This window comes from Maribacter luteocoastalis (genome assembly GCF_048890225.1).
GTDB lineage: Bacteria > Bacteroidota > Bacteroidia > Flavobacteriales > Flavobacteriaceae > Maribacter > Maribacter luteocoastalis.
Map to the genome: position 1 here is coordinate 115,344 of NZ_JBMFZG010000002.1, position 115,343 is coordinate 230,686.

Annotated in this window: 112 protein-coding genes and 1 tRNA gene (2 of these 113 cut by a window edge); 56 read left to right on the plus strand and 57 right to left on the minus strand. The window is 36.4% G+C overall.

What is annotated here, in order from left to right; genetic code table 11:
- The 6 genes from nirD to ACOCEA_RS05035 form a co-directional block, all read left to right on the plus strand.
- Positions 1 to 340, plus strand: partial view of a nitrite reductase small subunit NirD gene (nirD, locus tag ACOCEA_RS05010; RefSeq protein ID WP_420755115.1) — the 3' portion only. The gene continues 38 nt to the left of window position 1, outside the view; 340 of the gene's 378 nt are visible here — the last part of the coding sequence; its start codon lies beyond the left edge, outside the window; it ends in the stop codon at positions 338 to 340.
- A gap of 63 nt (positions 341 to 403) precedes the next feature.
- Positions 404 to 994 (plus strand): DUF4202 domain-containing protein, encoded by a 591-nt coding sequence (locus ACOCEA_RS05015; RefSeq protein WP_420755116.1) that lies wholly within the window; start codon positions 404 to 406, stop codon positions 992 to 994.
- Between the two features lie 15 nt (positions 995 to 1,009).
- A complete protein-coding gene (locus ACOCEA_RS05020) occupies positions 1,010 to 2,851 on the plus strand; it encodes a sensor histidine kinase (protein WP_420755117.1) in 1,842 nt (613 codons plus the stop codon).
- Complete coding sequence (locus ACOCEA_RS05025) at positions 2,841 to 3,434, plus strand: precorrin-2 dehydrogenase/sirohydrochlorin ferrochelatase family protein (protein ID WP_420755118.1); 594 nt, start codon at positions 2,841 to 2,843, stop codon at positions 3,432 to 3,434. The genes ACOCEA_RS05020 and ACOCEA_RS05025 overlap by 11 nt, the downstream gene beginning before the upstream one ends.
- Complete coding sequence (locus ACOCEA_RS05030) at positions 3,424 to 3,789, plus strand: DUF7009 family protein (RefSeq protein ID WP_420755119.1); 366 nt, start codon at positions 3,424 to 3,426, stop codon at positions 3,787 to 3,789. The genes ACOCEA_RS05025 and ACOCEA_RS05030 overlap by 11 nt, the downstream gene beginning before the upstream one ends.
- Positions 3,790 to 4,135: 346 nt before the next feature.
- Positions 4,136 to 4,699, plus strand: coding sequence for a hypothetical protein (locus ACOCEA_RS05035; RefSeq protein WP_420755120.1), 564 nt, complete (start codon positions 4,136 to 4,138; stop codon positions 4,697 to 4,699).
- Positions 4,700 to 4,707: 8 nt separating this feature from the next.
- Here the strand turns inward: ACOCEA_RS05035 and ACOCEA_RS05040 are convergent, their stop codons facing one another.
- Positions 4,708 to 5,445, minus strand: a complete 738-nt coding sequence (locus tag ACOCEA_RS05040; RefSeq protein ID WP_420755121.1) for a sulfite exporter TauE/SafE family protein — start codon at positions 5,443 to 5,445, stop codon at positions 4,708 to 4,710.
- A 90-nt stretch (positions 5,446 to 5,535) separates the two neighbouring features.
- Between ACOCEA_RS05040 and ACOCEA_RS05045 the strand changes: the two genes are divergently transcribed.
- A complete protein-coding gene (locus tag ACOCEA_RS05045) occupies positions 5,536 to 7,347 on the plus strand; it encodes a sodium:solute symporter family protein (RefSeq protein ID WP_420755122.1) in 1,812 nt (603 codons plus the stop codon).
- 11 nt (positions 7,348 to 7,358) lie between these two features.
- A complete protein-coding gene (locus tag ACOCEA_RS05050; RefSeq protein WP_420755123.1) occupies positions 7,359 to 8,444 on the plus strand; it encodes an acyltransferase family protein in 1,086 nt (361 codons plus the stop codon).
- Between the two features lie 13 nt (positions 8,445 to 8,457).
- Here ACOCEA_RS05050 and ACOCEA_RS05055 read toward each other — a convergent pair whose 3' ends face one another.
- A complete protein-coding gene (locus tag ACOCEA_RS05055; RefSeq protein WP_420755124.1) occupies positions 8,458 to 9,042 on the minus strand; it encodes a riboflavin synthase in 585 nt (194 codons plus the stop codon).
- A 58-nt stretch (positions 9,043 to 9,100) separates the two neighbouring features.
- Between ACOCEA_RS05055 and pdxA the strand changes: the two genes are divergently transcribed.
- The 19 genes from pdxA (at position 9,101) to ACOCEA_RS05150 (ending at position 25,244) form a co-directional block, all read left to right on the plus strand.
- Entirely contained in the window at positions 9,101 to 10,147 is a 1,047-nt protein-coding gene (pdxA, locus tag ACOCEA_RS05060) for a 4-hydroxythreonine-4-phosphate dehydrogenase PdxA (protein WP_420755529.1), read from the plus strand.
- 129 nt (positions 10,148 to 10,276) lie between these two features.
- Entirely contained in the window at positions 10,277 to 10,807 is a 531-nt protein-coding gene (locus ACOCEA_RS05065; protein ID WP_420755125.1) for a YceD family protein, read from the plus strand.
- Between the two features lie 7 nt (positions 10,808 to 10,814).
- The gene (gene rpmF, locus ACOCEA_RS05070; protein ID WP_420755126.1) at positions 10,815 to 11,012 is read left to right on the plus strand and encodes a 50S ribosomal protein L32; all 198 of its coding nucleotides are present in this window, start codon (positions 10,815 to 10,817) and stop codon (positions 11,010 to 11,012) included.
- Between the two features lie 237 nt (positions 11,013 to 11,249).
- On the plus strand, positions 11,250 to 12,248 hold the full coding sequence (locus ACOCEA_RS05075; RefSeq protein WP_420755127.1) for a beta-ketoacyl-ACP synthase III: 999 nt from the start codon (positions 11,250 to 11,252) through the stop codon (positions 12,246 to 12,248).
- A gap of 27 nt (positions 12,249 to 12,275) precedes the next feature.
- Positions 12,276 to 12,770, plus strand: coding sequence for an acetyl-CoA carboxylase biotin carboxyl carrier protein (gene accB / locus ACOCEA_RS05080; RefSeq protein WP_420755128.1), 495 nt, complete (start codon positions 12,276 to 12,278; stop codon positions 12,768 to 12,770).
- 74 nt (positions 12,771 to 12,844) lie between these two features.
- Positions 12,845 to 14,197 carry an acetyl-CoA carboxylase biotin carboxylase subunit gene (accC, locus tag ACOCEA_RS05085; RefSeq protein WP_420755129.1) on the plus strand — a complete coding sequence of 451 codons (1,353 nt, stop codon included), beginning with the start codon at positions 12,845 to 12,847 and terminating at the stop codon, positions 14,195 to 14,197.
- Between the two features lie 402 nt (positions 14,198 to 14,599).
- On the plus strand, positions 14,600 to 14,818 hold the full coding sequence (locus tag ACOCEA_RS05090; protein WP_420755130.1) for a cupin domain-containing protein: 219 nt from the start codon (positions 14,600 to 14,602) through the stop codon (positions 14,816 to 14,818).
- Between the two features lie 30 nt (positions 14,819 to 14,848).
- Entirely contained in the window at positions 14,849 to 15,154 is a 306-nt protein-coding gene (locus tag ACOCEA_RS05095; protein WP_420755131.1) for a hypothetical protein, read from the plus strand.
- A 172-nt stretch (positions 15,155 to 15,326) separates the two neighbouring features.
- Positions 15,327 to 15,692 (plus strand): DUF4242 domain-containing protein, encoded by a 366-nt coding sequence (locus tag ACOCEA_RS05100; RefSeq protein ID WP_420755132.1) that lies wholly within the window; start codon positions 15,327 to 15,329, stop codon positions 15,690 to 15,692.
- A gap of 21 nt (positions 15,693 to 15,713) precedes the next feature.
- Entirely contained in the window at positions 15,714 to 16,823 is a 1,110-nt protein-coding gene (locus ACOCEA_RS05105) for a nickel-binding protein (RefSeq protein WP_420755133.1), read from the plus strand.
- 358 nt (positions 16,824 to 17,181) lie between these two features.
- Positions 17,182 to 17,523 carry a DUF6090 family protein gene (locus tag ACOCEA_RS05110; protein ID WP_420755530.1) on the plus strand — a complete coding sequence of 114 codons (342 nt, stop codon included), beginning with the start codon at positions 17,182 to 17,184 and terminating at the stop codon, positions 17,521 to 17,523.
- A gap of 5 nt (positions 17,524 to 17,528) precedes the next feature.
- Positions 17,529 to 17,822, plus strand: a complete 294-nt coding sequence (locus ACOCEA_RS05115) for a hypothetical protein (protein WP_420755134.1) — start codon at positions 17,529 to 17,531, stop codon at positions 17,820 to 17,822.
- A gap of 174 nt (positions 17,823 to 17,996) precedes the next feature.
- Positions 17,997 to 18,713 carry an SGNH/GDSL hydrolase family protein gene (locus ACOCEA_RS05120; RefSeq protein WP_420755135.1) on the plus strand — a complete coding sequence of 239 codons (717 nt, stop codon included), beginning with the start codon at positions 17,997 to 17,999 and terminating at the stop codon, positions 18,711 to 18,713.
- A gap of 219 nt (positions 18,714 to 18,932) precedes the next feature.
- A complete protein-coding gene (locus ACOCEA_RS05125; RefSeq protein ID WP_420755136.1) occupies positions 18,933 to 20,045 on the plus strand; it encodes an NAD(P)/FAD-dependent oxidoreductase in 1,113 nt (370 codons plus the stop codon).
- A 169-nt stretch (positions 20,046 to 20,214) separates the two neighbouring features.
- On the plus strand, positions 20,215 to 20,829 hold the full coding sequence (locus ACOCEA_RS05130; RefSeq protein ID WP_420755137.1) for a hypothetical protein: 615 nt from the start codon (positions 20,215 to 20,217) through the stop codon (positions 20,827 to 20,829).
- A complete protein-coding gene (locus ACOCEA_RS05135) occupies positions 20,816 to 21,286 on the plus strand; it encodes a 3-oxoacyl-ACP synthase (RefSeq protein WP_420755138.1) in 471 nt (156 codons plus the stop codon). The genes ACOCEA_RS05130 and ACOCEA_RS05135 overlap by 14 nt, the downstream gene beginning before the upstream one ends.
- Positions 21,287 to 21,342: 56 nt before the next feature.
- Positions 21,343 to 23,064, plus strand: coding sequence for an IlvD/Edd family dehydratase (locus ACOCEA_RS05140; protein ID WP_420755139.1), 1,722 nt, complete (start codon positions 21,343 to 21,345; stop codon positions 23,062 to 23,064).
- Positions 23,065 to 23,067: 3 nt separating this feature from the next.
- Entirely contained in the window at positions 23,068 to 24,396 is a 1,329-nt protein-coding gene (locus ACOCEA_RS05145; RefSeq protein WP_420755140.1) for a GntP family permease, read from the plus strand.
- An 11-nt stretch (positions 24,397 to 24,407) separates the two neighbouring features.
- Positions 24,408 to 25,244: a fumarylacetoacetate hydrolase family protein gene (locus ACOCEA_RS05150; RefSeq protein WP_420755141.1), complete on the plus strand. Its 837-nt coding sequence runs from the start codon at positions 24,408 to 24,410 to the stop codon at positions 25,242 to 25,244.
- On the opposite strand, the gene arfB is transcribed toward ACOCEA_RS05150, so the two are convergent.
- The 7 genes from arfB to ACOCEA_RS05185 form a co-directional block, all read right to left on the minus strand.
- Entirely contained in the window at positions 25,241 to 25,642 is a 402-nt protein-coding gene (gene arfB / locus ACOCEA_RS05155; protein WP_420755142.1) for an alternative ribosome rescue aminoacyl-tRNA hydrolase ArfB, read from the minus strand. The genes ACOCEA_RS05150 and arfB overlap by 4 nt on opposite strands.
- A 240-nt stretch (positions 25,643 to 25,882) precedes the next feature.
- Entirely contained in the window at positions 25,883 to 26,872 is a 990-nt protein-coding gene (locus ACOCEA_RS05160) for an ABC transporter ATP-binding protein (RefSeq protein ID WP_420755143.1), read from the minus strand.
- A gap of 74 nt (positions 26,873 to 26,946) precedes the next feature.
- Complete coding sequence (locus tag ACOCEA_RS05165) at positions 26,947 to 29,022, minus strand: prolyl oligopeptidase family serine peptidase (protein ID WP_420755144.1); 2,076 nt, start codon at positions 29,020 to 29,022, stop codon at positions 26,947 to 26,949.
- A gap of 160 nt (positions 29,023 to 29,182) precedes the next feature.
- Positions 29,183 to 30,172, minus strand: a complete 990-nt coding sequence (locus tag ACOCEA_RS05170; RefSeq protein ID WP_420755145.1) for an aspartate-semialdehyde dehydrogenase — start codon at positions 30,170 to 30,172, stop codon at positions 29,183 to 29,185.
- Positions 30,173 to 30,399: 227 nt separating this feature from the next.
- Positions 30,400 to 30,807, minus strand: coding sequence for a large conductance mechanosensitive channel protein MscL (gene mscL, locus ACOCEA_RS05175; protein WP_420755146.1), 408 nt, complete (start codon positions 30,805 to 30,807; stop codon positions 30,400 to 30,402).
- 88 nt (positions 30,808 to 30,895) lie between these two features.
- Positions 30,896 to 31,999: an alanine racemase gene (alr, locus tag ACOCEA_RS05180; protein WP_420755147.1), complete on the minus strand. Its 1,104-nt coding sequence runs from the start codon at positions 31,997 to 31,999 to the stop codon at positions 30,896 to 30,898.
- On the minus strand, positions 31,986 to 32,633 hold the full coding sequence (locus tag ACOCEA_RS05185) for a thymidine kinase (protein ID WP_420755148.1): 648 nt from the start codon (positions 32,631 to 32,633) through the stop codon (positions 31,986 to 31,988). Before ACOCEA_RS05185 ends, alr begins: the two co-directional genes overlap by 14 nt.
- Positions 32,634 to 32,741: 108 nt before the next feature.
- Here ACOCEA_RS05185 and ACOCEA_RS05190 point away from each other — a divergent pair, with 108 nt between their 5' ends.
- The 4 genes from ACOCEA_RS05190 to ACOCEA_RS05205 all read left to right on the plus strand — a co-directional run bounded on the left by ACOCEA_RS05190 (position 32,742) and on the right by ACOCEA_RS05205 (position 35,688).
- Positions 32,742 to 33,431, plus strand: a complete 690-nt coding sequence (locus ACOCEA_RS05190) for a hypothetical protein (protein ID WP_420755149.1) — start codon at positions 32,742 to 32,744, stop codon at positions 33,429 to 33,431.
- An 84-nt stretch (positions 33,432 to 33,515) separates the two neighbouring features.
- Entirely contained in the window at positions 33,516 to 34,187 is a 672-nt protein-coding gene (gene rsmI, locus ACOCEA_RS05195; protein WP_420755150.1) for a 16S rRNA (cytidine(1402)-2'-O)-methyltransferase, read from the plus strand.
- Positions 34,188 to 34,190: 3 nt separating this feature from the next.
- Positions 34,191 to 34,541, plus strand: coding sequence for a HopJ type III effector protein (locus ACOCEA_RS05200; RefSeq protein WP_420755151.1), 351 nt, complete (start codon positions 34,191 to 34,193; stop codon positions 34,539 to 34,541).
- A 19-nt stretch (positions 34,542 to 34,560) separates the two neighbouring features.
- Positions 34,561 to 35,688, plus strand: a complete 1,128-nt coding sequence (locus tag ACOCEA_RS05205) for a DUF819 family protein (RefSeq protein WP_420755152.1) — start codon at positions 34,561 to 34,563, stop codon at positions 35,686 to 35,688.
- 112 nt (positions 35,689 to 35,800) lie between these two features.
- On the opposite strand, the gene ACOCEA_RS05210 is transcribed toward ACOCEA_RS05205, so the two are convergent.
- Entirely contained in the window at positions 35,801 to 36,403 is a 603-nt protein-coding gene (locus tag ACOCEA_RS05210) for a carboxymuconolactone decarboxylase family protein (RefSeq protein WP_420755153.1), read from the minus strand.
- Positions 36,404 to 36,463: 60 nt separating this feature from the next.
- On the opposite strand from ACOCEA_RS05210, the gene ACOCEA_RS05215 reads away from it, so the two are divergent.
- From ACOCEA_RS05215 to ACOCEA_RS05230, 4 genes are all read left to right on the plus strand, one after another.
- Positions 36,464 to 36,892 (plus strand): OsmC family protein, encoded by a 429-nt coding sequence (locus ACOCEA_RS05215; protein WP_420755154.1) that lies wholly within the window; start codon positions 36,464 to 36,466, stop codon positions 36,890 to 36,892.
- 52 nt (positions 36,893 to 36,944) lie between these two features.
- Positions 36,945 to 37,151, plus strand: a complete 207-nt coding sequence (locus ACOCEA_RS05220) for a four helix bundle protein (protein ID WP_420755155.1) — start codon at positions 36,945 to 36,947, stop codon at positions 37,149 to 37,151.
- A gap of 197 nt (positions 37,152 to 37,348) precedes the next feature.
- The gene (recJ, locus tag ACOCEA_RS05225; RefSeq protein WP_420755156.1) at positions 37,349 to 39,037 is read left to right on the plus strand and encodes a single-stranded-DNA-specific exonuclease RecJ; all 1,689 of its coding nucleotides are present in this window, start codon (positions 37,349 to 37,351) and stop codon (positions 39,035 to 39,037) included.
- A 16-nt stretch (positions 39,038 to 39,053) separates the two neighbouring features.
- The gene (locus ACOCEA_RS05230) at positions 39,054 to 40,325 is read left to right on the plus strand and encodes an MFS transporter (protein ID WP_420755157.1); all 1,272 of its coding nucleotides are present in this window, start codon (positions 39,054 to 39,056) and stop codon (positions 40,323 to 40,325) included.
- Positions 40,326 to 40,715: 390 nt separating this feature from the next.
- Here ACOCEA_RS05230 and ACOCEA_RS05235 read toward each other — a convergent pair whose 3' ends face one another.
- Positions 40,716 to 41,486 (minus strand): UDP-2,3-diacylglucosamine diphosphatase, encoded by a 771-nt coding sequence (locus ACOCEA_RS05235; RefSeq protein ID WP_420755158.1) that lies wholly within the window; start codon positions 41,484 to 41,486, stop codon positions 40,716 to 40,718.
- 146 nt (positions 41,487 to 41,632) lie between these two features.
- On the opposite strand from ACOCEA_RS05235, the gene ACOCEA_RS05240 reads away from it, so the two are divergent.
- Positions 41,633 to 42,085, plus strand: a complete 453-nt coding sequence (locus ACOCEA_RS05240) for a ferritin-like domain-containing protein (protein WP_420755159.1) — start codon at positions 41,633 to 41,635, stop codon at positions 42,083 to 42,085.
- Positions 42,086 to 42,185: 100 nt separating this feature from the next.
- On the opposite strand, the gene ACOCEA_RS05245 is transcribed toward ACOCEA_RS05240, so the two are convergent.
- Complete coding sequence (locus ACOCEA_RS05245; protein ID WP_420755160.1) at positions 42,186 to 42,638, minus strand: 6-pyruvoyl trahydropterin synthase family protein; 453 nt, start codon at positions 42,636 to 42,638, stop codon at positions 42,186 to 42,188.
- Positions 42,639 to 42,719: 81 nt separating this feature from the next.
- Between ACOCEA_RS05245 and ACOCEA_RS05250 the strand changes: the two genes are divergently transcribed.
- Positions 42,720 to 43,364: a 2OG-Fe(II) oxygenase gene (locus tag ACOCEA_RS05250; RefSeq protein ID WP_420755531.1), complete on the plus strand. Its 645-nt coding sequence runs from the start codon at positions 42,720 to 42,722 to the stop codon at positions 43,362 to 43,364.
- A 168-nt stretch (positions 43,365 to 43,532) separates the two neighbouring features.
- On the opposite strand, the gene ACOCEA_RS05255 is transcribed toward ACOCEA_RS05250, so the two are convergent.
- From ACOCEA_RS05255 to ACOCEA_RS05265, 3 genes are read right to left on the minus strand one after another with little or no spacing between them, the layout of a single operon-like run.
- Positions 43,533 to 44,300 (minus strand): enoyl-CoA hydratase/isomerase family protein, encoded by a 768-nt coding sequence (locus ACOCEA_RS05255; protein ID WP_420755161.1) that lies wholly within the window; start codon positions 44,298 to 44,300, stop codon positions 43,533 to 43,535.
- A gap of 21 nt (positions 44,301 to 44,321) precedes the next feature.
- Positions 44,322 to 45,656, minus strand: coding sequence for an MATE family efflux transporter (locus ACOCEA_RS05260; protein ID WP_420755162.1), 1,335 nt, complete (start codon positions 45,654 to 45,656; stop codon positions 44,322 to 44,324).
- 11 nt (positions 45,657 to 45,667) lie between these two features.
- Complete coding sequence (locus tag ACOCEA_RS05265) at positions 45,668 to 46,168, minus strand: GNAT family N-acetyltransferase (RefSeq protein WP_420755163.1); 501 nt, start codon at positions 46,166 to 46,168, stop codon at positions 45,668 to 45,670.
- Positions 46,169 to 46,222: 54 nt separating this feature from the next.
- Between ACOCEA_RS05265 and ACOCEA_RS05270 the strand changes: the two genes are divergently transcribed.
- The 3 genes from ACOCEA_RS05270 to ACOCEA_RS05280 all read left to right on the plus strand — a co-directional run bounded on the left by ACOCEA_RS05270 (position 46,223) and on the right by ACOCEA_RS05280 (position 50,577).
- On the plus strand, positions 46,223 to 47,020 hold the full coding sequence (locus ACOCEA_RS05270; RefSeq protein WP_420755164.1) for a universal stress protein: 798 nt from the start codon (positions 46,223 to 46,225) through the stop codon (positions 47,018 to 47,020).
- Between the two features lie 51 nt (positions 47,021 to 47,071).
- Positions 47,072 to 47,148: transfer RNA gene (locus tag ACOCEA_RS05275), tRNA-Ala, on the plus strand.
- Between the two features lie 195 nt (positions 47,149 to 47,343).
- Positions 47,344 to 50,577, plus strand: a complete 3,234-nt coding sequence (locus tag ACOCEA_RS05280; protein WP_420755165.1) for an Eco57I restriction-modification methylase domain-containing protein — start codon at positions 47,344 to 47,346, stop codon at positions 50,575 to 50,577.
- Between the two features lie 162 nt (positions 50,578 to 50,739).
- Here ACOCEA_RS05280 and ACOCEA_RS05285 read toward each other — a convergent pair whose 3' ends face one another.
- The 8 genes from ACOCEA_RS05285 to ACOCEA_RS05320 form a co-directional block, all read right to left on the minus strand.
- On the minus strand, positions 50,740 to 51,810 hold the full coding sequence (locus tag ACOCEA_RS05285; RefSeq protein WP_420755166.1) for an SMP-30/gluconolactonase/LRE family protein: 1,071 nt from the start codon (positions 51,808 to 51,810) through the stop codon (positions 50,740 to 50,742).
- 3 nt (positions 51,811 to 51,813) lie between these two features.
- Positions 51,814 to 53,136: a GntP family permease gene (locus ACOCEA_RS05290; protein WP_420755167.1), complete on the minus strand. Its 1,323-nt coding sequence runs from the start codon at positions 53,134 to 53,136 to the stop codon at positions 51,814 to 51,816.
- A 30-nt stretch (positions 53,137 to 53,166) separates the two neighbouring features.
- Positions 53,167 to 54,324, minus strand: a complete 1,158-nt coding sequence (dgoD, locus tag ACOCEA_RS05295) for a galactonate dehydratase (protein WP_420755168.1) — start codon at positions 54,322 to 54,324, stop codon at positions 53,167 to 53,169.
- The gene (locus ACOCEA_RS05300) at positions 54,324 to 54,950 is read right to left on the minus strand and encodes a bifunctional 4-hydroxy-2-oxoglutarate aldolase/2-dehydro-3-deoxy-phosphogluconate aldolase (RefSeq protein WP_420755169.1); all 627 of its coding nucleotides are present in this window, start codon (positions 54,948 to 54,950) and stop codon (positions 54,324 to 54,326) included. The genes dgoD and ACOCEA_RS05300 overlap by 1 nt, the downstream gene beginning before the upstream one ends.
- Positions 54,947 to 55,954, minus strand: a complete 1,008-nt coding sequence (locus ACOCEA_RS05305; RefSeq protein ID WP_420755170.1) for a PfkB family carbohydrate kinase — start codon at positions 55,952 to 55,954, stop codon at positions 54,947 to 54,949. The genes ACOCEA_RS05300 and ACOCEA_RS05305 overlap by 4 nt, the downstream gene beginning before the upstream one ends.
- Entirely contained in the window at positions 55,951 to 56,679 is a 729-nt protein-coding gene (locus ACOCEA_RS05310) for a FadR/GntR family transcriptional regulator (RefSeq protein WP_420755171.1), read from the minus strand. Before ACOCEA_RS05310 ends, ACOCEA_RS05305 begins: the two co-directional genes overlap by 4 nt.
- An 89-nt stretch (positions 56,680 to 56,768) precedes the next feature.
- Positions 56,769 to 57,701, minus strand: a complete 933-nt coding sequence (locus ACOCEA_RS05315) for an ion channel (protein ID WP_420755172.1) — start codon at positions 57,699 to 57,701, stop codon at positions 56,769 to 56,771.
- 59 nt (positions 57,702 to 57,760) lie between these two features.
- Positions 57,761 to 59,077: a sugar porter family MFS transporter gene (locus ACOCEA_RS05320; protein WP_420755173.1), complete on the minus strand. Its 1,317-nt coding sequence runs from the start codon at positions 59,075 to 59,077 to the stop codon at positions 57,761 to 57,763.
- Between the two features lie 115 nt (positions 59,078 to 59,192).
- On the opposite strand from ACOCEA_RS05320, the gene ACOCEA_RS05325 reads away from it, so the two are divergent.
- Positions 59,193 to 59,903: an SDR family oxidoreductase gene (locus tag ACOCEA_RS05325; RefSeq protein ID WP_420755174.1), complete on the plus strand. Its 711-nt coding sequence runs from the start codon at positions 59,193 to 59,195 to the stop codon at positions 59,901 to 59,903.
- 1 nt (position 59,904) lies between these two features.
- Here ACOCEA_RS05325 and ACOCEA_RS05330 read toward each other — a convergent pair whose 3' ends face one another.
- From ACOCEA_RS05330 to ACOCEA_RS05345, 4 genes are all read right to left on the minus strand, one after another.
- A complete protein-coding gene (locus ACOCEA_RS05330; RefSeq protein ID WP_420755175.1) occupies positions 59,905 to 62,640 on the minus strand; it encodes a PD-(D/E)XK nuclease family protein in 2,736 nt (911 codons plus the stop codon).
- A 77-nt stretch (positions 62,641 to 62,717) separates the two neighbouring features.
- A complete protein-coding gene (locus ACOCEA_RS05335) occupies positions 62,718 to 64,061 on the minus strand; it encodes an OmpA family protein (RefSeq protein WP_420755176.1) in 1,344 nt (447 codons plus the stop codon).
- A 113-nt stretch (positions 64,062 to 64,174) separates the two neighbouring features.
- Positions 64,175 to 65,368 (minus strand): glycine C-acetyltransferase, encoded by a 1,194-nt coding sequence (kbl, locus tag ACOCEA_RS05340; protein WP_420755177.1) that lies wholly within the window; start codon positions 65,366 to 65,368, stop codon positions 64,175 to 64,177.
- A gap of 6 nt (positions 65,369 to 65,374) precedes the next feature.
- Complete coding sequence (locus ACOCEA_RS05345) at positions 65,375 to 68,470, minus strand: UvrD-helicase domain-containing protein (RefSeq protein WP_420755178.1); 3,096 nt, start codon at positions 68,468 to 68,470, stop codon at positions 65,375 to 65,377.
- A gap of 120 nt (positions 68,471 to 68,590) precedes the next feature.
- On the opposite strand from ACOCEA_RS05345, the gene ACOCEA_RS05350 reads away from it, so the two are divergent.
- Positions 68,591 to 69,202, plus strand: coding sequence for a superoxide dismutase (locus ACOCEA_RS05350; protein WP_420755179.1), 612 nt, complete (start codon positions 68,591 to 68,593; stop codon positions 69,200 to 69,202).
- An 862-nt stretch (positions 69,203 to 70,064) separates the two neighbouring features.
- Here ACOCEA_RS05350 and ACOCEA_RS05355 read toward each other — a convergent pair.
- The 5 genes from ACOCEA_RS05355 to purN all read right to left on the minus strand — a co-directional run bounded on the left by ACOCEA_RS05355 (position 70,065) and on the right by purN (position 75,751).
- Complete coding sequence (locus ACOCEA_RS05355; RefSeq protein ID WP_420755180.1) at positions 70,065 to 71,963, minus strand: amidophosphoribosyltransferase; 1,899 nt, start codon at positions 71,961 to 71,963, stop codon at positions 70,065 to 70,067.
- Between the two features lie 42 nt (positions 71,964 to 72,005).
- Entirely contained in the window at positions 72,006 to 72,932 is a 927-nt protein-coding gene (locus ACOCEA_RS05360; RefSeq protein WP_420755181.1) for a PfkB family carbohydrate kinase, read from the minus strand.
- Positions 72,933 to 73,041: 109 nt separating this feature from the next.
- Positions 73,042 to 74,403 carry a tetratricopeptide repeat protein gene (locus ACOCEA_RS05365; RefSeq protein ID WP_420755182.1) on the minus strand — a complete coding sequence of 454 codons (1,362 nt, stop codon included), beginning with the start codon at positions 74,401 to 74,403 and terminating at the stop codon, positions 73,042 to 73,044.
- 137 nt (positions 74,404 to 74,540) lie between these two features.
- On the minus strand, positions 74,541 to 75,176 hold the full coding sequence (locus ACOCEA_RS05370; RefSeq protein WP_420755183.1) for a ribonuclease H1 domain-containing protein: 636 nt from the start codon (positions 75,174 to 75,176) through the stop codon (positions 74,541 to 74,543).
- Positions 75,177 to 75,178: 2 nt separating this feature from the next.
- A complete protein-coding gene (gene purN, locus ACOCEA_RS05375) occupies positions 75,179 to 75,751 on the minus strand; it encodes a phosphoribosylglycinamide formyltransferase (RefSeq protein ID WP_420755184.1) in 573 nt (190 codons plus the stop codon).
- Positions 75,752 to 76,013: 262 nt separating this feature from the next.
- On the opposite strand from purN, the gene ACOCEA_RS05380 reads away from it, so the two are divergent.
- The 5 genes from ACOCEA_RS05380 (at position 76,014) to pyk (ending at position 80,372) form a co-directional block, all read left to right on the plus strand.
- Entirely contained in the window at positions 76,014 to 76,247 is a 234-nt protein-coding gene (locus tag ACOCEA_RS05380) for an acyl carrier protein (protein WP_008269813.1), read from the plus strand.
- Between the two features lie 108 nt (positions 76,248 to 76,355).
- Positions 76,356 to 77,606 (plus strand): beta-ketoacyl-ACP synthase II, encoded by a 1,251-nt coding sequence (gene fabF, locus ACOCEA_RS05385; RefSeq protein WP_420755185.1) that lies wholly within the window; start codon positions 76,356 to 76,358, stop codon positions 77,604 to 77,606.
- A gap of 5 nt (positions 77,607 to 77,611) precedes the next feature.
- Positions 77,612 to 78,343 carry a ribonuclease III gene (gene rnc, locus ACOCEA_RS05390; RefSeq protein ID WP_420755186.1) on the plus strand — a complete coding sequence of 244 codons (732 nt, stop codon included), beginning with the start codon at positions 77,612 to 77,614 and terminating at the stop codon, positions 78,341 to 78,343.
- A gap of 116 nt (positions 78,344 to 78,459) precedes the next feature.
- Complete coding sequence (locus ACOCEA_RS05395; RefSeq protein ID WP_420755187.1) at positions 78,460 to 78,924, plus strand: IPExxxVDY family protein; 465 nt, start codon at positions 78,460 to 78,462, stop codon at positions 78,922 to 78,924.
- Between the two features lie 2 nt (positions 78,925 to 78,926).
- Positions 78,927 to 80,372: a pyruvate kinase gene (pyk, locus tag ACOCEA_RS05400; RefSeq protein WP_420755188.1), complete on the plus strand. Its 1,446-nt coding sequence runs from the start codon at positions 78,927 to 78,929 to the stop codon at positions 80,370 to 80,372.
- A 54-nt stretch (positions 80,373 to 80,426) separates the two neighbouring features.
- Here pyk and ACOCEA_RS05405 read toward each other — a convergent pair whose 3' ends face one another.
- The gene (locus ACOCEA_RS05405; RefSeq protein WP_420755189.1) at positions 80,427 to 80,951 is read right to left on the minus strand and encodes a PAS domain-containing protein; all 525 of its coding nucleotides are present in this window, start codon (positions 80,949 to 80,951) and stop codon (positions 80,427 to 80,429) included.
- Positions 80,952 to 81,153: 202 nt separating this feature from the next.
- The gene (gene dinB, locus ACOCEA_RS05410) at positions 81,154 to 82,248 is read right to left on the minus strand and encodes a DNA polymerase IV (RefSeq protein ID WP_420755190.1); all 1,095 of its coding nucleotides are present in this window, start codon (positions 82,246 to 82,248) and stop codon (positions 81,154 to 81,156) included.
- A 28-nt stretch (positions 82,249 to 82,276) separates the two neighbouring features.
- On the opposite strand from dinB, the gene ACOCEA_RS05415 reads away from it, so the two are divergent.
- Positions 82,277 to 82,963, plus strand: coding sequence for a Rossmann-fold NAD(P)-binding domain-containing protein (locus ACOCEA_RS05415; protein WP_420755191.1), 687 nt, complete (start codon positions 82,277 to 82,279; stop codon positions 82,961 to 82,963).
- On the plus strand, positions 82,944 to 83,411 hold the full coding sequence (locus ACOCEA_RS05420) for a CYTH domain-containing protein (RefSeq protein WP_420755192.1): 468 nt from the start codon (positions 82,944 to 82,946) through the stop codon (positions 83,409 to 83,411). Before ACOCEA_RS05415 ends, ACOCEA_RS05420 begins: the two co-directional genes overlap by 20 nt.
- Here the strand turns inward: ACOCEA_RS05420 and ACOCEA_RS05425 are convergent.
- From ACOCEA_RS05425 to ACOCEA_RS05510, 18 genes are all read right to left on the minus strand, one after another.
- Positions 83,369 to 83,626: a hypothetical protein gene (locus tag ACOCEA_RS05425; protein WP_420755193.1), complete on the minus strand. Its 258-nt coding sequence runs from the start codon at positions 83,624 to 83,626 to the stop codon at positions 83,369 to 83,371. The genes ACOCEA_RS05420 and ACOCEA_RS05425 overlap by 43 nt on opposite strands.
- A 44-nt stretch (positions 83,627 to 83,670) precedes the next feature.
- On the minus strand, positions 83,671 to 84,804 hold the full coding sequence (locus tag ACOCEA_RS05430; protein WP_420755194.1) for an AEC family transporter: 1,134 nt from the start codon (positions 84,802 to 84,804) through the stop codon (positions 83,671 to 83,673).
- Between the two features lies 1 nt (position 84,805).
- Positions 84,806 to 85,999, minus strand: coding sequence for a pyridoxal phosphate-dependent aminotransferase (locus tag ACOCEA_RS05435; protein WP_420755195.1), 1,194 nt, complete (start codon positions 85,997 to 85,999; stop codon positions 84,806 to 84,808).
- Positions 86,000 to 86,158: 159 nt separating this feature from the next.
- A complete protein-coding gene (locus ACOCEA_RS05440) occupies positions 86,159 to 86,554 on the minus strand; it encodes a hypothetical protein (protein WP_420755196.1) in 396 nt (131 codons plus the stop codon).
- A 37-nt stretch (positions 86,555 to 86,591) separates the two neighbouring features.
- Positions 86,592 to 87,611, minus strand: coding sequence for a phenylalanine--tRNA ligase subunit alpha (pheS, locus tag ACOCEA_RS05445; RefSeq protein WP_420755197.1), 1,020 nt, complete (start codon positions 87,609 to 87,611; stop codon positions 86,592 to 86,594).
- Positions 87,612 to 87,682: 71 nt separating this feature from the next.
- Complete coding sequence (locus ACOCEA_RS05450; protein ID WP_420755198.1) at positions 87,683 to 89,560, minus strand: SulP family inorganic anion transporter; 1,878 nt, start codon at positions 89,558 to 89,560, stop codon at positions 87,683 to 87,685.
- A 119-nt stretch (positions 89,561 to 89,679) separates the two neighbouring features.
- On the minus strand, positions 89,680 to 90,309 hold the full coding sequence (locus ACOCEA_RS05455) for a carbonic anhydrase family protein (protein ID WP_420755199.1): 630 nt from the start codon (positions 90,307 to 90,309) through the stop codon (positions 89,680 to 89,682).
- Positions 90,310 to 90,335: 26 nt separating this feature from the next.
- On the minus strand, positions 90,336 to 91,166 hold the full coding sequence (locus ACOCEA_RS05460) for a universal stress protein (RefSeq protein ID WP_420755200.1): 831 nt from the start codon (positions 91,164 to 91,166) through the stop codon (positions 90,336 to 90,338).
- Positions 91,167 to 91,212: 46 nt separating this feature from the next.
- Complete coding sequence (locus tag ACOCEA_RS05465) at positions 91,213 to 92,805, minus strand: SulP family inorganic anion transporter (protein ID WP_420755201.1); 1,593 nt, start codon at positions 92,803 to 92,805, stop codon at positions 91,213 to 91,215.
- A 70-nt stretch (positions 92,806 to 92,875) separates the two neighbouring features.
- Positions 92,876 to 93,148, minus strand: a complete 273-nt coding sequence (locus ACOCEA_RS05470; RefSeq protein ID WP_420755202.1) for a hypothetical protein — start codon at positions 93,146 to 93,148, stop codon at positions 92,876 to 92,878.
- Between the two features lie 91 nt (positions 93,149 to 93,239).
- Positions 93,240 to 93,956: an SH3 domain-containing protein gene (locus ACOCEA_RS05475; RefSeq protein WP_420755203.1), complete on the minus strand. Its 717-nt coding sequence runs from the start codon at positions 93,954 to 93,956 to the stop codon at positions 93,240 to 93,242.
- 53 nt (positions 93,957 to 94,009) lie between these two features.
- Positions 94,010 to 95,785, minus strand: a complete 1,776-nt coding sequence (locus ACOCEA_RS05480) for a BatD family protein (RefSeq protein WP_420755204.1) — start codon at positions 95,783 to 95,785, stop codon at positions 94,010 to 94,012.
- A 6-nt stretch (positions 95,786 to 95,791) separates the two neighbouring features.
- Positions 95,792 to 96,676: a tetratricopeptide repeat protein gene (locus tag ACOCEA_RS05485; protein ID WP_420755205.1), complete on the minus strand. Its 885-nt coding sequence runs from the start codon at positions 96,674 to 96,676 to the stop codon at positions 95,792 to 95,794.
- A complete protein-coding gene (locus ACOCEA_RS05490; protein ID WP_420755206.1) occupies positions 96,657 to 97,703 on the minus strand; it encodes a VWA domain-containing protein in 1,047 nt (348 codons plus the stop codon). The genes ACOCEA_RS05485 and ACOCEA_RS05490 overlap by 20 nt, the downstream gene beginning before the upstream one ends.
- A gap of 3 nt (positions 97,704 to 97,706) precedes the next feature.
- Entirely contained in the window at positions 97,707 to 98,705 is a 999-nt protein-coding gene (locus ACOCEA_RS05495) for a vWA domain-containing protein (protein ID WP_420755207.1), read from the minus strand.
- Complete coding sequence (locus ACOCEA_RS05500; protein ID WP_420755208.1) at positions 98,706 to 100,370, minus strand: hypothetical protein; 1,665 nt, start codon at positions 100,368 to 100,370, stop codon at positions 98,706 to 98,708. It lies immediately after the preceding gene.
- Positions 100,370 to 101,236 (minus strand): DUF58 domain-containing protein, encoded by an 867-nt coding sequence (locus ACOCEA_RS05505; protein WP_420755209.1) that lies wholly within the window; start codon positions 101,234 to 101,236, stop codon positions 100,370 to 100,372. Before ACOCEA_RS05505 ends, ACOCEA_RS05500 begins: the two co-directional genes overlap by 1 nt.
- A 99-nt stretch (positions 101,237 to 101,335) precedes the next feature.
- Complete coding sequence (locus tag ACOCEA_RS05510) at positions 101,336 to 102,337, minus strand: AAA family ATPase (RefSeq protein WP_420755210.1); 1,002 nt, start codon at positions 102,335 to 102,337, stop codon at positions 101,336 to 101,338.
- 159 nt (positions 102,338 to 102,496) lie between these two features.
- Between ACOCEA_RS05510 and ACOCEA_RS05515 the strand changes: the two genes are divergently transcribed.
- The 3 genes from ACOCEA_RS05515 to ACOCEA_RS05525 are packed head-to-tail and all read left to right on the plus strand — an operon-like array spanning position 102,497 to position 105,271.
- Complete coding sequence (locus tag ACOCEA_RS05515) at positions 102,497 to 103,372, plus strand: aldo/keto reductase (protein WP_420755532.1); 876 nt, start codon at positions 102,497 to 102,499, stop codon at positions 103,370 to 103,372.
- A 10-nt stretch (positions 103,373 to 103,382) separates the two neighbouring features.
- Positions 103,383 to 104,138: an SDR family NAD(P)-dependent oxidoreductase gene (locus ACOCEA_RS05520; protein WP_420755211.1), complete on the plus strand. Its 756-nt coding sequence runs from the start codon at positions 103,383 to 103,385 to the stop codon at positions 104,136 to 104,138.
- Positions 104,135 to 105,271: an ATP-binding protein gene (locus ACOCEA_RS05525; RefSeq protein WP_420755212.1), complete on the plus strand. Its 1,137-nt coding sequence runs from the start codon at positions 104,135 to 104,137 to the stop codon at positions 105,269 to 105,271. The genes ACOCEA_RS05520 and ACOCEA_RS05525 overlap by 4 nt, the downstream gene beginning before the upstream one ends.
- Here ACOCEA_RS05525 and ACOCEA_RS05530 read toward each other — a convergent pair.
- Both ACOCEA_RS05530 and ACOCEA_RS05535 read right to left on the minus strand, forming a co-directional pair.
- Positions 105,268 to 107,202, minus strand: coding sequence for an alpha-amylase family protein (locus ACOCEA_RS05530; RefSeq protein WP_420755213.1), 1,935 nt, complete (start codon positions 107,200 to 107,202; stop codon positions 105,268 to 105,270). The genes ACOCEA_RS05525 and ACOCEA_RS05530 overlap by 4 nt on opposite strands.
- A 1-nt stretch (position 107,203) precedes the next feature.
- Positions 107,204 to 108,148 (minus strand): carbohydrate kinase family protein, encoded by a 945-nt coding sequence (locus ACOCEA_RS05535; RefSeq protein ID WP_420755214.1) that lies wholly within the window; start codon positions 108,146 to 108,148, stop codon positions 107,204 to 107,206.
- A 205-nt stretch (positions 108,149 to 108,353) separates the two neighbouring features.
- On the opposite strand from ACOCEA_RS05535, the gene ACOCEA_RS05540 reads away from it, so the two are divergent.
- The 4 genes from ACOCEA_RS05540 to ACOCEA_RS05555 all read left to right on the plus strand — a co-directional run bounded on the left by ACOCEA_RS05540 (position 108,354) and on the right by ACOCEA_RS05555 (position 112,423).
- Entirely contained in the window at positions 108,354 to 109,490 is a 1,137-nt protein-coding gene (locus ACOCEA_RS05540) for an SPFH domain-containing protein (RefSeq protein WP_420755215.1), read from the plus strand.
- A gap of 55 nt (positions 109,491 to 109,545) precedes the next feature.
- Positions 109,546 to 110,628 carry a TFIIB-type zinc ribbon-containing protein gene (locus ACOCEA_RS05545; RefSeq protein ID WP_420755216.1) on the plus strand — a complete coding sequence of 361 codons (1,083 nt, stop codon included), beginning with the start codon at positions 109,546 to 109,548 and terminating at the stop codon, positions 110,626 to 110,628.
- Positions 110,625 to 111,359: a metallophosphoesterase family protein gene (locus tag ACOCEA_RS05550; RefSeq protein ID WP_420755217.1), complete on the plus strand. Its 735-nt coding sequence runs from the start codon at positions 110,625 to 110,627 to the stop codon at positions 111,357 to 111,359. The genes ACOCEA_RS05545 and ACOCEA_RS05550 overlap by 4 nt, the downstream gene beginning before the upstream one ends.
- Before the next feature lie 65 nt (positions 111,360 to 111,424).
- Positions 111,425 to 112,423 (plus strand): acyl-ACP desaturase, encoded by a 999-nt coding sequence (locus tag ACOCEA_RS05555; RefSeq protein ID WP_420755218.1) that lies wholly within the window; start codon positions 111,425 to 111,427, stop codon positions 112,421 to 112,423.
- A gap of 72 nt (positions 112,424 to 112,495) precedes the next feature.
- Here ACOCEA_RS05555 and ACOCEA_RS05560 read toward each other — a convergent pair whose 3' ends face one another.
- The 3 genes from ACOCEA_RS05560 to amaB all read right to left on the minus strand — a co-directional run.
- Positions 112,496 to 113,068, minus strand: coding sequence for a hypothetical protein (locus ACOCEA_RS05560; protein WP_420755219.1), 573 nt, complete (start codon positions 113,066 to 113,068; stop codon positions 112,496 to 112,498).
- A 12-nt stretch (positions 113,069 to 113,080) separates the two neighbouring features.
- Complete coding sequence (locus tag ACOCEA_RS05565; protein WP_420755220.1) at positions 113,081 to 113,413, minus strand: OmpA family protein; 333 nt, start codon at positions 113,411 to 113,413, stop codon at positions 113,081 to 113,083.
- A gap of 593 nt (positions 113,414 to 114,006) precedes the next feature.
- Positions 114,007 to 115,343 carry the 3' portion of an L-piperidine-6-carboxylate dehydrogenase gene (amaB, locus tag ACOCEA_RS05570; protein ID WP_420755221.1) on the minus strand. The gene runs 217 nt beyond the window's last position, so only the last 1,337 of its 1,554 coding nucleotides appear in the window; the start codon falls outside the window, past its right edge; its stop codon occupies positions 114,007 to 114,009.

The window sequence follows — 115,343 nt, forward strand, 5'->3', positions numbered from 1 at the left end:
GGAACAAACCAAAGTATGGTTCAAGGCTGCCGAGACCAATAAATTCCCTAAAAATGGAGGGGCATGCATAAAATACAAGGATAAACAAATCGCTGTCTTTAATTTTACCAGGGAAGGGAAATGGTATGCATGCCAGAATCTTTGTCCACATAAAATGGAGATGGTATTGTCAAGAGGTATGATTGGTGAGGAAAATATGGAACCAAAGGTAGCTTGCCCACTGCATAAAAATACGTTCTCATTAAAAACCGGCGAAAATTTGAACGGGAGTTTGGATGCTATCGCAACCTATCCAATTAAGATTGAGGACGGTTATGTATATATCGGTTTTTTAGAATAGTGGTTAAAGTCAATTTCACATTGTAACTTATGGCAATATTGTATCTTAGTTTAAAATAATACTATGGCAAATTCCAATAAATTGGAACTGGCTTTTCTCCTTTTTGATAAGGCAAATACCAAAGACCCCAATGTAGAAGAGTATTTAGGCAAAGCATACCCTAAAGAGTTGCTTTATGCCATCAGGATGACAGAAAAACTAAACACGTTTAAACCAGATGCTTCAGAAGCATTAAAATTAACTGCCCGTTGCCAGCATATTTGTAGATGGGAAATTCCTAGGGAATCCTATGAGATGAATCGTGCTGGTTATTTAACATGGAGACAAGACCTTAAAAAATTCCATGCGGAAAGGGCCAGTTCTATTTTAAAGGAAGTTGGATATGATGAGGAAACCATAGAAAAAGTTAGATTCCTTTTAGAAAAGAAGCAGTTAAAGAAGAATGAAGATACCCAAACATTGGAGGATATCATTTGTTTGGTGTTTTTGGAGTTTTATTTTGAACCATTTGCACATGGCCATCCAGAAGAAAAAATAATAGATATTTTACAAAAGACCTGGCGCAAAATGTCAAATGAAGGGCAAGCTGCTGCCTTAGAACTTCCGCTTTCTAAAAAATCGTTGACCATCATTAATAAAGCACTAAATTCTTGATGCAACCTAGGGGATATGATGAAGGGTAAAGATCAACAAGCATTGGATACGGAAACCTTTAAAAGGATTCGTAAATGGTATTTGTTGGCCTTGGCAGGAATTGCCTTAACGATAGTAGTGGCTCAAATATTGATTCAGTTACATTTAAATTCACAATTAAATGATTCAAGGGTTATTAATATTGCGGGGAGACAGCGTGCCTATAGCCAAAAACTGGTGAAAGAAGTATTATTGTTAGATGGTTTGACAGAAAATAATGAACGAGATCAAATTCTTTCAGAAATACAGGGGACTTTAAAAGTTTGGGAAGTTTCGCATCAGAATCTAAAATCGGGTACTTTGTCAATGAGCCTGTCTACTGAACAACAACCTAGATTAAATTCCTTGTTCAATGAAATTGACCCACATTTTAAAGCAATGTCAAGTGCTGTTGAATCGCTTATAAATGAAAAGAATAGTACGCCAGAAAACTTCACCGAAATTAAGGGAATACTGCTAGAAAATGAGCGTAGTTTTTTACAAATAATGGACGATATCGTTAACGAATATGATGAAAGAAGCAAAGAAAAACTTCAAAACTTAAAACAGAAGGAATATTTTCTACTGGTTTTTTCTTTGGGCATTTTGCTTTTGGAGATGTTGTTCATATTTAAGCCGCTGTCAATCCAGATTGGTCGTACGATCTCAAATTTATTGCGTACAAAGAATGAATCCGATTTAAACAGTAAGCGGGTGGAAACCTTGTTGGTAGAGAAAGAAAAATCCCTTCAAGAACTTCAGGAGCTAAATTTTATTATAGACAATGCCGCTCTTTTTGCAAGTGCCCGTAAAGATGGCAGTGTTGTTTTTATAAGCAAAAAGTTTCTTGAGTTATTAGGATTATCGGATAACCAGATTAACAAGCCAATTTCAGAAATATTGACGGTGGAATTAGGGCAACAACAATACCTAAAGGAAGTATTTAAAAGCACACGAAAAAATATAATCAGATCAGAGGAACTGAAGATCAAAACCATTGATGGATCACATTTTTGGTTGGATATGTCTATTGTACCAATTCATCAATCCAGTACAAAGCATAGTATTCTAATTCTCTGTTCAGATATTACGGAACGTAAGCAAAACCAGTTAAGGATAGAGGAACTGACAAAGCAAAATTTTGAGGAAAGAATGCTCCAAAAGAAAATGCAGGCAAGTCAAATAGTAGAAGGCCAGGAAGAGGAGCGTAAACGTATTTCAAAGGACATCCACGATGGTATAGGTCAAATGTTAACAGCCTTAAGATTCAATATTGAGTCAATTGATGTTAATGAGAAAGGGAAAACGGGCGAGAAAATAGAATATTTAAAATCCTTGACCGCTGATTTGATAAAAGGGGTACGTACGGCCACTTTTAACTTAACCCCTCCAGAATTAAAGGACCATGGTGTTTTCCCCGCATTACATAAGATGACAATCGAACTCTCCAAATTAACAGGGAAAACTATACTGTTTGAAAACAGGACAGAAGATAATATTCGGTTTGATTCCCTGGCCGAAACCAACATATACAGGGTTACACAAGAAGCTGTTAACAATGCAATTAAATATGCACAGGCAAATTATATTCTGGTGACCATAAATTTTAAGGAAGATGTTCTTAGTGTGGTAATTGATGACGATGGCAAGGGTTTTGACACCTCAATTCTAGGCAAAGCGCCAAAGAATAATAGTGAAGGTGGCATGGGACTGTTTTTTATGAAAGAAAGAATTAGTTATATAAATGGTCGTTTGTTCATTAATTCTGAGTTGGGTAAGGGAACAAGGGTGACTATAAATTATAAAACAAATAAAGAAAAAGTCTTATATGGAGCGTAATGAACTTTATCCAATTTTTTTAAAAGTCTCACAATTGAATATTTTGATTGTTGGTGGAGGGAATGTGGCTTTGGAAAAACTTTCCTTTTTACTCAAATCTAGCCCTAACGCCAAGGTAGAGATGGTATCGCCAATGTTTAGGGAGGAAACTATAACATTGGCAAACCGTTATGGTGTTAAAATGTATTCAAACATGTATGGCGACCAGTATTTACAGGATAAACACATGGTGGTGGCTACTACAGATGATGTTAAGGTAAATGAGCAGGTATACCACGATTGTAGACAACGTAGCATTCTTGTAAACGTTGCCGATAATCCCCCATTTTGTGATTTTTATATGGGCGGGATCGTGACCAAGGGCAATGTAAAAGTGGCTATTTCCACAAACGGAAAATCTCCGACCACAGCAAAAAGGTTACGCCAGTTTTTTGAGGATGTAATTCCCGAAAATATAGATGATTTGGTTAAAAACCTAAATGAATATAGGAAGACAATTAAAGGGGATTTTGAGGAGAAAGTAGAAACATTGAATGAGTTTACAAAGGGTCTGGTAAATAAAAAAATGAAGGATGAAAGTTAGAATAAAAGGGAACTCGGTCCGCTTTAGGCTTACAAAGACCGAGGTGGATACATTTTGCACTAAAGGATATATTAAAGAGGAGACCAATTTTGATGGCAAGAAATTTGGCTATGCATTACAGGCGGATGTTGATGTAAAATTGCTCGATGCCGATTTTGCTGGCGATACTATCACCATGTACCTTAATAAAAAGGAAAGTTTACTTTGGGGGCAAAGTGAAAGGGTGGGATTTAGTTGTGTAGTTAGAACTAAAAAAGGCAACGCACTTTCACTTTTACTGGAAAAGGATTTTGTTTGTATGGATGAAACGGTAGAAGACCAGTCCGACAACTATCCAAATCCTAAAGCTATTTAGAGGAAAATGAAAACCACTGCCCTAACCATAGTATGCAGACTGGACATTGTCGATAGGATTCCTTTGTGAAATTTTGATTTGAACTGCCCAGCCAATTAGATTTCATATCAAAACAACAAGTGGTGGACTATGGTTTTGCCTTTTCTTTATCGTATCACAAAAATTCTCGGTGATTAATGGAGGTTTTAAATTTTACGGGCATTCTAAAATATAATTTTCAATTCATTTCCATAAAATAATCGGTAGCCTTAAGGTTCTTTAAATCCAGATTACCATACAGTTAATCAAAAAAATAAAATAAAATACTGTTAATGTAGTTATTGTATCGTATAAATCCCCCCAAGTCATGAAATACAGTAAACAACTTTGGATAGTAGTTTTTTTTGTGGGTGTTCTAACGCCACAATTTTCTTTCACTCAGTGCAGTATATTTAAAAGTGAGATCAAAGACGTTCAAGAATATATGAACCAAGTTGCCCAGCTTACAGATTCGTTAAGCACTTCATTGGAAATTGCAAGCTTTGACGCTAATTCAAGGAATGCCAGAAAAAATGCTAACATAGCTAAGAAGTTGTTAGGAGAGGCCGTAAACATAGCTTATGACGCATCTGAAAAAATGGAAGAGGCTTTTTATTATTCAGAACAGTGTGGAACAAAGGATGTATTAAGCAATACGATTGCCTCGGAAAGACAAACTGTGGATACTAGAAATGTCATAGATGAAGCTTTTGAGAATGCAAAAAAAGGCATAACGGCCAATACCCTTGGAAACCTTCAATATTACATGAGGATTACCCAACGGTTGTTAAGAAATGTCAAAGATTCGGCAGAACAAGCCGCGTACTTCGCAGATATGGCTCATTATAGCTGTGAACACAATGAGGACCAAGTGTTTGGGAGTAACAAGTAGGGCTAAATTTAACTCAACATAATTAGAAAAGCACCCAATGCGGTAAGTACTAAGATCATCTTTCTAAAAAAGACCTCATTTATTAACTTAATGATACGGATACCTACAAAGAACCCGATAAATATGCCGGGCAAAAGTTTAAGGTTCAACGAGAGACTTTCCATTGATATGGTGTTCCACACAAAAATGTGGAAGGGCAACTTAATGATGTTTACAATTAAAAAAAGCCAGGCCGCCGTTCCTATAAAATGATTTTTGGGCAGGCGCATAGCCAAAAAATAAATATTACTAAAGGCACCCGCAAGGTTGCCAACCATGGTAGTGATACCCGCAACAATGCCTATTGAACTGGAAAAAGCCCAATGGGTTGGTACAGTTTTCACCTTTTTTCTATCCCACCAATACATCATGACAACAGTGATAATAATGATAATGGCCATTCCTATTTTAAATATTTTTTCTGGAAGGTCCTTCCCTATAAATACGCCAATAATGACACCGGTAACCATCCATGGTAACACCTTAAAAACATAGTGCCATTGGGTATGTCTATTATAGTAAATAACCGCAAAAATATCCGCTAAAATAAGTAGGGGTACGACCATGCCTGTAGATTCCTTGGCGCCAAAGGCCAAAGCCATGAAGGTTACGTTGATAACCGCAATACCTTTAATACCTGCCTTGGACATGCCAATTACAAAGGCGGCCATAGTAGCAAGTATCCAAGATGTTAAGCTTATATCCATTGATTAATTTAAGAAGACTGGGCGAAAATACACAAACTACAAAAGTATCCTAAATTATTATATCTTTAGTGACCAACAAATAACCAAACCATGGAATTAAGCACTTTGGACTATAGTTTCATTATAGTCTTCTTTTCACTTGTCTTAGGAATAGGAATTTATGTTTCAAAAAAATCCGGGAAGAACTCTTCCGAATTCTTTTTATCTGGGCGAACTATGCCCTGGTGGCTATTGGGCCTGTCAATGGTAGCAACAACATTTTCTACAGACACACCCAATCTGGTCACAGATATTGTTAGAACCAATGGGGTGTCGGGTAACTGGGTGTGGTGGTGTTTCTTAATCACAGGGATGCTTACCGTATTTGTTTATGCTAAACTTTGGCGTAAGTCCAACGTTAATACAGATTTGGAGTTTTATGAAATGCGATATGGGGGCAAACCAGCTAGTTTTTTAAGAAAATTCAGGGCGGTTTATCTTGGCGCTTTGTTCAATATCATTACTATGGCATCAGTGACATTGGCCGCTATTAAAATTGGAGGCATAATGCTTGGCCTAGAACCTTGGCAAACTGTTGTTGGCGCCGGCTTGATTACGGTTGTGTTTAGCGCGCTTGGTGGATTTAAAGGAGTGGTTTACACCGATTTTCTACTGTTTTTTGTGGCAATGGCGGGAGCAATAGGCGCTGCATATTATTTAGTGAACATTCCAGAAGTAGGCGGCGTTGCCGCCTTAATGGAAAATGAAAATGTTGCCGGTAAATTAAATATTTTACCAGATTTTGATAACACTAAAGTGTTGATTACCCTTTTTATTATTCCAATAGCGGTACAGTGGTGGAGTTCTTGGTATCCAGGGGCAGAACCCGGCGGCGGTGGGTATATCGCACAACGTATGCTTGCGGCTAAAAACGAAAACCACGCAATTGGGGCAACTTTCTTTTTTAATATTATGCATTATGCGTTACGTCCATGGCCTTGGATTTTAGTGGCTTTGGCATCGTTAGTGGTATATCCTGACATTGCCAGTATCGCTGAGGCATTCCCAAATGTGGCGGAAAGTAAGTTGGGACATGATTTGGCCTATTCCGCCATGTTAACTAAGCTTCCCAGTGGACTTTTAGGTGTAGTTTTGGCTTCTTTGATTGCTGCATATATGAGTACGATATCCACACAATTAAATTGGGGCTCTTCTTATATTGTATTTGATTTTTATAAGCAACAGATCAACCCAAACGCAACTGAAAAACAGATGGTGGCCGTTGGCAGGATTTCAACCGTGGTTTTAATGGTGCTAAGTGCATTATTGGCGCTAACCCTTCAAAATGCCTTTGAAGTGTTTGATTTGCTAGTCACTTTTGGCGCAGGAACAGGGCTGGTATTTATTTTGCGTTGGTTTTGGTGGCGTATCAATGCTTGGAGTGAGATTACAGCAATGTTTGTTTCTGGAATAATATCAATTTTAATGGTAAAGAGCAATCTAGGCAATTACCTCTTTGCACCAGACACCGGAGTATTTCCAGAATGGGCCAACTACCCATTTGTTGTTGTGGTAACCACTGTTATATGGGTCGCAGTAACCTTGTTGACAAAGCCCGAATCCGACGCCACCTTGCGCTCATTTTATAAAAAGATCCAACCAGGGGGACCCGGTTGGAAAAAAGTTGTAGAAAAGGCAAATCTTGATAATGAGGAAATAGTTAAGTCAGGTGAAAAATGGAGTGTTCCTGCTGGAATAACCGCCATGCTTTTGGGTGTGGTACTTATCTATTCCATTATGTTCGCCACAGGGTATTGGATTTATGGAAAAACAACTTCTGCCTTATTGCTATCTGGTGTGGCATTGGTATCAGGTACATTATTGATTAAGGCTTGGAACAAAATGAAAGACGATATACTTTAAGCATTAATATTATGAAAGAGAGAATAGTATCAGTTGATATATTTAGGGGTGCTACCATACTTTTGATGGTATTGGTTAATACGCCGGGAACCTGGACAAATGTATTTGCACCTTTTAGACATGCGCAATGGCATGGGTACACACCAACAGATTTAGTGTTTCCTTTCTTTTTGTTTATTGTAGGGACATCTATTGTTTTCTCCTATAAAAATAAATCGGTTAATTCGGCTACCTATAAGAAGATAGGTGTTAGAACCCTTAAATTAATTGGACTGGGTTTGTTTCTAGGAGCTTTCCTAATTAGTTTTCCTTTTATAAAGGAATGGTCAGAAATTCGTTTTCCTGGTGTACTGCAGCGAATTGGGGTTGTCTTCTTTTTTACATCGGTATTATTTATCAATTGTAATTGGAAAACCTTGTTGGGTATAACCATAACGTTTTTAGTTGGGTATTGGCTGTTAATGACCTTGGTTCCGGTAGAAGGAGTTGCTTCTACCTTGGAAAGAGCACCCAATAATTTAGCCAATTGGATAGACGTTAAAGTGTTTGGTTCCCACAACTATAAACCGGATTACGATCCAGAAGGCTTGTTAAGTACAATTCCGTCTATTGCGAGTTCTTTATTAGGGGTGTTTACAGGACTTGTTTTGCTGTCAAAACAAGAGAAGAAAGCAACCATTCTAATGGGTATTGGTGGAAGCCTTTTAATAGTTGGTCATTTGTGGGATATCGTATTCCCAATTAATAAAGCGTTGTGGACTAGCAGTTTTGTTTTGGTTACCGCTGGATGGGCCAATTTAATTTTGGCCTTGATCTATTATATTACGGATATCAAGAAAATTCAATTTGGGAGTATTTTTAAATATACTGGCGCCAATGCAATCATCGTATATTTCTTATCTAGTTTTATTGCCAAAATTATGGGCCAAATTCAAGTAGGGGATACATCCTTACACGGCTGGTTATTTCAAAAGATATACGTAAATAACGTTATATCAATGGAAACCTCTTCCTTGCTATATGCATTAACGGTAGTTGCATTCTATGCCTTATTGGCATATGTGCTTTATAAAAAGAAGATATTTATTAAAGTGTAATTGGTAGTACTACTTATTGTTGCATTAGTTTTGCCACATATTTACCAATAACATCAAATTCTAAATTAACTATGCTGCCAATTTTGTAGGTGCTAAAACGGGTGTGTTCATAGGTATAAGGAATTATGGCTACATCAAAAGTGTTTTTGCCAGAATTGAACACGGTCAAACTAGTGCCGTCTATGGTAATAGATCCTTTTTCAATGGTGGGATTCCCAGTTGATGCATCATAGGTAAATGAAAATAACCAACTACCATTTTCTTCCTTTATTGCTGTACACGTCCCTGTTTGGTCTACATGCCCTTGTACAATATGACCATCTAACCTTGTGCCCAGGATCATGGCGCGCTCTAAATTTACCACATCACCAATTTTTAGTTGCCCCAGATTGGTTTTCTTTAGGGTTTCAGCAATGGCAGTAACCGTGTAATTATTACCTGTGATGCCCACAACTGTTAAACAAACGCCATTATGTGATACACTTTGGTCTATTTTTAGTTCAGGGGTTATATTTGATTCTATTGTAAAATTTATATTACTACCATTGGCCTCTATAGAAGATATTTTGCCCAATGTTTCAATGATACCGGTAAACATGTGTCGTTTTATTTAAGTAATTTTGTTAATCAAATTTCATGACAAAGGTACAGATATAATGGACGAAAACGGGAAAATTAGATTAGGCATATCTATTGGGGATTTAAATGGTATTGGCTGTGAAGTAGCCTTAAAAACATTTGAGGACAGTAGGATGTTGGATTTTTGCACACCTGTGATATTTGCCTCAAACAAAACGATTTCTTTTCAAATGAAAGCCTTGAATTTGTCAATTCCTTTTCATGGTATCCAAAACGCTTCAAAGGCAATAGATGGCAAACTTAATATTGTTAATGTTTGGAAAGAAGTACCAAAGATTCAATTTGGCCAGGCCACAAAAGAAGGTGGTGAATTTGCTTTAAAGTCTTTGGTTGCCGCAGTTGATGCCCTGAAAAAGGGAGATATTGATGTGTTGGTCACGGCACCCATAAATAAGAATAATATACAGTCTGAGACGTTTAAGTTTCCTGGGCATACAGATTATTTGGCCAAGGAATTAAACGGTGATAGTTTAATGTTTATGGTAACCGATGATTTAAAGGTGGGCTTATTAACCGATCATGTTGCGGTAAAGGATGTTTCCGCGGCTATCATCCCTAGATTGATACGCGATAAGGTAAATACTATAGAAAAATCATTAATGATGGATTTTGGTATTCGCAAGCCCAAGATAGCCTTGCTTGGTATAAATCCCCACAGCGGGGATGATGGTGTTATTGGAACGGAAGACAAAGAAGTTCTAAAACCGGTAATCGAAGAAATGGCCAATATGGGACATTTAGTTTATGGCCCGTATTCTGCAGATAGTTTTTTTGGTTCTGATGGGTATAAAAAGTTCGACGCCATACTCGCAGCGTATCACGATCAAGGTTTAATACCTTTTAAAACACTTTCTTTTGGCAAAGGTGTTAATTTTACCGCTGGTTTGGATAAGGTAAGAACCTCACCAGACCATGGCACGGCTTATGAGATAGCAGGCACGGGCAAAGCGGATCACAATTCGTTCAAAGAAGCCGTTTTTATGGCATTGAGGATTTTTAGGAATCGTACGGAATATTTGCAGTTGACTGAAAATGTGCTAAAAAAACAACGCATAAAACGGTAACACATCCCTAGAATGCAAACTAAAAAAGTTATACAGATAAATAGTTGATAACTATTGCTGGTTATTAAAATAATAGTATCTTTGCACCCGCCTTTTAAGGTAATCAGTTTAAATTAAGTGTTGTACAAAATGAAGCAAAAGGAGTTTAACATTCCTTTCTCAGGATTGAAGCAAGGGAAGCACAACTTTAATTTCGAAATTGACAATTCGTTCTTTGAATCTTTTGGATACGATGAATTTAATAATGCCAAAATCGTTTTGGATGTTGTCTTAAACAAGACGGCGACGATTATGGAACTAGATTTTGAAGCTTCAGGCACCGTAAATGTTCATTGTGATATAACCAATGAGCCTTACGACCAAGAAATAACTTCAGAACTACGTTTAATTATTAAGTTTGGAGAGGAATTTAATGATGAGGATGATGAAATTTTGATTCTTCCACATGGTGAACATAAAGTGAACATTGCACAATATGTATATGAGATGCTGGTGTTGGCCGTACCTCAAAAAAGAGTACACCCAGGTATTGCGGATGGCACTTTAAAATCGGAAGCATTGGATAGGTTACAAGAGCTTCAACCAAAAGAAAAAGGCGAAAATAAAAAAGAGAACGATCCCAGATGGGACGAATTAAAAAAACTATTAACGGATAAATAAGGTTTAAATGGCACATCCTAAAAGAAAGATTTCCAAAACTAGGAGAGACAAGAGAAGAACACATTATAAGGCGGTTGCCCCTACGTTGGCTACAGATAGCGCTACAGGTGAAATGCACTTGTATCACAGAGCGCACTGGCACGAAGGAAAACTTTACTATAGAGGTCAAGTTTTAGTGGATAAAACAGAAGAGGCAGAAGCTTAATAGGCTTTAAAAAATATATAAGGTACTCCCAACTTCATTTGAAGTTGGGAGTTTTTTTTAGTTCTAAATTAATGAACTTTAGATATTTAACCGTGCTCTTAATTTTGAATAGATAATTCTTAGTAATTCATAAATTTTTAAAAACAGGTTAATTACTAATAAAAAGTCGATGAAAATCATTAATTTTCACAACTTTTGACGTGTTTTTGAACGTTTTTAAAAGAAACCATATAAAATATGACCAAAATAACAGCGGCCATTTCTGCAGTAGGAGGCTACGTTCCCCAATTTATCCTTACCAATAAAATGTTGGAGGATATGGTGGATACTAATGATGAATGGATCACTTCAAGAACAGGAATTAAAGAAAGAAGGGTTTTAAAAAAGGAAGAAGGGGAGGGAACCTCTTATTTGGCAATACAAGCTGCCACTCAACTTATTGAAAAGAGAAACCTAAATCCGGAAGAAATAGATTTGGTTATTGTTGCGACGGCAACACCAGATAGCATGGTAGCCTCAACAGCGGCATTTGTTGCCTCTGAGATAGGTGCGGTAAATGCTTTTGCCTATGATCTTTTGGCAGCATGTTCTAGTTTTCTTTTTGGGATGTCTACAGCTGCAAGTTACATAGAGTCCGGTAGGTACAAGAAAGTTCTTTTAATAGGAGCTGATAAAATGTCATCAATCATAGATTATACAGATCGTACTACGTGTATTATTTTCGGGGATGGTGCAGGTGCCGTATTATTTGAACCCAACACAGAAGGCCTAGGATTACAAGATGAGTATTTGAGGGCGGATGGAAAAGGACGTGAGTTTTTGGGAATGGAAGGTGGAGGTTCTATAATGCCAGCTACGGAAGAGTCAGTAAAAAATAGAAAACACTTCATTTTTCAGGATGGAAGATCAGTTTTTAAATTTGCTGTTTCAAATATGGCCGATGTAGCCGAGAAAATAATGATAAAAAATAACCTTTCAGATGCTGATGTAGCTTGGTTGGTTCCGCATCAAGCCAATAAAAGAATTATAGATGCAACAGCAAATCGCATGGGGCTAGATCATTCTAAGGTTATGATGAACATTCAGAGATATGGCAATACTACATCAGCTACACTGCCATTATTGCTTAATGATTATGAAGAACAACTAAAAAAAGGAGATAACCTTGTTTTTGCTGCCTTTGGAGGCGGGTTTACATGGGGTTCCATTTACTTAAAATGGGCCTATAACAATTAATACAACCAACTAAAACATTTTGAAACTATGGATATTAAAGAAATTCAAAGCCTAATTAAATTCGTTGCCAAATCAGGGGCAAGTGAAGTTAAATTGGAGACAGATGATATCAAGATTACTATAAGAACGGGCAGTCTAGTTAGCGGCAATGAACCAACGTATGTACATACAATGCCAATGACCCAGCCATCAATGCCGGCAATGTCGCCAGCACAGGCTGATCAACCAGTAGCTGCCTCAGCAACTACAGCAGCAGAGGATAAAAAGTCAGAGGACGATAAGTATATCACTATTAAGTCTCCTATTATTGGAACTTTTTACAGAAAGCCATCTCCAGATAAACCATCTTTTGTTGAAGTTGGTGATACTATCTCCGCTGGGGACGTTCTTTGTGTTATTGAGGCTATGAAGTTGTTTAATGACATTGAATCTGAGATTTCGGGTACTATCGTGAAGGTATTGGTAGATGATTCTTCACCAGTTGAGTTTGACCAACCACTTTTCTTGGTTGATCCCTCTTAACAGGAAATTAAGCTAGGTCATTAGTAATACATATTAATGATCAAGAAAAAGACTTCACATTAAAATAGTAGAAGATGTTTAAAAAAATACTGATAGCAAATAGAGGGGAAATTGCTTTACGTGTGATTCGTACGTGTAAGGAAATGGGAATAAAAACCGTTGCCGTTTACAGTAAGGCAGATGAGGAAAGCCTACATGTACGCTTTGCAGACGAAGCTGTTTGTATAGGCCCTGCACCAAGTAGCGAATCCTACTTAAAGATACCGAATATCATCGCTGCGGCTGAGATTACCAATGCAGATGCTATTCACCCTGGGTATGGTTTCCTTTCAGAGAATTCCAAATTTTCCCGTATCTGTGCGGAGCACGAAATTAAGTTTATAGGCGCCTCAGGTGACCAAATTGACCGTATGGGTGATAAAGCGACGGCCAAAGAAACTATGAAAAAGGCAGGTGTGCCGTGTGTGCCTGGTTCTGAAGGTTTATTAAAAGACGTTGCCGATGCCAAAAAAGTAGCCAAGAAAATGGGCTACCCTGTTATGATCAAAGCTACCGCAGGTGGTGGTGGCAAAGGAATGCGTGCGGTTTTCAAGGAAGAGGACATGGACGATCTTTTTAAAAGTGCCGTACAGGAAGCAACCGCAGCCTTTGGTAATGGCGGTATGTATATGGAGAAATTGATAGAGGAGCCACGACATATAGAAATACAGATTGTTGGCGATCAATATGGTAAAGCTTGTCATTTATCAGAAAGGGATTGTTCCGTACAGCGAAGGCACCAAAAATTAACAGAGGAAACCCCATCGCCATTTATGACGGACAAGCTTCGTGATGCCATGGGAAAAGCAGCGGTTAAAGCTGCAGAATTTATAAAATATGAAGGGGCCGGTACCATTGAGTTTTTGGTGGATAAGCACCGAAAGTTCTATTTTATGGAGATGAACACCCGTATACAAGTAGAGCACCCTATTACAGAGCAGGTAATAGACTATGATTTAATACGTGAGCAAATTCTTGTTGCCGCAGGGGTGCCCATTTCAGGTAAAAATTATTTTCCAAAACTGCACTCTATTGAATGCCGTATAAATGCTGAGGACCCTTATAACAACTTTAGACCTTCGCCAGGCAGGATAACAACATTACACACGCCAGGAGGACATGGTGTGCGAATGGATACGCATGTATATAGCGGGTATAGCATTCCACCAAATTATGACTCTATGATTGCCAAGTTGATAACCACCGCCCAAACAAGGGAAGAGGCCATCAACAAGATGAAAAGGGCATTGGATGAGTTTGTTATTGAGGGTATTAAAACAACAATACCATTTCACAGACAGTTGATGGACAATCCCGATTATTTGGCAGGCAATTATACCACAGCCTTTATGAACGACTTTAAGATGGACCCGAAACCGGAAGAATAAAATTAAAACTCCAACAGCAATGTTGGAGTTTTTTTATGGGATGCACTATGCGCTACTACATAGAAAAAGCAAGAATCCATTGAACACGGTAGTTGGCACCAAAATAGGTTCCCATAAGAATAACCGGCTATCTACTATTGATTTTAGTATCTTAGTTCGTAAAAGTAGTTTATCAGCAATGATGATATCCTTTTGTTGGCAATATTTAGCCCCGTCCTTAATAAAGGCTACATGATGCTTACTAGTATGTATAACAGGGACAATATAATTAGATTACATTTATTTTTAGAGCTTAAAACAGCGAATATCGGAGATAAATACACTGTCTGTTTTTAACCAGTAGCCGTATTTTGGGACGTTACTAATTGAACAAGAGCTGAATAATAACCAATAAAAAACAAAATGGCAGTAAAGAATCATATTTTAGATATGTCTCCGCTTGGAATGGTCTTTACCGTTGTAAAGAGCAAAAAAGATACAGACGGAAAATCATTGGACTTGGAGTGGGAACTATTACCAAAATGTAATATGATTGACCCATTGTATCATGTACACCCAGAAGCTATTGAAACGTATCACATACTTGAGGGAGAAATGGAGGTTTATATTAAAGACAAATAGATAAGCACAAAGAAAGGGGATAAACTAAAAGTGGATAGTGGAGTAAAACATGCATTTCGAAACTCTACGGATAAAATTGTAAAAGTCTATAACACCCATGAACCAGCTTTAAATATTGAGGACTATTTTGAAGACGTTTGTAAAGTAGTAGAATTGGCAAAAAACAGGAAAACCAACAAAGTAAGTATGAAAAACCTCAAGACCTTGTTACTATTTGGTACTCTAATGAAGAATTACAGAAAAGAAATCATTGCCGTAAATCCTCCAGATATACTTGTAAGAACCTTAGGTGTAATTGCAAAGGTTATAGGAATAAATTATAATAAAAGCCGCTAACCAAAAGCTACAACGTCATAATGCCTAAATACGATAACGCCATATAAGCGAAGCGTTATCTGAAAGCTAAAAAAAGTAGTGAACCAAAATTTCGATTTTTTGGACTAAAAGTATAATTCATTGATTATAAGTTGTTATAGCTTTATAAGTACTAATATTTAAAACATTTATCATGAAAGCAATCAAATTAGTTTTAGTGCTTATTGTGTTTACTATTAATTCTATACAAGCACAACAAAAACAACTTATAAACAATAACAATATGAAAACTTATGTAATCGAACGCAGTATTCCTGGAGCAGGAGACTTAACAGCAGAACAGTTAAAAGGAATTTCTCAAACATCGTGCACTGTATTAAAGGAAATGGGGCCAAAAATTGAATGGCAACACAGTTATGTTACTGGTGATAAAATTTACTGCGTTTACAAAGCAGAAAATAAAGAATTAATTGAAGAGCATGCGAAAAAAGGTGGTTTTCCGGCAAATTCTATAAATGAGGTTGCAACAGTAATTAGTCCAGCAACGGCTGAACAATAAAATGAATTAAAAAATAGGCCTATGCCAATTTATATGGATTTTCATGATTTGCCAAATGGTGTTTCAGCAAAAGATATTGCAGAAATGCATCAGGCAGATTTAAAAATTGAGCACAAATATAATTGTCGTGGATTAACCTATTGGTGTGATGAAAGAAGACAAACCGCATTTTGCTTAATAGAAGCTCCTAATGAACAAGCAATCAAAGAACTCCATGAAAAATCACATGGCGCTGTGCCACAACGTATAGTTGAAGTTAGTGAAAGACTCGTTGAATCCTTTTTAGGTCGTATTGAAGACCCTAAAAAATCACAGAACACTAAGCTCAATATTATTAACGATTCGGCTTTTAGGACATTATTGGTGGTTAATATCAATAGGCAGGTTTTAAGAACTGAAAATATTGAAACTTTACATGTTGCAATTCGTGGTTATAATAAATCAATAATTAACATTATTAATAGTCAGAATGGACGTGTCGTCAAACACGAAGCTAATTCATTTTTAATGTCATTTACCTGTGTTACAAATGCTGTTGAAAGTGCAATTAAAATTCAAGAATTGTATAATTGTGCGCTAACTCCAGATTTAGAATTTAACATAGGCATTAGTGCTGGTGTTCCAGTAACCCAAAATAAAGGTATTTTTCAGGACACCATAAAGGAAGCCAGTTATATGTGTTATATAATTAAAAGCAAAATAATTCTATCTCCAGAAGTGAAAGATTTATATGAAAGTGAAAATCAAAACAATCCAATTAATATAAAAGGTGTTATCTCATTAACTCTTGCTGAAAAGAAATTTGTAGTTAGGTTACTTGACTATACAGAAACTGTCTGGACAGATTCAAAGACAAGGGCATTGGATTTTAGTAATTATTTAGGCTTAAGTAAATCAAAATTGTACAGGATAATGATGTCTATAATTGGAAAATCTCCAAACAGTTATTTAAAAGAATATAGATTAAATAAAGCACTTAGTTTATTAGACAAACATTTATCCAATATTTCTGAAATTGCCTATCAAACAGGCTTCAGTAGTCCAACGTATTTTTCAAAATGTTTTTATGAAATGTATGGTATTTTACCTTCTAAATATAATAAGTTGCAATTCGAATCAGGTAATTCATAAGTCAAAAAATGACAAAAAAGTGCGTGTTTTCTAACGATAGCATATTTGTGAAAAGAAAAGCCAGAAGGTAACAAAGCCTATAATTAAAATATATTTGAGGCTTTTATGTCAAGCTATGTGTATATTTATGAAGTAACATTCAGCTTCGAACAAATAAAAAGCCATAAAACAATAAGAATTTGCTAAAAGCATAGCAAAAATTACACTCTTGTTTGTTTCCTAATTGTTCATAGTGTTATCATTAACCTTCATTATGACCTACCATTAACCAATGATAAAATTATTCAAGAAAATTCGTCAACAGTTACTTTCAGAAGGCAATACTGGAAAGTTTCTGAAATAGGCTGTCGGAGAAATCATACTTGTAGTTAAAGGAATATTGATTGCATTGTCAATAAATAACTGGAATAATCATAGAAAAGGAAATTTAAAGAAGAATAATCTGTTACGTGCACTTGAGATTGAGTTTGCTAAAAACCTAACCCAATTAGATACAATACTAAAATATGATAATGCGGTTGTTAAAAGCTCGTTTGAATTCTTAAATCTAAATTATAATGATTCAATATTGAATGATGAGTCATACATGGGTTATTTAATAAAAAAACAAGTTGGAGGTATACGTTTGACCCACAAAATGGAGCTTTATGGTCTGGTATTTCTTCAGGAGAAATTAATTTTATTGAAAATAAAACATTAATTAATATGCTTTTTGGTTGGGATGATGTTGTTGCTAATGCCAAGGAAAATCAAGAAATATCATATAATACGCGTATGGTATCACAGCCGGTAATTGAGAAGTATATTCGAAATGTGAATTTTAGAGGTACCGTAAGAAAAGAATTAGGTCAAAGTAAAATTAATTCGGACTATCAAGGATTGGTTTTAGACCCCTTGTTTGAAGATTATATTTTAAATCGTTATACTAGGATTCAGGAAGCCATCAATGAATTAAATGATGTGAGAGAACTCAATGTAAGTATTTTTACAACTAATTGAAGAAGAGCTGAATAATAACCAATAAAAAGCAAAAGTACGATACTGCGCATGAAATCATAGCCCCTAATGGCAGAGAACCCTTTCCATATTTATAAACCGTTCTTTCTAATTTTGAAGATTTAAAAAATGGTTACCTTACTTTAAAAACTATTGATTATTAAAATGTATACTATAATGAAAAGAAGTGTTTTTTGTTCTGTTGTTCTATTTTTTATTCTTTCGAACAGTGTTTTTTCGCAAAATAAATTGGAGTCATTATCACTTAAAGAATCGTTCAATTATGGCAAGTCGGTAGCTGTTTTTGGCGGCTCTGTTTCAGTCATACCTGAAAGCGATAGCGCAAAAATTTTATGGGAAAAACATTTGGGAATGACCATTACCAATTATGGGGTTCCAGGCGCAGGATTTTCCTCATTGCAAGGAAAATCTCTCCAAGAACAAGTTGATGAAGCAGGTTTGTTTGATATTTATATACTATGGGCATCAACAAATGATTATACCAATAAGCGGGAGATAGGGTCTTATACAGATTATACAGAATTTGACGATTATGATGAGGAAAAACGTACTACCCAAGCAGGTGGGATGAACTATTGTATAAAAAAAATTTATGAAATTAACCCTCACGCTATTATTTACTTCTTTACCTCTAGTAAAGCTTTTAATGATAGAGGTGCATATGATCCTTTTTATGAACAAGGGATGGTTCAATATGTTGACATGCAAAAAATGGTTTGCCAACTACATGGCATACCGTTTCTTGATCAGTTTACATTAGGTGGCTATACCATATTCAATAAGGATTTGTATTACAGGGACCCCATTCATATGAATGCATTGGGCTACAAAAAACTAGGGGAATTGCAAGTGTCATTTTTAGCTTTTCCATAATTAAATACTTAGATCCAATATTTGATTAAGACGAGATATAATATGTTATAAGGCATGGCTCATTTTTTAAAACGCATTGAACTTCAAAAATCAAATTTGCAAATCGGTATGGCAGGTCAATTTTCTGATGTATTGCCAAGTGCCCATGTAGTTTGCCATATGGGTAGATGTTTATTTTCATCCTTACCTCATCTATCACTATCTTAAGCCTAACACGAGATGAACCTTAGCTATTGGGAGTATAAAAGTTGGTTGTCCAACATAGATTTTACAATAATTGGCAGTGGTATTGTGGGCATTAATTGTGCATTGCAATTAAGAAAAAGATACCCCAAGGCCAAAATTGTTATTCTAGAAAGAGGGATTTTACCTCAAGGAGCAAGCACCAAAAATGCTGGCTTTGCTTGTTTTGGTAGTATTTCCGAAATATTGGCGGATTTAAACCATCACTCTGAGGAGGAACTTGTCAATTTGGTTAAGGAACGTAAAGAAGGTGTCCAAACATTACGTGAATTATTAGGGGATCAAAATATAGGCTTTCAATTACATGGTGGGCATGAATTGTTTATGGAGAAACATGGTGAACTTTATGAACATTGTGTTAGCCAGATAAAATATTTAAACGGTTTGTTACAACCTGTATTTAAGGGCAATACTTTTACCGTAACCCCAAACACATTCAATTTTAAGAGTATAGAGGACAGTTATATAACCCATAATTACGAAGGGCAAATCAATACGGGAGAGATGATGAGATCATTGCTGGATTTGGCGCATAAATCCAATATTGCCATACTCAACGCAATTACTGTTACGTCGGTCCATGATACCGGCACTAGCGTTTCTGTAAAAACCAATAATTTTGAATTTAAGTCTACAAAAGTGCTAATTGCTACAAATGGTTTTGCAAATCAACTTATTAATGAGGAAGTAAAACCGGCAAGAGCACAAGTCCTAATTACAAAACCTATTGCGAACCTTCATATTAAAGGCACCTTTCATTTAGAGGAAGGATATTATTATTTTAGAAATATAGATGACAGAATTCTATTGGGAGGTGGAAGAAATTTAGATTTTGCTACTGAAGAAACCGATGAATTTGGTAATACTGAAATCATTCAGGATAAATTAAAGGAATTATTATCTACGGTTATTCTTCCTAGAACACCATTTGAAATAGACTACAGTTGGAGTGGCATAATGGGGGTGGGACATCAAAAAAAGCCCATTGTTAAGCAATTGTCAAATAACTTGGCCTGTGGTGTTCGTTTAGGTGGTATGGGCATTGCCATTGGCACCGGAATAGGTCAGAAATTAGCCTATATTTTTTAAAGATAATTAGTTGCCGTTTAACTGGTTTTTATCAAAGTTGTCCATAATGATATGGGCAAATCTATTTTCTTTTTTATATTGGCCCTCCTGCTTTGTTATACATTCTCCCCACATTAAGTTTTGGTGCCTTGTCTTATGTGTTTTAAATTAATAAGAACTCTAATTGTATATGAGGAGAAAATATTTTAAGTTTTATAGCATACTACTCATTCATTTTTTGATTTCTAGTTGTACCGTGCAGCAAACAAAATACCAACAGGAATACAATAGGATTTGGAAAGAAATGATTCAAACCCAAGCTTGGAAAGAATCTATAATATCAGTTCCAAAACAACAAGATACTATTCCCACACTTTATGCTAGTCTTGACAACGAGGTCTTAGTGAACAGTACCACTAATGATGTTATAGTCAACGTTGGGTTTGATGAAAAATACCAATCATTGGTATCTAGGGCTTATTTTAAAATAATAACCGAAGCAGAAAAGTTCGATGCCCGTATTACCGCTGAATATGAATTGACGCATGGCACTAAAAAGGAGGTTAAGGTAAATAAGAAGCTAAAAGAGGAAATCACCAAAAAATACAAGGCACATAAAGCTATGCTTGAGGGGTTAAAGTCTTGGAATATTTTTAGTGATGACAGATCTGGTGATTTGATGTATTTTAAGGCGGAGAATAAGGACGAAATACTAAAGATGATGGGCAATGGAGATAGTAATGACCAATTAGTTAACTTTCTTATCTATAAACTAGCTGATCTCTACCACGTTGAAGAAAATTAATGATTTTATAGAATTAAAGCTAGGTGCGCATCAGCACTGCTCGCTTTTTGTTAGTAGTAGATGGGACCGAATTCACCAACAAATAAAGGAATTGGAAGTAGCATTGACCACAGAAACAAAAAGTAGTGCAGGTGACAAGCATGAAACGGGGCGTGCCATGATACAATTAGAGCGCGAAAAATTGGGAAGACAATTGGCAGAGGTTGAAAAAATGCAACAAGTTATGTCTAAGATAGGTGTTCAAATGCCAACCCATAAAATTGGACTGGGAAATCTGGTGATTACCAATACTTTTAATTACTACATCGCAATTTCTTCTGGCGAGTTTAAGCTAAAGGATACATCGGTATTTTGTATCTCAGGAGGAACACCAATTGGAAAGCTTTTATTGGGGAAGTCTGTAGGTGACGAATTCTCCTTTAACCAAACAACATCTTCAATTGTGGCAATTTACTAAAGTCAGATATCTTTTTTTGGTTATCTTAAACCCTAGATTTAAAGACAACCAAAATAATGGAGGACAAAAATAAGCTAAGAAGTGCAGAATGGTTTGGCGGAAATGACAAAATGGGTTTTGTACATCGTTCATGGCTAAGAAATCAAGGGTATCCAGATGATTATTTTGAAGGAAAGCCCGTTATTGGGATATGTAACACATGGTCAGAACTTACGCCTTGTAATGGACATTTACGTGATTTTGCAGAAGTAGTTAAAAGAGGAATTTTAGAAGCTGGTGGTTTTCCTTTAGAGTTTCCGGTTATGTCTTTGGGCGAAACTATAATGAGGCCCACAACAATGTTATTTCGGAATCTTGCCAGTATGGATACCGAGGAGTCCATTAGGGCAAACCCGTTAGATGGCATTGTGCTTTTAACGGGTTGTGACAAAACTACGCCATCTACAATTATGGGTGCTTGCAGCGTGGATTTACCGACCATTGTTGTCCCAGGCGGACCAATGCTTAGTGGTAGGTTTAGAGGTGAAAAAATTGGCTCTGGCTCAATGAATTGGATGATTAAGGAAAAGCAAGAGATAGCTGGTTATTCTGCTGCTGATATCAGGGAAGCTGAAGTATGCGTGGCTAGAAGTATTGGTCATTGTAACACCATGGGAACCGCTTCTACCATGGCAACTATGTGCGAGGCTTTGGGGCTTACCTTGCCAGGTTTTTCATCTATACCCGCGGCGGACTCTAGAAAGAAGCTTTTTGCACAATTGTCTGGCAGGCGTATTGTGGATATGGTAAAGGAAGATTTAAAACTTTCCAAGATTTTAACTAGGGAGGCTTTTGAAAATGCTATTGTGACCAACGCAGCGGTTGGAGGTTCAACAAACCTAATTATTCATTTAACCGCTATTGCCGGTAGAATAGGCGTGGAATTAAACCTTGAGGATTTTGATACTGTAGGAAGTAAAGTGCCCTTGCTGGTTAACATGAAGCCTTCTGGCAAATATTTAATGGAAGATTTCTTTTATGCTGGCGGCTTGTCCGTAGTTATGAAAGAGTTATCCCCGCTATTACGTAACAACACTGTAACTGTAAATAATAAAGCACTAACGGATAATTATTTGGATGCTGTCTGTTACGATGACGATGTCATATCAACCTTAAACAATCCTTTTCAAAAAGAAGCGGGAATCGCAGTTTTAAAAGGGAATCTTTGTGAAAATGGTGCAGTTATAAAACCATCTGCAGCATCGGAAAAATTAATGAGCCATAGGGGAAGGGCAGTGGTTTTTGAAAGCATGGAAGATTACCATGAACGAATTGATGAGCCAGAATTGGATATTGATGAAAATAGTGTGATCGTATTAAAAGGGGTTGGTCCCAAAGGTTACCCAGGAATGCCCGAAGTAGGCAATGTAGATCTTCCTAAAAAATTATTGGCAAAAGGTATTACCGATTTGGTACGTATCTCAGATGGTCGCATGAGTGGTACAGCTGCAGGAACGGTAGTTTTACATGTATCCCCAGAATCTACCGTTGGCGGAACACTTGCTATTGTTCAAAACGGGGATTGGATAGAATTAGATGTAAAAAATAGAAAATTGCATTTGGATATTTCTGAAGATGAACTACTAAAACGCAAAAAAGCATGGACACCTCCTATGCCATTGGTAGATAGGGGCTATGTTAAAATGTATATATCACATGTAGAACAAGCTGATAAGGGTGCAGATTTGGATTTTCTAGTAGGAGGTTCAGGTTCTAAAGTTGAAAGGGATTTACACTAGATTATGGAACTGCTATATTTACTCATTGCCGTATTGGCCATTATTTTTCTGACTACAAAGTTAAAGGTGCATGCCTTTATAGCCTTGTTCATTGTTTCTATTCTTTATGGTCTTTTTGCGGGGATGCCCTATCAAGATATAATTGCTTCTATAAATGATGGGTTTGGTTCTACACTTGGCAAAATTGGCCTAATTATCGTTTTAGGAGTTATAATTGGTGCCTTCTTGGAAAATACTGGAGGTGCTTTTGCAATTGCGGAGAAAGTATTAAAACTTATAGGAAAAAAACGAGTGCCAACCGCCATGGGCATAATAGGTTATATTGTTTCTATTCCTGTATTTGCCGATAGTGGGTTTATGTTACTTCACCCCTTAAATAAAAGTCTTTCTAAAAAGGCAAAGATTTCTATTGCCGGACCTGCAATTGCCTTAGGTTTGGGACTAATGGCCTCACATACCATGGTACCACCTACTCCTGGTCCCATAGCCGCTGCAGGTATTCTGGGGGCAGACCTGGGTCTTGTCATTGCATTTGGATTTCCAATTAGTCTTATAGCGCTTATTGCGGGTATTATTTTTGCAAAAAGGTACGCTGGCAAGACTTTTATAGAACCAGATGTATCCAATACCTTGGAGGCGGAAAAGGAAATGGAAAATCCGCCAAGTGCCTTAAAGGCATCAATCCCCATTTTGGTGCCCATACTCTTAATAGTTTTACGTTCTGTATTGAACCCTAAAAGAACAGGAATAGAGAATGGTTTTATAGATCTCATTAATTTTGTAGGAGAACCTGTTATCGCGTTATTGTTGGGTATATTCTTATGCCTTCTATTACCTAAAAAACTAAACGAAGACATGCTGTCTTCTTCTGGGTGGGTAGGCAAGGCCATTAAGGATGCCGCTTCCATAATTTTAATAACTGGTGCTGGAGGAATTTTTGGTAAGATCCTTCAAAATTCTGGTATTGCCGATACGCTAGGTCAATTACTAACCGATTATAATATTGGAATATTTTTACCTTTTGTATTGGCTGCCGCTATAAAAACGGCACAAGGCTCTTCTACAGTTGCTTTGGTGACTACCGCTTCTATTATTATGCCCATGATGCCTTCTTTAGGGTTTGAGACAGAAATAGTTAAAGCATTGGTGGTCATTGCTATAGGGGCAGGGTCTGCGGTGGTATCCCATGCGAATGACAGTTTCTTTTGGGTGGTTACCCAAATGAGCGGAATGAATGTAAAAACAGGTTATCGACTATTTAGTTTGGGGAGTGGATTATTGGGGCTTACAGGCGCAATAACCGTATTTATATTTTACTTAATTCTTGCTTAAAATCAATCTATATGAAAGTATACAATACCAATAGTGGTTTACTTATAGCACATGAAAATGAGTTTTATCTTTTGGAAAATGAGAACTGGGATACCTTTATTAATGACGATGGTATATTACAAAACACCTTAGCTAAATTAAATAATGGGAATAGGATAAAGGACCCATCATCCATTTTAAAATCAGAAATTAAGCCTCCAGTAGAAAGTCAAGAAATTTGGGCCAGTGGGGTAACCTATTATAACAGTAAATTGGGCAGGGAAGAAGAGTCTAAAGAAACGGGTGGTAGTGATTTCTATGCCCGGGTTTATGAAGCGGAACGTCCTGAGCTGTTCTTTAAATCTACCGGCTACAGAACTGTTGGCCATGGAGGGAAGGTTAGGATTCGAAAAGACTCTACGTGGAATGTGCCTGAACCAGAATTAACATTAGTAATTACTTCATCTGGTAAAATAGTAGGCTACACTATAGGAAATGATATGAGCTCCAGAAGTATTGAGGGTGAAAACCCATTATACTTACCACAAGCTAAAACATATGATGGATGTGCCGCTATTGGGCCTTGTGTTTTATTGACGGATAGTCCTTTATTGAGAACAACTAAGATTCGATTAAAAATTGATCGAGAGGGCAGGACGGTTTTTTCTGATGAAATAGGAGTAGACCAGATAAAACGCAACCTCGGTGATATTGTGGAATATTTATACAGGGAATGTTCCTTTCCCTATGGCAGTTTGCTAATGACGGGTACAGGTATAGTACCTTCTAATGATTTCACATTGAAAAGAGATGATGAAATACATATTACAATTGATGGAATAGGTACTTTATATAACACAGTGGCTTAAATTTCTGGTTTTCCCCTATGGGCTTTTTTTAAGGCCGTTCTTTTTTTTGAGGTCAATCTTTTTTCTATTGATGACTTAGTGGGCTTTGTTCTTTTTCGCTTTTTAGGAACCTTTAATGCGTTTTCTAATAATTTAAAAAAGCGATCTATAGCCAATTCTTTGTTTTTATGCTGACTTCTAGACTCATCACATTGCAGTTGTAATTGTCCAGTATTGGATAATTTTGATTTTAATTTTAGCAATAGCCTAGACTTTTCCTTTTCGGTAAGTCCAGCAGAATCACTTAAATTATAGGAAAGTTCTACCTTGGAGGACACCTTGTTGGCGTGTTGTCCTCCAGGGCCACTACTTCTAATGGCCTTAAATTGAAGTTCGGCAAGAATAATTTCCTTTTCCAATCAAATGCTTTTAACCAAAGGTAATCATTCTAAAAAGTATCAAGTTGGTGTTGTAAAAAGCGGCGTAAACAGAAGTTAACCAATAAATATTGGTAACAACAACAAAGCAAATACAACCAATGTAAGTACCAAGTGTATTTTTTTCATGATTTTTTATTTAAAAATTCACGTTAGAACGTAAGAAACTGGATATTAGTATGATAACTTGTTGTAATGCTTATTTTTAAAGGTAAAAGGGAATTATGGGTCAAGTGTCGTTTGTAATCTTTGGTTTATAGTTTCTAAAGAAACATTTAAAAAAACCTTTTTGTGCATGGATAGTTCGGTCTTGGAATGAAAAAACAATGTTTCATTATTTTCTATTTTTCCTTCAATTAAAAAATGGCTTCCCATAGGATAACATCTTTCTACCTCGGTCTCAATTCCAGAAGCCTCTGAAATTCTGAATTCATGTGCATAAACTATAATTTTACGCTTCGTATTGGCGTATGATTTAAGAATGTCTATGGCAATACTATTGGCTTCACCAAACAGGGAGGCTATATAGAGGTCCCGTGGATTTTTGTACAGTTCTATTGGTCTGCCTTTCGCAATAATATTGGTGTTTCTGAGAACAAAAACCCTATCCGTAAACGGTAGTACATCGTTAAAATCATGTGTAGCAACAATACAGGTGATACCATTATCTTTTAAGTATTTGAATATTTTCCTTCTTAAATTATTTTTTAGAAAATTGTCTATATGGCCAAAAGGCTCATCTAGGAGCAAGATTTCTGGTTTTTGTGCCAACACCCTTGCTAGAGCCACCCGTTGTTGCTGACCGCCACTCAAGGTCTTTACTTTTTTGTCTGCAAATTCAGTGAGTTCAATCAATTCCAATAATTCCTGGGTGCGCTCTTTTAGTTCCTTGGGATAGAATACAGATAAATACTGACTAATATTTTCTGTAACGGTCGTGAAGGGCATTAAATCAAAATCTTGGGATAGATATTTCATAAATGGTGCTCCGGGCACTAAATTAAATGCCGGACCAAGAATGGGCTCATCTTCCCAGAACAGTCGTCCTTCCTCTAGATCCATTAAGCCATAGATTATTTTAAGCAAGGTGCTTTTTCCACAGCCGCTTTCTCCAATTAGGGCAATATGTTCCCTGCGTTGTATTCTAAGGTTAATATCCTCTAATACTGGGGAGTTTCCATAAGAAAAGGATACATTTTCTATTCTTAGCATGTAAAGGTTTTAATGAAAAATCTTGTCCTATTTAAGGAACGGATTTTCTTATATTTTATTGACAACCACAAGGGTTATTCCTTAAACTCTTTTAAAACAGATGTATTTGGCAATTCCTGATAACCCATATTAAAAAGGGTAAAACCAAAAATGTCCGCATACTGTTCAATGGTCTTGTTTACTGGGGTTCCGGCCCCATGTCCAGCATTGGTTTCAATTCGTATTAGGGTAGGGTTAGTGCCCGTTTGTTTCTCTTGTAGTTCTGCCACAAATTTAAAACTATGTGCGGGTACAACACGGTCATCGTGGTCCCCTGTTGTCACCAAAGTTGCTGGGTATAACACACCATTTTTAACATTGTGCACCGGTGAGTATCCTTTTAAGTAATTAAACATTTCCTCACTTTCCTCAGCAGTACCATAATCATAGGCCCAACCGGCTCCAGCGGTAAATGTATGATAACGTAACATGTCTAGAACACCTACAGCAGGCAATGCCACTTTTATTAAATCTGGCCGCTGTGTCATAGTTGCCCCAACCAATAACCCACCATTGGAGCCGCCACGAACGGCCAAAAATTCTTTTGACGTATAGTTGTTTCCAATAAGATATTCTGCTGCAGCTATAAAATCATCAAAAACGTTTTGCTTTTTAGTTTTGGTACCTGCATCATGCCATTGTTTGCCATACTCGCCACCACCTCTTAAATTGGGAACGGCATATATGCCACCTTGTTCCATCCAAACCGCATTTACAATACTAAATGATGGGGTAAGACTTATATTGAAACCACCATATCCGTATAATATTGTTGGGTTTTTCCCATTTAGCGCCAACCCTTTTTTGTGGGTAATGATCATAGGAACTTTAGTGCCGTCCCTAGAGGTATAAAATACTTGGGTAGACTTGTAATCTTCTGGGTTGAAATCTATTTCAGGTTCCCAATATTGAATGTATTCCCCAGTTTCAACATTGTATTTATATGAAGAACCAGGAGTGTTATAGTTCGTAAAGGAAAAGTAAAATTCCTTGTCCTCCTTCTTGCCGCCAAAACCACTAGCACTACCCACACCTGGTAATTTAACCTCACGTACCAATTTGCCTTCATAATCATATTGGTAAACTTTAGAAATGGCATCAACCATATATTCAGTAAAAATATATCCTCCGCCAGTGTTTGGGCTAAGAACATTTTCTGTTTCAGGGATAATGTCTACCCAATGCTCCGTTTCTGGGTTTTTGGCATCAACAGTAACAATTTTCTGATTAGGGGCATTTCTATTGGTAACTATAAATAGTTTAGAACCAACGTTATCAATAATATAATTATCAGATTCTGTATCATTTACTATTGGAATTAAAAGTCCGTTAGGATCTTCCAAGTCTCTTATAAATAGCTTATTTCCAGAAGTTGAAACTGATGCTGAGATTACCAGATATCTATTGTCTTCTGTAACACTCGCGCCAATATATCTGTGCTTTTCTAATGGTTTTCCCCCAAAAACAAGGGCATCATTTTTTTGTGGCGTTCCAAGTTTGTGATAGTACACCTTATGTTGGTCTGTTTTCGCAGAGAGCTCACTTCCTTCAGGTTTGTCATAACTGGAATAGTAGAAACCATCATTTCCGCGCCAAGAAATACCGCTAAATTTAATATCCACCAGAGCATCTTCCATAACCTGTTTGGTTTCCGTATTGATGACAATTCCTTTGCGCCAATCGCTACCACCTTCAGATATAAGATACGTAGCTAGTGAGCCATCTTTTGTAAAGCTTAGTCCTGACAATGAGGTAGTGCCGTCTTCAGAAAAAGTATTTGGGTCAAGAAATACCTCAGCTTCTGAGTCTGCCTTTTTTCGGTAAACTACATATTGGTTTTGAAGTCCGTCATTTTTATAAAAATAGGTGTACTCCCCTTCTTTGAAAGGGGAACCTAATTTTTCATAGTTCCATAATTTTTCTAACCTATTTTTTAAATCATTCCTAAATGGGATTTTATCAAGGTAGTTAAACGTAGTTTCATTTTGTTTTTTAACCCATGCTTCAGTCTCTGGACTACGGTCATCCTCTAGCCAACGAAATGGATCTTTTATTTCATTTCCAAAATAGGTATCAACGGAATCAACTTTATTGGTAGTGGGGTAGGTCACAACAATTGTTTTTTATGGTTTGGCAAGGGACGAGTATGGACTTTGCGAACAAACAAGAAGTAAATTTCTTTTTTTTGGTAATTGGCGAATTAAAAATACCATAAAAAAACCTTCAAAACGTTCTTGTTTTGAAGGTTTTAACATTGTATAATCTTGTAAGCTATACTAAATTATTGGCTACCAAATATTCGGCAATTTGTACCGCATTGGTTGCTGCTCCTTTTCTTAGGTTGTCAGCAACAATCCACATATTTAAGCTGTTTCTCTGAGTTTCGTCCCGTCTAATACGCCCAACAAAAACTTCGTCCTTATCATGTGCGTAAATGGGCATAGGATAAGTGTTTGTATCAGGGTTGTCTTGTACGGTTACACCTGGTGTATCGTTTAAAATTTGTCTAATATCGTTAAGCTCAAAATCGTTGGCAAATTCCACATTTACAGATTCTGAATGTCCACCCGCTGTTGGGATCCTAACGGCCGTTGCGGAAATAGAAAAGGATCTATCATCCAAGATTTTTTGTGGCTCCCTTGCTAATTTCATTTCTTCTTTGGTATATCCGTTTTCCATAAAAACATCGCAATGAGGTAAGGCATTACGACCAATGGGGTAAGGATAAGCCATTTCTCCTTGTACACCGGCAATTTCATTCTCCAATTGTTGCACCGCTTTGATTCCTGTACCCGATACAGATTGGTAGGTAGAAACTACCACGCGTTTCATTTTATATTTTTTGTGAAGGGGAGCCAAGGCCATTACCAATTGGATTGTTGAACAATTGGGATTGGCAATTATCTTATCTTCTTTGGTTAGGATATTGGCGTTAATTTCTGGGACCACTAATTTTTTATCGGGATCCATACGCCAAGCAGAAGAATTGTCAACCACAGTAGTACCTACTTCTGCAAATTTTGGGGCCCATTCCAATGATGTGTCACCACCTGCAGAAAAAATAGCAATATTTGGTTTTGCAGCAACCGCATCTTCTAAACCAATAATAGTATACTCTTTATCCTTGTAAGAAAGCTTTTTGCCCACAGAACGTTCAGAAGCTACTAATAACAACTCTGAAATAGGAAAATTACGCTCGGCCAATACTTTCAACATTACCTCACCAACCATACCTGTGGCGCCTACAACTGCTACTTTCATTATTTAAATTTAAAATTGAGCGACAAAAATAGGTATTACTGCCAGTTACGCAATATAAAAACAAAGGATTAATTAAAATATAACAAAAAGTTACAAATAAAACATTTTGTTTGTTGTTTTGATTCAGTAGGACGTAAAAAATAACCGTCAACCTTGTTAGCGAAACAAAATTGACGGTTTTTAGAATTCATACTGCAGTGCAGCGGCCTGTTCCTACAATGGGAACATTACTTTTTTAGGGCATCCCTGATTTCCGCAAGTAATTCCTCTGCTGTAGGGCCTTTAGGCGCTTCGGGAGCTGCCTCTACCGGTTTTTTAGTTTTGTTATAGGCCTTTACAATGATGAACAATACGAATCCAACTGTAATCAAGTTAATAATTGCATTTACCCATTTGCCATACATTATAGCGTTTTCTGGTTTTGTAATGCTGCCGTCTGCTGCAACTACAGCGTCATCCAAGACTACTTTCATATCCGCAAAATCCAATCCGCCAGAGAAGTGTCCAACTATTGGCATCATAATATCGCTCACGAAACCGTTTACTACAAGTCCTACTGCACCAGCCAGTATTACGGCTACTGCCAAATCAATGACATTACCTGTCATTATAAAATTCTTAAATTCTTTTAACATGATTTAGTGTTTTATAAATGGTTAATATTAGTAAATGCAATGTAAGAAAAAAATAGACTTCTTAAGAAAGTGTTAATTGAACATTTTATCAAACAATCAAACGTTTTACACGTTGTGAAACACCGGTGAGCAACTCATATGAAATGGTATTGGCCGTCCCTGCAAATTCTGAGGCTGAAAGTTCAGGGCCAAAAATGATGACTTCATCACCTTCTTTGCATGCTATTCCGGTAACGTCTATCATAATCATATCCATACAAACATTACCAACAATAGTGGCTTTTTGTCCATTAACCAGTACAACGGTATTGCCATTACCATATTGTCTGCCAATACCATCAGCATGCCCTAGGGGTAATGTTGCCGTAGTGCGGTAAGTATCAGAAATAAACGCTCTATTATATCCCAAGCTTTCATTAGGCTCTAAATTATGAATTTGGGATATTATGGTTTTTAAAGTTGCAATTGGTTTTAGTTCCTTATCGTAGGTAGGGTCATTGCCAAAACCATAAAGACCAATGCCACTGCGTACCATATCATATTGGGATGTTATGTAGTTTAAAATTCCAGATGTGTTAAGTAAATGCCTAAGTGGGTAATACCCCAGTTTTTCAATTAATTTGGCACTTATTTTTTCATAAGTCGCAATTTGACTTTCTGTGAATTTAACTTCATTAGTATCTTCAGAAGCTGCCAAGTGGGAAAAAATTGAGGCAACTTTAACATGATTGTTGCCCTTTATTTTTTCAATGATAGTGTCAGTATCTTCCATTTTGAACCCCAACCTATTTAATCCCGTATTAAACTTTAGATGTACGGGATAGTCTTGTGTGCCTTTTTTTTTAGCAAAAATCACAAATTGGTTTAAAAGATTTAGAGAATATATACTGGGCTCCAAACAATATTTTAAGAGGGTATTAAAATTTACAGAAAGGGGATGCAATACCAAAATAGGTTTAGTGATGCCCGCTTTGCGTAAAGCTACCCCTTCGTTGACATAGGCTACGGCAAAATAATCAGCCCCAAGCGATTGTAATTTCATGGCTACCTTAGCCGCGTCACTGCCATACGCAAATGCTTTTACCACGGCCATGAACATAGTATTGGGCATTAATTTGGATCGCAAATAATTATAATTATGCTCCAAGGTATTGAGATTAATCTCTAGAACAGTTTCCTTAGCCTTGGCCATTTGATGATTTTACACCTTTAATTTCCTCAGAATCCACTTTCATAGTTTTTACCTTTTCCTTAAGCATGGCTTTGTAGTATGCTCCTCTACTCAACGGTTCGTATTCATTAGTTTCGCCTAACATAACTAAATTATTGTCATTGGATTTTCTAAAACTATAATTGGCCAGGTTTCCAGTGCGCGTACAAACAGCATGTACTTTGGTTACATACTCTGCCGTCGCCATCAATGCTGGCATAGGGCCAAAAGGGTTGCCTTTAAAATCCATGTCTAGACCGGCAACGATTACCCTTACCCCTTTATTGGCCAAGTCATTACAAACGGTAACAATTTCATCGTCAAAAAATTGTGCCTCATCAATTCCTATTACATCACAGGTATCTGCTAAAATGCGAATATTTGCTGCCGCAGGAACAGGCGTGGAACGTATTTCATTGGCGTCATGGGAAACCACCATTTCATTGTTGTAACGGGTGTCTACCATGGGCTTAAAAATTTCAACCTTTTGTTTTGCGAATTGGGCCCTTTTTAATCTCCGTATCAATTCCTCTGTTTTGCCAGAAAACATGGATCCGGCAATGACTTCTATCCAGCCGAACTGTTCTTTAGGGTTAACGGTATTTTCGAGAAACATTTTGTAATTTTAGACGAAAATAAGGGGTTTTTTCGTTCTTGATTATAGAATCTTAAAGTTATTAAAAAAAGGCGTGATAATAGTTTGAAATAAACTAATTTGTAGGGTATGAAAAGAAAGTTAAGGGAAGAGCTCATAAAAATGTCCACTGATATAATAACTTCACGAGATTTAGTTGAGATAACAGATTTATATGAAGCAGCAAAAAATCTATATGAGAAAATTGCTGTCTTAAAATTTATAGAAGAGGAGTTGAACGATATTCAAGTAGATGTTTCCAAAAACGTTATTGCTGAGAAGTTTGAAAAAATGGCCAAGGCAGTATTAAATGAAAACACATCTGTTCCGGAGAGTAATCCGCATGATGAGGATATCATGATTCCGGGGATGGATACAATAAAGGATATGGTTTCTGAAATGCCAAGTCAAGAAAACTTGGAACAAGTTTTAACTGCATTTATGGGTAAGCCAAACCTTATAAAAAATGATAAGGAGATTTTTACACCTAGTAAGGAAGATTTAAAAGAAAAAGAACCAGCAGTTAAATCCCTAAATGATCGTTTTGGCAAAAAGGATTTAAAAGTGGATCTAAATAACCGCTTAGCATTTGTGAAGCATTTATTTAATGATAGTACAGAGGACTATAATAGGGTATTGTCACAATTAAACACTATTGATACAGAAGAAAGGTCCATTGCCTTTATAAAGAATATGGTGAAGCCAGATTATGATAATTGGGTAGGCAAGGAAGAATATGAACTCAGATTTATGGAGCTTATAGAACGTAGGTTTGCGTAAGGAAAATAAATTATTTAATAGTAGCCCGGCACTTGTGTTGGGTTTTTATTTTACCAAAGTTGCCTAAAAAAAGCTAAAACACCCATGGGAAAATTATTTTTGGTACCCACACCTATCGGAAATCTAGAAGATATTACCCTAAGGGCAATACGGATTTTAAAGGAGGTAGATGTAATTCTGGCAGAAGATACCAGAACAAGTGGAAAGCTCTTGCATCATCTAGAAATCTCCACGCCTATGCATAGCCATCATATGCACAATGAGCATAAAACGGTTGATGCCATTGTGCGTAGATTGCAAAACGACGAAAACATAGCCTTAATTTCTGATGCGGGAACACCAGCTATATCAGACCCAGGATTTTTATTGACAAGGGCCTGTATAGAAAAGGGAATTGAGGTGGAATGTTTACCTGGGGCGACGGCTTTCGTGCCAGCTTTAGTAAATAGCGGACTACCAAATGATAAATTTGTATTCGAAGGTTTTTTACCCGTAAAAAAGGGCAGACAAACGCGTTTAAAGTTTTTGGCAGATGAAACTAGAACCATGATTTTTTATGAATCACCGCATAAGATTTTAAAAACCTTGGCACATTTTGTAGCATATTTTGGAGAGGATAGACCACTATCTGTTTCTAGGGAATTGACTAAGTTATACGAGGAAACTATTAGAGGAACTGCAAAAGAGGTTTTAGACTATTTTACGGAAAAACCACCTAAGGGTGAAATTGTAATTGTTGTAGGAGGAAAAAAATAAAAGATGACTTTAGAAACATTTAAAACCAAATTAAAAAAAACCCCAGAAGCTATAGCATTTTCAGAAACTATGGCGGTAATAGAATCTAATTACACGTTTACCCCGACGGCATTTGCCAATGGGAACTTAAATAACGAGGTAGGGCAAAATTCTGGCTCATGCAAGTTGTTTGCCTTTGCAAAACAAGAGGGTTTAAGCAAGGAAGAAACCTTAGCTTGTTTTGGGGATTACTATTTTAAGGAGGTGCTGCAAGACACCAATGGCAATGGCCACCAAAACATACGGAATTTTATGAAAACAGGTTTTGACGGACTTTCATTTGAAAATACACCTTTGCATAAAATAAATCCATAAAATAGACTAAATTGAAACCATGTTAACACCATGGTTAATTTCGGGCTTTACGGTTATAGCCGTCTATTTTCTAGACCGATGGGAAAACAGGCATATCAAATCATTATTTGATTGGGTCCCAGCCATACTATTGGCATACATCATTCCTGCCATTATTTCATTTATATTAAATCAGGACTATTCACAGGCCGAGATCCATAATTTTAGCAAAGCCTATTTTATACCCTTGGCAATTTTAGCGGTAATGAGTAGTTTGTCTTTAAGCCAATTAAAGGCAATTGGTTTTAAGCCAATTTTGGTATTTGTTTCTGGCTCATTGTTTATTGCCGTATTTCCTGTGGTATTGATGTGGTTTTTTTCAGACGCAGAATTAATTACACAGACTTTGCTCGCAGATGAGTATTGGATGGGAATACCCCCAATTGTAGGCAGTTGGATAGGTGGGAGTACGAGCCAGTTAGTATTGAAAGAATTAGTAGCATGTCCTGAGAACATATTTCTAACTGTTTTGGTGATGGATAATATTTTAGTTAATATTTGGACAATTCTAATGTTTCAAAGCATTAAAAAAAGTGAAAAATTAAATAGTTGGCTTAGGGTTACCGATGTTGACATACCGGAAGACATTAGAAAGGAAGAAGGCAAAAAATTGAAGCCTTGGTTGAGTGTGGTATTGTTAGTGGCCCTAGTTTTCTTGACCAATCAAATGGTTTCAAGTTTTGTGCTAAAAGTGGTGCTACTTTCGGCCCTAGGACTCTTGCTCAGCAATTTTATCAAAAGGTGGAATTTTAAGTTTGCATTAAAGGCCGGGAGTATATTGATAATCGTGGTCATGGCGGTATTAGGCCTCAAATTACAGTTGGCCACACTTGGTTTTAATCTCCCGTTTATGGTATTTTTAGTGGTGTGGCTAGTGGGTCATTTAATATTTATGATTGTAATTGCCAAGTTACTTAATGTAAATATGGCTTGGGTACCCATAGCAAGTATGGCAAATGTTGGAGGAATAGCAACAGCACCGGCTGTTACTGCCGCCTATAACATAAAATGGATGCCACATGCCATTGTATTGGCCATTTTGAGCATGGCAACCGGTACGTTTTGGGGTATGTTAACGATTTGGTTGTTGAAAGCATTTATTACATAATGTCATTGAGAGGGTAACATAGCATTCTATTAAATAAGAACACAAAATAGGCAAATTGCTTCGTGCCTTGTAATGACGAATATATTATCAACCGACAATTAGCAACAAACAACTAATAAACACTCCCATCATGCTTCCCTTTTTTCCAACCATGTTTGCCTAAGTATTGGTTAGCACTTTCTACAGCGCCATTTTCAATAGTAGTTCCCATGGAATCGTTCCAACGGTTTAGGTAGCCAAAAAGGGATATTACCCCTAGCATTTCTACAATCTCTCCTTCGTTCCAATGTTGGTACAAACGTTTTTTTATTTCGGCATCAACACTATTTGGCACTTGGGAGGCCTGTAGGGAAAAATCTAAAGCGGCACGTTCCGCTTCAGAAAAGGCCGGGTGTGTCCTATATTCCCAAATGTTATCCAATTGCTCCTGTTCCGCACCGTAACGTTCTGCCGCCCTAATAGCATGTGCTTGGCAATACCTGCAACCTGTAGCATTGCTACTAACCCAGGCAATCATTCTTTTTAGGGCAGAAGTTACCCTGCCCTCATTGGCCATAACCGCTTTGTTAAGGTTAATAAAAGCTTTTGAAATAGCAGGTCTGTGCTGCATGGTAAGCACTGAATTAGGGCAAAAGCCTAAGGTTTCATTAAAGAACTCTGCCAATTGTTTTGTTTCGGTATCGTGCGTGGGGTCAAGTGGTTTTACCAATGCCATAGTATGCGTTTTAACGTTGTAATTGTAGTACTTTTGTAGTTCTACAAGAAACGAAAATTTATGAGTACAACAAATCATATTAGTACCAAATGGCTGGGAAATATGGCTTTTGAAAGCAATAATACCTCTGGTAAATCCTTTAAAATTGACCTTGCCAAGGAAGATGGCGGTGACAGCAGTGGTTTAAGGCCTAAGGCCCTAATGTTATCCGCACTCGCTGGATGTTCTGGATTGGATGTGGCTGCATTGATTAAAAAGATGAAATTGGAAGTGGACGAATTTCATATTGAAACTATTGCCAACTTAACGGACGAGCATCCTAAATTCTATGATAGGGTTACCGTAGAATATCATTTTCATGGTGCCAACCTAAATGAAAAAAAATTACAAAGGGCAATAGATTTATCAGTTGAAAAATATTGTGGTGTAATGGAAATGTTTAGACAATTTGCAGTATTGGACATCAAAACTATTTTTCACAATAAATGACATCTGAAGTGCAAACTCAAGTTCAAGTGCCAAGTTCAAAACAAAACTAGATATGGAAAAGAAGTTTGACTTAGAGGATAGATTTGTTGATTTTGCCGCTAATGTAGTGCTTTTCTGTAAAGACTTGCCATCAGATCTAACTGGAGCGTATTATGGGAACCAACTTTTACGATCTGGTGGAAGTTCGGCTTTGAATTTTGGGGAAGCACAAGGAACCCATACCAACAAAGATTATATTAATAAAGCCTCAATTCCCTAAAAGAATTAAAGGAATCAAGGGTGAACTTGAAAATACTTTATAAAGTAAATTATGGTAACCCTTTTAAAAGAGTAGAATTATTGGATGAGGTGGAGGAATTAATTAAAATTATTGCTACCATAATTAAAAATAAAAAGTAACTAAAGCTATATTGAACTTGAACTTAATAATGGTGTTTGAACCTTTAAAATTTTAGCATGCGCTGGACCATAAGACCAAAACCGGAACAAAAGGATATTGATTCACTGGCACAGGCACTTGGCGTTGAGGATTTGGTAGCACAATTATTGTTACAACGTGGCATAGCAACCTTTGATGAGGCAAAACAGTTTTTTAGGCCCCAGTTAACATATTTACATGATCCATTTCTAATGAAGGATATGGATATAGCGGTGGAACGTATTGAGAAGGCCATTCGAAATAACGAGAACATTCTTGTTTTTGGCGATTATGACGTAGACGGAACAACTGCGGTTGCCTTAATGTCATCCTACCTTCTAACTTTTTACCCAAATGTAGCTACTTATATTCCGGACAGGTATGAAGAAGGATATGGGGTGTCTTACCGAGGGATAGACTTTGCAGAGGACAATGGGTTCTCATTAATTATAGCTTTGGATTGCGGTGTTAAAGCGATTGACAAGGTTGCCTATGCTAAGGAAAAAGAAATAGATTTTATTATTTGTGATCACCATAGACCAGGTAAGGATTTGCCCGACGCGGTAGCCGTTTTGGACCCAAAACGAGAGGATTGTGAATATCCTTTTGATGAATTATGTGGCTGTGGCGTAGGTTTTAAACTGATTCAAGCTTTGGGTTCCCGTCGTGGAGAAACCATCAATGATTTAATCTATTATCTTGATTTAGTGGCTACTGCCATTGGTGCGGATATCGTACCGATAACTGGAGAGAATCGAATATTGGCTTTTTATGGCCTTCAGGTTATCAATCAGCAACCAAGAATAGGTTTTAAAGCGATAATTGACCAAGTAAAAAAGGAGGAGTTGACCATTACTGATGTGGTATTCATAATCGCACCTAGAATAAACGCTGCGGGTAGAATGAAACATGGCCAGCACGCGGTTGATTTACTTACAGAAACCAACATGGAGCAAGCGGTGGTTTTTGCCTCAGAGATTGAAAAGTTCAATACAGACCGTCGTGGATTGGATCAGGAGATTACCCAAGAGGCATTGGTGCAGATAGAAGGTAACCAGGAACAGGAACGGTTTACCTCTGTTGTATATAAAGAATCTTGGCACAAAGGGGTTATTGGTATTGTAGCCTCTAGGCTAACTGAAACGTATTATAGACCTACATTGGTATTCACCAAAAGTGGGGATAAATTGGCAGCGTCGGCTAGATCGGTTAAAGGATTTGATGTGTATAACGCCTTGGAAGGTTGTTCAGATTGTATTGAACAATTTGGAGGTCATAAATATGCGGCCGGATTAACACTTTTGGAAGAACAGTATGAGGCGTTTAAGGCTCAGTTTGAAAAGGTGGTGAAAGAATCTATAGACCCACAGTTACTAACTCCTGAAATTACAGTGGACAATAAAATTTCCTTAGCGGACATTACACCTAAACTGATGCGCATCTTAAAACAGTTTGCACCATTTGGGCCAGGAAATATGACACCTGTTTTTATGGCAGAGGGTGTAGCGGACACCGGATATGCTAAAGGTGTGGGAAAAGAGGGGAGCCATTTAAAAGTTTCGGTTACGCAAAACAATAGTCACAAAATAGACGGAATTGGATTTAATCTTGGGGCTAAGTTGCCAATGGTTACCAGTAGAAAGCCTTTTGATGCTGTTTTTACCATTGATGAAAATGAGTGGCAAGGAAACATTAGCCTGCAACTTAAAATAAAGGATATAAAATAAAATAATGGTTTAATTCATGGGAACAGGGTTAGATCCTTACGCAGCATTGCGGTTTAAGGAATTCAATATTTTTCTTGCGGTTCGTTTTGCCATGGTATTTGCCTGGTCCATGCAATTTATTGTTATTGAATGGCAAGTATATTCACTAACCAAAGACCCTTTATCTTTAGGAATAATCGGACTCATGGAAGTAATTCCTGCTGTAGGCATGGCACTTTTTGCAGGTCATATTGTAGACCAAAAAGAGAAAAGAAACCTATTGGTAAAATGTATTTTAGGGTTTTCTGTAGTTAGTTTTGGTTTGTTTATGTTAAGCCTCCCTTCTCTGGAAACCAAATTGGAGACCAAAAGTATTTTATATGGTATTTATTTCTTGGTTTTTATTGGCGGATTGGTACGTGCATTTCTAGGCCCCACTATTTTTTCTCTTATTGCACTTATTGTTCCAAAAAAAATATACCCTAATGCTGCAACCTGGAGCAGTACCACCTGGCAAATGGCTTCAGTATTAGGGCCTGCCTTAGCTGGTTTTTCAATTAGTTTAATAGGTGTGCACTGGTCTATGTGTTTAATTTTTAGCTTTTCGATAGTGGCACTGATCTTTTTATTTCAAATCCCGAAGAAGCCTATTCTTAACCCAAAAATTGGCGAGCCTGTATTTCAAAGTTTACGTGAAGGCTTACGGTTTGTTTTTAAGACAAAAGCGGTTTTTGGTGCATTGACCTTAGATATGATTGCGGTACTTTTTGGAGGTGCCGTTGCCTTGTTACCCGTTTTCGCACAGGATATACTTCATGTGGGATCAGAAGGGTTTGGAATTCTACGGGCAGCCCCTGCCGTGGGTGCTTCCTTAACAATGTTGGGTTCAACGAGGTTTCCTTTACATAAAAAGGCCGGAAAGAAATTATTGTGGGCAGTTGCCGGTTTTGGGTTATGCATTATTGTATTCGGAATGTCAACTTATTTTTGGTTATCTGTTATTGCCCTATTTATAAGTGGTGCTGTTGATGGTATTTCCATGATTATTCGTCAAACTATCTTACAATTAAAAACTCCCGATAACATGCGTGGCAGGGTGGCTTCCGTAAATTCCATGTTTGTAGGTTCCTCCAACGAATTGGGGGCATTTGAAAGTGGACTAACAGCAAAATTAATGGGAACGGTAACCGCAGTGGTTTTTGGAGGCACTATGACTTTGTTAACGGTAGGAATAACTGCTTTCGCCTCTCCAACGTTTAGAAGGCTTGATCTATCCAAGGATATCCAGGACCATGAAGCAGAATCGTAGAAAAGTCCACATTTTTAATTTTGATCATATAAATTAAAAAAGTCCTTCATTAAGAAGGACTTTTCATAAAGTAGGGGATTTTAAGATTGGGGCATTAGGAATAAGTTTATAATTTAACTGAATGTCCGCAATGAGTCATAAACATAGTAATCCATGTCAGGTCGAGCGCAGTCGAGACCTCTTTTTGAACACGTTATGTCAAACGACCTCTCGACTGCGCTCGAGGTGACGTTATTATATGACTCATTGCGGATATTCAATAATTTAATTTATAATAACAATATAAATGTAAATCAAAACATAGCAATTAATAAATGATTGTTGTGAATTAGCACATAATAGTTGTAAGAAAAAGACTACAATATGTTTTATGGCTAAATTTACATGGAACTATGGTCGTTCAAATTTCTGAAGCTCAAGATTTTCACCATCAAAAATCGCATACGTATAATAATTGATCCAATCCCCAAGATTAGTGTACTTTGAGTTTTGTGTTAAATCTATTTCTAAGGGTAAGTGTCTATGTCCAAAGATAAAATGATCATAATGATCAGTTTCCAATTTTCTCTTAGCATATTGCACCAACCATTCTTTGTCCTCTCCTAAAAATTCCGCATCATCATCACCAGAAATCAACTTGTTTTTTACAGAAAAGTATTGCGCTAACCTAACCCCTAAATCTGGATGTAACCATCTGAAAAACCATTTAGCAACAGGATTGGTGAACAATTTCTTCATTCTTTTATAGCCTTTGTCGTGTGGCCCTAAACCATCTCCATGGCCTACAAAAAAGGAAATGTTGTTAATCTTGTATTGTTGGGGTTTATGAAATACGGGAATGTTCAATTCGTATTCAAAATACCCGTTCATCCATAAGTCATGATTGCCAACAAAATAATAAATTGGAATTCCAGCATCGGAGATTTCAGCCAATTTTCCAAAGGTTCTGGTAAACCCTTTAGGAACAACTGTTTTGTATTCAAACCAAAAGTCAAAAAGATCGCCCAGGAGGAAGATAGCTCCTGCATCTTTTTTTATTTCATCTAACCAAGTAACAAATTTTTGCTCTCGAACTTTGCTTAGTTCCATGGTTGGTGCACCCAAATGATTATCACTGGCGAAATATACCTTTTTACCTTCTTGGAGTTGTATGCTTGTCATTTCGTATACAAATATAGCGGAATAGAATGTTGCATTGGTAAAAGCGTCAACATTCATTTGATAAGAGCAAGACTAAACCTTTAACAAAAAGTATATTAAGAAAGCCAAACGGTAGGCATAGTGTTACCGAAACTAAAATTAGATTTATGAATAGGGATATTAAGACCATTGAAAACCAAATTAAAGAAATAATACAAAAGAATGAAGACTCTGTAAAGGGTTTTGAAAAGGCAGCAGAAAATGCCGCAGATACAGGGGTCAGGACATTTTTTAAAAATCGCGCAGAGCAGCGTAAATTATTTGTAAAAACCTTACATAACGCAACACCAGCTTTAGAAACAGGGGATGCCGATATTGATGGAACTACCAAGGGTGCCATACACAGAACTTGGATGGATATGAAATCATTTTTCTCAAATGACAATGATGAAGCCATGTTAGAAGAAACGATAAGAGGCGATAAAACTGCTATTAAAGAGTATAATGAAATATTAACTGAGGTAATGATTCCACACAGGATGAAGGAAATTATTAGGGAACAGCGTGACGAAATCCAGAATGATATTGAAACCTCTAAGGTTTTAGAGGAATTTGCATAGGATTTGCAAATAATACAAATCAGTTAGATTTAAAAAGGTCGGGCTCTTTAGGGAATCCGACCTTTTTATATCTAAAAACAGCAGTAATTATGTATGCTTATTAAGTGTTATCAGATGCAAACCACTCCGCAAAAGAAGTGTCCGTTTCTTGTAAACGCAAAGAAAAGAGTTTAATATTTTCTGGTAAACGAGCGGTTATTTTTGAAGCAAAGTCGATCACCATATTTTCACTGGTAGGTTGGTAATTGGCTAGAATAACATTGTGTCCCCTATCGGTCAGTTCTTTGGCCAATTCAACATGGGGAGTATGTTTGTTGAATACGGTAGCATGATCAAATTTATCTACAATTTCTTCCTTTACGATCTTTTTAAGGTCACCAAAATCTATGACCATACCCAGTTTTACATGTGTAGTATCCGTTATTGGCTTGCCAATAACGGTAACCGATAGTTTATAACTATGCCCATGTACATTTCTGCATTTACCATCATAACCATAAAGTGCATGTCCGGTCTCAAAAGTAAATTGTTTTGTAATTCTAATCTTACCCATACTTATTTCATGAATTACAAAGGTATTCAATTTGTAAAACCTAATGGTTTAAGAACTACATTTGTCGGCTTTTTTTAAACAATACACGTGGAACTATTTGAACAGCTAGAGTTTAAGGAAAATCCTCTATATGAAAGGGTAATCGATGACCTTTTGGATAAAGGGTATAGTATTGTTGATGATTTTTTCCCAATTGATGTGGTCAATGGACTTAGGAACGATCTATTGGAGAAGTATGAAGAGGATCATTTTAAAAAGGCCGCGATAGGTAATTTTATAAATGAGGTGGTAAAAACAGAGATTCGCGGGGATTTTATTCTTTGGATGGATGAAACCAAAATAAATGATTCTCAAAATAAATTCTTTGAACACATAAATGATTTGGCCGCATATTTGAACAAAACCTGTTTTTTAGGAATATTAAGAAAAGAGTTCCACTATGCGTTATATCCTGAAGGAAAATTTTATAAACGTCATTTAGATACATTTCAAAATGACGATAGGCGTAAACTAAGTGTTGTATGCTATTTAAATGAAGATGATTGGAAACCGGAAGATGGAGGTGAATTAGTGCTTTACCTAAATGATGCGGGCAAAGAGGTGGCTAAAACTGTATATCCATTACCGGGAAGAGCGGTAATTTTTGAAAGTCAAGTTTTGGAGCACGAGGTAAAGCCTGCCAAACGAGAGCGCTTGAGTATTACCGGATGGTTAAAAACAAGATAGTACAAGAACCATTAGCGCTTAAACTTTCGTCTTGTCCGTATCCTGTTTACAAAATAGATCGCTACTACAAACAAAGCAAGTAAAGGGAATACAAGGTCACCATTTAAGAACTTAAGAATATCCATACTATAATTTTAAATTAGAACGTACGATGGAAAAGCTTATTGCTTACTTTTTGAATTTTGACATGGCATTTCTAGTGAATGCTGAGAGTGCCAATTTGCCTGAAATGGCTGCCCTTTCGGTTAACAAAGCATCCCAATGATCTGTATCCTTCCATAGCACTTTCTTCCAATCTTCTAGCGCTTCAGGATTATAACTTGATAATTTTTCAGCGAATAATTCCAATTCTTGATCTAGTTCTTTTAAGTTATCGAAAACTTTGGAGAATAGTCCTTTCTCTTTGGCCCAATACGCATTTTTCCATTCCGTTGGGGCTAGGGACAATTCTGATAATCCAGCAATACCAATTTTACGTTCTACGGCAGGGGCAATAACCAAAGGGGCAATACCAATAGCAAGTTCGGAAAGTCGTATAGAGGCATTTTCAGATGCAAAAACATAATCACATGCAGCAGCCAAACCAACACCACCGCCAACGGTTTTACCTTGTACACGTCCAATGATCACTTTTTTACAAGTACGCATTGCATTGATAACGTTTGCAAAACCACTAAAAAACACCTTCCCTTCCTGAATAGTTGAAACTGCCATTAGCTCATCAAAAGAAGCACCGGCACAAAAGGCCTTTTCACCTTCAGATTTTAGTAGTATAGTGGTAATCGTATCGTTATCAGAAAGTTTCAGGAATTCTTTGGTAAGTCTATCCAGTAGGTCGGCCACAAAAGAATTACTGGCAGGGTGGCCAAATTCAATTGTGGCTACGTTACCATGTATATGCGTATAAAGACTTCCATTTTCCCTAGTGGTTCCCATGAGTTATCATTTTTATCAAAATTAGTTGTTTTGTAACAGAGGTCGAAATTTATGCCTGAACTTCCAAACGAGTGCACCTCCCCTGATCAGCATCCATACCGTAAATGCAATCCAAATACCTAGAAGGCCCCATTCTAAATATTTACCTAGAAAAAGCATGGGTAAAAATCCTAAAAACGTAGCGGACAGTAGTGTGTTTCTTAAATACTTCATTTCGCCAAGACCTTTAAAAAGTCCGTCAAGAACAAAGGCAACAGTATTAATTGGGAGCCCTAGAATCAGAATAAAGAAAATAGCGTAAAAAGCATTTAAAACTGGGGTTTCTTGTGAAAACAGTTTTCCGATAGGATAATAAAAAACAAAACCAAGCAGAATAAGGATTAGGCTAATCCATAAACCATAGGCCACAATTTTTTTGGCCAATATCCAAAGCCCGTCATAGTCTTTAGCACCTAAGAGTCTACCCCCCATAATATTACCAGCGGCTCCGTAGCCATCAATAAAAAAAGCGGAGAACAACCATAAATTTATAGCAATGGTGTGTGCGCCAATGTAAAGATCTCCCAATGCCGTTGCCTCTCGTACAGCAAAGATCAATGCGGTATTTAAGGCAATAGCCCTTACAAAAAGATTTAAACTCATGATGACCAACCGTCCTAATTCTGGATGAATTGGCAGTTTCAATTTTAGGCTTATATCTGTTTTGGTGAGTAGCAAAACAAAGGCCATAACAGCCATAATCCCCTGTGCAATCAAACTGGCATATGCCGCACCTTCCAAATATAGAGGACTAACAACCCCTTCAATGCCATATACCAATATAAAATCAAGGACTATGTTTAATACCGCACCGGTAATGGCAATTACCATAGGCCAATACGTATTCTGAAGTCCTCTAAAAATACCCATAACGGCAAAGACAAACAAGGTAAGCGGAAATCCCCAAACCCTAATGGAATAATAGCTAACACAGTATTTTAAAATTTTGCCTGAAGCGTTTAACAGTTGAAATATTTCATCTACAATAAAAATGGTGGACAATAGGATAATAATGCTTAAGGTAATATTTAGGTAAATGGCTTGTGCCGGTAGCGTTTTTACTTCATCTAACTTGCCGGCACCCAAATACTGCGAAATAATGGCAGAGATAGCACTTCTAGTCTGGCCTAAAATCCAAATAAGCATAGATAAAAAAGAACCTACAATACCTGCGGCGGCCAGAGATTCCAATCCGTCTACAGGAATATTCCCAACAATGGCCGTATCCGTTATTGACAATACTGGTTCGGCAATGCCCGCAATAGTTGCTGGTATGGCAAGGTTGTTTATCTTTTTAAAATTGACTATGGTGCTCAAATATTCAGGATTTATAAAACAAGTTCGTAACAGTGAAAAGGAAATTCACTTTGCTTGGGGAAATAAATATTTTCTAATTTTTGGTATCCCCTAGCTTCATAAAATTTTTGATTTCTTTTATTTTGACTGAAAGTGTCCAATCTCACGGATAAAAAATTATTTTGAACGGCATAGTTTTCTGCAAAATCCATCAATTGTCTGGCAAACCCTTTTCCTTGGACAGATGGGTGTATACCAAGTCTATGTATATAGAGGTTATTATTATTTTTTGTTAACCATTGTGCGGGCTGGTATTCATCATCCATAAGGGATGATAGTACAATACAGCCAATAATCTGATTGTGCTCTTTTAAGATATACAGCTCGTTACGTTCAATATCCTTTTCAAAATTATGTTTTGAAGGGTACTGGGTAGTCCATTGGTATATGCCATTCTCTTCCATCTTTAGTCTACAGGCATTTGTCATAACTAGAATATCGGTTATTTCAGATATCTTTGCATGCTGAATCATAAAAAGGATTTAATTTAATTGTAAATTTAGAGTAATAATCAACAAACTAACCTTATGACTAGTATTCTTGTTCCTATTGGTACTTCTACAAATGCCCATGAAACTTTACAATATGCCGTGGACTTTGCCTCAGATTTTGGTGCACAGATTTATGCGATGGAAGTTTTTAATGTCTTATCTGTAACTGGAAGTTTGGCAAACGTTTCCGAGAAATTAGCGGAAAGTGGCAAGGAGCGTTTAAAAAGTATTATTAATAAGATTGATGCTAAACAGGTAGCTATTAAAGTGGTTACGTATAATGGCGAATTGGCCGATGGTATAAACAACCTAAACTCAGAACTGGGGATAGACTTGATAATTTTAGCACCTCGTAGCCATGATATCCAAGAAGAATTGTATTTGGGAGCTACATCTGGCAGAATTATTAAACAAACCAATATTCCTGCATTGGTAGTGCCAAAAGGAACTGTGTATAAGCCTTTTAATAATATATTGGTAGCATTTAAATCTGGCATATTAAAAAGAAAAAGAATTATAAATCCGTTAGTAACCATTGTCAATAAACATAAATCCATTGTAAACCTGTTATTGGTTAAAACACCGGGGTATTCAGATGAGGATTTGAAAGTAAACCCTGCCTTGATGGATATTAGCTCACAATTGACAATTACTGAAAATGCAACAACGTATTTAGGTGTTTTGGAGCATTTTCAATCTAAACATCCAGATTTGTTATGTGTCTTTAGGAGAAAGCGGGGCTTTTTTACAAAATTATGGGAAAAGAGTACTATTTTAAAGTCTGAATTTTCAGTTCCAATACCAGTATTGATACTTGGGGTAAAGAAAGATTAGGTTGTATTTTGAAAGGTGACTAAAAAGTATTTCCTTTGACGCTCTCAAAAAGGGGGATTAGCTCAGTTGGCTAGAGCGCTTGCCTGGCAGGCAAGAGGTCACCGGTTCGAATCCGGTATTCTCCACCAATAAAGATGAGCCCTCACAGATGTGAGGGCTTTTTCATTTTACACAATGCACAGGTTGTGCATACTTTTGAAAATTCTTTCTTTTTGACGTAAAATTTAACGCTCGTTAATCTTATTTGTACTGAAAAGAACTCATTTGGGCTTATTTAGCGTGTTATTTCCTACTTTTAGGATTGTTAAACTACACACCAATTAATGGCCTTATTTCAAACTTCCGTACTTAAAAATTACCTTAAACAATTAGATGAAAAGATAGTCAGTAAGGCATATTTAAAATATGTTTCCTATTTTCAGAATGCCACCATACAGGAGAATATAAGAAACGCTAAGGAAGAGCAGTTTCAAGCTACTTTTCTAAATGAACTTTTTGTTTCGTTTTTAGGGTATACCCTTAATCCAAATCCTGATTTTAACCTTACCACTGAATTTAAAAATCAAAAGAACAATAGAAAGGCCGATGGGGCAATTTTATCAGCAGACATGGCTGTTGGGGTAATTGAATTAAAAGGCACAAATACCAAGGACTTGGAGAGTATTCGACGACAAGCGTTCGATTACAAGGCCAATCAAAAGGGTTGTGTGTATGTTATCACCTCAAACTTTGAGAAGCTTCGTTTTTATATCAATGATGCTACGGAATTTGAGGAGTTTAACCTCTTTGAGTTGACCCTGGAGCGGTTTAAGCTACTTTACCTCTGTTTACATAAAGACAACTTACTAACTAATGTTCCTTTGTCCATTAAAGAGTCGTCCCTGGTAGAGGAGGAAAAAATCACCAAACGTTTCTATGCGGACTATTCCCTGTTTAAAAGGGAATTGTATCGTGATCTAGTACGGCGAAATGTGGCTCGGTTAAAAAAATATAGGAAAGCGGAATTACAAGAGATTTCTGTAAGTGACGTTGGCCATGAGGAGATGGCCCGATTGGAAAAAAATGTAAAGCTTGGTCTCTTTAAAAAATCACAAAAATTGATCGATCGCTTTTTGTTCATCTTTTTTTCTGAGGATAGAGGCTTATTGCCGCCAAATTCTACCATACAAATCTTGGACAAATGGAAAGCCGATGTTGATTTTGGAGATGAAAGGCCCTTATATGACCTGTTTAAGCAATACTTCAATTTTTTGGACCAAGGCAGACAGGGCACAACCTCCAGGGCAGAAATTTATGCGTATAACGGTGGACTTTTTAAACCGGATACGGTACTGGATAATCTAGAAATAGACAATGATTTATTATATAGACACACCCTTAAACTGGCAACGTACGATTTTGAAAGTCAGGTAGACGTAAATATTCTAGGGCATATTTTTGAGAATTCCCTGAACGAGATAGAAAGTATCAACGCCGAAATAGAAGGATCGGAATTTGATAAACAAAAAAGCAAGCGAAAAAAAGACGGGGTATTCTACACCCCCAAATATATTACCAAATACATTGTTGAAAACACGGTTGGCAAATTATGTGACGAAAAAAAGGCTGCTTTAGGCTTTAAGGAAGAGGAGTATTTTAAAGGACGTGCCAAACGGCCCAAGACCAAGATAATGGAGCTGGTGCAACTGTTGGACGACTACCGGGCCTGGCTGTTGGAACTTACCATTTGTGACCCTGCTTGTGGGTCTGGGGCTTTCTTAAACCAAGCCTTGGACTTTTTAATTAAGGAACATAACTACATAGATGAGCTAAAGGCAAAAATCTTAGGTGGTGGTTTGGTTTTTAGTGATATTGAAAACACCATTCTGGAAAATAATATTTACGGGGTTGACCTTAATGAAGAATCTGTTGAGATTGCAAAACTCTCCCTTTGGTTACGCACGGCACAACCCAGGAGAAAGTTAAATGACCTTAGCAGTAATATTAAATGTGGCAATAGTTTAATAGACGATAAAAAGGTAGCCGGCCACAAAGCATTTTCTTGGGAGCAGGAATTTCCAAAAGTTTTTGAAAAAGGCGGTTTTGATGTGGTCATTGGGAATCCGCCGTATGTAAAATTGGAGACTATTAAAGAGCAATCCCAGCAGCTAGAAAAATTGAACTATGAAACTTTTGACAAAAGAGGGGATTTGTATGTGCTTTTTGTGGAGAAAGGCTTTAACATCCTAAAACCAAAAGGCGTATTGTCTTATATAATGCCTAACAAATGGTTGCAGGCTGGCTATGGGCAGCCCTTACGCTCTTATTTTTTGACCAAAGCATTACATCAATTAATTGACTTTGGAGATATCCAAATTTTTCAAGGCGCAACCACATACCCCATAATTTTTGTTGCGCGTAATAATAGTCCGGAGGAAGAATTTAATGTTGCTGTCTTAAAATCTGCAAAGGCAACTGATTTTGAAACCAATGTAACTCTAAGTTTTGAAAGTTATAAAACAAGCTCTTTTGATAAGAACACGTGGGTCATTTCTTCAAAAAATAATAGAAATTTGTTAGATAAACTTTCTAATACATGTAAAACTTTATTTGATTTTGTAGGTGGCAAAGCTAATTATGGAATTAAAACTGGACTGACCGAGGCGTTTTTAATATCTCAAGAAGTTTATGACAAAATGGTGAAGGAAGATGCCAAGGCTGTAGAATTTCTGTTTCCTTTTTTATTAGGTCGTGAGGCAAAACCGTTTGCCAACCCAACACCATTAAACTATCTTTTACTTTTTGAAAAAGGTTTTACTAAAAGTAAATTAGGAGACAGTACAGAAGAAGAAGCTTGGCTTTGGCTGCAAAAGCAATACCCCTCAATTGCAGAATGGTTATCACCATTCGAGGCAAAAGCTAAGAAACGGACTGATAAAGGGGATTTTTGGTGGGAACTAAGGGCTTGTGATTATTACTCTGACTTCCTAAAACCAAAGCTCATGTATCAAGTTCTGCAAGTTAAACCTTGTTTTATTTATGACGAGCAAGGATTGTATTGTAATAATTCTATGTGGATAATCCCTACTGAAAATAAAGGCTTGGCCGGTGTTTTGAACTCTAAAATGGGATGGTGGTTAATTACCAAATATTGCACACAAATACAGAATGGTTGCCAGTTAATATGGAAGTACTTTGGACAAGTGCCAATACCAAAGCTTAATGGCGAACTAGATACTTTGGTCACTGATATGATTAGGTTAACAAAAGCATTGGATTGTCAATTAGATAGTTTATTGAATTTGGTAAAATCAAAATTTGCAATTGAAAAATTCAGTAATAAGCTTCAAAATTGGCATGAGTTAGATTTTGCAAACTTTAGTAAAGAGCTAAAAAAGCAAAAAGTACAATTGAGTTTAGCGGAGGAAGCAGAGTGGCTTATTTATTTTGAAGATCAAAAAAGTAAAGCACTAGAGCTACAAAGGCAATTAAACCATACGAATCAAGAAATTGACCAAATGGTCTATCAGCTTTATGGGTTAACACAAGAGGAAATAGCGATTGTTGAAAATAGTTAATGAAATGGGCAAATCTTAAAAAGAAGTTGTGCAATGTAATATAGATTATCACTTTTTGAAGAGCAGGGTAAAAAGTGGTTTAACAGCTGTCTGTTTCCTATGGGCAGTAGTAAGCTCCATTACCAAAGACTTCTTTTTTATCCTGATTGGAGTTTTAGTTTTTCATTTCAAATCAACAACCAATAGATAATCATCGGCTGTGATGTATACTTTGGTTTCATCACTATTAAAAGCGCAGTTAGAAGTTGATTGGCCCGTATGGATTCTTGCTATCAATTTGGCAGTTGGGTTAAAAATCCAAATTCCGTCTGGGCCCGAAGCAAAAACATATCCTTTAGAATTTGTTTTCATTCCATCGGGTAGGCCATGGGGATTTTCCAAGTCTATTAAATCCGTAACATCATAGAATAATTTTTTGTTACTAATTACGCCTGGAGATTCAATATCATATTTATACCACACGGCGTGCTTTGGGTCCGATATGGCCACATAAAGTATTTTACCGTCGGGCGATTGCGTAATTCCATTGGGTCTTGATAATGTATCCAACAATTTCAATTCTCCAGATTTCAGAAGACAAAAAACCCCTTGAAAATCCAACTCTTTGGTAGGATCGTTCATTTGTTGGGGTAACCCATAAGGCGGGTCAGTAAAATAGAGATTACCTTCCTTATCAAGAAAACCATCATTGGGGCTGTTAAGTTTTTGGCCCTTAAAGTTATCCGCTAAGGTGATAAACTCCGGTTTTGGATTTTTTATCGATGTTTTTAATTTGGCGACCCTTCTATCGCCATGTTGCATAAGGATAAGCCCCCCCTTTTTATCCAAAATCAATCCGTTAGACCCTGGCTCTGGGGAATAAGTGCCTTCTCCTGTAAATCCTGAAGGTTTCAAAAAAGTGGTTAGGTTATTATTGGAATCCAGTTTATAAATAGTGTTCGCCATCACATCGGAAAACAAAAGAAATTCCCCATCCTGAATCCAAAGCGGCCCTTCCGTCCATTGGAATCCTTCGGCTACCATTTTTATAGAAGCGTCTTTTTTTAGAAACCTTAAACCCTCATCATCCAAAATCTCAACGTAAAAATTTTTTGATATACTGTCCAATTCCTGGGATTCCATTGTTTTAACTGATTTTTCAGTGGATTGGGGTTCGGTTTTTCCCTTGGAATTTTCCTTACAAGAAATTAGCAGGATTAAACCGAATAAAATGAGAGATACTCCTTTTTTCATGACTTAATGAATTAGTTTGGTAAGTATATATATGAACAACATTGCGCTTGTTCCAAAAATAAAAGTGCCCGCAGTTTGTATTTGATATCCTTGTTTTACGTTCATCCCCGTCAACTGTGTCAATACCCAAAAGAAGCTATCGTTTACATGGGAGGCAACCGAAGATCCGGCTCCAATGGCCAGTACGGTCATTGCCAAAAGAAAGGGTTCGTTCAAGCCTAAAACACCCACCAATGGTGCTACTATAGATGCTGTGGTAACCAGTGCCACTGTAGAGGAACCTTGTGTGGTTTTTAGGCAAGCGGCTAATAAAAAAGGAAAAAAGAGACCTATTTCCATACCAGAAAAGGTTACGGTTATTAAATCTGCCAGACCTGAACTTTGGAGCATTTTTCCGAATATGCCACCTGCGCCCGTAATTAATATAATGGGTGCCGCATTTTTTAAGGATTCCCCGATCCAACCCGTACTCGAAAATATTTTTTCATCCAATTTTTCGGGAAGCAGTAGGGAAAGTAAAACCCCAATGAGTAATGCTATTACCGGGGTACCTAAAAATGAAATGGTTTTTATAAAAGGGGAGGGTTTAATTTCAAGTTCTGGATAATCTAAGATGGATTTTAATAAAATTAAGAATAACGGCACTAAAATAGCTAGAAGGGATTTCCATAAAACAGGTTGCTTTTCTGGATTTACGATAGGCTCTATTACAATAGGAATGGTGATTTTTGATGCAACCTTTTTAGCATAGATATAACATGGTAGTAAAGAAACACTACTGATTAAAAGACCCCATAAAATAACATCGCCAAGATTTGCGCCCAAAATACCAGCTGCCGCAATAGGACCAGGTGTTGGCGGAACCATTACGTGGGATGCCGTAAGGCCCATGGCCAATGCAGCGGTGGTTCCCGCATAGGAAATCCCTACTTTTTTTGACATCACTTTGTTCAAAGGGTTCATCATTAAAAGTGCACTGTCTGCAAAAATGGGAATAGATAAAAAATAACCTGTAAGCATCATGGCTATGAGTACAGATTTTTCGCCTATCAGATTTAAAATTTTGGAAGCGATTACAAAAGCGCCTCCGGATTTTTCAAGTACCGTGCCTATGGTTACCCCAAAAAGTATAATTAGGCCAATCTTGCCTAAAATTCCCCCAAAACCATCGTTGATTGAGTTAATAATTAATTCATGGCTCATTCCCGTTATAAAGGCATATACTATAGCCGACAGTAAAAGGCCAAAAAAGGGATGTATCTTAATTTTTACAATGGATACCACCAGCAAGGCCAAAGACAATGTCAAAGCTATTAGATATATCATACTATGGTTTATTATGTTAAGTTATTGGATTTACCATTCCGTAAAACTTCCATCTTTGTTTCTCCAAATGGGATTTGCCCAGTTGTGACCAATTTTTTGAGCTTCTTTCAGTTTTAATTCATCGATTTCAATTCCAAGACCGGGATTGGACAAAAGTGGAATGTATCCTTCCTTTAAATCGAAAACTTCAGGATTTTTCACATAATCCAAGAGATCGAACCCTTTGTTGTAATGTATTCCCAAACTGCTTTCTTGGATGACTGCGTTAGAACAGGAAAAATCAATATGTAGTGCCGAGGCCAATGAAATTGGACCCAAAGGACAATGCGGTGCAATAGCTATATCGTAGGCCTCTGCCATGGAAGCAATGCGGCGCACTTCGGAAATACCACCCGCATGGCTCACATCTGGCTGAATGATATCTACCACGCCTTTGTTCAAAATATCCTTAAAATCCCACCTAGAAAACATTCGCTCTCCTGTTGCTATAGGAATACTAGTGTATTGATATATGTGTTTTAACGCATCGTTGTTTTCCGATAGTACGGGTTCTTCTATAAACATAGGTTCATAGGGGGCAAGTTCATCAAACAGTTTTTTTACCATGGGTTTGTGAATCCTACCGTGAAAGTCTAGTCCAATATCCAAATCGTACCCAAATTCCTCTCTTAATAATTTAATATTTTGCGAAACTTTTTTAATATCCTTTATGGAGGATACCCATTCCATACCCCCTGTAGCATTCATTTTCACCGCTTGGTAGCCTTGATCCACCTTTTCCTGAGCTTGGTTCAAGAGCACTTCCGGATTGTCACCACCGATCCAGCAATACATTTTCATTTTATCACGAACGGGACCTCCCAACAATTCATGAATGGGAACATTCAAAAATTTACCTTTAATATCCCACAGGGCTTGATCAATTCCTGAAATAGCACTCATTAAAATGGGCCCGCCCCTATAAAAACCACCCCTATAGAGAACCTGCCAAATATCTTCGATGTAATTTGCACTGCGTCCTATGATGTAATGTTCCAATTCTTTGATACAGGCGGCAACGGTATCTGCTTTACCTTCTATTACGGGTTCTCCCCATCCTATAATCCCACATTTGGTAGTTATTTTAATGAATAACCACCTTGGGGGTACTTTGAACAATTCAATATTTTCAATTTGGAGTTGATTCATTACTGTTGCTTTATTAGTTTAATATATTCTAAAACTACTTTTTTAATATTCGTGTTTTTGTCTTTATCCAACTTTGTTAAAGCACTTCCCAAACCCACGCCAAAAACACCTGCAGCTAGCCATTCCTCTAGGTTAGACAAATTAATTCCGCCCACGGCAATAAAATCAACGTTGTTCATTACGGATTTGATGGATTTGAAATAATCAACACCTAAGTTTCCGGCAGGAAATAGTTTGATAAGGTCTGCTCCATTTTCAACAGCTGTGCAGATTTCAGTAGGTGTCATGGCACCCATTAAAACGGGGATATCGTTTTTGTGGGCAATTTGGATAACATCAATATTGACATTTGGAGTTACTAGAAATTGAGCACCTGCCGCAATGGCTTCCTCTGCAATTGAAGGGTTTGTAACCGTACCTGCCCCGATTAGTATGTTCGGATATAAGATTTTTGCCTTGGAAATTTCTGCGGAAAATCCTGGAGTATTCGAGGTGATTTCTAGCAACTTTATATCGCTTTCAATCAACTCTTTAACTAAAGGTGCCACTTCCTTTTGTTCTTTAAGGCGCACTATGGCGACTATTTTTTCATTTCTAATACAATTTAGTATCTCCTGTTTTTTCATCGAATTACATGTCCTTTGGTATACCCGTCCATAACGGCAAGAATTTCAGATTCGTCACTGGTATGCTGATCACCATTAATCGTGTGTTTTAACGCAAAGGCTGCCGTTGCAAAATCAATTGTTTTTTGAGGGTTCCAATCTAAATGCGTAGCATGCAAAAAGGCGGCAGCAAATGCGTCACCGGTTCCAAAACGGTCTGTAATGGAAACCGATATCGGTTTTGTAACAAAATGGTTTTGGTTGGCTAGGTAAAGCCCTGAAAGTTTATTTTTACTCGCTGATATTTGGTCCCTGCTGGTAAATGCCAGTTCATTTATCCCAAATTTTTTACGGGCCATCCCCATGGCGTTCTGGGTTCTCTCTTGGCTTGAATTACCCGATGGGGATATATCATAAACATCCTTTAGAACACCTTCGTTGCCAAAGAGTACATCTGTGTATTCTAAAATTTCATTGAATATTTTACGGGCGTTGGCGGCATTTTTCCACAAGGTTCTTCTGTAATTCATGTCAAAAGCCACTTTTACTCCTTTTTCTTGTGCCGTTTTAGCCGCCTTTATCGTTTCTAAGGCGCATTGCTTGGAAAGTACAGGTGTAATCCCGGAAAGGAATATCCATTTTTTGTTGGATAGGATGGTTTCCCAATCAAATTCGTTTGCTTTTATTTCACTGATGGCAGAATTTGCCCTGTCATATATAACACTCGATGGCCGAATTGATGACCCTTGTTCTATAAAATAGGCACCGATTCTTGTTCCTCCTCGAACTATATAATTGGTTTGAATACCGAAGGATTGAAGAGAGGATAGGGCCCCGTCTCCTAATTGATTTACGGGTAATTTTGTTATAAAATTGACATCGTTGCCCAGAATGGCCAACGAACTGGCCACGTTGGATTCGGACCCGGCATAGTTGGTTTCAAAATTTCTTGAGGTCTTTATTTTCACAAAAGGTTCGGCTGGCGTAAGCCTTAACATTATTTCCCCAAAAGTTATAAAGCTCATTCGTTTACAATTGATTTTACGTAATTAGACTGTGTTTCCAGAATATGTTCTCGCATGGCAGTGGCAGCTTTTTGCTCATCATTTTGGATGATGGCCTGGCGAATATGCTCATGATGGTTGAGCAAAATTTCTTTGTCTTTTTGAATATTTCCTTCTGTGGGTTTTACATAAATAGTGCTTTTAAACTTTGGCATCAGATTAAAAATGGGACTTAATAAAAGGGTCAAAACGCTATTGTTTGATATGGATAAAATCGTTCTGTGAAAGTCATTGTCCAGCTCTGTTTCCTTTTCCTTGTCATACAGATCACAATTGCGCATTTGAATCATATTGTTTTGAAGAATGGCAAGGTGCTCTTCGTTTCTGCATTTCGCAGCCTGAGCGGCAAGTGCTGGTTCTACAATTAATCTTGTGCTAATGGTCTGAAAAATAACGTTTTTGTTGGAAGAAAGTTCAAAGAACATATTCAATACTTCGGAGGCATTTTTTATACTGATTTCCTGTACATAAACCCCACTACCTCTTTTAACGTCTACGATGCCCTTCGCGCTCATTTTTTTAACAGCTTCCCGAACGGAGGTTCTGGAAACATTAAAAATTTGACACAGTTCATTTTCTGTAGGAATCTTGTTTCCAGGTAAATATTTGCCGGTTCTAATAGCTTGTGTAAGTTCAAATTCCACTTGTTGGGTAAGGGATTTCTTTTGGCCTAATGGTGTAAACATCAACTTAATTAGTTATAATACATCATACAAATTATATAAATGTATAATGTTGAACAAATTTTTTCCTGAGATTTTTATGTTTTTTGTTTTTAATTTAAATCGGCGGTATAGGTTTCATCGATTTTGCTAACATCCACAGTGATACCTGTTCTATCCCGTTGAGTGAGGTAAATGAATTTCTCCCCCCATTTAATTTCTTGGGCTTTATAAGAGGACCTAGAATAAACCGATTGGGAAAAAGACTCATCAAAGGCCTTTATAACAACTATAAATTCGGCTTCTTTTTCAAGCACATCATGTTCATCGTAGCCATGTAAGGGACTTTTTGAATCTATGGGATGAACAACCGTCCACGTGGTAGGAAAAAAGACCACTTTTGATCGCTCTAAGGCTAATGAATAAAAGTCCCTTAAATCGGAATTATCTCGTTTTAGAGACAGCGTAACATTTACCTCCACTTCCAACAATTGGTTGTTTTTTGGATTTACCACCCTAAACATAAAACCATTAATTTTATTGTAGGGCGCAATCACGGCATGTGAACTGTACTTTATTGTGGCAATTGGCTTGGAAAACCTTCCATACATAAGACCTGTTGCCAATGCAAATATTAACAGCCCCAATAAAGACTCTATGGCAGCCACAATGTTTGCTGCTAAATTTAAAGGTGCTATTTGGCCATATCCCAATGTAGTAATGGTTTGTGCGCTGAAGAAGAACGCTTCTATAAATTGACCAAAAGTGGTTGTGCTATATATACCAGTTAAGTGCTCTGTCCCAATCAATAGATATAGACTAGCAAATAATAAATTAATTGTAAAATATCCAAGTACTAGGACACCGAAAAAGTGTAACCATGACATTGAAACTAACGAATGAAAAATATTTATACCCTCAAAAAAGGATACATTCTCTTTTTTAACATTAAAGGTACCATCTTTGTTAAGAGCCCTATAATCGTTTGATATAGACTTAGTGTCCAAGCCAAGATCGTTATATTTCTCTTTCTTGTTGAGATTCAAATGAGGTGATATTATTATATGTTGAAAATAAACTTTATAATTTCATGCAAAGCTTTTCATTATTTTCTGATTAGCTTCTTACTTAAGTCCTCTAATGAAACCCCTTTGGTCTCTGGCATCATAAAATGGACCCAAATGAGTTGAAGGACCATCATAATCGCAAAGAAAGCGAAGACCGTTCCTGCTCCTATACTGGAAAATAAAAATGGAACGGCAGCTGGTATGGCGGCTGCCAGTATCCAGTGTACCGAACAGCCAAAAGCTTGTCCACTACCACGTAAATGATTTGGAAAAATCTCTGATATAAATACCCAAATAACGGTTCCTTGTCCAATAGCATGTGCAGCAATAAAAATGAAAAGGAAAATAGGAACAGCCATGCCTTCCCATTGCAAGAAGAATGCACAAGCAACCAAAGACAGGGAAATGATGTAACCTATAGATCCAATATACATCAATTGTTTTCTGCCTAAACGGTCAATAAGATTAATGCCTAACAAGGTAAAAAGCATGTTGGTAATACCAATGCCTACGCTGCTAAGTAAGGCTGTACTTTCGCCTAAGCCAGCCTCTTCAAAAATTCTTGGGGCATAATATAGAAAAGCATTGATTCCCGAAACTTGATTAAAAAAAGCAATTAGAAAAGCAAGTAGTAATGGAAATCTATATTTCTTCATAAATATAGATTCACCACTAACTGTATTTTTACTGTCTTCCTGTATAGTGTCAATGGCCTTGTCCACATCTTGTTCTGGGTCAATCAATTTTAGAATGGCCTTTGCCTCATCTACCCTGTTTTGTGTAATTAACCATCTTGGACTTTTAGGTACAGTCAACACAAATAGGGTATATATTATCGCAGGAATCGCTTCAACACCTACCATCCATCTCCAATCGTTTTCACCTATGCCACTTAATAAATAGTTGGACATGAAAGCTATTAGAATACCAAAAACCAAACTAAATTGGTAAAAACCAACTAATTTACCTCTTTTGTTAGCAGGTGAAATCTCTGAAATATAAGCTGGAGCAGCAATTGTGGACACCCCAACACCAATACCACCAATGAATCTAAATATGGCAAATGTAATAGGGTCATTTGAAAATGCGGAACCGATTGCAGAGACACTATAAAAAATGCCAATCCAAATTAGGGTATTCTTTCTTCCTAATTTATCTGTTGGTATCCCAGCGAAAATAGCACCTAAAACGGTACCCCATAATGCTCCTGAAACAACTACCCAGCCATGGAAGGCGTCGGAGCTGTCCCAAAGTAATTGTAATTTTTTGTCCGCACCCGATATGACGACAGTATCAAAGCCAAAAAGGAACCCTGCCAAAGCAGCAGTAATGGACCAGAGTATAATTTTATTCATCAGTTGGTTTTTTATAGTTTCTAAATATAATAAATCATAACGGTTAAAACTTGTTCTGTTACAGTTACTAATAAATGGGATATGTGGTAACTTTGTTACAAAACACAATTAGAGGATGATAGATTTAAAAAATAAGGTGGCCTATATAACAGGAGGAACTAAAGGAATTGGTTTAGGCGTGGCCAAGGCATTATTGGCAGAAGGAATGAGAGTGGCTATAAGCGGACGTTCCAAAGAGAGTGTTAGCACTGCTATAGATGAATTGAAAAATGACAATGTTTTGGGAATAGTTTCTGATGTGGCCCTATTAAGGGATGAGTTAAATGCAATAGAAAAAATTGTGGATAAATGGGGGCAATTAGACGTTGTATTGGCAAATGCAGGTGTTGGGAAATTTGTTCCTGTAGATGAAATGACCGATAGTGATTGGCACCAGATGATCAACACTAATTTAAATGGCGCTTTCCATTCTTTAAAGGCATCCGTAGAGGAGCTTAAGAAAACGAAAGGGTATTATATTACGTTGGCTAGTTTGGCAGGAACAAATTTTTTTGCAGGTGGTGCTGGCTATAATGCCTCAAAGTTTGGAGTCGTAGGATTTACCCAGGCGGCTATGTTGGATTTACGAAAATACGATATTAAGGTTTCCACCATTATGCCTGGGTCCGTTTCTACCCATTTTAATAATAATGAACCAGATGATAGTGATGCATGGAAAATACAACCCCAAGATATCGGAGAACTTGTTTTGGGTTTACTAAAAATGCATCCTAGGACTTTACCCAGTAAAATAGAGGTACGGCCATCAAGACCTGATAAGAAATAGATTAAACTACCTTTTCAACAAAGGGTTTATTTTTATCAAATATTTCTTGGATAAGGATAAATAATGATTTTTCAAAATCTAGAAGAACATGGTCATCTATTAGATGTTCTTTTATTGCACGCGGGGATGCCTTTTTAGCGAAAAGGAGGGTCCCTTCCTTGAGGTTTTTTAAACTGATTATTCCGGCTGTAATACTTTTTTCTGGATAGTTCTTGCTATACATATAAGAATAGCATAAAAGCTGAAAGGCTTTGCTGTACTTATAATCTTCAATGAGTTTATCCCATTCTTTAATTTCTACATTGGTTTTGTCTACCCGTCCTGATTTGTAATCTAGTATTCTTGTTTCGCCATTAAACTCATCAATTCTATCTAATTTGCCTTTAAGGGTGATTTTTGAGGCAATACCAGGCACACGTAAATCAATTGAAAGCTTTTTTTCTAAAGCAATCAACTTAATAGTATGTTGTTTTAATTCTTTTATTTCAAAATCTATAAACTGTTCAACGTATTTGGCAATTACATGAAAGGAAATGTAGTTTTTACCTGTTGAAATATTTCCATCTAAATAGGTTTTCTTAAAGTTTTTCTCGACTATTGTTTGAATGTTCGATTTTGACTCATGCAAAGTTACGCCGTTAAGAAAAGTGCCAACAAAGGGCGTGTAGATTTCTTCCAAAGTATCATGGACGATGGTCCCAAAAGTGTTAGCGGCAATAGTTTCTTCTACAGCTGTTACATCTTCAATTCCCAAAATATCTTGTTTGTAAAAATCTATTGGATTTCTAATGTAGTTAGATAGTGAGCTTGGTGAAAATCCCTTTATTCCTTTGTTCACAATAGAATCCAACAGACTTTTGGTCTTTAGAACTTGGGCATTTTCCTTGTAGTTGTTCTTTATTTTAGGAGTCGCTATTATTTGTGTAATATCAGTTCGGTTTTCATCCGTTAAAAGTTGTGTAATAAGTCTGCTCTTTTCACCACCTTCTAAAGTATCAGGTTCTGTGTTATAAAGTAAATACACATTCTTTGCTCTTTGTAAAAGCCTATAAAAGTGATAGGTGTAAACGGCATCTTTCTCCTTGTACGTAGGTAATCCGTAGGCTATTTTTAAATCAAAAGGAATAAAAGAGTTATTGGACTTGCCAGAAGGCAGTATGCCTTCATTTACTGATGTTAAAATTACCGTTTCAAAATCTAAAACCCTGCTTTCCAACATTCCCATAACTTGTAATCCTTCAATGGGGTCTCCTTGAAAATCTAAAGTCTCTACGGACAAGAGTTGTCTATAGAGGTTTTTAAATGCTTTAATACTAGTTATATAGCCATATTTAGAAATAAGTTCTGTAATTTGATTAAAGAGATTATGAAATTTAAATAGTTGCTCAAGAGCTGTTTTGTTTTTGGAACCTTTAAATAGGTTTTTTAAACTTTTTACGAGGTGATTACATTTGTCAAAAAGTGTATTTGGCGAGTTGTCATAATTATCGAATATAATATAAAGCAGATTGGCGTCATCTTCATCTTTGTTTTGTAGATTCTCATAGGTTATATACGTCCAGTTTCTAGTTTTAATTTTTGAAATCAAAGCAGAAATTGGGTTGCCATTATTTTCTATAAGTTGTGAGGCATAAGGGTTAGTTAAGAAGCTTATGACATCGCTATAGAACCAACCTTTAGTAGTTCGGGAGTCATATAGGTCAATAAAGGCATTGAAAAACGAAGCTATAGATGTATGCGATAGAGAGAGACCCATAGTTATGTTAATAGGGGATACTTGTTCTGGTATTGCATTCATTAATGGATTTAACAAGCTTTCATCGCCAAGTACTATTGCAGTTTGGGTATTACTGCAAGATTTTATTTGAAGTTCTTTAAGTATGTTACCTACAAGTTTAACTTGGGCGGTATTTTTTGGAACTCCTATTACATTGATATTTTTGGAATCAAGATAACCATCATTTAAACCTTTAAGAGTTTTTTTTTGTAGACTGGGCCATGTTGTATGGTGATTTCTAATGAACAGACCGGCGTCGTGTAGTTGGTCATTTAGAAAGTAAGGGTCAATATCCCAATATATATCTGATGAAGTTTGGTCCAATATTGCTTGTATTATTAAACTCTCTGACTTGTTGAGGGCATTAAATCCAAGAAAAATATGCTCACTGGAATTGGAAAGTAGATAAGTATCTATGTTTTCTGCGGCCTTTCTGTATACTAAACCTTGGTGACCTATGCCTTCATTCAACAATTGTGAATTAAATGTATTGTAAATTTCTCCTAGATGTTCCCAGAAATTTAAGTAGTTCTCCATTAGCCCAGTTTTTTCTGATTTTAAGGACCAATGATTAATATTTTGTATATCCGAAAGGTTTGAAAAAAGTGATTTGACATCTAAAAGGTACCGGTCTATTTCATTTATATCTTGCAATAAGGTATTTGCCCAGTTTAAAAATGATTCAAACGATTCTTTTTCCTTAGGTCCAGAATATAGGTATGCTTTATAAAGCTCAAAAATCTGTTGTGTGTTATTGGCGTAGGATATGCCTGCCAAATGCTCTATAAATTCCTCTATACTGTATATACTTGGAGAAAGAATGGTTCTGCCAACTTGTGCAGTTATTATTTTTTTTAAATAAGTACCTGCGCGTTTGCTTGGTAGAACAAAGATTAAGTTTTCTATATCTTTTCCCTTTTTATAGATGTCTTTAATTACTTGTTCTAGAAAGTTCTGCATTATGTAAAAATAAAAAAGCTCCGCGTTATGCGGAGCTTTTATTTATTAAAACACTTATATGGGTTTTATATACTTACTTATTTTACTAAGTTAATTTCAACCCTTCTATTTTGTCTTCTACCAGCGCTAGTATTGTTAGTAGCAATTGGTTTCTCTTCACCGTAGCCTATTGCAGACAATCTGAACTCATCAATACCTTTTTCTACTAAGAACTCTTTAACAGAAAGTGCTCTTTTTTCAGAAAGGCCTTGGTTAAGTTTTGCACTACCTACACTATCAGTATGACCTTCAACTGTAAATTTAGCAGTTGGATACTCTTTTAAAATAGTGATGATGTCAACCATTACAGAAGTAGACTCAGCTTTGATAGAAGCTTTACCAGTATCAAATAAGATAGTTCTAGCATAGTCGTTCAATTGCTTTTGAACTTCTTCAGTTACTTCAGGACAACCTGCGTTAGCAACAGTACCAGCAACATCTGGACACTGATCGTCTTTATCTAAAACGCTGTCACCATCTGAATCTGGCCATGGACATCCTTTGTTCTCAGCTGGACCAGCTTCGCTAGGACATGCATCATCTTTATCAACAACACCGTCACCATCAGCATCAGGACAACCAGCTAAAGCAGCTAAACCAGCTTCATTAGGACAAGCATCATCTTTATCGGCAACACCGTCACCATCAGCATCTGGACAACCGTTCATTTCCTTAGAACCAGCTTCGTTAGGGCAGCTATCTTTGCTATCTTCAATACCGTCACCGTCAGCATCTGGACATCCGTTGAATGCTTCTAGACCAGCAACTTCTGGACAAGCATCATCTTTGTCATATATACCGTCACCGTCAGTATCAGTACCACCAAATTTAACTGAGATACCAGCTAAGTGTTGGAAATGTTTAACACCATAATCTTCGAAAGCATGCTTGTAAGAAGATTGTACAGTAAGACCTAGGTTTTCAGTAAACCAAAAGTTAATTCCTAAACCTCCATTTACAGTACCAGCACCAATCTCGTCTACCCAAGTATAACCACCACCAATCTCAATAAATGGATCGATAACTGTTTGCTTCTTGATTAAATCGTATTTTATAGTACCATCTATAGCATAGTGAGATAAATCATCAACGCTAACGTCACCTAATTTGCTGATTTTGTTTATGGAACCTCTTGCTCCTATAGAAAATCCATCACCAATTGATTTAGATACTCCTACATATGAGATTGAAGGTAAAATATTCCAATGATCGTTTAGATTGAAGAATTCATTACCAAAAGAACTTACATCCCCAGTTGGATATACGTCGATGGCATTAACCCCGAACTGTACTTGCCAAGGATTATTCTCGTCTTGCGCTTGTATGCTGTTGATTCCTACAAAAAGTAAGGAAACAACCAATAATTTGCTAAGATGTTTCATGTTCAAATTTTTAAGTTTAAGTGTTTATTAGCTGCAAATGTAAGTTGTTAAATATTATTAACAAAATCAATGCTCTATTTTTTTTAACCCATTTGATAGAACAAATAACGCATTTAAACGATTTTGAGTTCTTTGCCAACCTCGGTAAATGCATTGATTGCCAAGTCTAAATGCTCTTTGGTATGTGCTGCTGATAGTTGCACCCGTATTCTAGCTTTGCCTTTTGGAACTACGGGGTAAAAGAATCCTATTACATATATTCCTTTTTTAAGGAGCATTTCTGACATTTTTTGGGAGATTTTAGCATCATATAACATTACAGGTACAATTGCAGAGTCACCCTCAATTATATCAAAGCCTGCGGCTTTCAAGCCTTTTTTGAAGTACAGGGTATTCTCTTCCAATTTATCCCTTAAAGAGGTATCCCTTTCTAACATTTCGAATACCTTGATAGATGCTCCTACAATAGCTGGAGCCAAGGAGTTGGAAAACAAATAGGGCCTAGAACGCTGGCGAAGTAGCTCTATAATCTCCTTTTTACCAGTAGTATAACCTCCCATAGCCCCACCTAGAGCTTTACCCAATGTTCCAGTTATAATGTCTATTCTGCCCATTACATTTTTTGCTTCTAGGGTGCCTTTACCGGTTGGACCAATAAAACCAGTGGCATGGCATTCATCAATCATTACCATGGCACCATATGCTTCTGCCAAATCACAAATTTTATCCAAGGGTGCTAAAAGACCATCCATGGAGAATACTCCATCGGTTACAATTAACTTAAACCTAGCACCGTCTTGATCTGCCTTAATAAGTTGCTTTTCTAAATCTACCATATCGCTATTGGTATATCTGTAGCGCATGGCCTTACAAAGCCGTACACCATCTATAATGGAGGCATGGTTTAAGGAATCAGAAATAATGGCATCTTCTGCCGAAAGCAATGGTTCAAAAACACCCCCATTTGCGTCAAATGCCGCTGCATATAATATAGTATCCTCAGTATCATAAAACGCTGCAATTTTTCTTTCTAGATTTTTATGGATGTCCTGAGTACCGCAAATGAACCTAACAGAAGACATTCCATATCCATGGGTATCCATGGTATCTTTGGCAGCCTGAATTACCTCTGGATGCGAAGAAAGCCCTAAGTAATTATTGGCGCAGAAATTAATTACCTCTTCACCGGTATTTAACTTTATTACTGCATCTTGCGGGGAAGTAATGATTCGTTCCTTTTTAAAAAGGCCTTCTTCCTTTATATGATCTAGTTCCTTTTGCAGATGTTCTTTTATTTTTCCGTACATGTTATTTTAAATAAATTCTGTAACAACCGTATTGTTAATATATACTATAATTTTATTTTCAACCTTATAACCCATAGTTTCGTAGCATTGTGCGTAATTATTTAGTTGATGATGATACTTACTGTTTTTATCACCCGTTTTATAATCTATGATATGAACTTTACCTTCTCTAATTACCACTCTATCTGGGCGAAGTGTGCCACCGTTTGAAAGTAAAATTTCCTTTTCATTATAAACGGTATTATCCTGGTCAAAATACTTTTTAATTTCTGGATGGGCAATGACCATTTGCACCTTGTTTCTTGCCAAATCTACCTCATTGATATCTATGATTCCTTTATGAATACTTTTAGTTAGGGCTTTTTCAATATCTGTATCATTTTCTATGTATCCTAAAATATAATGGATTTTATTTCCTTCATCCAGTGCGGTTTCTTGGTCTGTATCCCATAGCATACCAGTTTTGGTGATAATGTTGAAACTTTCCCTGTCCCGGTTGGTATAGATATAGGGTATGTCAAAATGTTCATCATGATTTTCTAGCATTGGCTCGTTCCTTTCTAAATTGCCAAAAGTATAATTAACCTCGTCTGGGGTCCAAATACCCAAGTCACTTAAAAAATGAACAAACAATCCCGAAAAATAATCGGTATTCATTGTGCCGTCCCTTTTTATGTCCAGAGGACAAATAATATAGAGTGAATCCACTGCCCTGGTAAGTACGACATATAGTAAGTTAAAGGCATCTAACTGGAGCTTATTTTGCTCCCATTGAAAAATTTGTGTTTCATTAGTTCCATATTCCTGTACTTCTTTCTTTTTTGAGATTAATAACTCCTCAAAACCTTCATAAGATTCTGGCTTAACAGGAACCCAAAGTTTAGGGTCTATTTCCTCATAAATATTGGTATTTGCATAGGGGAAGATTACCACAGGGAATTCAAGACCTTTGGATTTATGGATGGTCATGATTTGTACGGCAGCGTTGGTTTCTGGCATACTCACACTTAATTTCTCACCTTTTTTGTCCCAGAAATCTAAAAAACTTTGAAGGTCTGCCCCATGTTTTTGCTCCACCTCAAACACAGCATCCATAAACGCAAATAGATGGGCGTCTGAGGAAGGTGCCAGATCAAAGGTTTTAATGGCATATTCCATGCTATCAAATAAAGAAAGCTGTTTAAACGTATAACTATCAAATTTATAAACTGACGCCAATAGTATTTCTAGTTGATTTACATTTTTTTGAATAAAAGCATGTTGATCTATTTTATCATTGGCCAATAGGTTTAATAGTTCATAAGCTAAACCAGTCTCAGTTGGTTGTAGTGTAAACTTTGCCAAATACACTAAAAACTGCACTTTATAACTACTACTAAGAAGCAACGATTCTGAAGATATTATGGGAATGTCTTCTTTTAGAAGAAAATCTGCGATTAGTGTAGCATGTTTCTTTTTACGTAAAATAATACAGATATCTCCATAACCAAAGCCCTTTGATAGCGATTCTTTTATGGCCTGTAGGGTTTGATTGGCGTAATTTTCATCCAATGCCTCTTCTAAGAAAGAGAGTTTAACAAAACCTCCTGGCTTATTGTTGGTTTCTTGTTGGTTGCCTTTTTTGAAAAAGTCTTTGTAACTCTCATCTTCCAGAAAAAAGCTTATGCTATTAAAAAAACGATTATTAAAGGTTATGATTTCATCTTTGCTTCTGTAATTTTTTGGTAGTACTTGGGTGTTTCCTTTAATAGAAAAAGGGTTTGCGTTACCTGTTGCCAAGTCCAGGAATTGTTCTGCCTTGCCACCACGCCATCTATAAATGGCTTGTTTGGCATCGCCAACTAAAAATAGCGATCCAGAATTACCCTGGTCATCTTGTCCTTCCAAGGCATTACCTATTAGAGGAACAAGGTTGTTCCATTGCATTTCTGATGTGTCCTGAAATTCGTCTATGAAATAATGGCGGTATTTTTCTCCTAATCGTTCATAGATAAATGGTGCGGGTTGGTTTTTTATTTCTTCTGAAATAATGGTGTTAAATTCGGAAATGGAGAGTTGGTCCTTTTCTTTCTGAATTTTTTTTAATTCCTTGTCTATAGTGCTTAATAGAGTAAGGGGCACAAAATTTTTATAGATATTAACCAGTAAGCTTCTATTATAAATAAGTTCTTTTATACTAAGGTAAAATTGTAAAAGATTTGTTGGTATCTCGGGATTTGGTAGAGTCACGCTTGCCTTAACAATTTTGCCATCTTTTAGATTTGCTTCTAACTGGTTATTATATAAATTTATAGGTTCAAATTGTCCTTCCTTAATTTTGGTAAAGTGATTGGGTAAAGTACCTCTTGGGAAATCACTTATATCTAGACCAGTAGTAGAAATATAGTCAAGCGTATCATTCGCAATTGCTATAATATGTTTTTCCCTATCTGCAATTTTTAACCTTAATTTTACCTGTAGGTTTTGAAAATCAGGGAGCTCTTTATTAGATAGTTTTTTAAGGTGAACAACATTATTTTCATCAAATAATAATTTCCCAATTTTCTGCAGATCATAGCCAATATCCCAACTTCCGTTGTTGTCAATTTTTTCAAATGCAAAATTCATCAAAATGTTGGTAAGTATTTTATCTTCACCTGCTTTCGAAATTACATTGGCCACTGCTTCTTCCAACAGTAGTTCGGTGTCAAGGATCACCTCAAAGTTTTGCGGAATTTTTAAATCATTTGCAAAGGTTCGTATTAACCTATGGGTAAACTTATCTATTGTAGAAATATCAAAAAAGGCATAATTGTGTAGAATTTCCTTAAGACGGACTTTGCTTGTTTTTTGTAATGATTCTACTGAGAGGTCCATATCCCTCATCAAGTCTAAAAATAGTGGAGGAGCATTGCTGACGTGGTTTACCTTGCTGAACTCAAACAAACTTTCTAAAATTCTGTTTTTCATTTCGTTTACTGCTTTATTGGTAAACGTGATTGCCAGAATTCTTTTAAAGCTATTCGGGGAGGAGAGCACAATTTTTAAATATGCTTTTGAGAGCGCATAGGTCTTTCCGGACCCAGCTGAGGCATTATAAATTTTAAAAGTACTGTCTTGCACCTATTTTTACTTGCAAAGTAAGGATTTAACAACAGTTCTTAACAAATAATTGGGCATATATAAATGTTAAAATCCTTAAATTTGAAACACATTAATTATTAATCTAAAAACAATAAAATTATGGCTTTTGAATTACCAAAATTGCCTTATGCATATGATGCTTTGGAACCGCACATAGATGCTAGGACAATGGAAATACATCATACAAAACATCACAATGGGTATACAACGAATTTAAACAACGCTATAAAAGGCACAGATTTAGAGGGGAAATCTATTGAGGACATTTTAACTGGTCTAGACATGAACAATATGGCCGTTAGAAATAATGGTGGTGGTTTTTACAATCATTCTTTATTTTGGAACATATTATCACCAAAAGGCGGGGGGGCACCTGCTGGGGAACTTGGGAGTGCAATAGATAAAGCATTCGGTTCTTATGAAGGTTTTAAAGACAAGTTCACTACTGCAGCTGCAACTAGGTTTGGATCCGGTTGGGCTTGGTTATGTGTACATAAAGGTGGTGATGTGGAAATTTGTTCTACTCCAAACCAAGATAATCCTATAATGCCAGGAGTAGGCTGCGGAGGTTTTCCTATTTTGGGACTTGATGTTTGGGAACATGCCTATTATCTTAATTATCAAAATAGAAGGCCAGATTATATAAATGCCTTTTTTAATCTGATAAATTGGGACGAAGCAAGTAAATTATATTCAGTAAATAAGCAATAATTTGCAGGAATAAACTTGTTAATCTGTACAAATAGAGCCACTTAAGATGAAAATCTTGAAGTGGTTTTTTTATGTTTTATAAATAGAAAAGGGCGGAGAAGCCTCCACCCTTTTCGTCCCAAATCTTACCATAAACTTAACCTACTTATGCTATGGCAAGACTAAATTACTGGTATTGTGGGAAATAAAAAAAGAAATGTTAAAAAAAATCATTTCTTTTTTATTCGTATATATGTATTTGTTTCAAGGGGGTAATAAAAGTAATTTACTACTAGTCAATGTCATAAAATAAAAAAGGCAGAGCAATGCTCTACCTTTTTTCCCCAAATCTTACCATGAACTTAACCTACTTATGCTATGGTCCTCCAAAGATATATGTAACTATGGTAAGGATAAAAGCTTTTGGATAAAAGTCCAAAACCTTAGTTGAAATACAAATTGTGATTTATTGTCTGACAATGTTTTTATGACGTTATCAAAATATGGGATTTTTAAAAATAAAAAAGGCAGAGCATTGCTCTACCTTTTTTCCCCAAATCTTACCATGAACTTAACCTACTTATGCTATGGTCCTACAAATATATATTGAAGGCAGTATTTTTAGAAAAGTACTTGTTGAACTTCTTTTAATTAAGATGAACGGTTGTTTTGATCAATAATTAATACGAATACACTTTGTTTTAAATAAAAAAGGTGGAGAGTTCTCCACCTTTTTTGCCCCAAATCTTACCATGAACTTAACCTACTTATGCTATGGTAACCCTAAAATAGATTAGACCCCCATAAATCAATCACTTCACCGATGAAATGCTTGTTTCGCCGATGAAATGCATAGAATTATGTATTTTGTTAATGAATTTGATTAATACGCTCGTTGGTTCTTTCCTTCATAAAAATTAATAAAGGCCCTGTTTACAACCCTGTTACCTCCGGGAGTAGGATAGTTCCCTGTAAAGTACCAATCTCCAAGATTTTTTGGACAAGCTTCATGCAAGCTGGATATACTTTGGTATATGATCTGCACCTCAGCTTTTATATCATTGGGACTTAACAATTCGCCGATTTTAGCTGATATCTGATTTGCGGTGAAAGGAGCGTAAAACTCTTTAACATAGTTTATAACATCTTTATCCTTCGATTTAACTTGATTGATACATTTAGCATAAATTTGATCTACAAAATCCATTGAGCCATTGTCTTTATGTAGCTCTAATGCCGCCCTAAACGCTATAAAATCCTCTAATTTTGCCATATCTATTCCGTAACAGTCTGGATATCGTATTTGTGGCGCAGAGGAAACAACTATAATTTTTTTCGGTGAAAGTCGGTCTAAGATTTTAAGGATACTTTTCTTTAATGTGGTACCCCTAACAATACTATCGTCTATAATAACAAGATTATCCCCAATTTTTACTGAACCATAGGATATATCATAGACGTGGGCTACTAGATCATCCCTGCTGTCATCCTGTGTAATAAAAGTTCTTAGTTTGGCATCTTTTATAGCAACTTTTTCTATTCTTGGCCTAACTTCCAAGATTTCATGTAATTCTTCCCTAGTAATGTTAGAGCCAATGGACAAAATTTGTTCTTCCTTCTTTTTATTTAAATAATTTTGGGCCTCCTTAACCATTCCAAAGAATGAGGTTTCTGCTGTATTTGGTATGTAGGAGAACACAGTATTCTTAATATCACTGTCAATGGCCTTCAGAATTTGGGGAAAAACCAATTTCCCTAACTCCTTTCTTTCTTGATAAATTTCCTTATCACTACCTCTAGAAAAATATATTCGTTCAAACGAACAGGCTTTTCTTTCCGTTGGTTCTAAAATTTCTTTGATAGAAGTAGAACCACTTTTCTTTATAATAATAGCATGCCCTGGGTCTAGTTCCTCTACACTTTCATAAGGTACGTTGAAAACGGTTTGTATGGCCGGTCTTTCAGATGCTACTACTACTACCTCATCATCTTTATAATAATAGGCAGGACGGATACCCGCTGGGTCTCGAAGTACAAAAGCATCACCGTGGCCTAAAAGTCCGGCCATGGCGTAACCACCATCAAAATTTTTAGCAGCGCGCCTTAATATTTTGGAGACTTTTAATCGTTCGGCAATAATTGGAGAGGCCTCTTGTTTGGTATATCCCTCTTTTTTAATTTGCTTGTACAATTTAGCAACGGCATCATCTAAAAAATGACCAATTTTTTCCATAACGGTCACCGTATCTGCCATTTCTTTAGGGTGTTGTCCTATTTGTACCAAGTTGTCAAATAGTTCATGAACATTGGTCATGTTAAAGTTGCCCGCAACAATAAGGTTACGGTGCATCCAGTTATTTTGCCTTAAAAAAGGATGTACGTTTTCTATACTATTCTTTCCAAAAGTGCCATAACGTACGTGACCTAACAACAGTTCCCCGATATAAGGAATGTTCTTTTTTTGCAGGGCAACGTCGTTCTCATATTCTGGATGCTCCTTAAGTTCCGTATTAATTCGGTCATTTATTTGCGCAAAAATATCTTGAATAGGTTGTTGCTGACAAGAGCGTACCCTGCTCATATAACGTTGACCAGCTTCTACATCTAACTTTATACTCGCAAAACCGGCACCATCTTGGCCCCTGTTATGCTGTTTTTCCATCATTAGGTACATTTTATTTACGCCATAAAATGCAGACCCATATTTTTCCTTGTAATATTCAAGGGGCTTAAGCAATCTAATAACTGAGATGCCACACTCGTGCTTAATAGCGTCACTCATTATTTCTTGGTATTAAAAAAACCCCTTTTATGGGGCGTGGGGTTACTGTAATTCAATATCAAACTGTGTCAATGCCTTAAATTGATGCAATCTTTGGTTTACCTCTTGTCGTTCTAAGTCTAACAGGCGTTCTGTTCCAAACTTTTCTACGCAAAATGATGCAAGGTTGGAACCATGTATTATTGCATTTTTAAGGTTTTCAAAAGTGACATCCACTGTTGATGCCAAATAACCTGAAAACCCTCCAGCAAAAGTATCGCCCGCACCAGTTGGGTCAAAAACTTCTTCTAGCGGAAGTGCAGGGGCAAAAAACACTTGTTCTTTATAAAAAAGCAAGGCACCATGCTCACCCTTTTTTATGACCACATACTTTGGTCCCATCTCACTTATTTTTTGCGCGGCCTTCACCAGGGAATATTCACCTGTTAATTGTCTTGCTTCCTCATCATTTAAAGCGAGTACATCAATATGCTTAATTACTTCCAATAATTCCTGGAGTGAATTGTCCATCCAAAAGTTCATCGTATCCAATATGATGAGCTTTGGTCGTTTTTCCATCTGATTAATTACACTCATTTGTATGCCAGGGTGTAGATTGCCCAGCATAACAACATCTGCATCTTTATATCCAACAGGAACCACAGGACTAAAATCGGCCAATACATTTAATTCTGTAACTAGGGTATCCCTAACATTTAAATCATTGTGATATTTTCCTTTCCAGAAGAAAGTTTTACCTCCTGGGACGATTTCCAATGAGCTAATGTCTAAATCCCTATTTGAAAAAAGGTCTAGATATTCTTGTGGAAAATCATCTCCAACTACAGAAACAATAGCGGCATCAACATCAAACTGGGAAGCGGCCAAACCAATAAAAGTTGCGGCACCACCGAGTATTTTATCTGTTTTGCCAAAAGGAGTTTCTATAGCATCAAAAGCAACCGTACCCACAATCAAAAGCTTACCCATAAAGCACATCAAAAATGAAGTTGCAAATATAAGCTTTTGAAGAACGAATTGGAATTTAGAAATAAGAATACTGTTTTCTTTTGAGCTTTTTATTCTCTAAAAAAAGAATTCAAAAAATATAATATTTGCCAATTGGGTAAATAAGGGCTTGGCTCTTTTTGATTTTCCTTAATTTTTTTAATTCTGCTTTTAGATTTTTATTTTTTGTTGGACTCTTTAAGCCCTTTGTTAAAACTTCTTCTGCTTTTGTCCATAGTTGTTTGATAATTTCTATACTAGAATTTACATTAAAATGAGAGGTATTGGAATTAATCTCTTTTTGTACAACTTTTGTTAGTTTGTAAGCTTCATTAATATAGACTTCAGACAATTGTATCCTAACAATAGTATATTCTGGTTCTAGCACAAGAGCTCTTTTATAATATTTGGCAGATTCAATAGATTCTTTTTTTTGGGCGAATACATTGCCTAATTCAAAATATAAATAAGCAGAGGAAGGCTTTATTTTTATTGCTTCTTTTAAAGTAATTATTCTTTTATCTAGCGCTAATTGTATTTGATAAATTTTATCCCTAAACATAATTATATCTAAGTTTAAGGGGTCTATAGTTAATGCGAATTCTATAATCCTCAAACTTTCGTTAAATTCCCCATTTTTATAATATGCTTCAATAAGGGTTTTAAAAAAAGCTAGGTAACTATCATTATCCAGAAAACCTAAACCATTTTTCAATAATTGATTGCCAATAAGTATAATTTCAGGGTGATGATTGGTGGATAACGCATACTGTTGAAAAGCGCTATACAGATATTTAATGTATTTACCTTGACTATGTTGATAGGCTTTGGAAAATGCGCTTGCGCTCTTTAATGGATTATTTGAGAGTTCTGTATGTGCTATTGCTTTAAGCGAATCTATTTTTTTTAGATCGAAAGTATAAATAGGCAAAGAATCCTTTTTAATGTATAGTTCTTGTTCTTTATTAAATCGTTCCCAACCCATAACAAAAGCTTGTTCCCTCTGTTTGTAAAGTTCCGGTCTTGATTTGTTGGCGTCTAATTCAATATTTCTTAGTGTAGTTTTGCAAAAGGCTAAATTAAAGCCTAGCCGGTTTAAATTATAACCAGTATAATTATCTGAGGACAGCTCCATTTTAATACTATTTAAGGAATCATTTTCGATGTGATTATTTATCAGATGGCCAATAGCATGGAACAATTCAAATAATCTTGAATTGCTATTTTTAAGCTGGGATAGTGAATCTTTTAAATGGGTAGGGATAATAATTTTTTTTAAATCTGGCTTTCCACCCAAAGCCATAATTTGCTTTACTTGGTCAGAACTTGAAAATTCAAAGTAATCTAGAATATCAAATTCATTTACCATGGTGTTTAATTCAATCTTCTTTTTTATTGGGAGATAACTAAACGCTTGATCATCGTTCAGCTTGTATAAATATAGGCTGAACAAACTTCATTTTCTTGACTATATGCATTAATTGCACCGTAAAAAAACACCAAAATGACTGTGCCTAAAATGTGAACAATGGGAAATTTGCTTACTATTGGTTGGTTACACTGCATTAGGTCAATGTAAGAAAAATAACATTACTTTCTCCCAAAATCAGCTGGGATTTCCCCCCATGCCTTGGTTTCCCATTTTACAATAGGGGTTTGGTATTGATTTTTATTTAGCCAGTCTACAGCGCGTTTTATCAAACTGAACAAGGCTCTATTTTGTGGCGTTTCTGGCAGTTTGGTGTTGCAGGTTTTTTTACGCACCCAACTCATTGCGGTACGGGAATCGGTATAAATAATACGGTCGCTATTTCTTTTCTTCAAAAAAGCCAAACCATGAACAATTGCCAAGAATTCACCTATGTTGTTGGTGCCCTGCTGAAATGGGCCTTGTTTAAATAATATTTTTCCTGTTTTGGTATCTACGCCTTGGTATTCCATTATTCCTGGATTTCCACTAGAGGCGGCATCAACCGCGATAGAATGGTAATTGGGTTGTCCTATTTTTAATAATTCTATAGGGGATAGTATAGTTTCATCTTTTTTCTTCCCCTTAAAATCATTGTAGCTGCCGTTATATGCTTTTTTCGCTTGGTCAAATGTAGCAAAGGATTTATATTCTGCACCTTTATAACCTGTTATGGCAGCTTTACAGTCTTGCCAAGTATCGTATATGCCGGGTCGTTTGCCTTTCCAAACTACATAAAACTTAGATTTTTTAGCCATTACTATCCTTTAAGGAGTTGTTCAATCACCTTTGGGAAATGCTCATATTCTAATTGATGTACTTTTTCAGCTATACTTTCTGGAGAATCTTCTTTTGTGACAATTGTTTTAGCCTGATGTATTATTGCCCCTTCGTCATAGTTTGAATTCACGTAGTGTATCGTAATCCCTGTTTCTATTTCATGATTATCCTTAACAGCTTGGTGTACACGCATACCATACATTCCTTTACCTCCATATTTTGGTAATAAGGCGGGGTGTATGTTAATGATACTATTTGGAAATGCATTGATAAGATTCTCAGGAATTTTCCATAAAAATCCGGCAAGCACTATAAGGTCTGGCTTTAGTGCCTTAACCATTTCCAGAACACAGTCGCTATTTATGAAGGCGTGTTTATTAAAAAATAAAGCACTTATATTTAATCTATTACACCTGTCAATTACTTTGGCATCCCTTTTGTTAGTAAATACAGCGGTGACCGTTATATGGGTCTCATCATTAAAATAGTTTACAATGTTCTCAACATTAGAGCCAGAACCAGATGCAAAAAGTACAATTCGTTTGGTATTCACAACAAATAGATTTTAAGTTAGATTAGCCATATACTTCCCAAAGAAACAAGGCAAAAGAAAGTAGAAATTTAGGATTGGACAAAGGTTTACAAAAAAAAGAAGAAATAAAACCTGCGGTTCCCACTAGTTAATTTTTTGAATAAAAAAATAGAAGTGTTTATTTAATTTTCTTAAATTACATTACATTTTACCGACAATTAGTGTTATTAAACTAAAGTTTTTTATTTTTGCCAACAATTTAAATTTTAAAACCAATATTATTATGTCAGACATTGCATCAAGAGTTAAGGCTATCATCGTTGATAAATTAGGAGTTGATGAAAACGAAGTGGTTACAGAAGCTAGCTTTACCAACGATTTAGGGGCAGATTCATTGGATACTGTAGAATTGATTATGGAATTCGAAAAAGAATTTGATATTCAAATCCCTGATGATCAAGCTGAGAACATCGCAACAGTTGGCCAGGCCATTAGCTATATAGAAGAAGCAAAGTAATTTGATGATTTCTTAAATAGATTTCAAATTATCCATGTGGTAAATGTTCCGCATGGATAATTTTTTTTAATTTACAATCGGTTTATATTTAAACTAAAAAAAAGTTCAATGCAATTAAAGCGAGTTGTGGTTACAGGATTGGGTGCACTCACACCAATCGGTAATAATATTGAGGAGTATTGGGACGGTCTTGTAAATGGTAAAAGTGGCTCTGCCCCAATTACCTATTATGATACCGAAAAATTCAAGGTAAAATTCGCCTGTGAACTAAAAAACTACAAAACAGAAGATTATTTTGATAGAAAGGAAGGTCGTAAACTAGATAGGTTTGCGCAATATGCCCTTATATCTTCTGATGAGGCTATTTTGGATTCCAAATTAGATCTTGATAAAGTAGATAAATTTAGGGTAGGTGTTATTTGGGGAGCTGGTATAGGAGGTCTAGAGACTTTCCAAAACGAGGTAATGAATTTTGCCCAAGGTGACGGAACGCCACGTTTTAACCCCTTCTTTATTCCTAAAATGATTGCGGATATAGCTCCAGGCAATATCTCAATAAAACATGGGTTTATGGGTCCTAATTACACTACGGTGTCCGCTTGTGCCTCTTCTGCAAATGCTATGATAGATGCCTTAAACTATATTCGTTTAGGACATTGTGATGTTATAGTTACAGGAGGTAGCGAGGCTGCGGTTACCATTGCGGGTATGGGAGGTTTTGGCGCTATGCACGCACTATCCACTAGAAATGAGAGTCCTGAAACTGCATCAAGGCCTTTCGATGCAACAAGGGATGGATTTGTTTTGGGTGAAGGTGCTGGAGCCTTGATTCTTGAAGAGTATGAGCACGCAAAGGCGAGAGGGGCAAAAATTTATGCTGAGGTTGCCGGAGGCGGACTTTCTAGCGATGCTTATCACATGACCGCACCTCATCCAGATGGTATTGGTGTTGTAAAAGTTATGGAAAATTGTTTAAGGGACGCAGGCATATCCATAGATGAGGTAGATGCTATTAATACACATGGCACCTCAACACCATTAGGGGATGTGGCCGAATTAAAAGCAATTTCCGAAGTATTTGGTGAGCATGCAAAGGATATTAATATCAATTCGACAAAATCTATGACCGGACACTTGTTAGGGGCTGCAGGGGCAATTGAGGCAATCGCTTCAATCTTGGCAATGGAACATGGTATTGTCCCGCCTACCATAAATCATACAACGGTAGATGAAAATATTGACCCAAGTTTAAACCTTACCCTTAATAAAGCCCAGAAAAGGGATGTTAAGGTTGCTATGAGTAATACTTTTGGTTTTGGGGGGCATAATGCTTGCGTAGTCTTTAAAAAAATAGACTAATATATATGACCTTTCCTAGAAATATATTCAATTCCCATCCTAAAGAGGATGGGGATTTTTTTTTAGGAATTAAAAATATTATTGGTTTTAAACCTAAAGAACTCGGGTACTATAAAAAGGCTTTTCTTCATCGGTCTATGAATAGAAAGGATGAGAATGGCCATCCTATGAATTATGAAAGATTGGAATTTTTGGGTGATTCTATGTTGGGGACCATCATTTCCAAACATCTATATAAAGAAGTTCCCGAAGGTGATGAGGGCTATTTGACAAAAATGAGATCTAAAATTGTGAGCCGTGAACATTTAAATGAACTTGGTAAGGATTTGGGTCTTATTAGATATGTTGAAAGTAGAATTCCTAAGTCGCACTTTGGCCAAAATATTCATGGGAATGTGTTTGAGGCATTGGTTGGGGCAATTTATTTGGATCGAGGCTATGAATATTGTGAGAAATTTATAAGGAAAAGGGTAATAGAACCCTATGTAGACATAGAGCAGTTAGAAGGGCGTGTCATAAGTTATAAAAGTTTAGTGATAGAATGGTGTCAAAAACATAAAAAAACCTTCAATTTTAATGTATATGAAGATACAGGTAATGATACACTAAAGCATTTTGCGGTGAAGTTATCCATTGCGGGTAGTGTGGTTGCAAAGGCTCGCGCTACATCAAAGAAAAAAGCAGAGGAAAGAGCCTCCAAACGCGCCTTTTTTGCCTTACAGGATAAAATGAAGTAATAGGAATAAGTGTTATAATATAATGCTAACGTTTTCATCACCTTTTCAACAACTTAAAGATATCTTGTTTTTAGGCTTTATTATTGAATAGTCCTATATTTACCGTTTTTCTGATTATGGCGGCAGTCTACAAAATAAATGATGATTTTTACGATGATTCTTTTCTTTTAATAGCTTTGCATAGTGTTTTGGAAGATTACTCCATCGCTTATAGGTTAAATAGTATACTAAAGTCGAATTTCAAAAGAACAAAAAAAGATTTTGATTTAGGAGCCTATAAATCATTTGCCTGTTATGAATGGCAAGATGAGTATAATGATCGGTATTGGTTGCTAATGGGAAACCAAAGTCTAAAACAAGAATTGATTAATAACAACAATCTGTTTCAAAATGAAACAACTTACAGTACGCCAAGACTTATTCCTGAATTAAAGGATGTAGACTATTTTTTAAAAATCCAAATGGATGATAGTGTTGTAAGTGAAGATATAACAAAAACTATACTTGGTATGCCAAAAGTGATGGCGGCCTACGAAGTAGATGCCAATAAACTAAAATCTAAAAACAATTTAATTTTTTAACAATGCCAACTACAAAGAAGACCAAGATAGTAGCAACCTTAGGGCCAGCTACAAGTAAGAAAGATGTGCTTAGAGGCATGATGGAGGCAGGCGTAGATGTCTTTAGGATCAATTTTTCACATGCTGATTATGATGATGTAAAAGCTAGGGTAACCATGATCCGTGAGCTAAATGAGGAATTGGATATGAACACTTCTATTTTGGCAGATTTACAAGGGCCAAAACTTAGGGTTGGTGTTATGGCCGGTGAAGTGGTCGTTAGTCCAGGTGATGAAATAACCTTTGTTACCGGTAAAGCATTCGAGGGTACGGCGGAGCGAGTTTATATGAACTACAAGGAATTCCCTAGAGATGTTAAAGCCGGTGAACGTATTCTTTTGGATGACGGTAAGTTAATGTTTGAAGTTCTTGCTACCAATGGTGAGAACGAGGTAAAGGCAAAAGTTATCCAAGGAGGTCCTTTAAAATCTAAAAAAGGGGTAAACCTTCCCAACACTAATATATCACTTCCTGCCTTGACCGAAAAGGATATTAAGGATGCAGAGTTCGCAATTTCTTTAAATGTAGATTGGATAGCACTTTCTTTTGTAAGATTTAGCCAAGATTTAATTGATCTACAAAACATAATAAAGAAGCATTCAGAACATAAAATTCCAATAATAGCTAAAATTGAAAAGCCTGAGGCAGTAGAAAACATCGATAAGATTGTGGCTTATTGTGATGGACTTATGGTAGCTAGAGGAGATTTAGGTGTAGAAGTACCTGCCCAAGAAGTACCATTAATACAAAAGAAATTGGTACTAAGAGCTAAAAAGGCTAGAATTCCTGTTATTATAGCAACGCAGATGATGGAAACTATGATTACTAGTCTTACACCAACAAGGGCAGAGGTAAATGATGTTGCCAACTCCGTAATGGATGGGGCAGATGCGGTAATGCTTTCAGGGGAGACCTCTGTTGGTAACTATCCTATTCAAGTAATAGAAAAAATGTCTAGTATTTTATGTAGTGTTGAAAATTCCGACCTTATTAAAGTACCGCATGAACCACCACATGTTCGTACAAATAGATACATTACCAAATCTATATGTTTCCATGCGGCCACCATGGCAAACGAAATAAAGGCAAAAGCAATTTCTACACTTACCAATAGTGGTTATACAGCTTTTCAAATTTCAGCTTGGAGACCAAGTGCACATATTTTGGTATTTACCTCTAACAAAAGAATTCTTACGCAACTAAACTTATTATGGGGGGTTAAGGCATTTTACTATGACCGTTTTGTTTCTACTGATGAGACTATAGATGATGTTAACGCTATAGCATGTAAGAAAGGATTTTTGGAAGCTGGGGATATGCTCGTAAGTTTGGCTGCTATGCCAATAAAGGCTAAAGGTATGGTAAACACCCTTAGGGTTACTGAAATAGAATCATGTAATTTTGATTAAGGTGCATATTGTGATCATAAAAAAACCCCATCTTATAGATGGGGTTTTTTTATGTTAAGCAACTTCCTTTTCAAAAGCAATAAAGTTAACTACCTTACCATTTACATTATAAACTGGTTCTCCTTTAATCCAGCAATTATATGGTTCACCATCTTTTCTGTAGTTGACGATAGTTGCCTCAAACGGTTTATTGTTTTTTATTGAGTTTGAAATATACTCAAGGCTTATTCTACACGTATTGTTACCTTGAAATATCTTTGGCTTTTTGCCTATTATTTCAGTGGGTCTGTAGCGGTTCATTTTCCAGATATTCTTTGTGGCAAATACAATTTGAAGTTTTAAATTGGTCACAACAATAATATGATCTTGATCCCTGAGATGTTTATCAATACTAGTAGAATTCAATTTCCAATTGTTCTGTGCCGCTAATTGTGAAATAGATTTCATATCGTTCTCTATCATACATATATTCTCAAAACTTTGTGAGTAAAAATCCAATGAAGAAATGGGTAAGGAATTTAAGGCTAGGGTTTTGTAATAATGCCCTAGTGCATTTTCGTAGTTAATTAAATTGTTCATTTATTAATTCTTTTCTTTCACAGATAAACTAAAACTAGAAAAAGAATTTATTGCTCTAAAATAAATTAGCTGGTTTAGCTTTTATGTTTAAGTTTTATTGGTAATAGCCTTCAGTTCTACTTAAAAAGGCTAAACAAAAATATATGGTAAATATTGGAATTTGAGAAATATAAACTTTTAAAGGCGCGTTTGTATGTGCCGTTTAAAATTCAAATTTTAGTTGAACCATTACCTTATCAGTTGGTGTAATATTTTTTTCTGTATTTAGATTTGTAATGGAAATACCCAACAAACGAACGGAGTTTTGAAGTTCTTCTTGATATAGTAGCTCCCTTGAAGTCTCCAGAATTATGCTTTTACCTGAGATAAAATAGGATAAGGTCTTGCTTCGGGTGTTTAGTGTAAAATCACTGTACTTAATCTTTAAGGTAACCGTTTTGCCAGCTAGATTGGATTTTTTGAGCCTTTTTTCCAATTCGGTCGCAATATGCTCTAATCTTTCCAGCATAAAAACCTCACTACTTAGATTTTTGTTAAAAGTACGTTCAGCTCCTACGGATTTAGGCGTTCTATGTGGTTTAACCTCACTATTATGTATACCACGAACAATATGGTAATAGTAACTGCCACTTTTACCAAAATTAGTCTCTAGATAGTCAAGCGATTTGGTTTTTAGGTCTTTACCTGTAAATATCCCAAGCTTGTACATTTTTTCGGCAGTAACCTTACCTACTCCGTAAAACTTACGAATATCCAGTTCTTCGAGAAATGGTATTACTTCTTCTGGGTTTACTGTTTTTTGCCCGTTTGGTTTATTAAAATCACTGGCAACCTTTGCTATAAATTTATTAATGGAAATACCTGCTGACGCATTTAAGCCCGTTTCCTCCAAAATACGTGCCCTTATTTCCTCGGCTATTAATGTTGCTGATGGGTTGCCTTTTTTATTGTTGGTTACATCCAAATAGGCTTCATCCAAGGAGAGTGGTTCTACCAAGTCGGTATACTCAAAAAAAATTGCCCTTATTTGTGACGATATCTCTTTATAACGATCAAACCTTGCCTTTACAAATATTAATTCAGGGCAATTACGAACTGCCAATACACTGCTCATGGCACTGTGTACCCCAAATTTACGGGCCTCATAACTGGCAGCGGCTACCACTCCTCTTTTAGAACTACCACCAACGGCAATGGGCTTGCCCCTTAGTTCGGGATTATCCAATTGTTCAACAGAAGCGTAAAAGGCGTCCATGTCAACATGTATAATTTTTCTAGATGTAAAATCATTGGACATACTGTAAAATTAAGGTATATTTATTTTGATGGAGACAAGTAAAAAATCTGCAATCATTATTGGAGCTACAGGTCTTACGGGAAATGTATTATTACAAGAGCTGTTGAAAGATGATCGCTATGGTACGGTTAAGCTTTTCTCACGATCTAGTGTTGGCATTTCATCACCAAAGTTAGAGGAACACCTTTTAAATCTTTTTGATATTGAAGCCCATAAGGCTAAATTTATTGCAGATGAGGTTTTTTGTTGTATTGGCACAACAATGTCTAAAACCCCTAATAAAGAACAATATGGTGCTATAGATTATGGGATACCGGTCACAGTTGCCAAGCTCTGTAAGGAAAATTCAATTGAAACCATTTGTGTTATATCAGCATTGGGTGCAAATGCCGAAAGTTCTGTTTTTTACAATAGGGTTAAAGGAGAAATGGAACAAGCCGTATTGAGTATGAGTATTCCAAATACATATTTGCTACAACCTTCCTTGATTGGAGGTAAACGTAAGGAGAAAAGATTGGGGGAGTGGCTGGCTAAAAAGTTCTTTATAATTTTAAGGCCACTTTTCGTAAGTAGTTTAAAGAAATATAGGGTTATACCACCCCAAGAAATTGCTCAATGTATGGTTATCTTAGCAAATAGAGCCAATAAAGAACGAAGGAGAATTCTTTCTGATGAAATATCTAAAATAGTTGAGGGTGATAGAAATAGAACGTAAATTCTTGACCAAATCAAGTGATTATAGACAAAAAGCAATTACCAAAAAGAGAATTGTCCAAGGTTTTTTGAATACACATGTAGAACGCACGGTTAGGGTGCGTATCATTGGTAATCAAGGATTCATTACAGTAAAAGGTAAATCTAACAATACCGGCACATCTAGATTTGAATGGGAGAAGGAAATCACTTATGATGAGGCCAATACATTATTGGAATTGTGTGAGCCGGGCATATTGGATAAAATCAGATATGAAGTTCCTTTTGGAAGCCACATGTATGAAGTAGATGAATTTTTTGGCAACAATGAAGGTTTGGTTTTGGCAGAAATAGAATTAGATAATGAAAATGAAGTATTTGAAAAGCCCAGCTGGCTAGGAGAGGAAGTAACCGGCAAAACGGCTTACTATAATTCCCAATTAAGTAAAAAACCATTTAATACTTGGTGACTTACTCCTTGATTACAACAATTTTCCAAAAAATTCATTTTCTTTTTTAAATAGGTCCCGTTTTCCAATAAATTAATTCCCGTTGAATCTACCAGTTCAATGGCAAAGGATTGATTGGCACAAAGTACGTTTGAACAATCTATATCTACATTGGATTGGCATTCAACTAAAAGAAATAAAAATATACTAATGGCCTTATTTACGATTTTCATCATGTAGTTTAGATGCCAGAAAAAAATTCGGTTGCACATTACACCGTTTATGTACGAGTGGTTCTGTAAACCACCCATTCAGTTTTTTGCTTTTCCGATTTTTTTCTAGTTGAAATTATCTTTTTTAGTATAACGGGGATCAACCCAATTAATAGGAATGCAGAACCAAAAATCAGTATTATATATGCATTCGCAAAATGTGAACCACAAGAAAGCACTCCCAATATCAAAATTGTGGATATTGGAAAGGACAGTGCTAAGATATTAACTGCAAATTTAGCATTAAAGGTTCTGTGTTTTTTAGCAATATTCTTCTCTTGGCCATCTACAATAGCTATATGCGAAAATGGCCAAAAACTACAAGCACTCATGGCAAAAACAAATAGAAGCAGCATATCATTTTCTGCTTTTAAATTGGTTGAAAGAATAAATAGTCCAGTTAAAATGGATACAAAACCTACCCTTAGCAAAAGCAGTGATAACAGTTTAAAAAGTTGCTTCTTTTTAATATGAACTGCCAATCCTATATATAAAAGTACCAGAGGGGTCATAATGCCACCTAGTCTGCTCATCATCTCGCTAATGAAAAAAGGCAACGTCTCCATATTAAAACCAAAAAACACCAAAATCAAGGCAATGACTATAAAGATATTTACTGGTTCGGAGATCATTGCCAATATCAATGACTTTAATTTAGAACCCTTTTTGTTCACCGTAACATTGTTTTGGCTATAGAACCAGTTCATTGCTATGAGGTAAAGAAAAATGAGAACAAAAACCTTATTTCCTAAATCGGCCATAGCCGCTTTAGCGAGGTACCCTTCACCTAAAAACTCAAGGACAAAAGGAAAACAAGACAAGCCAGGCGCCAGGGAAGGCACCAATAATCTTGCTGTTCTATATTCTGGGGAAGTTTTTTTAATACCAGTAAGTGGTATTAGGTAGGGAAATCCAAGATATAGGATAATATTTAAAGCAAGTGCCAAAAAAGGTAGTGATAGCAAGGCACTATCTATTTTAACACCGATCAGTGCAATAAAAATGGTTGCAGGCAGTGCCAGGTTAAGTATTATTTTTTTGATTCCGGTAAGTTCTTCTTTAGATTTAAACTTGAGTTTTAAAAGAAGACCAATAACAATAAATAATACGAAGGTCAGTGCTTTTTGTAAGGTAAGGTTCATGTTAGGCCAATACATCCGTCAATGCGGAAGTGAATATTTTCATTTCGTCCAAAGTACCCATGCTCACCCTGCACCAATTTTTACCCATAAATTCAAAAGCACGAACACCAACTTTCTTTTCCATCATTTTCTGTAGAAATAGTTTTCCATCCATTTCAATAGGAAAAATTATAAAACTAGTATAGGAGGTCACATAGTCGTATCCCATATTTTTAAGGCTTTTGTAAACATATTCCCTAGCCTCTTTGTTTTTGGCCCTTGATGAATTTTGAAATTCGGTATCATCCATACTGGCAATGGCCGCATAGATTGAAGTATAGGAAATACCCATACCTCCCCTAGTAATTTTTTGAATTTTATCAAGAGTTTTTTCTTGGGCAACGATATAACCAACCCTTAACCCGGCCATGCCATGAATTTTGGAAAATGTTCTTGCTATTATGACATCTTTTCCTTCATTAACCAGGCCAACCATACTTTGCTTAGCGCCATCTTCAAGAAATCCCAAGTAGGCCTCATCAACAAAAACAGGAACTTTTTCGGAAACCCTTGAACAGAAATCGAGAAGGGACTTGCTATCTGTAATACTTCCCGTTGGGTTGTTGGGATTACATATATATACCATTTTTGTATCCCCATCAATTGCGGTTTCCATGCCTTCTAGATCATGGGACCAATCTTCTTTTAATGGTACTGGTTTCCAAGTTGCCCCTGTAGCTTCTGCAACACGAATAAGAGACATATAGGAGGGGTCCGCAGAGACAATGTTGCCACCGTCTAAGAAAAGGACCATACCAGTTTTCTCCAATAGATCTGAAGAACCTGGACCCATCATTATGTTTTTTGGGTCCACACCCTCTTTTAAGGCGATTTTGTCTATAAGTTTAAAGAGCTCTTTCCATGCATACCTGTTTCCTTTGGCAGCTACATTTTTTAAGGCTTCTATAGCTTTTGGAGATGGCCCATAGGGGTTTTCGTTAGCATTTAATTTTGCCAATAAAGTATCTTCTTCTGGAAACTTTTCAGGAATATATTCCTTAAAAAATGGACTATATAGTGCATTCCCGTCATTGTCAAAGACTATTGGTGCCTTAGTGGTTTCTGCAAAACTAATATGGGGAAATAAGGTAATCCCACTTGCCGTCAATATGCCAGATTTTAACCAATTCCTTCTATTTATATCAGTAGTTTCCATAAGTTGTTATTTGTTTAATTAGCTATGGAACCTAAATTATAAATGTAAACCCCAAATTCCTATCCCAATTCTGTAAAAATCAGATAGTTAAAATGGACATGTGAAAGATTAACACACTTAAAATTATCAATGCCTTATTTTAAAGGTAGAATAGGCGTGTTATTTTGCGAAAATCCCATCCTTTTCTATCAAAGGGATAGTGGTAAGATTGTTGGTGGTTACTGTGCCTTTTTCAAAAAGAAACTTTCTCTCATAGAGTTTATTATCAGCATAATAAGTGACATAAAACTCATTGTTTAGCATAAGTACATCCTCTTGTACCAACTCAATTTTTTCAAAGGATTTTGCTGCAACTACAGCGATAGCATGTCGCATCATTGAAGTTTTGCGATTTTCATCATAGCCTTTGGATACAATAAGGGCCATTTCAATTGGTATTTTCTTATTATTTAGGATATATGCATTCCAATCTTTTGATAAAAATTCGTCGTTCCATTCATGGATCAAAGCAATAAATATATCTTTCGAAACTGGAATTTCTATATCTGATTTCATTTGTGGATTTTAGTAGATACAATGAGAAACACAAAAATTAAAGGGCACTTTTAAATTGCTCTAAAAACCGTATGTCATTTTCGCTCAATAAGCGAATATCAGAAATTTGATGAAGTAGTAGTGCAATTCTGTCTATACCCATGCCAAAGGCAAAGCCAGAATATTCTTCTGGATCTATTCCACAGTTTTTAAGAACATTGGGATCTACCATACCACAACCCATAATTTCTAACCAACCCGTACCTTTAGTCATTTTATAATCAGTCTCAGTTTCTAATCCCCAATAAACATCTACCTCTGCACTCGGTTCTGTAAAAGGAAAATAGGACGGCCTTAGTCTAATCTTAGATTTGCCAAAAAGCTCAGTTGTGAAATATTGTAAAGTTTGCTTTAAATCGGCAAAGGAAACATTCTTGTCTATATATAAACCTTCTACTTGATGGAAAAAACAGTGTGAACGTGCAGATATTGCCTCGTTACGGTAAACCCTACCTGGAGAAATGGTTCTAATAGGCGGTTTGTTGTTTTCCATATAACGTACTTGTACCGAAGAGGTATGTGTACGTAAAAGGATATCTGGATCTGTTTGCACAAAAAAGGTGTCCTGCATATCCCTTGCAGGGTGATATTCCGGCAAGTTCAAAGCAGTAAAGTTATGCCAATCATCTTCTATTTCTGGACCTTCGGAAACGTTAAAACCGATTCTGGAAAATATCTCGATAATTTGATTTTTTACGATAGAAATTGGATGTCTGGCACCTAATTCAATTGGTTCCCCAGGCCTGGTAAGATCACCATATACCCCATGTTCTACTATCGCATCCTCTAATACAACTTTTAAGGAATTTACTTTATCGGTAGCGGCTTGCTTTAATTGGTTTATGGTTTGTCCAAATTCTTTCTTTTGCTCATTTGGAACTGTTTTAAATGCTGCGAACAATTCGTTCAACAATCCTTTTTTCCCTAAATACTTAATACGAAAAGTTTCAATATCCTCCGTTGTATTGGCTGTAAAGGATTCGACCTCCGCTATATGTTTTTTAATCGTATCAATCATATCGTAAACTAAAGGCGCAAAGTTAAAACTTTTAAAAGAGTAAGTATTGTTTTTGACTTATTTCCTTTCGATTACTCTATCTTAGGATTGGTATCCTTAACATTCTCCTTAACCCAAAACAAGCATTCCTTAAAGGTGTTAAAGATATATTCATTAGGAATTAAATCTGGAATAAGACCAACGCGTTCCATCATATATTTAGGCTGTTTCAAGACATCTACCAAGAGTACTGTTACACCAGATTTACGTAATTCAATTAGTGTATCCTCTAATGCATAAAGCCCTGATTGATCCATATATTGCATGCGTCCCATTCTAATTATTACTGTTGATGCTGTATCTGGTATTTGATCTGCCAATGCTTGAAAATCACTGGTGGAACCAAAAAACAATGGGCCTTTTATGTGTTTAATAAAAACTTCTTCATTTAAATTAGTTGGAAAATCTTTTTCGTCGGACCATTTTTTTTCTTTTCCTAGCGATTTTACATCGGAACGTTCTGCGGTAAGATCCCCCATTTTTTTCATGAACATTAGTGAGGCAATAACAAGTCCAACACCTACTGCGTAAACCAAGTTCCAAACAGAAGAAAGTATAAGTACCACTAGCATTATTACAACTTCGGAACTAAACCTAATAGGTCCAATCCCTATATCTTTAGGCAAACTTGGAATGGCTTTCAATCCTTTATAATCCATTACACCAATACCTACGGTTACAAGTATACCTGCTAATACTGCAGCGGGAATTTGTGAGGCTACTGGTCCTAAGGCCATTAAAATAATTAGTAATAATACACCCGCAACCATACCAGATAATTTTGTCTTACCCCCTGCATTGATATTTACTACTGTTCGTATAGTTGCACCTGCTCCAGGAATACCTCCAAATAGTGCGGCTATACTATTCCCAATTCCTTGACCTACTAATTCCTTGTTGGGTTTGTGTTTTGTTTTGGTCATGTTGTCGGCAACAACAGATGTTAATAACGAATCAATGGCCCCTAATAGCGCTAAAGTTAAAGCCGTGAAAACATAAGGTGTAACCGAATTTGAATCAAATTTTGTGAAAATCTCCCAGTTAGGAACAGGGAGACCACTAGGTATCTCCTCAATAGGTCTATAATCCAGACCAAAACCATAGGCAACCCCAGACACAGCAATTAATGCCACTAATGCACTCGGTATTGTGGTGGTGATTTTTTTAAAACCATAAATAATAATGATTGTTGACAAGGCCAATGCAAGTTCTAGCCAATTAATATTTTGAACTGCCCTAGGTAGCATTTTTATAGCTCCTAAAACCCCAGATGCCTCGGTTTTTGCTAAGTTTTGGGCTTCTTTTAACATATCTTCCTTTGTAATATGTTCTGCTCTTTTTATAGTCTCCTCAAAGTCTTCAAGAACTAATATTCCTTCACCAGCTTCATCCTTTAAGATATTGTCCAAAATAATTTCTTCTGCATGTGCTTGAAAATTGGCAACGAATTCCGCATCTTCTTTTGGATAGTAACCAATTGCTGGCAGAATCTGTGTTACCAAAATAATAACACCAATAGCAGTCATAAAACCGGAAACAACTGGATAGGGAATATACCTAATGTATTTTCCTATACCCAAAAGCCCTAAACCTATTTGCATTAACCCTGCTAAAAGAAAAACAATTAAAATGGCGGGCAAGGCCTTTTCTACATTACCGCCATTAATTGCAATAATACCTGCAATAATTACCATACTAACAGCTGTCATTGGGGCGGTAGGTCCAGATATTTGGGTGTTGGTGCCCCCAAATAGGGCAGCGAAAAAACTAATAAAAATAGCACCATATAAACCTGCACTTGGACCTAGTCCAGAACTAACGCCAAATGCCAATGCTAAAGGCAACGCTACAATACCAGCGGTAATACCACCAAATAGGTCACCTTTAAAATTTGAGAATAGGTTTTTCATAAATTTAAATTAAGCATTCTTAATTAGATATAACCACTAAACAAAAGTATCTTTTATATGACAAATTAAAAAAGCCGATGCAATTTGCATCGGCTTTTTCATTAAACGAAAAGTATAAATTAAGCAAAAAAGTCAACGGCTCCTGTGGAGATATCATACATGGCACCTACAATCATGATTTCACCATTTTCTTCCATTTCCGACAATACCTTGCTTCTTTGTCTTATATTGTCAATAGTCAATTCTACATTTTTGGTAGCCACTTCATTTACAAAATCTAAATTTTTGGAATTCCTAAGATTTTCATCAGTTGGTTCTTTCACTTCTGCTACCGCAGGCTCAATTTTATTTATCAATGCGGTTAGGTTGCCCAATCTGGCATGATCACACGCACCTTTAATTGCTCCACAACTGGTATGGCCTAAAACGACCACTAAATTAGTACCGGCCAGTTTACAGCCAAACTCCATACTACCTAGGATATCCTCATTAACAAAGTTGCCTGCAATTCGAATACTAAATATATCTCCGAGTCCTTGATCAAATACAAGCTCTGCAGATACTCGAGAATCAATACAACTTAAAATAGTTGCAAAAGGGAATTGTCCTTCACTAGTATCGTTTACCTGTTCAAGAAGATTTCTATTTGCCTTTAGGTTGTTTTGAAAACGTTGATTTCCTTCTTTTAAAAAGCGTAATGATTTTTCAGGTGTCATTGTTGCTTGTGTCTCTTTAGTATGTGCTTTCATTATATTTTAAATTCAGATTAATGGATTTATATGGTGTATTTTGGCTTTCCAGTTAAAAGCAAAGGTACGTTTAGGGCATTTATAATTTCTTTTATGTTGGAATTGCCAATCCCATTTTTATTTCTGTTGTTTGGATTGTTTTCTGCTCTATCCAAACAGAGTAAATTAATATTGCTTAAGGTAATATAAGTAGAAAGGCTTTTAATGGTATGATCTCGTTTTTCAAAGACGTACTCAATTGTTTTTTTGCCATAATAGGACTCTGACGGTGTTATATTATTAGAATCTGCTACAATTTTAAAAGACTTTAATGGACCATCTGAATGTGAAAATAGATTGTCTGCGAAATCTATCTCTTGCCTTTTACCATTATCGTTTAATATGGCTAAGGATATTTTTTTATTTAAATCTAAAACATGGTTGTCATCGGCCATAAATATGGTCCCAGAATATGATTCTAAAACCATTTTTGTGATACTATTCCCTAGTAATCCCAATAGTTTGGTTTTTTTCTTTCTTAGTACTACAATGTCTGGTTTTTTTTCTTTGATATACTTATCTATTTCATGTTTTGGTCTACCAATGGCATATGTATGGGAAATGTGCACAGAGGATTCTTGGGAATATGCCTTTACTATATTTTTCATGGTATTATCAACAGTGATATAATCATTATTGATGTTGCGAATTACAGATAATTGACTTTCCATGTTTACAACTTCCGATGCTTTTGTTACATGAAACAATTCTATATCGGCATTAACTATTTTAGCCAGACTTATAGCACTTTTCAATGTATTGTCTATGGATTTTTTCAAATCTGTAAAGACAACTATTTTATGTTTGCTTTTTTTCATTTTATAAAGATTTAGATGAGCATTAAAGTTCATAGGAAGTGGGATTCTAACTAAGACTCAATTTTGATTTTGGCCTTTTTTCAAAGAATTCTACAAAACTTTCTGGGTTTTCAACTATACCTCTTTTAGACACCAACCGTATATCTATATTTTTTTCCTTTGCCTTAAAGGAAAAATCTTCTAGAATTTCTATTATATCGTTATCTAAATACCTTGTATTCAATAAATTTAATTCAAGGTAAGTATCTCTTGGTAAACTGTCCAACTCTTTTAAGATGGCTCCTTTATTAAAGAAAGTCACTTCCTCTGCAAGTGTCATTTTAATTTTATGCTTCCCATTGCTTTTATCCTCAATATGTAAGAAATGCGAATTTTGATAGCTTTTCAATAAAATAACAACGATACCTACAGCTAATCCCAAGCAGATACCAACTAAAAGATCGGTAAAAATGATACCCAAAATAGTAACTATAAATGGTACAAATTGTTTCCATCCCAATTGATACATTTTTTTAAATAAGGACGGTTTTGCTAATTTATATCCCACTACAAAAAGAATGGCTGCCAATACCGATAAGGGAATCATATTCAATAATCTAGGGATAAGAATTACAGAAATCAACAATAAAAACCCATGTATTATAGCAGACACCTTGCTTCTACCACCTGATTGGATATTTGCAGAACTTCTTACAATTACCTGGGTAATAGGTAGACCACCTATTAATCCAGAAATTATGTTACCAGTACCTTGTGCCAATAACTCGCGATTTGTAGGAGTCACATTTTTATGTGGATCTATTCTGTCTGTTGCTTCAACACATAATAATGTTTCCAAACTTGCCACCAGCGCAATAGTAAAAGCAGTTATCCAAATTTGAGGATTTGTAATTGCGCCAAAATTTGGAAAACTAAACTGGGCTAAAAAGGAAGAGGCGTCTTCTGGTATGGGAACACTTACTAAATGTTCCGTAGAAATTGCCAATGACGAATTACCCTTAGTAAGCACAAAAAATATAATCCCTGTTGCAACTGCAACTAAGGGACCTTGAACTAGTTTAAATATTTTTCCTTTTTTGGACAGTACCTTGTCCCAAAGAATTAATATAGAAAGTGCAATTATAGCAATTAATGAAGCACCGGGACTTATATTATTTAAAGTTTCAAAAATTTCAGAAAATGTGTTTTTTCCATCAACCTGAAAAAAGGCAAAATCCCCTTCAGGATCGGGGTCATAACCAAAAAAATGCGGTATTTGTTTCAAGATAATAATAATACCAATACCTGTTAGCATTCCTTTAATTACCGATGAAGGAAAATAGTAACCAATGACACCCGCCTTTAGAATACCAAAAACAAGTTGTATTACACCTCCCAAAACAACAGCGACCAAAAAATTTTGGTATCCGCCCAAGGCACCAATTGCTGTTAATACAATAGCGGCCAAACCCGCTGCCGGGCCACTTACCCCAATCTTAGAGCCACTAAGTGATCCTACTACGATACCACCAATGATACCTGCTATTAATCCGGAAAATAAGGGAGCTCCACTGGCTAATGCTATACCTAAGCAAAGAGGTAATGCAACGAAAAACACCACGATACTAGCTGGAATATCGCTCTTTAAATGTTTGAACATATATAAAAATATATTTTCCCTTATGATTTATAATAAGGGAAATTGTTAGTAAATAAATTAATTTAGAAAACTAACAAATATGTTTGGGAGGAGGAGATTGTACTTCCAACGTGTGATTGTAGTACTTTATATACTCTAAATCTTTTATCGAAGATTTTATATGAAATTTTAAAAAGGAAATATCCAAAGAATTTTCCTTTACAAACTTTTCTTCTGCAGTAGATTTCTGATCTTGTTCTTGCTGTTCTTCCTCATTTAAATTAAAGGAGATAACAGTTTGATCTTCATCGGACAAATAGGAAACCATAGAAGGGGCCACTATGGCAAAAAGCCATACTAGCATTATAAAAATATGTAAATACGGTTTCAACTTAGATTATTTGCGATTTATTACAAATATAAAGTAATGTAAATTTTGTGCCGTTAAGGAAATATTAAAAATTCTTTAACAATTTTAATGCTTCTGATGGGATCCAGCCCGTTTTACCGTCGGTAAGTCTTATTCTATACCAGGCGTTTAGTTGATCTAGAACATTCACTTTTGTACCTGCATGCAAAATGAAGACTTCTTGGCTATTCTCATTGGGTTCCGCGCTAATTTGTATTTCGTCTGCAAAAATAATGGCTGGGTTATCTGAATTATAATCTCTCTGTGCAACAAATGCAAAAACAACACTCACCACACAAAGGATTAAAAACAATAGGCTAGTTATAAATGCCCATCTTTTTCTTGAGCTATGCTCAAAATAATAGAAAGCAATGTATAACACTACGAAAAGAGTAAGAAATAAAATGGATAAATAAGCCCACCCTTCAAAAGAGAATCTATTGGTAATATTTTTGTAAAATCTTGACAAACTCGTTTGGGGAAGGGTGTCTATCGCATCCAAAGTCATGTTTTGGGCATAGCTAAGGTTTTGTTTAACTTCCTCATCATTAGGGTTTAATAAAAGTGATTTTTCAAAGTAGTATATACTCTCAGGAATTTCATTAAGCTTATAATAGGCATTTCCCATATTAAAATATAACGCTGCGGAATGCTCACCTCCTTCAAGTATTTTATGATATAACGCTACAGCATTAGAAAAATCTCCTTCATTATATGCTTTAGTGGCCTTTTCAAAAATAGAATCCCCCTGCTGTGCTCCCATATATAAAGAGAATAAGAGGCAAAGAAATGTAATGGTGCTTTTTTTGTACATCCCTATAATTGTTTATCCATTAATGAAATTACGTCACTTGCCTTTTCATAATCACGTTGTATCTCAACTTTGGAAAAGGGACTATACCTTGCCGCTTCACAGTTTGTCAAAAGACCAATAAATTCATTGACCGTGCTTTCTTCTATCTGTTTTTTCAATAGTAATTCTGAAATTTTGTCCTTGCTAAACTCAGAGGTCTCTATCTTTAATTTTGCCTTTAGATAATTATGTAAGGCTCTTTCCAAGGCAACATAAAAATCATCCTTATTCCCCATTTGTTTCTTAGCGGCTGACAAATATTTACGCGCCAACTTATTTGCTTTTTTAACTTTATTGCCAATAACATCACCTGCCATAGCATCTCTTTTCCTTCTTAATAAAATAGCGATAGGTATTAGTAATAAGGGACCTAACAGTAATGCGTAATATAATTGGGAACGAAAAAAATAGGAATGTTCTATTGGGGATAGATTCGGTGTTAGTTTAATAAAATTAAATTGATTACCGTTTGCAACTACTTGTTGTTTGTTGGTATTATTTAAAATGGCGGTATTGTTGCCGCTTGTAGGTCCTTCTAGGACATTGACCACAATTTCGTCTGATTTTAGGGTGGTATACTGCTCCGTAGTTGGATTAAAGTAACTAAAAGAAATGGAAGGTATGGGATATTTACCCCTAAACGCAGGAACAATGGTATAGCTATTACTAACCTTGCCCTGCATTCCACTTAAAGTGGTTCTAACCCCTTCAGTAAATTCTGGTTCGTATACCTCCAAAGCACTTGGTAGTTCCGGTTCTGGAAGCTTAAAAAGTTTAAGGTTCCCTTTTCCGTTTACTTCCACAACAGCTTGTAATGACTCTGATGCGTTCAATGAATTTTTATTTGTGGTTACCAAGAACTCAAAATCGCCTACGGCACCAGTAAAGTCTTCCGGTTGATTAGTTAAGGGAAGGGCCTTAACATCAATTGTTCTATTACCGGCAGAAACAGTTTTGTTCGTTTGGGCATAAATTCTGCCGCCAAAAAAATCCCTTTTGTTCGTAGGCACGTCCACAGTAACATCTAACGATAGGGGTTCCAACTCCAACTTTCCGGATTTTTGCGGATACAGGACTACTCTTTTTAAAACGACGTACCTATATGGCTTGCCCTTATATGTTCCATTTTGTGCGTTTAAGCGAGACACTTTAATATCTTGGCTCCAAAAATTATTGTATTTAGGGTTATCTAAAGGTTGATAATTGGAAACACTAATATTTGGGCTTACATATAATTTATAAACTACGCTAATGGCCTCATTTAAATATGGATTGGATTTTGAGACTTCCGCTACCAAATGCAAATTTTCATCGGCAACATCATCAGCTGTCATTTGATCACTAGGTTTATCCACCGCTGCGGTTACCGTAACATTTTTAGGTAATGATTTATAAGTTTTACCACTAATATCGATTGTTGCTTGTTTTATGGTAAATTCTCCCTGTGAAGTTGGGGCAAGTGTATAGGAATATGTTTTTGAATAACTACGGACTCCATTTATCCAAGAAGAACTTATAGCTTGAGAAGGCCCCATAAGCACCCTAAAACCAGTAAAATCTGGCGGATTGAAATTATCTCCGTCCTTATTCATGGTAAAATCTACACGCAAACGTTCATTAAGACCTAATTTAGGTTTGCTCAAATTCATTTCAAAAGTAACGGCAGCATTATCCTGTGCCTTTATCTGAAAGACAAGTAATAAAAGGGGAATTATTGATATGTACTTTTTAAATGTCATAATCAACTACCAATCTTTTTCATTTTTAACCTTAGCGCCCTTAATCTTTTTGGCATCTATCTTATCCTGTACTTTTTTCTCGGCATTTTGCATAGCTCGCAAAAGATTTTCTACCTGTTGTTTAGATAGTTGATTAGGTCTAGGTTGCTGGGGCTGGTCTCCTTGTTCGGGTTTTTTGTTTTGTTCTTTTTTCTCATCCCCATCACCTTCTTTATTCTCATCTTTCTTTTCGTCACCTTGTTCCCCTTCATCATTTTTATCCCCTTCATCCCCTTGGTCACCCTGATCTTTTTTATCCTTGTTCTCGTCCTTGTTGTCCCCTTCCTTATTTTGATCTTGATCTTTTTTGTCCTGTTGGTCTTGTTGATCTTTGTTCTCGTCGTTTTTATCCTTGTTCTCGTCTTGTTGCTTCTTCAGCAATTCTTTGGCCAAGGCTAAATTATAACGAGTTTCTTCATCTTTAGGGTTATTGCGTAATGCTTCTTTGTATGCCTCGACCGCTTTGTCATACTCTTTCCTTTTCATAAAAACGTTGCCCATATTATGATAGGCTTTGTGCTTTTCTTGTTTTGTGGTTGCAGTCTCACCTGCTTCTTTAAACCTGCCAAAAGCCTCACTATAGGTTTCATTATTGTAATAAGCATTGCCCAAATTATAGGGGGCAGCTGCATTTTCCGAACTTTTGGCTATAGCCATTCTATAATCTACTTCCGCTTGGATAAAGTTATTGTCAGATAAATTTCTGTTGCCTTCCCATGTTAAATTTTTGGAGGTCTTCAATGCCTTTGCTTTTTCCTTGACATCCACTTCTTGGGCAGTAATGACTTTGACCATAAACAGAAGTAAAAATAAAATAGGGATATTTTTCATTTTAATCGGACTGTTTTTCATTGAACAAATTCAGTTTTTTAAGCCATTTGGTCTTACGGTCCAAGATAAATATTTCTAAAAAGAGGAACAAAAGCCCTGCGCCTAGAAACCATTGGAATTGGTCTTTGTACTCTGCAAATTGCTTTGCCTCAAACTCTTTTTTATCCATTTGAAGGAGTTCTTCTTTTATGAGTTCAACCGCTTCGTCGGTATTTGTGCCATCAATATATTTTCCATTTCCTTCGCTGGCTATATCCATTAAGACTTCTTGGTTAAGTTTCGTAATGACTACCAGACCTTCTGCATCTTTTTTCAAAGACTCCACAACACCATTTTTCTTCATGGGAATTACAGACCCCTTTAAAGAACCTACACCAATGGTGTAAATTTTTATGCCTTCATCTACAGCATTTTCTACAGCATCCATGGCAGAGCCATCCGTATGGTCTTCACCATCGGAAATAATAAACAAGACCCTATTGGTCTGTTCATCATCATCGTAAAATGTAGTAGCTAATTCTATAGCTTGGTTAATTGCGGTTCCCTGAGAAGTCAACATGTCGGTATTCATTCCCTGTAGGAACATTTTCGCGGCACCATAATCCGTTGTTATGGGCAATTGTGGATAAGCTTGCCCAGCATAGGCAATAATACCGATACGATCACTTGCCAATTGATTTATAATTTCAGACACCAATCTCTTTGCCTTTTCTATGCGGTTAGGCGCAATATCTTCTGCCAACATACTTTTAGAGACATCAACAGCAAATACAATATCAACGCCTTCTCGTTTAACGGTTTCTAATTTTGTCCCAATTTTAGGATTTACCAGAGCTATTATTAGTCCAGCAAGACCTAGTAAAAAGAAAATAAGTTTTAAAGTGCTTTTATAATTTGATCTTGTTGGTGTTAAACGCTTAAGTAGAATGCTGTCTGCAAATTTTTTCTGTGTTCGTTTTTTCCAGACCAACACCAAAAGGAAAATGACTACGATCACCGGAATGATGAAGAGCAAATAAAAATATATTTTTTCGTCTAACTGAATCATAACTTACACAAAACTTCTAAATATTGTATTTCTCAAAATCCATTCCAATACCAAAAATACGCCCGCCAGCAATACCCACGGCCTAAATTTTTCTTCGTAACGGTAATATTTAAATTCTTCTATTTCGGTTTTTTCCAATTTATTTATTTCATCATAAATCTCCTCTAAGGTTTCATTATTTGTTGCCCTAAAATATTTGCCGCCTGTGACTTCCGCTATATTTTTCAATAAGTCTTCATCAATTTCCACCTGTCGCATACCATATCTAAAGGAACCATCAGCATTATAAGCTATGGGAGAAAGCGCGTTACCATTGGTTCCTAAACCAATAGTGTATGTTTTAATCCCAAATTCTATAGCAAGATCGGCCGCTGTTTGAGGTTCTATAAATCCAGAATTGTTTACGCCATCTGTAAGAAGAATGATAATTTTACTTTTCGCTTTACTTTCTTTTAAACGGTTTACCGATGTAGCGAGACCCATACCTATAGCCGTGCCATCTTCCAATTGTCCGTAGGTTATCTCCTGCAAGGAGCCTAGGACAATAGATTTATCTGTGGTTATTGGTGTTTTGGTGTAGCCTTCTCCTGCATAAGCCACTAAGCCAATACGATCATTGGGCCTTTTATTTATAAAATCTGCCGCTACTTTTTTAAGTGCCGATAACCTGTTTGGTTTTAGGTCGCGAGCCAACATACTAGAAGAAACGTCAATGGCCATGACAATGTCTATGCCTTTGGTTGTTTTGGTTCGTGTAGAAATATCCTCGGTCTGCGGTCTGGCCATAGCCACTATAATTCCTGCAAGAGCCAACAATCGCAATATAAATAACAATGGCTTTAAACGTGGTAAAAAATTACTATATGTAAAACCTTTTATAGACGATATACGTAATGAGGCCGTTTCTTCTTTTTGTTTAAAAAAATACCATAAAACGGCCAAAGGCAGCAGTAAAAACAGCCAAAAGAAATCCGGATTTGCAAATGATATATTTTCTAACATCTAAACTTCTAATTTAACTTCAATGGTCGTTAGTATTCTATCAACTATTTTTTGGGCATAGGTATCGTCATCTAGCCAAGTAAGGATTATATATTGTTGAAAGCCCTTGCCACCGAATAAGAGGACCGTATACTCTCCTTTTACCAGTTCTTTTACCTCTGGCGCCTTAAATTTTCCACTGCCAAAAACCTTAATGCCTTTTACACCACTAATAGTGGTAAATTCTTCTTGCTTGGTAATGATATTTTTGGCGCCTTGTTGTTCAAAACCTTTTATGATTTGCTCTATTGTTTGGTCAAAGGCAACCTCTTGCTCTTGGTTCATGGTTATAGAGGTAGTTGCTACGGTAAAAAGTCCCAAAGAGCTTCTATAACCAAATGCCTGTATTTCTTGTATGCTGCTTTTTGCTTCTGGGGGTAATTTAACTTCTTGTCTTACCAGTACTTTGGGAGTTTCCAAAATTATAGGTGGATAACCATATGAACTGGAAATCCATTCTCCTTCCAACAATTCTTTGGTAGGGTGCCCAATTACGGTATCTTTTAAATAGCCAAACCCATATTTAAACCCAGCTATGGTAATACCCATTAAAATTAAGACTGCCAAAGATGCAATGCCGATAACAAGTTTTTTCTTTTGTTTTTTACGTTCTAGCTCTTCTTGGTATTCTGCCAGTTGCATTAATTCCTCTTCTGTTGGTTCGGGTAGTGCCTCGTGGGTTTTAACCACAATTTGTTCTACCAGTTTCCTGTCCTGTTCGGCAACGCTACTAGAAGGTTTGGATTTGGCAAATTTCACCAAATCTGCTGTTTGCAATATATTTTTGAATTGATAAATAGTCTCTTTATCCAGCTCTAATTCTCCGGAATCACTTAATAATTCTAATTTTTCAATTAATTGACCGGTAGTACTTTCCAAAGCTGAAACATGAACATCCTCTTCTAAATACGACCGTACAATTGTGGTTAGTTCAGAGTAGTATTCCTTAAACTCATCTTTAATTAAGTATTTTGAATTTTCAAGTCGCTTTAATTCCAACAATGCTCTGTCATATGGAGGTAAAAGAGCTTCTTTTTCTTCTTCGGTCATAGGTTTTTTACGAACTACGAACCAATAAAAAAGCCCGCCAATAATTATCAGAAGAAATAAACCTGTCAAAAGATACTTCCACCAGTCTGTATTACTTTTTTCGACTACTATTAGCGGTTTGATCTCATACATTTTCTGGGCAATGGTATCAACGGGGATGGTTTCTACGTTAATTACCATAGAATCTGTCATGAAGCCATTTCCGTTGATTTCAATACGTTGGGAGGGTAGTTTATAAGAACCGGAATCAAATTGTGTTAGCGCATATATTTTTTGAAGGGTAAGCCTATCATTTTTTCGAGTTGTATCCGTGGCAAAAGCTTTAACGGTTTCTAAAGGAGAAAATGTTTGGCCCTCAGGAAAAATTACCTGATCCGTAGAATCAATATCCATCACGGAAACCTTCCATTGTATTTGCTCGCCAATTTTAATGTATGTAGTATCTACCGCAGTAATAATGTCTGGTCTTGTTTGTGAAAAACCATCAAAACCAAACATCAAAAGAAATAAGGCAAACCAAGATAAGGTGCTTAATTTCCAATGTAATATTTGTATCCTGTTATCTTTTCCCTGCATTAACCCCTTCTTTTAAAATAACCTAATAATTTGCGGACATAACTCTCATCAACCCTACAGTCTAAAACGCCACAGCCAGATTTTGTAAAGGTTTCCTTGAAATAATTTACACGGTCCCTATGAAATTCTGCATATGAATTACGTACTTTTTTAGATTGGGTATTGATCAATTTAATGCTGCCGGTTTCTGAGTCTGCCATTTGTACCATACCAAGGTTTGGAATACTTTCCTCCCTTTTATCATATACCCTAATTCCCGTAACGTCGTGCTTGTTTCCCGTAATTTTCAAGGTTCTTTCGTAATCTGACGCAATAAAATCTGAAAGCACAAATACAATAGCTTTCTTTTTCATGACGTTAGTGAGGTATTTTAAGGCCTCAGCAATATCTGTTTTTGTGCTAGTAGGTTTAAACTCCAGTAGTTCCCTAATAATTCTTAACACATGGGTTTTTCCTTTTTTTGGAGGAATGAAAAGCTCTACTTGGTCAGAAAACAAAATTAAACCTACCTTATCATTGTTCTGTAACGCACTAAAGGCTAATGTAGCGGAGATCTCTGTAAGTATTTCGTTCTTAAATTGATTGGTTGTTCCAAAAAGCTCAGAACCACTTACATCTACCATTAACATCATCGTTAGTTCCCGTTCTTCCTCAAAGACCTTTACATAGGGCTCATTATATCTTGCGGTTACATTCCAATCGATACTTCGTACATCATCCCCAAATTGATACTGTCGAACTTCGCTAAAGGTCATACCCCTACCTTTAAATGTAGAATGGTATTCCCCGCCAAAAATATGGTCGGAAAGACGTCTCGTCTTAATCTCTATTTTACGTACTTTTTTAAGTAGTTCCTTGGTATCCATCTTTTTTCAGTAACCAGTAATTAAAAATGAGTAATCAGCTGAAGAACATTGGCTTGTCGTAACAAACACGGGACTGTTTACTTATAACTGTGAACTGATTTAAGGTACTTCAATCTCGTTAACAATTTTATTGATGATTTCTTCTGAAGTAATATTTTCCGCTTCCGCTTCATAGGTAATGCCTATTCTGTGTCGCAATACATCATGCACTACCGCCCTAACATCTTCTGGCACCACGTATCCCCTTCTTTTAATAAAGGCGTAGCATTTTGCGGCCACGCCCAAGTTGATACTTCCCCTGGGGGAGGCGCCAAAACTTATTAAGGGTTTTAGGTTTTCAAGATTATATTTTTCTGGATATCTGGTAGCAAAAATGATATCCAATATGTATTTTTCTATTTTTTCATCCATGTATACGTCACGAACGGCCTTTTGGGCACTAAGTATCTGTTTTAAGCTAACCACTGGTTTTACCTCCTCATAAGCACCTAAAAGATTTTGGCGCATAATCAGTTGCTCCTCGTTCATTTTAGGATAATCAATAACTGTTTTAAGCATAAAACGGTCTACCTGTGCTTCAGGCAGTGGATATGTTCCTTCTTGCTCTACCGGGTTTTGCGTTGCCATTACCAAGAATGGTTTGTCTAAGATAAAGGTCTCATCCCCAATGGTAACTTGTTTTTCCTGCATGGCTTCCAACAAGGCGGACTGTACCTTGGCCGGCGCCCTGTTAATCTCATCGGCAAGGACAAAATTGGCAAAAATGGGACCTTTCTTAATAGAAAAATCGTTCTCCTTCATGTTATAGATCAATGTGCCGACAACATCTGCAGGTAAAAGGTCTGGAGTGAACTGTATTCTGCTAAAACTACCTTTTACGGCTTTTGCCAAAGTGTTTATCGCTAAAGTTTTAGCAAGTCCTGGAACACCCTCCAACAAAATATGTCCCTGACCCAAAAGACCAATAAGCAATCGCTCAACCATGTGCTTTTGTCCAACAATAACTTTGTTCATTTCTAGGACAAGCAAATCTATAAATGCACTTTCTTCGGCTATCTTCTCATTTACGGCACTAATGTCAACCGTTGTATTTTCTTCCATCTAATATGATAATATTTTTGGTAATGTAAGGCTTATTGTTTAACAGTTGTGCAAATTGAAAATTAATTCATTGAGTAGCTGTTAACGATTGGTTAAAAATACCGAAAACCCCTTATTTTTATGAAGTATTTAAGGGATTTCTTTTTAATTTCACAGGCTATGAGCTATACAACCAACTATTCCAGAATAATTGCGGGAACCATGACATGGGGCAATTGGGGGAAAAAACTTTCCACAGAAAAAATGATTGCTTTAATAAATCACTGTTTGGAAAATAACATAACCACATTTGACCATGCGGATATATATGGCGACTATACCAATGAAGAACAGTTTGGTGTAGCTTTCGCTAAAAGTGGCATACAACGTAAAGACATACAGCTAATTAGCAAATGTGGCATTCAGTTTAAGACAGCGACCAGGGAAAATAAAGTAAAACATTACGATTATGGGAAGGACTATATTATTTGGTCTGTTGAGAGATCATTAAAAATGCTGAAAACCGATTATTTGGACCTTTTACTTTTACATAGACCAAGCCCTTTAATGCACCCAGATGAAATTGCAGAGGCTATTTTACAACTTAAAAAGGATGGTAAAATAAGGGGATTTGGAGTTTCTAATTTTTCGCCTTCCCAAATTGCCTTAGTTGAAAAAGAAGTTCCCGTACAGGCAAACCAAGTGGAATACTCCTTAACGACAAATAATGTAATGTATGATGGTACATTAGATGATTGCTTGACCAATGATCGTTTGGCGATGTCATGGAGTCCATTAGGTGCTTATTTTAGGGAAATCACCTCACAAACCAAACGCATTAAAAAGGTATTGGATCAACTTTGCTATAAATATGAGCTTACAGAAGATCAGTTGCTATTGGCATGGATCTTAAAGCATCCCAGTAAAGTATACCCTGTGGTGGGTACAGCAACACCAAAAAGATTGGAATTGGCCATGAAGGCAGTTGGTTTGGAAATGGAATTGGAAGATTGGTTTTTAATGTTGGAAGCGGGTAATGGGCACGAAGTCCCTTAAAAATATAGGTATGGGTAAAACAGCATTTATTACTGGAGCTACAAGCGGTATAGGTAAGGCAACAGCAATCTTATTTGCACAAAATGACATAAATTTAATACTTTGTGGTAGGCGTGAGGAAAGGTTGCAAGAACTTAAAACACAGATAGGAAAACAAGTAAAAGTTCATACCTTAAATTTTGACGTTAGGGATAAAAATGCAGTTTTTGATGCCATCGCATTACTCCCTGATGCATTTTCTAAAATTGATATTCTCATAAACAATGCTGGTAATGCACACGGATTAGACCCAATAGAAGAAGGTAGTTTGGAAGATTGGGACGCTATGCTAGACATTAATGTAAAAGGGTTATTATATGTTTCAAAGGCTATTCTTCCACAGATGATAGAGCGTAAGGAAGGGCATATTATTAATATTGGTTCTACAGCGGGCAAAGAAGTATATCCAAAAGGAAATGTGTATTGTGCAAGTAAACATGCGGTAGATGCTATTAATCAAGGCATGCGAATAGATTTAAATCAATATGGGATTAGGGTAGGGGCAGTTAACCCAGGTTTGGTAGAAACAGAATTTAGTAAAGTACGTTTTAAAGGGGATGATGCTCGTGCAGCCACTGTATATAAAGGATTTCAACCTCTTGTTGCAGAGGATATAGCGGACATTATTTATTTTGTGGTGACAAGGCCTTACCATGTTAATATTGCCGACCTAGTGGTGATGTCCACAGCACAAGCTTCTTCCACAATTGTCAATAAAAATCTATGATCAATAAACGTCTTCTAGTAAAAAACTTGCTCGCCCACAACGATGAGAATAGTTTTTATGACAAGAAGCGTTTTATAGCTATTGGAGAAAAAGAGGGTAAAGGCAAATTTTTAAAGCATGTTTGCGCGTTGGCCAACAGTAATCCCAATAATAATTCCTTTATCGTAATAGGGGTCGAAGATGAGGATAATCAAATTATAGGGGTCGACTTTTTTGATGACAGTAAGATTCAAAACCTTGTTAATGCCTATTTGGACAACCCACCATTAATATCGTATGAAAATATTCCTTTTCCACATCTGCCAGAAGGAAAGGTAGTTGGTCTGGTCACAATAAAATCAAACGGAAAGGTCTGTTCTTTACGAAAGAATATATGGAAGTATTATGGGGGTTCTGTATTCTTTAGGGAAGGAAGTATAAGTTTACCCAAAGCTTATAATATTGAACTTAAGGATGTGAATTCCAATATTGTTGCAACCATAGAACAACATGCCCGCAATAATATAAAATTGACCTTAGATGGTGTTATAGATTTCTTGAACCATCGCCATAAAGATTTGGAAAGTCATTACAAAGTTTTTAAAGAACAGTTTGTAGTGTGTTGGGCGGGCAATAGAAAACAGGTTAAAGGGCATACGTATTATTACAGGGTAGATATAGAACTAATTAATGAGCAGGTTAAACTATTCTACTCAAACCTAGATGAGGTTACCATTAGTTATGATGAGCATTCTTTTACTACCATGGAATATGTGAAACTAGGTCTTGGAAATAAACAAAAATATTATCCCTTAGAAGAATTGGTAATTACTTTTAAGGAAAACGGGACGTACCAAATACAAACAGATTTGGTATTTGAACCGCCACTTTATGATAAAAAAACCTTATTTCATGTTTACAACACCAACAATAGCCTATTATCTAAACTTAGAAACAATATTCCTTTAAAACCTTCTGAAGCAGAGGACTTGCTACATTTGCCGGATACCTATCTAATTTGCTATATTAATGGTTTTGAAGAAGCCAAAGAACAGATGGAAATGGCAAGGCCAATTGTAAAAAAAGGCTACCCAGAGATTTATAATTCCTTGAAAGAAGGGTTAAGAATCCTTAGAAAGGTTCGTTATAACTAATTTTCTATAACCCACATTTGTTGGAATGGATTTAGCTTTAATAATGATTTATCTAAAATAAGCGATTCGCCACGTATACTGTCTTTTAAATTATTCTCAGGAAAAATACCGATACTGAACAACCAAGAAACATGTATGGACTGTACCGTATCGTCAAAATTAGAAAGTATCCAAACCCTAGACTCAGCGTTTTTGCGTTCAAAAACTAGAAGATGTGGGTTGGGGCTGGGATGTAAAACAAGATTATTAGTGTCTGCAAAAACAGGAAGGTTTTTACGTAAACCAATCAGTTTTTTAAGCCCGTTGAAAATTGTGGATTGATGGTTTTTGGTATTGTTCAATTTTGAAATAGCTTCCCAATCCTGTAATGGACGGTTTACCCATCGGCTGTCATTTCTATGTGCCAAGGTATCTCTAAATGAATAATCGTTCAACGTTCCAATCTCGTCTCCAGCGTAAATTAATGGTATGCCGCCATAAGCCAAAATTATACCATGGAGCATTAAAATCTTAGCGATGGATTCTTCTATTTTTTTCTCATCTTTTTGATCCAAAGCTTTTTCCAATCCCAATAGAGATGCTGCGCTGCCCGTAATTCTGCCGTCTCCATTTTTAGGGTTGTACATGAACATCAAGCCTTTTGCAGGTGACCAATCCAAATTTCTACAATAGTAATCAAGAAGAAATTTTCTGTGTTGCAAGGGAGACCAACCCATGGCTCTAATAAAATCATCATCATAACCTAATCCAATATCGTCATGGCACCTTATATAATTGATCCAAGTGGCATCTATAGGCTTGGTTGGAATTTCTAAAAGACTCTTTTGTAAGAGGGATGTTTTTTTTGTGGCGATGGAATTCCATAATAAGGCCATTAAAGAGGCATTATAAGCTATTTCGCATTCGTTGCCCTCTAATTGGTTTTCCCCAAAATATTTTAAAATATTCCTAGGGTCTACAATCGCTTCTGCCAATAAAATAACTCCAGGGGCAACTACTTGAAGACACATTCTAAAGAGAGATATAAGTTGATGTGCTTCAGGTAAATTTTGGGAATTAGTACCTATTTTTTTCCATAGGAAAGCCAAGGCGTCAAAACGAATTACATCAACTCCCATATTGGCTAATTTCACCAAATTGCCCAGCATTTCAATAAACACCTCAGGATTGGTATAATTGAGGTCCCACTGGTAATGGTTAAAGGCGGTCATTACCCATCTTTCCATTTTCTCATTATAGGTAAAGCTGCCAGGGGCAGATTCTGGAAAGATCTCAGGCATCGTTTTTTCAAATTCGTTAGGAATTTGCCTATCTGAATAGGTGTAATAATACCTTTGGTATTTTTTATCGCCGGCAATAGCTTTTTTAGCCCATTCAAATTCGTCGGATGTATGGTTTACCACAAAATCCAACATTAGGGTCATATTAGTGGATCGTGCTTTTTTTGTAAACTCAACAAAATCCTCTTTAGTCCCATATTTAGCATCAATTTCATGATAGCTGTTTACCGCATAGCCACCATCATTTTCTCCAGAAGGTCTTGTGGTTATAGGCATTAGGTGTAAAAAATTAATGCCTAAATCTTCGAAATAGGGAATTTTTTCCTGTAGCCCTTTAAGGTTTTGGTTAAAACGATCTACATACAATTGCATACCTACCAATTGCTCGCTTTGATACCAGTTACCTGCTTTTAACCGTTCTAAATCTAGTTTCTTAAGTTCACTGGAACGTTCCCCAAATAGTACTTCTAATTTTTCTAGTAATAGATAAAAATATTCTTTGTCTTCCTTTTCTGGATACAGTGAAAAGAACAAGGAACTTATTAAAGATAGGTTTGTAGCTAGCCTTAGATCAAATAACTCCTTGAGCTTATTTGGGCCTTTACTGGTATTTTTAGAAAATAATAAACTATGTAATGCCGCTTGGTTCATATTAAAGCGCTAACTGTTCTAGATTTGGCAAAGATTCAATAGCGCCAAAGTTAGTTGTGGTAATGGCACCGGCCTTGTTTGCTGTAGCAACCATATTGGTTAATAAATCCTCATTCTGTAGGGTAATTTCCAAGTTTGTTTTTGTAGAAATTTGGTTTAGCAAACAACCTATAAAAGCATCACCGGCGCCAGTAGTGTCAACCGGCTTAACACTGATACTTGGAATTGTTTTTTGAAAACTATTGGTACTTAACCAAGTACCTTCGCTTCCTAATGTAATAACAATAATTTTTGCACCTACCCCATGTAAAAAATCACATGCTTCCTTTACACCTATTTTGCCTGAAAGTAATTGTGCTTCCTCAAGACTAAATTTACATAAGTGCGCTTTTTCAACAAAGGGCATACATTTTTTAATAAATATATCTTCTTTGTTCTTCCAAAGATCAATCCTGAAATTAGGATCAAAGCTTATAAAGGAATTTTGGGTGAGGGCATCAAAAAAATAGCGGTTGTAGGCATCCTCCAACTTACCGCCCAACATTGCTGTTGCCGCGCCAAAATGAATAATATTGTCTTTGAAGTTATATTTGATAGATGAATCATAAGCCAACTCCTTGTCCGCACCTCTGCTAAAAACAAAGTCTCTTTCGCCATCTTCATCTATAGAAACAAAGGCCAATGTGGTAAATGTTTCAGATTTTTGGGCAAGGGAAATATCAACATGGGCGTTTTCAAGAATATCCAATAAAAATTTGCCAAAAGGATCATCACCAACGCAACCTATAAAAACTCCTTTTCCTTCTAATTTACTTATAGCGCAAGCAACATTTGCTGGTGCGCCACCCGCTTTTTTAGTGAATTCTTTTGCTTTTGATAAATCCTTGCCTTGATTTTCGGCAACAAAATCTATCAGCAGTTCGCCAATGCAAAAAACCTTTTTCATAAATAGTTATGGAATTTTCAAATTCTAAGGTAAATAGAAATTATAATTAATAATTAAATTATTCAGAATAGTTACGTATTGCAAAGTTAAACCAAATCCTATAAAGCAATATTAAAACGCATTAATTAGGATTGGTTAAGGTAAATTTTTGTTGGCTCACATCTATTTGCTACCTTTTTTGTCGCAATTATAAAAACTATTGAAAATGAGCATTTTCGACGAAATAAAAAAGAAGTTGAGCCACGAGTTTATAGACATTATAGAATGGTTGGATACAACAAACGATACTATAGTACATAGGTTTGAACGCTATCAAAATGAAATAAAGAACAATGCCCAATTAATTGTTAGGGAAGGACAGACCGCTGTTTTTGTTAATGAAGGTCAGCTGGCAGATGTGTTTACACCGGGCACGTACACCTTAAGTACCAAAAACCTTCCCATCTTGACAACTTTGAAGGGTTGGAAATATGGCTTTGACAGTCCATTTAAGGCAGAGGTTTATTTTGTAAACACTAGATTGTTCACTGATGAGAAATGGGGAACCAAAAACCCTTTTATGTTAAGTGACGAGCGATTTGGACTAGTAGAAATACGTGCTTTTGGCACATATAGTTTTAGAATACAGGATGCGGGAAAATTCATCATTGATGTAGTTGGTACAGACGGTAATTTTACGAATTATGAAGTAAATGAACATTTAAAAAGCCTCATAGTTACTCGTTTTACGGATACCGTTGGGGAGGCCAACTTACCTATAGAACTATATGCCGCCAATACTAGTGAACTATCTGAAACATGCCAGATGGTTATGCAACCTGAATTTGGTCGCGTGGGGATAGAACTGGAAAAATTTTATATAGAGAATGTTTCCATGCCAGAGGAACTTAAGAAGGAAATTTTTGAGTATAGCCGTTTAGATAAATTAGATATGACGAAACTGTCCCAATTTAAGGCAGCCAAAGCCATGGAGGCCGCAGCAATGAATGAAGGTGGTACTGCAGGCGCAGGAATGGGAATGGGAATGGGGTTTGTTTTGGCGCAACAGATGGGTAATATAATGGGTCAACAAACCACTCAGCCTTTTGGCGGAATCCAACAACCTGTTGAGGCTACCCCACCACCAATACCGGTTTCGGTAAGTTATTATTATGCAGTAAACGGACAACAAATGGGGCCGGTAACTTTTGATAAATTGAAAGAACTTTTTGCCAATAGAACGGTTAACAGGGACTCTTTAATTTGGAAACAAGGCATGGCCAATTGGGCAAGTTTAAAGGAGATAGAAGAATTAAAATCATTTCTAGGAGGTAGTACGCCTCCACCTTTGCCAAACGCATAATCTAATATTAGGGCATACCAATTTTTCGCACAATAGTAAAGTGGAAATCACTTTTATGGATGAAATTCAAAAATCGGAACACAAAAAGGCATGTGCCAATTGCGGTGCAGAATTAAAGTTTAAACCAGGATCGCATCAATTAGTTTGCGAGTACTGTGGTTACGAGGAATTTATAGAGCAATCTAAAAGTAGTTTTGAAGAATTGGAGTTGGCGCATTACCTAAAAGTTGTTGGCGAAAATGCATACACAGAAACAATCACTTTGCTGCATTGTAAAAATTGTGGTGCCAATCAGCATGTAGAGGAAAATTTTAAATCATTAGGTTGTGTTTATTGCGGCGAGCCTCTTATTCGTGAAGATGAGGAGGTAGAAGGATGGATCGTGCCTGGAGCTTTGGTGCCTTTTCAGTTAGATACCAACAAAGCCAGAAGTGTTTTTAAGCACTGGGTGAAAAAACTTTGGTTTGCGCCAAATAAACTAAAAAGGGCTGCCCTTGACCCAGAAGGCATTCATGGCTTATATGTCCCATTTTGGACTTTTGACGCTAAACTCTTTGCATCCTACCAAGGCCAACGGGGGGATTATTATTTCGAAACACAGACGTATAATAGCAATAAGGGAAAAAGAACAAGACAGGTAAGAAAAACAAGGTGGTCCTATGCTTCTGGTGATGTTAGTGGTTTTGTGGATGATATTTTAATCAATGCATCAAAGAAAAAAAGAAGGGATATTCCATCGGAAATTTCATATTGGAACCTTAAAGATTTGGTTGGTTTCAATACAAAGTATCTATCTGGTTTTGTGACCGAAAAGTATACCATTTCCCTTAAAGATGGTCACCACGCATCTTTTCAGGAAGCCAAGAACATTGCTTATAATTGGATTAGACGCGATATTGGAGGCGATACACAACGTGTGGCCAACGCAGACATTAAACTCACCGATGAAACATTTAAGCATATTTTACTGCCTGTTTACCTTAGTGCTTACAGGTACAATGGCCGGGAATACAGCCTTTATATTAATGGGCAAACTGGGGTTATAAGTGGTAAAAGGCCCTATTCCTTTTGGAAAATTTTCTTTTTAGTCATACTAATCCTTGTAATCATAGGACTTATTGCCATTTTTGCAAAATGACTGAGAATAGAACACTAGTAATAGGGGACATACATGCTGGTTTAAAAGGGTTACAGCAATTGCTTAAAAAGGCTTCGGTTACCAAGGACGATACTTTAATTTTTCTAGGTGATTATGTAGATGGATGGAGTGATGCCGTAGAAACTGTGGATTTTTTAATTGAACTTTCCAGTCAACAAAATTGTATCCTTATTAGGGGAAACCATGACGAACTTTGTTATGATTGGTTGACTACGAAACAGGATAACCCTACTTGGTTTCAACATGGGGGTGAGGCTACCATGAATTCCTATGTAAAAGCATCTAAAAAGACTTTAGAAAGGCATTTGCATTTTTATGAAAATCTTCAAAACACCTATTTGGATAAAAATAATAGGTTGTTTTTGCACGCCGGGTTCACAAACCTAAAAGGGATAGATTTTGAATACTTTACCAAGACCTTTTATTGGGACCGTACCTTATGGGAACTGGCTCTTTCAATAGACCCAAATTTAAGCCAAGACCATATAAAATATCCGAAAAGACTGGTTAACTATCATGAGATTTATATTGGCCATACTCCTGTAACCCGCATAGGGAAAACAACACCTCAAAATGTTGCCAATGTTTGGAACATTGATACTGGCGCTGCTTTTAAAGGCCCTTTGACTGCTTTTGATATTGACACCAAAGAGTTCTGGCAGAGCGACCCTATTTTTACATTATATCCAAATGAAAGGGGCAGAAATTAAAAAAAAGGAACACAATTAAGTATTTATTCCATAATTAATTGACGATCTTTGTTAAAAATGATATTATGGCTGAAAAAAACATAAGACTGGAAGTGATGCAGGCCTTAGAGCCGAAAGTTGAAGGCTTTATGGATTCTTTTCTTATTCCTGTGGAGAAAATATGGCAACCTTCTGATTTCTTACCAGATTCTGAACAGGATGGTTTTTTAGAAAAAGTTAAGGATCTACGGGAAGAGTCAAAAGATTTGGGATATGATTTTTGGGTTACCATGGTGGCCGATACCATAACAGAGGAAGCTTTGCCAACGTATGAATCTTGGTTAATGGATGTGGTTGGAATTGATCAACATGGAGATTATAAGACCAACGGTTGGGCAAAATGGGTGCGTGCATGGACAGGTGAAGAAAACAGGCATGGGGATGTCCTAAACAAATATTTGTATTTATCTGGTAGGGTAAATATGAAAGAAGTTGAGATTACTACACAGCATTTAATATCTGATGGTTTTGATATTGGTACAGACCGCGATCCTTATAAGAATTTTGTGTATACTTCTTTCCAAGAACTAGCCACCAACATATCTCACAAAAGAGTGGGACAGATGGCCAAGAAAAAGGGTAATGCCTTATTGGGTAAAATGTGTACGATAATTGCTGGTGATGAAATGAGGCATCATTTGGCTTACCGCGAATTCGTGAAGACCATTTTTGGTGAAGATCCATCTGGAATGATGTTGGCCTTTGCAGACATGATGAAGAAAAAAATTGTAATGCCAGCACATTTTCTAAGAGAGTCTGGAGGAACAATAGGAACGGCATTTGAGAATTTTTCAAATTGTGCACAACGCTTAGGTGTTTATACTGCACAAGATTATGTTGATATTTTAAGGAAGCTTAATGCGTATTGGGAGTTGGATTCCGTTAGGTCTTTGAACGAAGAGGCTGAAAAGGCAAGAGATTATTTAATGAACCTTCCCGCAAGGTTGGAAAGAATCTCTGAACGAATGAAATTTCCTGAAGATCAATATCATTTTAAATGGGTTGAGGCTAACGGAGCACTTTAACATTAAAACAGAGAATAATAAAAAAAACCCCAACGAGCAATTGTTGGGGTTTTTGGTTTGATTAGTTGATTATTATAATTTTCCATGTTTATGCTGATTTTGCCATTGGGATAATTCTGCCCATTTACCTTCGTAACACATTTTAGCCTGCATTGGCCATGAAGCTGGATCGTGTATCCGATAACGTTTACCTCCACCATCCAATACTCTTTGGCATTCAGCTACGGAGGCATCGGAAAGCGCTTTCCAAGTTTTAATACCCGCGTCTTTAAACATTCCCTCTATTTTAGGGCCAATACCCTCTATCACCTTTAAATCATCTTGTTTAATTGTTTTGCCCAAGGCAGTTTTTGCGGCAGCGACATCAAAAGGTATAGAAGCCACTTCGTCACCAGTGGTAAGAGAATCCGCCGAGGCACTAGGACTGGCACCAGAACCTGCACTGTAACTATTTTTTTTATTGCAGGCTTCTAAATCTGCCTGAAGGGTAGCGTTTTTGTCCTGTAAGATTTTTAATTCATCTGAATTGTCAGTAACAAAGTCACCACTGCGGGTTTTACCAATTAAATAACCTAAAATTCCACATATTGCTCCAACCAATAACGGAATTAACCAGCACCAAATGTTCATATTTTCAAAATTCATGTTTTGTTGTTTTTATTTATTAAGGGTAACTATGGTTGTACTATTTTTTGATGTACCTTCTTCAGTGGCATTGCTTTCTATCGGTTCTATTTCTCCTTTGGATGAGGTATTTATCCGGGTGTCGGAAATACCATTTCTAATACGATAGTTTTTGGCAAAATTGGCCCTGGCCAAACCAAGATTCATATTGGTTTTGGAGATTTTTTTATCATCTGTATGACCTTCAACATTGTTCGTTGCCTCTTCCACCTTACTTAAACATTCACTACAACTCGTAATATAAAAATACGTGCCAGCTACAATAGTAATGAGCATCAGTAGTAGATTTGTTGTTGTTTTTGACATGGTTTGTGGTGGTTTGGTGTTTCACCTACAATGTATTAAAAATATCTTAAAATTTTAGAAAATAAAAAGGCCTAATTGCTAGCAATCAGGGATTAAGGATTTATTCCAATTATACATGGTATGGTTCCATTTGTACATTTTAATATATAATGGATGTAATTCTTGTTTTTATCAATCGTAAAATTGTGGAACTTGTAGGTGCAAAAATAATAGGCCCTATTTCTCCCGACGAAGATCCGGCATTGAAATAGGGTTCCGTAAGATTATTTGAGTTAGTTGGTTTTATGATCAAACTCCGTTCCATTATTTGGTTATGGAGTTTTTTCATTTTATAGCATTCCAGTTATACAATATTTTGAGCATTTTATACAACACTCTATTTTTTCGCTGTTACATTAAATATCTTGATTATGACAATTGAGCACTATGAGAACAATAAAAAAGAAAGTGGTAAAGCTGTTAAAGTTTTGCTGCATGGTAGTTATACTGGGAATACAAACACTGATGCAAGGAAGTTGGAGTAATAATCCTCAAAATCAAAAAGCCGCGTAACAAGAAAATTGTGCTATGCGGCTTTTTTGTACATGCTATGTTTATAAATCGAACTTGATACCTTGGGCCAATGGTAGTTCGGTTGTATAGTTAATAGTATTTGTTTGTCTTCTCATATATATTTTCCAAGCATCTGATCCACTTTCACGGCCTCCACCTGTCTCTTTTTCACCACCAAAAGCACCTCCAATTTCCGCTCCCGATGTTCCTATATTTACATTGGCAATACCGCAATCACTTCCTACAACGGATAAAAATTGTTCCGCCTCACGCAAGTTGCTGGTCATTATAGCAGATGATAGCCCTTGAACAACACCGTTTTGAATCGCTATTGCATTTTCAACCTCTCCACTATATTTCAGTAGATAAAGAACTGGTGCAAAAGTTTCATGTTGTACAATTTCAAAGTTGTTATCCGCTTCTGCAATAGCCGGTTTTACATAACATCCGCTTTCATAACCTTTTCCATCTAAAATGCCGCCAGGTACGAGAATTTTTCCACCTTCTGCGACTACTTTTTTCAAGGCCTTATTGTAGTTGGCAACTGCATCAGTGTCGATCAAAGGGCCAACATGGTTATTTTCATCCAAAGGATTGCCCACTCGTAATTGTTTGTAAGCGGCTACCAAAGCATCCTTTACCTTGTTGTAGATAGATTCGTGTATGATAAGCCTACGGGTAGACGTACAGCGCTGACCTGCCGTGCCTACAGCTCCGAATACCGCACCAATCACGGTCATTTTTATATCTGCATTGGGAGTAACTATAATGGCATTGTTTCCTCCGAGTTCTAAAAGTGATTTGCCTAATCTGGCCGCAACGGCTTGTGCTACAATTTTTCCCATACGAATGGATCCCGTTGCCGAAACTAAAGGAATGCGGACATCGTTGGTCATCATTTCTCCAACTTTATAATTACCATTGATCATTGATGAAATTCCTTCAGGTAAATTATTGGCCTTAAATACTGAGGCAGCAATATTTTGGCAAGCAACACCACATAGGGGTGTTTTTTCGGAAGGTTTCCAAACACAGACATCACCACAGATCCATGCTAAAGCTGTATTCCAGGCCCAAACAGCTACGGGAAAGTTAAAGGCAGAAATGATTCCTATAATACCTAAGGAATGATATTGTTCATACATTCTATGTCCAGGCCTTTCTGAGTGCATGGTAAGACCGTGTAATTGTCTCGATAGACCAACAGCAAAATCACATATATCTATCATTTCCTGTACCTCGCCCAAACCTTCTTGGTAACTTTTGCCCATTTCATAGGAAACCAATTTGCCAAGAGGTTCTTTAAGTTCCCTTAATTTATTGCCAAATTGGCGCACTATTTCCCCACGTTGTGGGGCCGGCTTTAATCGCCAGGTTT

Bases quoted from the DNA above. Each gene is read 5' to 3' on its own strand.
- ACOCEA_RS05015 (WP_420755116.1), top strand. From the start codon at position 404: ATGGCAAATTCCAATAAATTGGAACTGGCTTTTCTCCTTTTTGATAAG.
- ACOCEA_RS05020 (WP_420755117.1), top strand. From the start codon at position 1,010: ATGATGAAGGGTAAAGATCAACAAGCATTGGATACGGAAACCTTTAAA.
- ACOCEA_RS05025 (WP_420755118.1), top strand. From the start codon at position 2,841: ATGGAGCGTAATGAACTTTATCCAATTTTTTTAAAAGTCTCACAATTG.
- ACOCEA_RS05030 (WP_420755119.1), top strand. From the start codon at position 3,424: ATGAAAGTTAGAATAAAAGGGAACTCGGTCCGCTTTAGGCTTACAAAG.
- ACOCEA_RS05035 (WP_420755120.1), top strand. From the start codon at position 4,136: ATGAAATACAGTAAACAACTTTGGATAGTAGTTTTTTTTGTGGGTGTT.
- ACOCEA_RS05040 (WP_420755121.1), bottom strand. From the start codon at position 5,445: ATGGATATAAGCTTAACATCTTGGATACTTGCTACTATGGCCGCCTTT.
- ACOCEA_RS05045 (WP_420755122.1), top strand. From the start codon at position 5,536: ATGGAATTAAGCACTTTGGACTATAGTTTCATTATAGTCTTCTTTTCA.
- ACOCEA_RS05050 (WP_420755123.1), top strand. From the start codon at position 7,359: ATGAAAGAGAGAATAGTATCAGTTGATATATTTAGGGGTGCTACCATA.
- ACOCEA_RS05055 (WP_420755124.1), bottom strand. From the start codon at position 9,042: ATGTTTACCGGTATCATTGAAACATTGGGCAAAATATCTTCTATAGAG.
- pdxA (WP_420755529.1), top strand. From the start codon at position 9,101: ATGGACGAAAACGGGAAAATTAGATTAGGCATATCTATTGGGGATTTA.
- ACOCEA_RS05065 (WP_420755125.1), top strand. From the start codon at position 10,277: ATGAAGCAAAAGGAGTTTAACATTCCTTTCTCAGGATTGAAGCAAGGG.
- rpmF (WP_420755126.1), top strand. From the start codon at position 10,815: ATGGCACATCCTAAAAGAAAGATTTCCAAAACTAGGAGAGACAAGAGA.
- ACOCEA_RS05075 (WP_420755127.1), top strand. From the start codon at position 11,250: ATGACCAAAATAACAGCGGCCATTTCTGCAGTAGGAGGCTACGTTCCC.
- accB (WP_420755128.1), top strand. From the start codon at position 12,276: ATGGATATTAAAGAAATTCAAAGCCTAATTAAATTCGTTGCCAAATCA.
- accC (WP_420755129.1), top strand. From the start codon at position 12,845: ATGTTTAAAAAAATACTGATAGCAAATAGAGGGGAAATTGCTTTACGT.
- ACOCEA_RS05090 (WP_420755130.1), top strand. From the start codon at position 14,600: ATGGCAGTAAAGAATCATATTTTAGATATGTCTCCGCTTGGAATGGTC.
- ACOCEA_RS05100 (WP_420755132.1), top strand. From the start codon at position 15,327: ATGAAAGCAATCAAATTAGTTTTAGTGCTTATTGTGTTTACTATTAAT.
- ACOCEA_RS05105 (WP_420755133.1), top strand. From the start codon at position 15,714: ATGCCAATTTATATGGATTTTCATGATTTGCCAAATGGTGTTTCAGCA.
- ACOCEA_RS05115 (WP_420755134.1), top strand. From the start codon at position 17,529: ATGCTTTTTGGTTGGGATGATGTTGTTGCTAATGCCAAGGAAAATCAA.
- ACOCEA_RS05120 (WP_420755135.1), top strand. From the start codon at position 17,997: ATGAAAAGAAGTGTTTTTTGTTCTGTTGTTCTATTTTTTATTCTTTCG.
- ACOCEA_RS05125 (WP_420755136.1), top strand. From the start codon at position 18,933: ATGAACCTTAGCTATTGGGAGTATAAAAGTTGGTTGTCCAACATAGAT.
- ACOCEA_RS05130 (WP_420755137.1), top strand. From the start codon at position 20,215: ATGAGGAGAAAATATTTTAAGTTTTATAGCATACTACTCATTCATTTT.
- ACOCEA_RS05140 (WP_420755139.1), top strand. From the start codon at position 21,343: ATGGAGGACAAAAATAAGCTAAGAAGTGCAGAATGGTTTGGCGGAAAT.
- ACOCEA_RS05145 (WP_420755140.1), top strand. From the start codon at position 23,068: ATGGAACTGCTATATTTACTCATTGCCGTATTGGCCATTATTTTTCTG.
- ACOCEA_RS05150 (WP_420755141.1), top strand. From the start codon at position 24,408: ATGAAAGTATACAATACCAATAGTGGTTTACTTATAGCACATGAAAAT.
- ACOCEA_RS05160 (WP_420755143.1), bottom strand. From the start codon at position 26,872: ATGCTAAGAATAGAAAATGTATCCTTTTCTTATGGAAACTCCCCAGTA.
- ACOCEA_RS05170 (WP_420755145.1), bottom strand. From the start codon at position 30,172: ATGAAAGTAGCAGTTGTAGGCGCCACAGGTATGGTTGGTGAGGTAATG.
- mscL (WP_420755146.1), bottom strand. From the start codon at position 30,807: ATGTTAAAAGAATTTAAGAATTTTATAATGACAGGTAATGTCATTGAT.
- alr (WP_420755147.1), bottom strand. From the start codon at position 31,999: ATGGCCAAGGCTAAGGAAACTGTTCTAGAGATTAATCTCAATACCTTG.
- ACOCEA_RS05185 (WP_420755148.1), bottom strand. From the start codon at position 32,633: ATGTTTCTCGAAAATACCGTTAACCCTAAAGAACAGTTCGGCTGGATA.
- ACOCEA_RS05190 (WP_420755149.1), top strand. From the start codon at position 32,742: ATGAAAAGAAAGTTAAGGGAAGAGCTCATAAAAATGTCCACTGATATA.
- rsmI (WP_420755150.1), top strand. From the start codon at position 33,516: ATGGGAAAATTATTTTTGGTACCCACACCTATCGGAAATCTAGAAGAT.
- ACOCEA_RS05200 (WP_420755151.1), top strand. From the start codon at position 34,191: ATGACTTTAGAAACATTTAAAACCAAATTAAAAAAAACCCCAGAAGCT.
- ACOCEA_RS05205 (WP_420755152.1), top strand. From the start codon at position 34,561: ATGTTAACACCATGGTTAATTTCGGGCTTTACGGTTATAGCCGTCTAT.
- ACOCEA_RS05210 (WP_420755153.1), bottom strand. From the start codon at position 36,403: ATGGCATTGGTAAAACCACTTGACCCCACGCACGATACCGAAACAAAA.
- ACOCEA_RS05215 (WP_420755154.1), top strand. From the start codon at position 36,464: ATGAGTACAACAAATCATATTAGTACCAAATGGCTGGGAAATATGGCT.
- ACOCEA_RS05220 (WP_420755155.1), top strand. From the start codon at position 36,945: ATGGAAAAGAAGTTTGACTTAGAGGATAGATTTGTTGATTTTGCCGCT.
- recJ (WP_420755156.1), top strand. From the start codon at position 37,349: ATGCGCTGGACCATAAGACCAAAACCGGAACAAAAGGATATTGATTCA.
- ACOCEA_RS05230 (WP_420755157.1), top strand. From the start codon at position 39,054: ATGGGAACAGGGTTAGATCCTTACGCAGCATTGCGGTTTAAGGAATTC.
- ACOCEA_RS05235 (WP_420755158.1), bottom strand. From the start codon at position 41,486: ATGACAAGCATACAACTCCAAGAAGGTAAAAAGGTATATTTCGCCAGT.
- ACOCEA_RS05240 (WP_420755159.1), top strand. From the start codon at position 41,633: ATGAATAGGGATATTAAGACCATTGAAAACCAAATTAAAGAAATAATA.
- ACOCEA_RS05245 (WP_420755160.1), bottom strand. From the start codon at position 42,638: ATGGGTAAGATTAGAATTACAAAACAATTTACTTTTGAGACCGGACAT.
- ACOCEA_RS05255 (WP_420755161.1), bottom strand. From the start codon at position 44,300: ATGGGAACCACTAGGGAAAATGGAAGTCTTTATACGCATATACATGGT.
- ACOCEA_RS05265 (WP_420755163.1), bottom strand. From the start codon at position 46,168: ATGATTCAGCATGCAAAGATATCTGAAATAACCGATATTCTAGTTATG.
- ACOCEA_RS05270 (WP_420755164.1), top strand. From the start codon at position 46,223: ATGACTAGTATTCTTGTTCCTATTGGTACTTCTACAAATGCCCATGAA.
- ACOCEA_RS05280 (WP_420755165.1), top strand. From the start codon at position 47,344: ATGGCCTTATTTCAAACTTCCGTACTTAAAAATTACCTTAAACAATTA.
- ACOCEA_RS05285 (WP_420755166.1), bottom strand. From the start codon at position 51,810: ATGAAAAAAGGAGTATCTCTCATTTTATTCGGTTTAATCCTGCTAATT.
- ACOCEA_RS05290 (WP_420755167.1), bottom strand. From the start codon at position 53,136: ATGATATATCTAATAGCTTTGACATTGTCTTTGGCCTTGCTGGTGGTA.
- dgoD (WP_420755168.1), bottom strand. From the start codon at position 54,324: ATGAATCAACTCCAAATTGAAAATATTGAATTGTTCAAAGTACCCCCA.
- ACOCEA_RS05300 (WP_420755169.1), bottom strand. From the start codon at position 54,950: ATGAAAAAACAGGAGATACTAAATTGTATTAGAAATGAAAAAATAGTC.
- ACOCEA_RS05305 (WP_420755170.1), bottom strand. From the start codon at position 55,954: ATGAGCTTTATAACTTTTGGGGAAATAATGTTAAGGCTTACGCCAGCC.
- ACOCEA_RS05310 (WP_420755171.1), bottom strand. From the start codon at position 56,679: ATGTTTACACCATTAGGCCAAAAGAAATCCCTTACCCAACAAGTGGAA.
- ACOCEA_RS05320 (WP_420755173.1), bottom strand. From the start codon at position 59,077: ATGAATAAAATTATACTCTGGTCCATTACTGCTGCTTTGGCAGGGTTC.
- ACOCEA_RS05325 (WP_420755174.1), top strand. From the start codon at position 59,193: ATGATAGATTTAAAAAATAAGGTGGCCTATATAACAGGAGGAACTAAA.
- ACOCEA_RS05330 (WP_420755175.1), bottom strand. From the start codon at position 62,640: ATGCAGAACTTTCTAGAACAAGTAATTAAAGACATCTATAAAAAGGGA.
- ACOCEA_RS05335 (WP_420755176.1), bottom strand. From the start codon at position 64,061: ATGAAACATCTTAGCAAATTATTGGTTGTTTCCTTACTTTTTGTAGGA.
- kbl (WP_420755177.1), bottom strand. From the start codon at position 65,368: ATGTACGGAAAAATAAAAGAACATCTGCAAAAGGAACTAGATCATATA.
- ACOCEA_RS05350 (WP_420755179.1), top strand. From the start codon at position 68,591: ATGGCTTTTGAATTACCAAAATTGCCTTATGCATATGATGCTTTGGAA.
- ACOCEA_RS05355 (WP_420755180.1), bottom strand. From the start codon at position 71,963: ATGAGTGACGCTATTAAGCACGAGTGTGGCATCTCAGTTATTAGATTG.
- ACOCEA_RS05360 (WP_420755181.1), bottom strand. From the start codon at position 72,932: ATGGGTAAGCTTTTGATTGTGGGTACGGTTGCTTTTGATGCTATAGAA.
- ACOCEA_RS05370 (WP_420755183.1), bottom strand. From the start codon at position 75,176: ATGGCTAAAAAATCTAAGTTTTATGTAGTTTGGAAAGGCAAACGACCC.
- ACOCEA_RS05380 (WP_008269813.1), top strand. From the start codon at position 76,014: ATGTCAGACATTGCATCAAGAGTTAAGGCTATCATCGTTGATAAATTA.
- fabF (WP_420755185.1), top strand. From the start codon at position 76,356: ATGCAATTAAAGCGAGTTGTGGTTACAGGATTGGGTGCACTCACACCA.
- rnc (WP_420755186.1), top strand. From the start codon at position 77,612: ATGACCTTTCCTAGAAATATATTCAATTCCCATCCTAAAGAGGATGGG.
- ACOCEA_RS05395 (WP_420755187.1), top strand. From the start codon at position 78,460: ATGGCGGCAGTCTACAAAATAAATGATGATTTTTACGATGATTCTTTT.
- pyk (WP_420755188.1), top strand. From the start codon at position 78,927: ATGCCAACTACAAAGAAGACCAAGATAGTAGCAACCTTAGGGCCAGCT.
- ACOCEA_RS05405 (WP_420755189.1), bottom strand. From the start codon at position 80,951: ATGAACAATTTAATTAACTACGAAAATGCACTAGGGCATTATTACAAA.
- dinB (WP_420755190.1), bottom strand. From the start codon at position 82,248: ATGTCCAATGATTTTACATCTAGAAAAATTATACATGTTGACATGGAC.
- ACOCEA_RS05415 (WP_420755191.1), top strand. From the start codon at position 82,277: ATGGAGACAAGTAAAAAATCTGCAATCATTATTGGAGCTACAGGTCTT.
- ACOCEA_RS05425 (WP_420755193.1), bottom strand. From the start codon at position 83,626: ATGATGAAAATCGTAAATAAGGCCATTAGTATATTTTTATTTCTTTTA.
- ACOCEA_RS05430 (WP_420755194.1), bottom strand. From the start codon at position 84,804: ATGAACCTTACCTTACAAAAAGCACTGACCTTCGTATTATTTATTGTT.
- ACOCEA_RS05435 (WP_420755195.1), bottom strand. From the start codon at position 85,999: ATGGAAACTACTGATATAAATAGAAGGAATTGGTTAAAATCTGGCATA.
- ACOCEA_RS05440 (WP_420755196.1), bottom strand. From the start codon at position 86,554: ATGAAATCAGATATAGAAATTCCAGTTTCGAAAGATATATTTATTGCT.
- pheS (WP_420755197.1), bottom strand. From the start codon at position 87,611: ATGATTGATACGATTAAAAAACATATAGCGGAGGTCGAATCCTTTACA.
- ACOCEA_RS05450 (WP_420755198.1), bottom strand. From the start codon at position 89,560: ATGAAAAACCTATTCTCAAATTTTAAAGGTGACCTATTTGGTGGTATT.
- ACOCEA_RS05455 (WP_420755199.1), bottom strand. From the start codon at position 90,309: ATGAAAGCACATACTAAAGAGACACAAGCAACAATGACACCTGAAAAA.
- ACOCEA_RS05460 (WP_420755200.1), bottom strand. From the start codon at position 91,166: ATGAAAAAAAGCAAACATAAAATAGTTGTCTTTACAGATTTGAAAAAA.
- ACOCEA_RS05465 (WP_420755201.1), bottom strand. From the start codon at position 92,805: ATGTTCAAACATTTAAAGAGCGATATTCCAGCTAGTATCGTGGTGTTT.
- ACOCEA_RS05470 (WP_420755202.1), bottom strand. From the start codon at position 93,148: ATGCTAGTATGGCTTTTTGCCATAGTGGCCCCTTCTATGGTTTCCTAT.
- ACOCEA_RS05475 (WP_420755203.1), bottom strand. From the start codon at position 93,956: ATGGGAGCACAGCAGGGGGATTCTATTTTTGAAAAGGCCACTAAAGCA.
- ACOCEA_RS05480 (WP_420755204.1), bottom strand. From the start codon at position 95,785: ATGACATTTAAAAAGTACATATCAATAATTCCCCTTTTATTACTTGTC.
- ACOCEA_RS05485 (WP_420755205.1), bottom strand. From the start codon at position 96,676: ATGAAAAACAGTCCGATTAAAATGAAAAATATCCCTATTTTATTTTTA.
- ACOCEA_RS05490 (WP_420755206.1), bottom strand. From the start codon at position 97,703: ATGATTCAGTTAGACGAAAAAATATATTTTTATTTGCTCTTCATCATT.
- ACOCEA_RS05495 (WP_420755207.1), bottom strand. From the start codon at position 98,705: ATGTTAGAAAATATATCATTTGCAAATCCGGATTTCTTTTGGCTGTTT.
- ACOCEA_RS05500 (WP_420755208.1), bottom strand. From the start codon at position 100,370: ATGCAGGGAAAAGATAACAGGATACAAATATTACATTGGAAATTAAGC.
- ACOCEA_RS05505 (WP_420755209.1), bottom strand. From the start codon at position 101,236: ATGGATACCAAGGAACTACTTAAAAAAGTACGTAAAATAGAGATTAAG.
- ACOCEA_RS05510 (WP_420755210.1), bottom strand. From the start codon at position 102,337: ATGGAAGAAAATACAACGGTTGACATTAGTGCCGTAAATGAGAAGATA.
- ACOCEA_RS05515 (WP_420755532.1), top strand. From the start codon at position 102,497: ATGAGCTATACAACCAACTATTCCAGAATAATTGCGGGAACCATGACA.
- ACOCEA_RS05520 (WP_420755211.1), top strand. From the start codon at position 103,383: ATGGGTAAAACAGCATTTATTACTGGAGCTACAAGCGGTATAGGTAAG.
- ACOCEA_RS05525 (WP_420755212.1), top strand. From the start codon at position 104,135: ATGATCAATAAACGTCTTCTAGTAAAAAACTTGCTCGCCCACAACGAT.
- ACOCEA_RS05530 (WP_420755213.1), bottom strand. From the start codon at position 107,202: ATGAACCAAGCGGCATTACATAGTTTATTATTTTCTAAAAATACCAGT.
- ACOCEA_RS05535 (WP_420755214.1), bottom strand. From the start codon at position 108,148: ATGAAAAAGGTTTTTTGCATTGGCGAACTGCTGATAGATTTTGTTGCC.
- ACOCEA_RS05540 (WP_420755215.1), top strand. From the start codon at position 108,354: ATGAGCATTTTCGACGAAATAAAAAAGAAGTTGAGCCACGAGTTTATA.
- ACOCEA_RS05545 (WP_420755216.1), top strand. From the start codon at position 109,546: ATGGATGAAATTCAAAAATCGGAACACAAAAAGGCATGTGCCAATTGC.
- ACOCEA_RS05550 (WP_420755217.1), top strand. From the start codon at position 110,625: ATGACTGAGAATAGAACACTAGTAATAGGGGACATACATGCTGGTTTA.
- ACOCEA_RS05555 (WP_420755218.1), top strand. From the start codon at position 111,425: ATGGCTGAAAAAAACATAAGACTGGAAGTGATGCAGGCCTTAGAGCCG.
- ACOCEA_RS05560 (WP_420755219.1), bottom strand. From the start codon at position 113,068: ATGAATTTTGAAAATATGAACATTTGGTGCTGGTTAATTCCGTTATTG.
- ACOCEA_RS05565 (WP_420755220.1), bottom strand. From the start codon at position 113,413: ATGTCAAAAACAACAACAAATCTACTACTGATGCTCATTACTATTGTA.